General features: G+C 35.1%; 89 protein-coding genes (1 of these 89 running past the window's edge). 51 read left to right on the forward strand and 38 right to left on the reverse strand.

What is annotated here, in order from left to right:
- Window positions 1-310 precede the first annotated feature (310 nt).
- Window positions 311-1,381: a tyrosine-type recombinase/integrase gene (locus Q0972_RS01430; RefSeq protein ID WP_299361667.1), complete on the forward strand. Its 1,071-nt coding sequence runs from the start codon at window positions 311-313 to the stop codon at window positions 1,379-1,381.
- Window positions 1,382-1,393: 12 nt separating this feature from the next.
- Here Q0972_RS01430 and Q0972_RS01435 read toward each other — a convergent pair whose 3' ends face one another.
- Genes Q0972_RS01435 through Q0972_RS01445 form a run of 3 tightly spaced genes read right to left on the reverse strand, consistent with a single transcriptional unit; the run spans window position 1,394 to window position 3,254 of the window.
- On the reverse strand, window positions 1,394-1,837 hold the full coding sequence (locus Q0972_RS01435) for a DUF4268 domain-containing protein (protein ID WP_299361669.1): 444 nt from the start codon (window positions 1,835-1,837) through the stop codon (window positions 1,394-1,396).
- Window positions 1,838-2,512 carry a ZIP family metal transporter gene (locus Q0972_RS01440; RefSeq protein ID WP_299361671.1) on the reverse strand — a complete coding sequence of 225 codons (675 nt, stop codon included), beginning with the start codon at window positions 2,510-2,512 and terminating at the stop codon, window positions 1,838-1,840.
- Between the two features lie 10 nt (window positions 2,513-2,522).
- Window positions 2,523-3,254 carry a methyltransferase domain-containing protein gene (locus Q0972_RS01445; protein WP_299361673.1) on the reverse strand — a complete coding sequence of 244 codons (732 nt, stop codon included), beginning with the start codon at window positions 3,252-3,254 and terminating at the stop codon, window positions 2,523-2,525.
- 56 nt (window positions 3,255-3,310) lie between these two features.
- On the opposite strand from Q0972_RS01445, the gene Q0972_RS01450 reads away from it, so the two are divergent.
- Complete coding sequence (locus tag Q0972_RS01450; protein WP_299361675.1) at window positions 3,311-4,474, forward strand: THUMP domain-containing protein; 1,164 nt, start codon at window positions 3,311-3,313, stop codon at window positions 4,472-4,474.
- On the opposite strand, the gene Q0972_RS01455 is transcribed toward Q0972_RS01450, so the two are convergent.
- The 18 genes from Q0972_RS01455 to uvrA form a co-directional block, all read right to left on the reverse strand.
- Window positions 4,468-5,043: a DUF4136 domain-containing protein gene (locus Q0972_RS01455; RefSeq protein ID WP_299361677.1), complete on the reverse strand. Its 576-nt coding sequence runs from the start codon at window positions 5,041-5,043 to the stop codon at window positions 4,468-4,470. The genes Q0972_RS01450 and Q0972_RS01455 overlap by 7 nt on opposite strands.
- 126 nt (window positions 5,044-5,169) lie before the next feature.
- Window positions 5,170-5,655 (reverse strand): hypothetical protein, encoded by a 486-nt coding sequence (locus Q0972_RS01460; protein ID WP_299361680.1) that lies wholly within the window; start codon window positions 5,653-5,655, stop codon window positions 5,170-5,172.
- A 3-nt stretch (window positions 5,656-5,658) separates the two neighbouring features.
- Complete coding sequence (locus tag Q0972_RS01465) at window positions 5,659-6,351, reverse strand: LytTR family DNA-binding domain-containing protein (RefSeq protein ID WP_299361682.1); 693 nt, start codon at window positions 6,349-6,351, stop codon at window positions 5,659-5,661.
- Window positions 6,338-7,408, reverse strand: a complete 1,071-nt coding sequence (locus Q0972_RS01470; protein WP_299361684.1) for a sensor histidine kinase — start codon at window positions 7,406-7,408, stop codon at window positions 6,338-6,340. The genes Q0972_RS01465 and Q0972_RS01470 overlap by 14 nt, the downstream gene beginning before the upstream one ends.
- Window positions 7,395-8,057, reverse strand: a complete 663-nt coding sequence (locus tag Q0972_RS01475) for a hypothetical protein (protein ID WP_299361686.1) — start codon at window positions 8,055-8,057, stop codon at window positions 7,395-7,397. The genes Q0972_RS01470 and Q0972_RS01475 overlap by 14 nt, the downstream gene beginning before the upstream one ends.
- A gap of 125 nt (window positions 8,058-8,182) precedes the next feature.
- Window positions 8,183-8,455, reverse strand: coding sequence for a DUF202 domain-containing protein (locus Q0972_RS01480; protein ID WP_299361689.1), 273 nt, complete (start codon window positions 8,453-8,455; stop codon window positions 8,183-8,185).
- Window positions 8,455-10,104 carry a class I SAM-dependent methyltransferase gene (locus tag Q0972_RS01485; RefSeq protein WP_299361692.1) on the reverse strand — a complete coding sequence of 550 codons (1,650 nt, stop codon included), beginning with the start codon at window positions 10,102-10,104 and terminating at the stop codon, window positions 8,455-8,457. The genes Q0972_RS01480 and Q0972_RS01485 overlap by 1 nt, the downstream gene beginning before the upstream one ends.
- Window positions 10,105-10,135: 31 nt before the next feature.
- Window positions 10,136-11,032 carry a DUF2807 domain-containing protein gene (locus Q0972_RS01490; RefSeq protein WP_299361694.1) on the reverse strand — a complete coding sequence of 299 codons (897 nt, stop codon included), beginning with the start codon at window positions 11,030-11,032 and terminating at the stop codon, window positions 10,136-10,138.
- Window positions 11,033-11,043: 11 nt separating this feature from the next.
- Window positions 11,044-11,433, reverse strand: a complete 390-nt coding sequence (locus tag Q0972_RS01495) for a hypothetical protein (protein WP_299361696.1) — start codon at window positions 11,431-11,433, stop codon at window positions 11,044-11,046.
- 11 nt (window positions 11,434-11,444) lie between these two features.
- Window positions 11,445-11,942, reverse strand: coding sequence for a DoxX family protein (locus tag Q0972_RS01500; RefSeq protein ID WP_299361698.1), 498 nt, complete (start codon window positions 11,940-11,942; stop codon window positions 11,445-11,447).
- Between the two features lie 102 nt (window positions 11,943-12,044).
- The gene (locus Q0972_RS01505) at window positions 12,045-13,043 is read right to left on the reverse strand and encodes an AraC family transcriptional regulator (protein WP_299361701.1); all 999 of its coding nucleotides are present in this window, start codon (window positions 13,041-13,043) and stop codon (window positions 12,045-12,047) included.
- 284 nt (window positions 13,044-13,327) lie between these two features.
- On the reverse strand, window positions 13,328-14,158 hold the full coding sequence (ppk2, locus tag Q0972_RS01510) for a polyphosphate kinase 2 (protein WP_299361704.1): 831 nt from the start codon (window positions 14,156-14,158) through the stop codon (window positions 13,328-13,330).
- A 2-nt stretch (window positions 14,159-14,160) separates the two neighbouring features.
- A complete protein-coding gene (ppk2, locus tag Q0972_RS01515; protein ID WP_299361706.1) occupies window positions 14,161-15,015 on the reverse strand; it encodes a polyphosphate kinase 2 in 855 nt (284 codons plus the stop codon).
- Window positions 15,016-15,150: 135 nt separating this feature from the next.
- The gene (locus Q0972_RS01520; RefSeq protein ID WP_299361708.1) at window positions 15,151-17,562 is read right to left on the reverse strand and encodes a thiamine pyrophosphate-dependent enzyme; all 2,412 of its coding nucleotides are present in this window, start codon (window positions 17,560-17,562) and stop codon (window positions 15,151-15,153) included.
- Between the two features lie 155 nt (window positions 17,563-17,717).
- Window positions 17,718-20,540 (reverse strand): metalloprotease, encoded by a 2,823-nt coding sequence (locus tag Q0972_RS01525; RefSeq protein ID WP_299361710.1) that lies wholly within the window; start codon window positions 20,538-20,540, stop codon window positions 17,718-17,720.
- Between the two features lie 32 nt (window positions 20,541-20,572).
- Entirely contained in the window at window positions 20,573-21,847 is a 1,275-nt protein-coding gene (locus Q0972_RS01530; RefSeq protein WP_299361711.1) for a hypothetical protein, read from the reverse strand.
- Between the two features lie 26 nt (window positions 21,848-21,873).
- Window positions 21,874-22,560: a TIGR00730 family Rossman fold protein gene (locus tag Q0972_RS01535; RefSeq protein WP_299361713.1), complete on the reverse strand. Its 687-nt coding sequence runs from the start codon at window positions 22,558-22,560 to the stop codon at window positions 21,874-21,876.
- Window positions 22,561-22,617: 57 nt separating this feature from the next.
- Window positions 22,618-25,446 (reverse strand): excinuclease ABC subunit UvrA, encoded by a 2,829-nt coding sequence (gene uvrA / locus Q0972_RS01540; protein ID WP_299361715.1) that lies wholly within the window; start codon window positions 25,444-25,446, stop codon window positions 22,618-22,620.
- Window positions 25,447-25,652: 206 nt separating this feature from the next.
- Here uvrA and Q0972_RS01545 point away from each other — a divergent pair, with 206 nt between their 5' ends.
- Window positions 25,653-25,952 carry a DUF2188 domain-containing protein gene (locus Q0972_RS01545; protein ID WP_299361717.1) on the forward strand — a complete coding sequence of 100 codons (300 nt, stop codon included), beginning with the start codon at window positions 25,653-25,655 and terminating at the stop codon, window positions 25,950-25,952.
- On the opposite strand, the gene Q0972_RS01550 is transcribed toward Q0972_RS01545, so the two are convergent.
- Entirely contained in the window at window positions 25,953-27,362 is a 1,410-nt protein-coding gene (locus tag Q0972_RS01550) for an alpha/beta fold hydrolase (protein ID WP_299361719.1), read from the reverse strand.
- 199 nt (window positions 27,363-27,561) lie between these two features.
- Between Q0972_RS01550 and Q0972_RS01555 the strand changes: the two genes are divergently transcribed.
- From Q0972_RS01555 to Q0972_RS01565, 3 genes are read left to right on the forward strand one after another with little or no spacing between them, the layout of a single operon-like run.
- The gene (locus tag Q0972_RS01555; RefSeq protein ID WP_299361721.1) at window positions 27,562-31,320 is read left to right on the forward strand and encodes a tetratricopeptide repeat protein; all 3,759 of its coding nucleotides are present in this window, start codon (window positions 27,562-27,564) and stop codon (window positions 31,318-31,320) included.
- A gap of 26 nt (window positions 31,321-31,346) precedes the next feature.
- Complete coding sequence (locus Q0972_RS01560; RefSeq protein ID WP_299361723.1) at window positions 31,347-31,871, forward strand: hypothetical protein; 525 nt, start codon at window positions 31,347-31,349, stop codon at window positions 31,869-31,871.
- A gap of 59 nt (window positions 31,872-31,930) precedes the next feature.
- On the forward strand, window positions 31,931-32,464 hold the full coding sequence (locus Q0972_RS01565; protein WP_299361725.1) for a hypothetical protein: 534 nt from the start codon (window positions 31,931-31,933) through the stop codon (window positions 32,462-32,464).
- Window positions 32,465-32,467: 3 nt separating this feature from the next.
- On the opposite strand, the gene Q0972_RS01570 is transcribed toward Q0972_RS01565, so the two are convergent.
- From Q0972_RS01570 to Q0972_RS01595, 6 genes are all read right to left on the reverse strand, one after another.
- Window positions 32,468-33,226, reverse strand: a complete 759-nt coding sequence (locus tag Q0972_RS01570; RefSeq protein ID WP_367182386.1) for a hypothetical protein — start codon at window positions 33,224-33,226, stop codon at window positions 32,468-32,470.
- A 97-nt stretch (window positions 33,227-33,323) separates the two neighbouring features.
- On the reverse strand, window positions 33,324-34,226 hold the full coding sequence (locus Q0972_RS01575; protein ID WP_299361727.1) for a hypothetical protein: 903 nt from the start codon (window positions 34,224-34,226) through the stop codon (window positions 33,324-33,326).
- Window positions 34,227-34,895: a DNA alkylation repair protein gene (locus Q0972_RS01580; protein WP_299361729.1), complete on the reverse strand. Its 669-nt coding sequence runs from the start codon at window positions 34,893-34,895 to the stop codon at window positions 34,227-34,229.
- A gap of 17 nt (window positions 34,896-34,912) precedes the next feature.
- Entirely contained in the window at window positions 34,913-38,197 is a 3,285-nt protein-coding gene (locus Q0972_RS01585) for a S41 family peptidase (RefSeq protein WP_299361731.1), read from the reverse strand.
- 218 nt (window positions 38,198-38,415) lie between these two features.
- Entirely contained in the window at window positions 38,416-40,113 is a 1,698-nt protein-coding gene (gene ggt / locus Q0972_RS01590) for a gamma-glutamyltransferase (RefSeq protein ID WP_299361733.1), read from the reverse strand.
- Window positions 40,110-40,712 carry an ACP phosphodiesterase gene (locus Q0972_RS01595; protein WP_299361735.1) on the reverse strand — a complete coding sequence of 201 codons (603 nt, stop codon included), beginning with the start codon at window positions 40,710-40,712 and terminating at the stop codon, window positions 40,110-40,112. The genes ggt (Q0972_RS01590) and Q0972_RS01595 overlap by 4 nt, the downstream gene beginning before the upstream one ends.
- 40 nt (window positions 40,713-40,752) lie before the next feature.
- Here Q0972_RS01595 and Q0972_RS01600 point away from each other — a divergent pair, with 40 nt between their 5' ends.
- The 3 genes from Q0972_RS01600 to Q0972_RS01610 are packed head-to-tail and all read left to right on the forward strand — an operon-like array spanning window position 40,753 to window position 44,748.
- Entirely contained in the window at window positions 40,753-41,823 is a 1,071-nt protein-coding gene (locus Q0972_RS01600; RefSeq protein ID WP_299361737.1) for an acyltransferase, read from the forward strand.
- Complete coding sequence (glmM, locus tag Q0972_RS01605; RefSeq protein ID WP_299361739.1) at window positions 41,820-43,208, forward strand: phosphoglucosamine mutase; 1,389 nt, start codon at window positions 41,820-41,822, stop codon at window positions 43,206-43,208. Before Q0972_RS01600 ends, glmM begins: the two co-directional genes overlap by 4 nt.
- Window positions 43,209-43,236: 28 nt before the next feature.
- A complete protein-coding gene (locus tag Q0972_RS01610; protein WP_299361742.1) occupies window positions 43,237-44,748 on the forward strand; it encodes an aminotransferase class V-fold PLP-dependent enzyme in 1,512 nt (503 codons plus the stop codon).
- On the opposite strand, the gene Q0972_RS01615 is transcribed toward Q0972_RS01610, so the two are convergent.
- Window positions 44,745-45,635 carry a lysophospholipid acyltransferase family protein gene (locus Q0972_RS01615; protein WP_299361745.1) on the reverse strand — a complete coding sequence of 297 codons (891 nt, stop codon included), beginning with the start codon at window positions 45,633-45,635 and terminating at the stop codon, window positions 44,745-44,747. The two genes, Q0972_RS01610 and Q0972_RS01615, sit on opposite strands and share 4 nt — an antisense overlap.
- Before the next feature lie 56 nt (window positions 45,636-45,691).
- On the opposite strand from Q0972_RS01615, the gene Q0972_RS01620 reads away from it, so the two are divergent.
- Window positions 45,692-46,345 carry a rhomboid family intramembrane serine protease gene (locus Q0972_RS01620; protein WP_299361749.1) on the forward strand — a complete coding sequence of 218 codons (654 nt, stop codon included), beginning with the start codon at window positions 45,692-45,694 and terminating at the stop codon, window positions 46,343-46,345.
- Window positions 46,346-46,392: 47 nt separating this feature from the next.
- Here the strand turns inward: Q0972_RS01620 and Q0972_RS01625 are convergent, their stop codons facing one another.
- Window positions 46,393-47,547, reverse strand: coding sequence for a TlpA disulfide reductase family protein (locus Q0972_RS01625; protein ID WP_299361752.1), 1,155 nt, complete (start codon window positions 47,545-47,547; stop codon window positions 46,393-46,395).
- Window positions 47,548-47,688: 141 nt separating this feature from the next.
- Between Q0972_RS01625 and mnmE the strand changes: the two genes are divergently transcribed.
- From mnmE to Q0972_RS01660, 7 genes are all read left to right on the forward strand, one after another.
- Window positions 47,689-49,077 carry a tRNA uridine-5-carboxymethylaminomethyl(34) synthesis GTPase MnmE gene (gene mnmE / locus Q0972_RS01630; protein WP_299361877.1) on the forward strand — a complete coding sequence of 463 codons (1,389 nt, stop codon included), beginning with the start codon at window positions 47,689-47,691 and terminating at the stop codon, window positions 49,075-49,077.
- Window positions 49,078-49,312: 235 nt separating this feature from the next.
- Window positions 49,313-50,584, forward strand: coding sequence for a serine hydrolase (locus Q0972_RS01635; RefSeq protein WP_299361755.1), 1,272 nt, complete (start codon window positions 49,313-49,315; stop codon window positions 50,582-50,584).
- A 23-nt stretch (window positions 50,585-50,607) separates the two neighbouring features.
- Complete coding sequence (locus Q0972_RS01640) at window positions 50,608-51,774, forward strand: hypothetical protein (protein WP_299361758.1); 1,167 nt, start codon at window positions 50,608-50,610, stop codon at window positions 51,772-51,774.
- Between the two features lie 475 nt (window positions 51,775-52,249).
- Window positions 52,250-54,298 carry a sensor histidine kinase gene (locus Q0972_RS01645; protein ID WP_299361761.1) on the forward strand — a complete coding sequence of 683 codons (2,049 nt, stop codon included), beginning with the start codon at window positions 52,250-52,252 and terminating at the stop codon, window positions 54,296-54,298.
- 4 nt (window positions 54,299-54,302) lie between these two features.
- Window positions 54,303-54,968 carry a response regulator gene (locus tag Q0972_RS01650; protein ID WP_299361764.1) on the forward strand — a complete coding sequence of 222 codons (666 nt, stop codon included), beginning with the start codon at window positions 54,303-54,305 and terminating at the stop codon, window positions 54,966-54,968.
- 423 nt (window positions 54,969-55,391) lie between these two features.
- Window positions 55,392-56,192, forward strand: a complete 801-nt coding sequence (locus Q0972_RS01655; protein ID WP_299361766.1) for a hypothetical protein — start codon at window positions 55,392-55,394, stop codon at window positions 56,190-56,192.
- Window positions 56,179-58,284 (forward strand): S8 family serine peptidase, encoded by a 2,106-nt coding sequence (locus tag Q0972_RS01660; protein WP_299361769.1) that lies wholly within the window; start codon window positions 56,179-56,181, stop codon window positions 58,282-58,284. The genes Q0972_RS01655 and Q0972_RS01660 overlap by 14 nt, the downstream gene beginning before the upstream one ends.
- A 335-nt stretch (window positions 58,285-58,619) precedes the next feature.
- Here the strand turns inward: Q0972_RS01660 and Q0972_RS01665 are convergent, their stop codons facing one another.
- The gene (locus Q0972_RS01665; protein ID WP_299361771.1) at window positions 58,620-60,401 is read right to left on the reverse strand and encodes a serine hydrolase; all 1,782 of its coding nucleotides are present in this window, start codon (window positions 60,399-60,401) and stop codon (window positions 58,620-58,622) included.
- 130 nt (window positions 60,402-60,531) lie between these two features.
- Between Q0972_RS01665 and Q0972_RS01670 the strand changes: the two genes are divergently transcribed.
- From Q0972_RS01670 to Q0972_RS01820, 31 genes are all read left to right on the forward strand, one after another.
- Entirely contained in the window at window positions 60,532-62,202 is a 1,671-nt protein-coding gene (locus tag Q0972_RS01670; RefSeq protein WP_299361774.1) for a histidine kinase, read from the forward strand.
- Window positions 62,199-62,900 (forward strand): LytTR family DNA-binding domain-containing protein, encoded by a 702-nt coding sequence (locus Q0972_RS01675; protein ID WP_299361777.1) that lies wholly within the window; start codon window positions 62,199-62,201, stop codon window positions 62,898-62,900. Before Q0972_RS01670 ends, Q0972_RS01675 begins: the two co-directional genes overlap by 4 nt.
- A 119-nt stretch (window positions 62,901-63,019) precedes the next feature.
- On the forward strand, window positions 63,020-65,650 hold the full coding sequence (locus tag Q0972_RS01680) for a choice-of-anchor J domain-containing protein (protein ID WP_299361779.1): 2,631 nt from the start codon (window positions 63,020-63,022) through the stop codon (window positions 65,648-65,650).
- A 457-nt stretch (window positions 65,651-66,107) separates the two neighbouring features.
- Entirely contained in the window at window positions 66,108-69,398 is a 3,291-nt protein-coding gene (locus tag Q0972_RS01685; RefSeq protein WP_299361782.1) for a glycosyl hydrolase, read from the forward strand.
- Window positions 69,382-72,225 (forward strand): prolyl oligopeptidase family serine peptidase, encoded by a 2,844-nt coding sequence (locus Q0972_RS01690; protein ID WP_299361785.1) that lies wholly within the window; start codon window positions 69,382-69,384, stop codon window positions 72,223-72,225. Before Q0972_RS01685 ends, Q0972_RS01690 begins: the two co-directional genes overlap by 17 nt.
- 243 nt (window positions 72,226-72,468) lie before the next feature.
- Window positions 72,469-74,181: a gamma-glutamyltransferase gene (gene ggt / locus Q0972_RS01695; RefSeq protein ID WP_299361787.1), complete on the forward strand. Its 1,713-nt coding sequence runs from the start codon at window positions 72,469-72,471 to the stop codon at window positions 74,179-74,181.
- 248 nt (window positions 74,182-74,429) lie between these two features.
- Entirely contained in the window at window positions 74,430-77,657 is a 3,228-nt protein-coding gene (locus tag Q0972_RS01700) for a glycosyl hydrolase (RefSeq protein ID WP_299361790.1), read from the forward strand.
- Between the two features lie 101 nt (window positions 77,658-77,758).
- Window positions 77,759-78,595: a dienelactone hydrolase family protein gene (locus Q0972_RS01705; RefSeq protein ID WP_299361793.1), complete on the forward strand. Its 837-nt coding sequence runs from the start codon at window positions 77,759-77,761 to the stop codon at window positions 78,593-78,595.
- Window positions 78,596-78,921: 326 nt separating this feature from the next.
- Window positions 78,922-80,790 carry a serine hydrolase gene (locus tag Q0972_RS01710; RefSeq protein WP_299361796.1) on the forward strand — a complete coding sequence of 623 codons (1,869 nt, stop codon included), beginning with the start codon at window positions 78,922-78,924 and terminating at the stop codon, window positions 80,788-80,790.
- A 254-nt stretch (window positions 80,791-81,044) separates the two neighbouring features.
- Window positions 81,045-81,455, forward strand: a complete 411-nt coding sequence (locus Q0972_RS01715; protein WP_299361798.1) for a response regulator — start codon at window positions 81,045-81,047, stop codon at window positions 81,453-81,455.
- Window positions 81,455-81,994, forward strand: a complete 540-nt coding sequence (locus Q0972_RS01720) for a heme NO-binding domain-containing protein (protein ID WP_299361801.1) — start codon at window positions 81,455-81,457, stop codon at window positions 81,992-81,994. Before Q0972_RS01715 ends, Q0972_RS01720 begins: the two co-directional genes overlap by 1 nt.
- 3 nt (window positions 81,995-81,997) lie before the next feature.
- Window positions 81,998-83,587, forward strand: coding sequence for a PAS domain S-box protein (locus Q0972_RS01725; protein WP_299361803.1), 1,590 nt, complete (start codon window positions 81,998-82,000; stop codon window positions 83,585-83,587).
- A gap of 2 nt (window positions 83,588-83,589) precedes the next feature.
- Window positions 83,590-83,907 (forward strand): Hpt domain-containing protein, encoded by a 318-nt coding sequence (locus Q0972_RS01730; RefSeq protein ID WP_299361805.1) that lies wholly within the window; start codon window positions 83,590-83,592, stop codon window positions 83,905-83,907.
- Between the two features lie 9 nt (window positions 83,908-83,916).
- On the forward strand, window positions 83,917-84,630 hold the full coding sequence (locus tag Q0972_RS01735) for a LytTR family DNA-binding domain-containing protein (protein ID WP_299361807.1): 714 nt from the start codon (window positions 83,917-83,919) through the stop codon (window positions 84,628-84,630).
- Between the two features lie 400 nt (window positions 84,631-85,030).
- Entirely contained in the window at window positions 85,031-86,395 is a 1,365-nt protein-coding gene (locus Q0972_RS01740; RefSeq protein ID WP_299361810.1) for a UDP-glucose/GDP-mannose dehydrogenase family protein, read from the forward strand.
- A 32-nt stretch (window positions 86,396-86,427) separates the two neighbouring features.
- Window positions 86,428-87,369: a UDP-glucuronic acid decarboxylase family protein gene (locus Q0972_RS01745; RefSeq protein ID WP_299361813.1), complete on the forward strand. Its 942-nt coding sequence runs from the start codon at window positions 86,428-86,430 to the stop codon at window positions 87,367-87,369.
- A gap of 22 nt (window positions 87,370-87,391) precedes the next feature.
- Window positions 87,392-87,778 carry a response regulator gene (locus Q0972_RS01750; protein ID WP_299361815.1) on the forward strand — a complete coding sequence of 129 codons (387 nt, stop codon included), beginning with the start codon at window positions 87,392-87,394 and terminating at the stop codon, window positions 87,776-87,778.
- A gap of 25 nt (window positions 87,779-87,803) precedes the next feature.
- Window positions 87,804-88,985 (forward strand): sugar transferase, encoded by a 1,182-nt coding sequence (locus Q0972_RS01755; RefSeq protein ID WP_299361818.1) that lies wholly within the window; start codon window positions 87,804-87,806, stop codon window positions 88,983-88,985.
- Between the two features lie 311 nt (window positions 88,986-89,296).
- Window positions 89,297-90,031 carry a TolC family protein gene (locus Q0972_RS01760; RefSeq protein ID WP_299361820.1) on the forward strand — a complete coding sequence of 245 codons (735 nt, stop codon included), beginning with the start codon at window positions 89,297-89,299 and terminating at the stop codon, window positions 90,029-90,031.
- A gap of 112 nt (window positions 90,032-90,143) precedes the next feature.
- A complete protein-coding gene (locus Q0972_RS01765) occupies window positions 90,144-92,468 on the forward strand; it encodes a hypothetical protein (RefSeq protein WP_299361822.1) in 2,325 nt (774 codons plus the stop codon).
- A gap of 2 nt (window positions 92,469-92,470) precedes the next feature.
- A complete protein-coding gene (locus Q0972_RS01770) occupies window positions 92,471-93,847 on the forward strand; it encodes an oligosaccharide flippase family protein (RefSeq protein ID WP_299361824.1) in 1,377 nt (458 codons plus the stop codon).
- A gap of 230 nt (window positions 93,848-94,077) precedes the next feature.
- On the forward strand, window positions 94,078-95,550 hold the full coding sequence (locus Q0972_RS01775) for an O-antigen ligase family protein (protein WP_299361827.1): 1,473 nt from the start codon (window positions 94,078-94,080) through the stop codon (window positions 95,548-95,550).
- A gap of 10 nt (window positions 95,551-95,560) precedes the next feature.
- On the forward strand, window positions 95,561-96,526 hold the full coding sequence (locus tag Q0972_RS01780) for a phosphoribosyltransferase family protein (RefSeq protein ID WP_299361829.1): 966 nt from the start codon (window positions 95,561-95,563) through the stop codon (window positions 96,524-96,526).
- Window positions 96,527-96,550: 24 nt separating this feature from the next.
- The gene (locus Q0972_RS01785; RefSeq protein ID WP_299361831.1) at window positions 96,551-97,765 is read left to right on the forward strand and encodes a glycosyltransferase family 2 protein; all 1,215 of its coding nucleotides are present in this window, start codon (window positions 96,551-96,553) and stop codon (window positions 97,763-97,765) included.
- A 4-nt stretch (window positions 97,766-97,769) separates the two neighbouring features.
- Window positions 97,770-98,924 (forward strand): glycosyltransferase family 1 protein, encoded by a 1,155-nt coding sequence (locus Q0972_RS01790; RefSeq protein WP_299361833.1) that lies wholly within the window; start codon window positions 97,770-97,772, stop codon window positions 98,922-98,924.
- A 5-nt stretch (window positions 98,925-98,929) separates the two neighbouring features.
- Window positions 98,930-100,144 carry a glycosyltransferase gene (locus Q0972_RS01795; protein ID WP_299361835.1) on the forward strand — a complete coding sequence of 405 codons (1,215 nt, stop codon included), beginning with the start codon at window positions 98,930-98,932 and terminating at the stop codon, window positions 100,142-100,144.
- Complete coding sequence (locus Q0972_RS01800; protein ID WP_299361836.1) at window positions 100,135-100,755, forward strand: acyltransferase; 621 nt, start codon at window positions 100,135-100,137, stop codon at window positions 100,753-100,755. Before Q0972_RS01795 ends, Q0972_RS01800 begins: the two co-directional genes overlap by 10 nt.
- A gap of 127 nt (window positions 100,756-100,882) precedes the next feature.
- Window positions 100,883-102,073 (forward strand): glycosyltransferase family 2 protein, encoded by a 1,191-nt coding sequence (locus Q0972_RS01805; RefSeq protein WP_299361839.1) that lies wholly within the window; start codon window positions 100,883-100,885, stop codon window positions 102,071-102,073.
- 34 nt (window positions 102,074-102,107) lie between these two features.
- Window positions 102,108-102,563 (forward strand): hypothetical protein, encoded by a 456-nt coding sequence (locus Q0972_RS01810; protein ID WP_299361841.1) that lies wholly within the window; start codon window positions 102,108-102,110, stop codon window positions 102,561-102,563.
- 190 nt (window positions 102,564-102,753) lie between these two features.
- Window positions 102,754-104,745: an LruC domain-containing protein gene (locus Q0972_RS01815; RefSeq protein ID WP_299361843.1), complete on the forward strand. Its 1,992-nt coding sequence runs from the start codon at window positions 102,754-102,756 to the stop codon at window positions 104,743-104,745.
- 30 nt (window positions 104,746-104,775) lie between these two features.
- The gene (locus tag Q0972_RS01820) at window positions 104,776-105,057 is read left to right on the forward strand and encodes an STAS domain-containing protein (RefSeq protein ID WP_299361846.1); all 282 of its coding nucleotides are present in this window, start codon (window positions 104,776-104,778) and stop codon (window positions 105,055-105,057) included.
- A gap of 557 nt (window positions 105,058-105,614) precedes the next feature.
- Here Q0972_RS01820 and Q0972_RS01825 read toward each other — a convergent pair.
- A complete protein-coding gene (locus Q0972_RS01825; RefSeq protein ID WP_299361849.1) occupies window positions 105,615-107,696 on the reverse strand; it encodes an MORN motif precursor in 2,082 nt (693 codons plus the stop codon).
- 412 nt (window positions 107,697-108,108) lie between these two features.
- On the opposite strand from Q0972_RS01825, the gene Q0972_RS01830 reads away from it, so the two are divergent.
- Entirely contained in the window at window positions 108,109-108,471 is a 363-nt protein-coding gene (locus tag Q0972_RS01830) for a DUF4870 domain-containing protein (RefSeq protein WP_299361851.1), read from the forward strand.
- A gap of 111 nt (window positions 108,472-108,582) precedes the next feature.
- Here Q0972_RS01830 and dnaN read toward each other — a convergent pair whose 3' ends face one another.
- The 6 genes from dnaN to Q0972_RS01860 form a co-directional block, all read right to left on the reverse strand.
- Window positions 108,583-109,701, reverse strand: coding sequence for a DNA polymerase III subunit beta (dnaN, locus tag Q0972_RS01835; protein WP_299361853.1), 1,119 nt, complete (start codon window positions 109,699-109,701; stop codon window positions 108,583-108,585).
- A gap of 89 nt (window positions 109,702-109,790) precedes the next feature.
- The gene (gene gldG / locus Q0972_RS01840) at window positions 109,791-111,500 is read right to left on the reverse strand and encodes a gliding motility-associated ABC transporter substrate-binding protein GldG (protein WP_367182387.1); all 1,710 of its coding nucleotides are present in this window, start codon (window positions 111,498-111,500) and stop codon (window positions 109,791-109,793) included.
- Window positions 111,466-111,978 (reverse strand): hypothetical protein, encoded by a 513-nt coding sequence (locus Q0972_RS01845; RefSeq protein ID WP_299361855.1) that lies wholly within the window; start codon window positions 111,976-111,978, stop codon window positions 111,466-111,468. The genes gldG and Q0972_RS01845 overlap by 35 nt, the downstream gene beginning before the upstream one ends.
- The gene (gene gldF, locus Q0972_RS01850) at window positions 111,975-112,697 is read right to left on the reverse strand and encodes a gliding motility-associated ABC transporter permease subunit GldF (protein ID WP_299361858.1); all 723 of its coding nucleotides are present in this window, start codon (window positions 112,695-112,697) and stop codon (window positions 111,975-111,977) included. Before gldF ends, Q0972_RS01845 begins: the two co-directional genes overlap by 4 nt.
- 166 nt (window positions 112,698-112,863) lie before the next feature.
- Complete coding sequence (locus Q0972_RS01855; RefSeq protein WP_299361860.1) at window positions 112,864-113,160, reverse strand: putative quinol monooxygenase; 297 nt, start codon at window positions 113,158-113,160, stop codon at window positions 112,864-112,866.
- Between the two features lie 83 nt (window positions 113,161-113,243).
- Complete coding sequence (locus tag Q0972_RS01860) at window positions 113,244-114,113, reverse strand: SAM-dependent chlorinase/fluorinase (RefSeq protein ID WP_299361863.1); 870 nt, start codon at window positions 114,111-114,113, stop codon at window positions 113,244-113,246.
- 121 nt (window positions 114,114-114,234) lie between these two features.
- Here Q0972_RS01860 and Q0972_RS01865 point away from each other — a divergent pair, with 121 nt between their 5' ends.
- Window positions 114,235-115,188, forward strand: coding sequence for a PhoH family protein (locus Q0972_RS01865; RefSeq protein ID WP_299361866.1), 954 nt, complete (start codon window positions 114,235-114,237; stop codon window positions 115,186-115,188).
- A gap of 126 nt (window positions 115,189-115,314) precedes the next feature.
- Window positions 115,315-115,343 carry the beginning of a phosphoribosylaminoimidazolesuccinocarboxamide synthase gene (locus Q0972_RS01870; protein ID WP_299361867.1) on the forward strand. 922 nt of this gene lie beyond the right edge of the window, so only the first 29 of its 951 coding nucleotides appear in the window; the start codon lies at window positions 115,315-115,317; the stop codon falls past the right edge of the window.

Below are 115,343 nucleotides of genomic sequence, written 5' to 3' on the forward strand. Positions count from 1 at the left end.
TATTTAGTTGTTTACCTAACGCATACGCCATATGCAAATTGGCATAGCCCAGCGATGATGTACATATCTCAAGGTGTGGGAATTGGAGCTTTAGCGACAATGTAGCAACTTGAGTTCACCTTTAGGTGAATTGTACATCATCACCTAAATATACGCAATAAATCAATTCAACACAATATCTATACAAGACTGATCAAATGTGCTGCTATATCTACCCCTAACAAAAATTAGCTATTGCGCAAAATGTATATCAAAATTAAAAATTATATATATTTGCCAGGCATTAAGATATACAAAATACGCATATGACATGGATTTTCAGTTTTATACATTTCATTTTGGGGTTTATCAAGGGAAAAAAGTCATATGGATTAAATTTCCATACACACTTACCCTAGAATACAAGCTTAGACAAAATTTGCCAACAGCCAAGTGGAGCCCATCTCGTAAACGTTGGTATGTCAACGATATACCAGTTGTTAGGGAATTATTGGGGCTAGAAATAGCAAGTCCTACTCAAAAATACTTATCAAAAATACACAGTGTAAATCAACTTCCTTTTTTAGAGTTTTATGATCAGCTAAAGCTTAAAGCCTACAGTAAAAATACAATAAGGATATACCTTGCCGAATTTGCACATTTGCTTATAATCCTAAAGCGCCATAAAGTTGATGAACTTAGCCAGACTAGATTAAAGGATTATTTTTTGTATTGTGTTAAGGTACTGCACATGGGTGAGCGCAAAATGAACGGAAAAATCAATGCTGTTAAATTTTATTTCGAAAAAGTGAGGCATCAGCCCACTATGTTTTTTGATATTCCAAGACCCAAAAAGCCTGTTACCCTGCCTAAGATGTTGAGCAAGTCGGAAATTAAACGCTTATTTAAAGTGGTAGAAAACCCAAAACATTCTTTAATTCTTAAACTATGCTACGGTATGGGACTTAGAGTTAGTGAAATTGTAAATCTTAAGATTCCCCATATTAACAGCGATAGAATGCAAGTGCTTGTTAAAGGCGCTAAGGGCAAAAAAGATCGCTATGTTAATCTACCCACTTCTGTTTTGGAGGAATTGCGTAGTTATTATAAAGCCTATAGACCAAAAGGTTGGCTTTTCGAGGGACAATATGGTGGGCCCTACAGCACAAGAAGTGCTCAGGCAGTTTTTAAGCGTGCTATGTCAAAGGCCAATATTAACAAGAACATTGGCATACATGGTCTTCGTCATAGTTATGCAACGCATTTGTTAGAGCTTGGTGCGGATTTAAGATTTATTCAAAAATTACTCGGACATCACAATATAAAGACAACCCAAGTGTATACACATGTATCCAAAAGAACCCTAAATAATGTTAAAAGTCCGTTGGATAGTTTAGGATAAGCTGTAATAATATTAGCTTTTAATCACATCCTTGTACTCCTCAAAAAAGGCCTCAAATAAGATCATGTTGGTATTAAAGAATTCCATAACCATTTGCCAGGTGTTTTTATTATGGATAGAGACCTTTGCATCTAGCGGTAAATAGATGCGTGAAATTTCCTTGCCGTTGTCTAAATAGTATGCTTCTTCGTAAATGGCATCCGGTAAATAGTCGGTTTTTAAAATGCTTTTAAGGGCTACCAATTTTTCCCAATAATTAATTTGGTTATCCATCCCGATAGCTATCGGGACATCCTCAAGATCCAAAGCGATTAATGCCGACTTGGTGTCGAAATGAAACTTAAAGGATAGCCCTTTAATCTTAGTATTGTACAAGAGCCATTTCCTTGGGAAGGATTTTCCAAAGCTGGTCCAGAATTCCTGGCGCAACAAACGACTTTCTTCTTTACTAAACATTTAGATAAAATAAGCGATTAAAACACCAAAGCATATGGCTACAAGTTTTGATAAGTTAAACTTATGGCCTTCACTGGCTTCAAACAAAATAGTTGTTGAGATATGTAGAAAGATACCAATGACAATAGCATTAATAGTGCTAAGGTATATTGGAGCAATAGATGTGGTATTAGATACCAATGTGCCCAAAGGGGTCATGGCCGCAAATATTAAAATAAAGCTCAACGTTTGCTCTTTGATATATTGTGATTGCAACAAAAACGACGTCAATAGTGCTGCTATAAGAATTTTGTGTATAAAAACCCCATAGACGATATCGTTATGTTGATGAATAGGAAAGCCTTCTAAAAAACTATGAATACAAAGGCTAATGAATAAGAGCCATGGAAATTTCTTGTTATTGTCTCTGATATGCACATGGCCATGTTCGGCGCCTTTAGATAAAAACTCCAGAATAATCTGCAGTAAAATACCACACATAATAAAAAGCCCTGTGAGTTTGGCATCGAGGGACTCATAGACTTCTGGGAGTAAGTCAAAAAGTGTTAAGGCCAATAAAAAAGCACCACTGAAGGATAGTAGTAATTTAGTGTAAATAGACTTTTGCTGTTTAGTTAAAAAGCCAATGATAACACCAATGATAATAGCGTATATTGGAAACAAGTATTTATTCATGCCCGCAAAATTACTTAAAAATCATAACTAAGCGCTCGGATGTTTCAGGATGGTATTTTTGTAATTTGTAATCGCCAAATACATCTAGTAAATGCACTTCGGTTTTACGGAATAAGTCCTTAAAATCTTCTAAAGTCAGTGCCTTAACACGTTCTTGAAATTCGAAATGCTGACCATCAATGCTAAAACTGATATCCTTTACTATATAGCCATCGTTAACACTGCGTTTTTGATGGAAGTCAATACCTTCAACAGTTTTTATATCTTCAGCAACTAGATTGTTAATAACATAGTTAACATTCATAAAATCAATGACTCCAAAGCCAAATTCATTAAGTTCGGCCTTAATCGAAGCAATGGTTTTAAGATTGCAAGTGTCATCATCGAAATACCCAAAACTGGTAAAGAGGTTAAAAACGGCATCGAAGGTTTTGGGATATGGTGTGGTCATATCGTGCACATCAAACTTAAGAGTGTCATTTTCAAATTGCTTGGCATACATTATGCTCTGCTCAGACAAATCGACTCCCGTAACATCGTAGCCCAAGGTATTAAGATATATAGAATGTCGACCCTTTCCGCAAGCCAAATCCAGGATTTTACCATTTTCTGGTAAGTTGAGGTAGTTGGTAAGATTATCCATAAAGCCTTGTGCCTCTGTATAATCCCTGTCTTTATATAAAATGTGGTAATAAGGGGTGTCAAACCACGAAGCGTACCACTGTTCAGTTGATTTTGCCATAAGTGTAATGCATGCTGCAAAAATAGTTTAAATTTGTCTTCTTTATGACGTAGCACATGGACAATAATTTCAGAATGGTCGCCAAAACCTTATTTGGCTTCGAAGATCTTTTGGCAAAAGAGTTAACACAACTTGGTGCTATGCAGGTTGAAAAGGGCGTACGCAATGTCAGTTTTGTTGGTGACAAAGGTTTTATGTACAAAGCCAACATGGCGCTTCGTACCGCTATAAAAATATTGAAGCCAATAAAATCCTTCAGGGTAGTTAGAGAAGAGGACCTTTACAAAAACATCAAAACCATCAAATGGGAAGACTACCTAAAACCTTCGGGTTCATTAGCGGTTGACGCTACCGTGCATCACAGTGTTTTTACGCATTCGCAATACACTGCTTTAAAGACAAAAGATGCTATTGTCGATCGTTTTAGGGAACAGGGCGGTACACGTCCTAATGTAGATTTGCGTTTTCCAGATTTAAAAGTCAACGTTCATATAGATCGCCAACGTTGCACCATTTCATTAGATACTTCGGGCGAATCCTTACACCGAAGAGGGTATAAAACGGCGACCAATATTGCGCCTATTAGCGAAGTGCTTGCTGCAGGTCTCATTATGATGAGCGGTTGGGATGGCCAGACCGATTTTATGGATCCTATGTGCGGAAGCGGCACTATTTTGGCAGAAGCTGCCATGATTGCATGTAACATTCCGCCTAATTTAATGCGTAAGGAATTTGCCTTTGAGCGATGGGACGATTGGGATGTGGATTTATTTGAAACCATTGAAGAATCACTTTTGAAGAAAACACGGGATTTTCATCATAAGATTATAGGTTACGATAAATCACCTTCTGCCATAAGAAAAGCGAAAACCAATATTAAGAATGCCCATTTAGATGAGTTTATCCATATTCAGCATGAAGATTTCTTTAAGACCCAAAAGGCGGGTACCGATAAGCTGCATATGGTATTTAACCCTCCATATGGCGAACGTCTTGAGAATTTGAATATTGAGCAATTCTATGGTAATATTGGTACTACCTTGAAGCATGGTTACCCTAATACGGATGCATGGTTAATTACTTCTAACCTAGAGGCTTTAAAGTACATAGGATTAAGACCTTCTCGAAAAATTAAGGTCTTTAATGCCAAACTGGAATCGCGTTTGGTAAAATATGAAATGTACGAAGGAAGCCGTAAGGCAAAGAAACAACATCATTGAATCTCTTCCTTAAATTCCTCAGGATTTTGTCCAACTTGTGTTTTTGGATAGGTTTCAAATAAGTTTTTAACTAATTCACTAATGTAGGGCTCTAGTTTCTTTTTCGATTTATCGAGCTCACAAATAATCGATGCATGCCAAAGTACCTTATTGGTTTTAAAATCGGCGACATAAACCACCAGTGTTTCTTCTTCGTAGGATTCTTCGTGAATTGAGCAATTCTCCCAATACTCTAAGTATTTAGAATGCTCGCAGTTTTTAAATTGAGCCTTTTCTTCGCTAATCAAAATCCTGAATCCTGCTTGTAACTGAGGTTTTAGGACATTTGTTTTATGGGCTTTGTTTTCCATCTCTATGGCAACGGCATCACCGATGAGATGTCTAACGGTTTGGTTGTCTATTTGCGGATGGTCGAGATGCTCTACGCTAAAGTCCTCAATACATAATACATAAGTATCGTATTGGTTAAAATCAACCTCTAGGTTATAGTCGTAAACAACTTCGCTTGTGGCGGCACAATTAAAAAGCAGTAAAAGTAAAAAAGTGGATAAAATTGAATAAACTCTCATGACAGTGTAATTTAGAATATTCTTAAAGTTCTGAATTACTGTTTAGAAATACTATGACAAATGTCAATTTTGGATATTAGCTATTAAATACTAGCACGAAATTAGAATATAAAAGCTAGACTAAATCTAATGCCTGGCGTATTGTAGTGCCTCTAATTGTAAATTATAATCGTATTGTAAATCCTCATGTAGCGTGCTGATTTTTTTCCTCAAGGAAATGATTTGGCGTTCGTATAAATTACTAAGTGTTCTATTTCTATGTATCGAAGGTTGTAATGTATGCAATCGCTCACAGAAGTAGAGTAGGAGTTCAACTTCAGTAGATTTTTTAAGGGAATAACGGCTATAGACTCTTATTTGCCTAAGAATTTTTCTAATGGTTTTTTTCATGTAGAAATAGCTATTGGTATTCATCTCGCTAAAAAGTTCGTCTAAGGTCGACTTTACACTTAGTATGTAGCCATCTTCATCATGCGCTTCAAATAACAAATAGGTGAGTAGTGCCTTGTTTTCTTTTTTAAACTTTCCGAGTCTTAAACACAATTCCAGTAAATCTTCCTTTGGTAAATGTTGAAGCTCTTTTTTTATGGTAACGATAGATTCTATTTTCATGAATCACAAATTTAAGGCTTTTAGCACGGTCTGCTTATAGGTTTGGCCAATTGGGATTTTATGGTTGTCTATACTTATCTGATTACCGGCAAGATAATTGAGTTTTTTAAGGTTGATACTGAAAGATTTATGCGTTCTTAGAAAATAGTGAGGTAAGTTTTCTATGAATTTGGAAAATGTACTGTGCGTCGTTATGGTTTTTTGTTTGGTATGCACCTTAACATAATCACCAAAAGCTTCGATATATTGAACGTCTTCAAAACGAATTTTATGTAGCGCCTTATTTTCTTTAAGGATTATGAATTCATCTTCGTTTGCATTACGATCATTGTTATGAAGTACTTTATTTACAGCAGTGAGGAATCTTTCATAGGCTATTGGTTTTAGAAGATAGTCTATGGCATTAACCTCAAAACCATCTACCGCATATTGTGGATAGGCCGTAGTGAAGATAACCAATGGTGGATTTTGTAATGATTTGTAAAAATCCAGTCCGGATTGTTTTGGCATATTAATATCCAAGAATAATAAATCGACTTTTTCGTTGAGCTGTAAATATTTAAAGGCTTCCTCCGCATTGCTACATGTGGTTTTTAAGTCCAGTACTGGAGTTTGTGCAATAAAATGTTGCAAAACACGCTGCGATGAAGGCTCATCATCGATAATTAAACACGAAATAGCTTTATGAGATATCATTGTTAATAGATAATCTTACTTTGAATTGTTCACTGGTTTTACTGACCTCAAATTGATGCCTATTAGGATATACCAAATTAAGATTATTCCTAATATTTTCTAACCCAATACCAGAATGTTTTTCTACTAGTTGATTCTTATTATCGAGATTGACGTTGGCGATTGAAAATTCGAAGTTAATGCCTACTTGAGACATTTTTATGGTTATGGGTCGAGTGATTTTGCTGGTATCAATGCCATGTTTGTAGCTATTTTCCAATAAGGGCAGCAAAAGCATGGGGTAGATTTTAAAATCCTCGTCTTCAATATCAATCTCTAGACGTGCCATATGTGGTGTTTTTATGCGATGATTTTGAAATGCAATGTAATTCTTCAACAGCGTTATTTCGTCCCTTAAAGTTACTTGTTCTGTATCAGAATCATAAATAACATAGCGCAAAATATCTGAAAGTTGAACAATGGCATTGGTAATATCGTCTTTTTTTTCTAGAGCCAGTGCATAAATCACATTAAGCGAATTGAATAAAAAATGTGGATTGATTTGCGCTCTTAATGCTGACAATTGCGATTCTATTTGTTTATTTTTTTGCTTTAAGATCTTGTTTTCACTTTTATTAAAATAGAACCAATCTTCGGCCAATTTTATCAATGTTGATGCTATTAAAAAAATCGTGAATACAAACAGGATATTTTCATTAGATAAATATGAAATAAAGAAAAAGCTCGTAAAAAGTGTATCTAAAACAGGTTGTATTAGCCAGCTACTTAAAAAGGCGAAAACCAACAGGTTTAAAAAAAAGCATAGCCCATAAGCTATATATTGCTCTTTCTTTAAGAGTCGTGGCATTAGGATGTAAAAATTAATCGATGTAGGTATCGACAAGGCAATTATGAAAGTAACTGTATAGATAAAGTCTATAGTTATTGGTGGATTTCCCTTTGAAAATACAAACAACAGAATTATAAATGCTAAAGACCACAGTCCACTATTAAATAATAACGGTCTGTGGTAATTATTAGATCGTTTTACTAATAATTTAAAACTAAGGTCTTGCATTATTTGGGTTTAAGGTTATAATGTCGTCATTGTTCCATTTGTTTTCAATCTCTGAAGACATAAATTTTTTGAGGAAACTGTGTAACTCCTCACTGCTTGCTGTTAAAACCAAATCTTCATTAACACCAACTTTTTCGTGTTTTAAGCGCATTTTTTGCTCGTTAAAAAGACGCTTTACTACAGATTCTGAAATCCAAGATAACTTTAGACTTCCATTCTTATTGAAATTGACCTTCGCCGCCGAATGTGTTTTCAATAAGTGTTGTGCAGCCATCCCGTTTAGATCATTTTCTTCAAAGTAGAAAGGCGTAAAATTTAAAAACAAATGATTATCGACCTTAAAAGGCATAGCGATAAAATAGGCCTCACTGCCTTTGCTAATGTATTCAACATAATAGGCGTTTTTATAGCGCTCAAACTCATCATAGTCGTCTTTAGTGAGTTTGGTTTGGTCTTGATTTTCTTTTTTCCATTCGGTCTTAAACGAAGTAAATTTCCAAGTAGACTTACCTTCTGAAATAAAATCACCGATAAGTCGATCATCAAAATATTGCGATTCTACAGTGTAAAAAGGCTGTATAGATTTTACGATACATGAGCTTAAGAATAAAGCTAACCCGATTAAAATAATTGATGCTCTAGTTTTCATAATGAAGTCTTTTAATGTTTAGGTCAAAATTCTAATTATTTAGAGCATATTTCAACTAATTTCGACCAACACAGGGCAACTCATGTCGAACAATTAAGATTATCAATTTTAACAGGAGCTTGGCTTTAGTAGTGATTTCTAATCTTTTTTTTAACCCTAAATAATCTATAGACACCTATGAGGAGTATTATTGCAGATGCTATTATTAGTATGATGCCATACGATTTTATATCCGAAAAGAACTCAAGTTTTAATATGGTGACGCCCGTACCGAGAATAACAAGGAAGGTTCTAAAGTAAGCCAAAAATGTACGCTCATTGGCCAACTTTGTACGTTCTATAGCTAACCAATCGCGCGTAATAAGCTTTTTATTTTGATTTTCGGATGAATTTGACATTAATGGTAGCCTTTTAATAGATTAATACTTACTGTAGCTAATTCGCTATTTGGGAATTTAGCAAAATGAGTTTCGTCTGGTTTTAATCCCGCTTTTTCTGCAATGTTCTTAAAAACATCGACTTCTAGTATATATTGGTCACTATAACCATGCGTTGCATCGTAAGCTGTTGCTGCTGTTTTACCTAAATTGGCTGAAGCAAGTTTGGGGTTAATAGTATGCAATTCTATGATGAGCAGCCCAAATTTATCAACATAAGGTTTCCATTTTATTAAGTGCTCTAATAGAGAAGCTTCCACATGATTATTATTCAATCGGTTACCCATACTAGCATAAGCACCGGAAGAATGACTAATAAAGTCATAGGTCTTTATGGGGCGTTCCCATATGCGGTTGTGATCCAAAAATGTTCTTACGTTTAATAAATCTTTGAGGTCAATATTGTAGTCTTCTTTTAGATCCGAGGCTAATACTTCTGGTCTTCCTATATCTCCCCAAATAACTTTTGCCCAGATATCTGCGGCAATAAGATTAGCTCTTGTTACCTTCAGTGCTGCTTTGTTAAAATCAGCACCTACAAGAAACAATGGGTAGTCGTCAAGCATTTTACCTCTTAAAGTCTGCTGCTCAATAACATTAAAAATATGTTCAATGAAGGCGCCATTACCGCAGCCCATATCTAGAATACCTTTGGGTTGGTAATCTATAGGTCGGTTGAACAAATCAATAATCACCTGATCTATGACCTTAAAATAGGTAGCGTGTGCACCACCACTTCCCCATACATTCATTTCACGATGGACATGCTTTTCTGTTTCATGAGGTGAATTTGTTTTAAGAACTTGGGGATTGCCAAAAATGAGTTCATCTAATTGTAAAAAAGTAGGGATGTAGGACACCGTAACACCATAAGCACTGGCACGTTTTGCAAAAAAAAGACCCTTCTCCGTGAATTGATAAGTATTCCTTTTCTTATTAAACCATCCTAAATATGCAAAAAAATCCAGTATTTTTTTAAAGCTTTCAGGATCTTTATGGTATTCTTCAGCCGTAAACGAAGCTTCCATAAAGTATTTATGAAACAAACCATTAACCCCTAAAAGTACAATGATCGGACCTGCAATAACACCCTCAATATGTTTATAGATTTGGTATTCTATAGAATTTTCATCACTTATATCTAGGTCGAATTTAGTTTCGAACTTATCGAAAATACGTTCCAAAGCAACAAAAGCATCTAGACTTATCATTTTGTCCTGAGCAAAGCGGTCGGAGTATCTTAAAAGGTTAACAGCCTCAGAATACACAGGTGCCAATTTGAAAGCTGCTTCAGACTTATCATTGGTTTTATAGGAAACGGTATTATTTTTATTATCGAGATACTGCTCTAACCATCCTTGAGAACATAAAATCCGAAGCGCTACATTGAGATACCCTTCATTAGCATTAAAAACATCCGATAGTTGCTTTATAGGGACGGTTTCTTTTTCTAAGAGATAATTTAAAACCTCTTTTTTATGAAGTGAAAAAGCGGATGTTGCAGTGGCGATGCCATCTAAGTGGCGAAAGATGATACCTCTAAGTTGAGACTTATCCGATTTAGTGAGCATAAAGGATAGATTAACTCTTAAATATAAAAAAACCATCATAATAATGACGGTTTTAATAGGTTTATTTTAACTATTTGAAAAGCTCTAGAATTTTGCCCTCGTCCTCTTTTTTAATGGTAATGAGCAACGTTCTGAAGCCGAGACTATTCACTTTATAGACCTTGGTGCCAACGGACCAATTTTCCTTGCGTTTTGCATTTGGCATCATAGGAAAACCATAGCTAAATTTGGTACCATCTGGTTTTGGGCCCACCACAAAAAACTGGTTTCTATTGTTAGAGTTGTTTTTAATCTTGAAATTGATAAATACGGCTTCTGGATTTTTGATATCATTCTTTTGGTCCAATGACAATACCTGTCCACCATTTTTCTTTTTCACCTTGAAAGTTTCAGGTCTCGATTGATAGATCAATTTACCATCATTTGAAACTTCTGCCCATAGCTTTTCGGTAGCATTAACCGAAACACGTCCCCAACTCCAAAGATTAACATATACGCTTTTAGCTTCGGTTTTAGAGGCATTGACTTTGGCTAGTTCGGCTCCGATTCTTAGCTCATTGGTTTTACCTTCTACAATAACATTACCGATGGGTGCCATAATTTGTAGATAGTCATTGTTGAGATTGATGATTTTTGTAGTGTCGTGAGTCCCTGATTCAACACGTTTTAGGCTTGGCGCTCCAATCGTAATAATAATGTCTTTGGATGGTGATATCCATTCTTTTTGGTCAAGATATAATGTACCATCAATAATTTCTCGATCAATTAAATTTAACAAGTTTTCGTCTGCCGTAATTGTTAGGCTTTCCTCTGCGGATTGGTCAATAGTAATCTTGGCGTAAAGATTAATTTTTATGGCTTCAATCGATGTTACGTCATAAGATTCCGTAACGATTGTTTTATTTCCCTTGACTTGCCCTATCGCTATGTTTGTGACGAGCAATAATAAAATACTAAGTCGTTTCATGATGATGTGTTTTAATTATTAATGGTTTGTTGTTGTCCTTCAGGATTATTGAATACGGCTTTGTAGACAATGGTTTCGGGTTTGTATTCAAACGTAACGGTTCGGTTATCCTGTCCATCTAATTCAAACTCGCCATTATTCACAAATTTGAATTGAATGCCGTTTACGGCTGTTTTCTGAGAAAATGTGCCTTCATAAATCCCATCGTTATTATCATCTGTTAGCGGTTCAGTTTCGCTCCAAGAGTTAGATGTGAAGTTGCCTCTAACGCCTACATTTTTAGGATTTTCAACGCCAGACATGTCGACTCTAAATGTAACTGTTTTAGTGTGCGTTTCTTGTACACAGCTTGTAATCGTTAAAACAAGAGTTATGAATAAAATGTGTTTTAGAAATTTCATGATACGTAAGTTTATTTATTGATTTTTTTTGCAATGATATAATCTAGCCCAAAGCGTCCAGAGCCTAAAACAAGGTTGTACAGAGCTACCCACAAGAATCCCATGGCAGGTAACATCCCCCAAAGCCCTTGATTCCATTTTTGCATAAAAATGGCGGTAAGCATGGTACACATTATTAAAAAAGAAGCGATTCTCGTTTTAAGGCCGAGCATTAAGAATAAGCCACCTACAGCCTCGCTAAAGGCGCCCATCCAAGCAAAAAATATGGGCGCCATGGCAAATATGCCGCCATAAGATGCTACATCTTCCGGAAACCATGCTGATACTTCAAATAAGTTTAAGTTTTGACTATCTGCTGTCCAGGGCATTCCAAATTTATCGGCTCCGAACATTGTTGTGAGCCAAAATCCACACAGGATTCTTGGGATGGCTAAAATGGCATCTGTAAACCAGTGTTTTTGTGTTACAGGATTTACTAATAATTTAAATAAAGATTTTATTCGTGTCATAACAAATGGGTTTTAATTGTTTGATGACACAAATTTCTAACAAGTGCTGTCTGTGGACGACTTATAACGTACTAGAACGTCCTAAATACGATTTGAGACGTCTTAATTTAGTTGGGTTTTTAAATATTCGGTAGGAGAGAGGTCGGTCAATTTTTTAAACACACGATTAAAAGTTGCTTTACTATTAAAGCCACATTCTTGAGCTATACCTAGTAATGAAAGCTGCTTGTGTTTTTCTTCTTTGAGCATATTTTTAAAAGCTTCAACACGATACGCATTAACGAAATCATTAAAATTCTTTTCAAAAGCTGTATTAACGATTTCAGAGAGTTGCCCACGAGACATTTTCGCCATTTTGGCTAAGTCCGATAAGTTGAGTTCTGGATTTAAATATACTTTCTCGTTTTCCATCAAATGCTTCACGACGGCAATATCTTTTTCTGAAATTGATTTTCCTTCCTCCATGATGTTGGCATCCTCAGGAATACCTATGGATTTAGGGGAGAATGAGAAGTCTAACTTATTGAGCTTGGTGGTATCGGTAAAATAACCTTTAACGCCTACATAGAGTGTAACGATGGCCATGGTTAAGTTAAGCCACCAACGTTGCTCATAACCAAGATCTATAAATCGAGATCCTATGATGTCTTGAATAGTGCCATAAAGAAACAGCAAGCTAAAAAGAATTAAGAAACTGAGCATCCAATTTAGCTCTAGCTTATAGGTATTAGAAAAATATTGAATAATCTTTTTTCTGTAACTATAAAACAGCTGAAATGTAAATGCCAGATACATGAGCATAAAAGGTGTTTCCACATAACCCATTATAGTCTGAACATAAGCCTCATCGAGTTCAATTTTTAGAATGCCGTTTTGGGTCTCATGGAATCCTGGCTGTAAAGCATCATAAGTATAAATGCTCAATCTGTAAAAGACATATAAAAATGCCAAAGAAAAATGCCACCAATATGTTTTCTTAAACTTAAAGTTGGATGTAGTAATAGATTTTACGTAGAGGTAAATTAAAGGAGCCAATCCAACAGCAATATTAATAAGGAAGTAATTGATTTTTGTAGTTCTAAACTCATTGTACCAACCCATAAATCCAACAGTATAACAAATTTGTGTGTAACAAGATAAGAGCAAAATTAAGCCCAAGAACAAATCTGAAAGTTGTCGTTTTTTGTAATATCTCGCAAAAAGCAATATCACAAATATCAGCCCTTGCAGTACAAGAATGAGTAATGGTAAACTGTGCCTATTAAAATCAGGAAACATTATAGCATCTAGGTTAAAAATCTAAATGTATAGGATTTATCTTAATTTAAAAAAAGCAATAGGTCTTATTTCGTATTCTCGCCAGTAATGGCAGTATCTAGATAAGATTAGGTGTCATTTAAAATAGAGCGAAATGTTTTTGGCCTAATGGTTTCCAAATCCTTTGTTTCGTAAGGGATCATTTTCAGAATATACTCAAAAGCCCTAATTCTTGCACTTGTCTTTCGGTTCGCTTTAATGACCTTCCAGGGCGCATAAACTTGTGTTTTTTCAAACATTACCTCTTTGTATTTGGTGTACTCATCCCATAAAGACAATGCACGTCTATCCACATCGCTATATTTCCATTTTTTTGTAGCCGTGGCTATAATATCATTAAAACGACGCTCTTGCTCGTTTTTAGTAATAGAAAAATAGAGTTTCAAAAGATAAATACCTGATTCTTGAATCATTTTTTCAAACTCATTGACCTGAGACATAAAAATATCGTATTGCTTTTGAGAGCAAAAACCATTTACTGGCTCAACAACCGCTCTATTATACCAACTTCTATCAAAAAAGACAATTTCTCCATTATTAGGCAATCGATTAATATAACGTTGGAAATACCACTGCCCAGTTTCCGTTTCATTAGGTTTTGGCAATGCAACAACCCTAATGGCACGAGGTGGTAAATGCTGAATTATTCGTCGTATGGCACCGCCTTTCCCAGCAGCATCTCTACCTTCGAACAAAATGACCACCTTTTTGTTATTGGCGGCAACCCATTGCTGTAGAATCAACATTTCTTCTTGAAGTTTTTCTAAACGTCTTTCGTACTTAACATTTCTTACCGTTTTATTGATATCTAAATGCTGTTGTCTGAGTAAGGCACCTAAACCTTTCTTTGTATTGATAATACTCAATTCCTTTTCTGATAAATTTCTTAATGGACTCATTATTATTGATCTAATTGAATGGTATTTCTAAAGTAGCGCTGTACAATATTTGGATCTGGTAATATGGATTTGCAATTATTGCCCTTATTTTCATAATCGAACAGACTTAGCACATATTTTATACTCTCAAGACGTGCACGTTTTTTGTCGTTAGATTTGATAATTACCCATGGCGAAAACGAATTATGTGTTCTAGAGAACATTTGATTTTTATACTGCGTAAAATCGTCCCATAACTCTTGACCTTTTTCATCGACAGGGCTAAATTTCCATTTTTTTAAAGGATTATTTAAACGCTTTTCAAAACGACGTAATTGCTCGTCTTTAGAGACGGAAAACCAAAACTTTATAATGGAGGTACCTGATTCGTAAAGCATATTTTCAAACTCAGGAACTTGAATCATAAACTGATCATACTGCTTTTTGGTACAAAATCCCATGACAGGTTCTACAACAGCTCTATTATACCAACTTCTATCAAAAAAAACGATTTCACCCGCATTAGGGAGTTCTTTAATATAGCGATTGAAGTACCATTGGTTCTTTTCAACCTCAGTAGGCTTATTGAGCGCCACAATTCGCATAGCTCTTGGGTTTAGGTGCTCCTTAAAACGTTTTATGGTTCCACCTTTACCAGAAGCATCTCTTCCTTCAAAGATGATGGCAATCTTTTTATTCTCTTTTTGAACCCACCTTTGAAAATCTACAAGTTCAGCTTGTAATGGTAATAATTCTTTTTCGTATTCGTACTTTTCTAAAGCGGACTGAAACAATAAATTATCTTCTTTATGTTCAGTTAAATAGGTAATTAAATCGGAGTGTCTTCTGAAAGTCGACAGAATATCTTGTGTAAGCATAAATAAGCTTTTGGACTGATAAATACCAAATTTAGACCTTAAGACTTGCTTATTTTATGATTTTTATCATTTCAAACTAAGGAAATAAATATAGCCTTCTTAACAAAGAAGGCTATATTTAAATTGAATATGTTTTTATCTCAATCTAGGAAAGTCATTTGGACTCATTTCGTGCATCACCTCGTAAACGGCTTCAAAAATATCTTCAATAGAAGGTTTTGAAAAATAATCGCCATCAGATCCATAGGCAGGTCGATGAGGTTTGGCTGCCAATGTTTTGGGTTGGCTATCTAAATATTGAAATGCGTTTTGTTCGTTCAAAATTTGATCCAAGATATAAGCAGAAGCCCCACCTTTAACATCTTCATCAATAACCATAACACGATTAGTTTTGGCTATACTTTTTACGATATCGTGATTTAAATCAAAAGGTAATAAGGATTGTACATCAATAATTTCTGCATCAATACCTACTTCGAGTAATTCCTTAGCGGCTTGTTCTACCAGTCTCAATGTAGAACCATAGGATACTAGGGTAATATCGTCTCCTTCCTTAATGGTTTCTACAACTCCAATAGGTGTTTTAAACTCACCGATATTGCTTGGCATTTTTTCTTTTAAACGATAGCCGTTTAAGCATTCAACGATTAAAGCTGGCTCATCACTTTCCATAAGCGTGTTGTAAAATCCAGCGGCTTTGGTCATGTTTCTTGGCACGAGAACATTGATACCTCGAATAAGGTTTAGTATGCCACCCATTTGCGATCCTGAATGCCAAATACCTTCTAAGCGATGGCCACGTGTTCTAACAATCAATGGTGCTTTTTGGCGTCCAACGGTTCTGTACTGTATTGTGGCCAAATCATCACTCATAATTTGAAGCGCATAAAGCAAATAATCCAAATACTGAATCTCGGCAATAGGTCTTAGACCTCGCATAGCCATACCAATACCTTGCCCAACAATAGTAGCCTCTCTAATACCCGTATCGGAAACTCTGAGTTCTCCAAATTTTTCCTGCAATCCTTCTAATCCTTGATTCACATCTCCGATGTATCCTGCATCTTCACCAAAAACTAAAGCTTTAGGGTATTTATTAAAAATAGCTTCAAAATTATCCCTTAATACGATTCTACCATCAACTTCTACAGTATTAGAATCGTATGTTGGTAATATTTCTTGATGATTTAAAACTTTTAAATCAGATTCGCTGTATAGATGTGAGCTGTATTTAGGTTGAATGGTCTCTATGTAATTATTGATCCAGCTTTGAAGCGCCAATTTCTCTGGTGTATCTTCTAAAACTAGATAGCGTAAAGCTTTACGTGCTGAAGATAAAATATCTTTCCTTAGGGGTTCGTCGATATGCTCTAAGTCACTTTTTAATTTATTGATGAATGCACTGTTTGCGCTTGATGCTGCTGCATTTTCTAACAGTGAAATAACGTTTTGTTTTTCTGATAGAATAGGTTTCAAGAATTTAGCCCAAGCATTTTTCTTGCCATCTCTTACAGCTTTTTTTATCTCTTTCTCTAAAGACGTAAGTTCTTCATCTGTCGCAATATTATTAGCAATCATCCATTTACGCATTTGTGCGTTACAATCATACTCAGCTTCCCACGCCAATCGAGATTGGTCTTTGTAACGTTCGTGAGAGCCTGAGGTAGAATGCCCTTGTGGCTGTGTCAACTCCTGCACGTGAATCATAATAGGAATATGCTCCTTTCGTGATATTTGTGCTGCACGTTGGTAAGTATCGATCAATTCGGCGTAATTCCAACCATTGACTCTAAATATCTCATAGCCTTTATAGTTCTTATCTCGTTGAAGACCTTTTAGAATTTCAGAAATATTTTCTTTGGTGGTTTGATGTTTGGCATGTACCGAAATTCCGTATTCATCATCCCAAATACTTATAATCATTGGTACTTGTAATACGCCTGCTGCATTTATGGTTTCAAAAAACAGGCCTTCACTGGTACTCGCATTTCCTATAGTTCCCCAAGCAATTTCGTTGCCGCTTCTTGAGAAGTTAGTGGTGTCGATGCCTTTTACATTTCTGTATATTTTTGATGCTTGCGCCAGTCCTAGCAATCTTGGCATTTGTCCTGCAGTAGGTGAGATGTCTGAGCTAGAATTTTTTTGCTCTGTTAGATTCTTCCAGTTTCCATCTTCATCTAGGCTATGGGTTGCAAAATGACCACCCATTTGTCGTCCAGCAGACATAGGCTCTTCCTTGAGATCTGTATTGGCGTAAAGACCAGCAAAAAACTGTTCGATAGTCAATTCACCAATGGCCATCATAAAGGTTTGGTCTCGATAATAACCAGATCTAAAATCACCATTTTCAAAGGCTTTAGCCCAAGCGATCTGTGGCACTTCTTTTCCATCACCAAAAATACCAAACTTGGCTTTGCCTGTTAAAACTTCCCTACGACCCAACAGACTGCATTCTCGACTCGTTATGGCAAGTTTATAATCATTCACAACTTCTGCCTTAAAATCTTCAAATGTTATTTCTGTTTTTGTATCTGGGTTTGTTTTCATTAGGGTGAATTTTTTGGAACTACAAAGGTACTAAATCGCTAGGTTATATACAATAGCTGGAATTGTTATAATATTGAAATATTCTCAGTAAATGATCTTTTAATTAAACAAATAATTAAAATTATTTAAAAAATTAACATTTAAGTAAGAATATGTCAATACCACTTACGTCTGAATAAGCCTAAAAGCACTTGAGGATCGACAGTAATTATAAATCGAATACGTTCTTCGTAATTGGGCTCTGCAATTTCCCAACCAAGACTAGAATATACAGGAAAGTAAAGTTCGAAAAAGTCTTCTACAAGGTTAAGTCTTATACCAGAATCATATACAAATTTTGCACTATTAAACCTGTTTTTAACCAAACCTATATCTCCATAAGCTTGTATATATCTCCAAATGGAGGTACTAAAGTTAGCTGTGGTCATCCATTGGTTCGCAAATGCAGCATTTAATTCATCCAATTGCGATTTAAAACCACCCTCCGCAATAATAATTTGTTGACTAAATATTCCAGCATCCTCTGATCGTCCCAGATAATTGAAATCAAACAAATAATCTTGAGGTCTGTCCAAAGCGAAACTAAAGAAATCTGAGGTTGGGTCGGTATTGTTCTTCAAAAAGAATCCCGCAAATAATCTTAAGTTAATGTTTCGATTACTTTTTGTCAGTCTTCTAAACTCGTAATTAAAAGATAGTTTGCTAAAGTTACTAGCAACTTGAAAATCTGTACTAAAGCTTGAAAAATTAATTATACCAGGATTAAAACGCGTATATCTTAAGTTAAAAACACCATAGTCGGGTTCTTCATCTTCAATTTCTATGACTGCGTTTTCACCAATATCCCTATTTATACTCAAGTATCTTGCAGTGATATTATCTATACGGTCAGCTCTAAAATCATCATCATTTCTAAATCTAAAAGTTAAAGAGGGATTTATTCTGGTAAAAAAGGCATCTTCTGCAAAAGACTGATAACCAGCAGATATACCATAAGTAATATCGAATAAGTTTTTGTTTTCGATGTTATGGGTATAAAATATAGAAGTAGAGCCGGTTAGTGATCTTGATCTTGTAGCATATTGTGGTGAGAATCTATAATTTAGGCGTTTTCTTAATATGGTCTTGTTATAAATTTTTGTACCTAAGGTTAGACCGTCGTATATATTTCTAAACTCCACCAAAGGCATAAAAAACACTTGATTATAGTATGGGTCTTCTATATCCTTGAATAGCCTAAATTGTAAAGGTTTATTATTTAAGATAGATCCATTTACGGATTTATAATTATCCCGTTGGTTGAATTCTGGAATCACATTGTAATAGTCCAATACAAACTTATCAGTACTGTCTTTAGGCAAACTTATGGTTTTTGTCCCTTTTATGTTTTCAACCCATTGCATCCCTGTAATGGAATCATCTTTTACTTTGAATAAAGAAATAGGCATAGAATTATTACGCTTATTCTTTATGGTTACTCTTATGGAGTCTTCTGTAGTTTCTACTTTTTTAATCTTAAAATCTATCTTTTTCCTAGTGCCTACATAATCGGTGAAAAACCAGTCGACATTTTTATTGGTTTTTGAGTTTAGATACGATTCAAAATCAGATATACTTACGGATTTCAATTTATAAGCTTCTAGAAACTCAGTAACAGTTTCGGATAAATTGATATCATCAGTAAATTTATCCAAATAGTTTAAGCCAACACCAGCTTTATATTTTCCGGCAATATTGGCATTGAATTTAAGCAAGGAGTCCTTAGACATGCTCAACGGTTGATCTCTGTTTTTTCTTGCCAATTCCATCGAATATAAGAAGTACTGAAAGTTAAAGTCTAGGTCTGCTGCGTGAAATGCTCTTATGCCCCAAATATCTGCCAAAGTTCCAAGTAATTTCATGTCTGGGTAATATTCCTCTACATACTTGATCATAAAATATATTTGAAGCCCCTCGCTTAGCCAATGTTCTTTTCTAGGGTTGAGAAGAAGAATATTGTTTATATACTTTTTTAGTGCCGTTTTTAATAGCTTTAATTCATATTGAAATGCGTCTGGAAATGGTCGTAAAAAATCCGGAAGTTGGTTAAGTCCGTAAAGTGGATTTTTGTTATAGTCTATTCTTGAGATCAATAAGCGTTGGTGAGGGTATTCTCCAAGGTTTTCAGCTAAAAAACGTCCTATTTTATCTGTAAGAATGGCTTTGTCTTTACCTGACAATCCTTTTTCGTTAATGTTTGAGATAACTATGAGGTCATCCGTTTGCACAAATCCAAATAAAGGGAATTTTAGCAGTGAAAGATAAGTATCAACTCTATCTTTACCATAATAAACTGTAGTTTGTGTCTTACTCTTTACATCTGGTGTTGCAGAGATTAAATTTAACTCCGAAGTTGGACGGTAATTAATAGGGTGCTTAATAGTAATGGCTACATCAGCTTTTGGCACAAAGAGGTCGTCGAGGTTTTTGTTACTATAATAGTTCCATTTGCCATTATAGACTGCAGGGGTAATATACCAATGTTTTAACTCAAAATCTTTATTTCTTGTATAACCATAATCCGTAAATGTAGCATCTGGCAGTACAATAGCGTAGCTTAATTTAATATTGTATGCCTCTCCTGGATGAATTGGTTTTGGTGGTATCACTTTAATAACATCTTGATGATCTTCCAGATATTCAAATTTGAGTTCAATATCTGTTGTACTATCATTTATAGATGTTATGAGTGTAAATCCACGCTGCTCACTACTGGCTAAATGAAATTTAGTGCTGAATTCTTCTTCGAAGCGTTTCGCAAGTGGTGTGGATTTTGAAGAATAGCTATTGTTCCAGTCGTGCAGATAAATTTCATCTAGAGTATCACCAGTCTCATTTTTATAGGTAATAGTCTGGAAAATAGAAATGGTCTTTGTCTCAACATCAACGTTGGCATTGATATCAATTTTGTTTTGGGCAGCAGTTATATTGCAAACCAAGACTAAAATATATGATATGAAAAATCGTTTGATCAATTTGTTATTACAAATTTTAAAGATTTAGTGTTGGACTCATGAAAACCAATAAAGTAAATACCGTTGCTTAGGTTATTTGCGCTAAACACTTGCCTTTGGTCAGAATTTGTCTGAAAATATCCTACGGCTTGACCAAATGTATTGTAAATGCCAAAAGACTTATTAAAGTATTTAGGAGAATTGATATAAACAACCAATTCGTTGTTTACTATAGAACTTTCTAGTCTTATGTTTTCTACTATTTCGCTGTTGTTTGAAAGTGATAGGGTAACATCTGCTTCTAACGAAAGGGTAACTGGTAAATGATCACTAAAATTATGCAAGGCATCCCTTATTGCAAATGAATAAGGCGAGCTAGGTATGGCGCAATCTGAAGAGTTTATAGCTCTGTTATAACAAGACGACAAGCCATTGTTACCATATGCTTGATAAGAATTATCTACATAAGTAATATTAGCTGTACTCAACATATTTTCTGAAGTTAGGATAAAATCGAAGCGATCATCAAATCCTCCAGCAGCACCACCTAGGTCTGACATTGTCCTGGTTGATTGTGTAAAGACATCTACAAAATTTGGATTATTGCTCCAGTTTCCAACACGATCTACTGGGTCTGCAAAAGTGATATTGTTGGTGTCTTGTAAAAGGAGCTGAAAAGCTGGTTCATTACCAGTATAAAGGTTGAGATCGCCTCCCAATAGTATATTGGTGTCTGCGGGAAGTGTATCGAGATAATTGTCTAATTCTACAACCATATTAAAACGTTGTAGTTCATCTTCGGGATCATTATTTGCTTTTAGATGACAAACAATCACATATAGCTCAACTGGATTTGTGTTCTGGTCGATAGTATTCAACAAGAGCTTGTAAATATTAAAATCCCTCAGATCTGTAGGTACGATAATTTCGTCTTCAAGAACAAATTTGGTACTGTCGTAATATAATAAATTCTGAAGACTATTCTGGTCACCTGAGAAATCGTCAGAAGTATTTGAAACGTAGGTTGCCATTTCAAAGTCTAAATTTATTGCTGTTCTTGTTATATCAAGAACATTGTTGGCACCTGTAATGTCATTAAGTTCACAAGCTAAGAACAAATCGGGTTGGTAGTCTGACAGTATGAATTCTAGGTCATCCTCTCGATTTGGGACAGCATCATTTTCTGGGTAATTAAGTAAATTATAGAACATCACCTTAAAGGTTTCCTGTGCTGAAACTTTCAATAAGGTACATGCAGTAATTATAAAAAAACCGAGTATTTTCTTTTTCATAGCTTAAAATACAACGTTTATCTTCTCTAAAAATTTGGACTAAGCCCATATTCTTTATAAAAACTATTTAGAATATCAATGACCTCATCAGAGGTGTCGACTACATGAAATAGATCTAAATCTTTTGGGCTAATGTTACCTGCTTCAAGTAATGTTGTTTTTACCCAATCAAATAAACCACCCCAAAAATCTTTTCCGACTAAAATAATAGGGAAGGTCTCTATTTTATGAGTTTGAATAAGTGTCATCGCTTCAAAAAGCTCGTCTAAAGTGCCAAAACCGCCTGGCATAACCACGAATCCTTGAGAATACTTTACGAACATTACCTTACGCACAAAGAAATAATCGAAATCTAAACTTTTATCCTTGTCGATGTAAGGGTTGTCATGCTGTTCAAATGGCAATTCAATATTAAGTCCAACTGAAGTTCCACCTGCTATATGTGCACCCTTGTTACCAGCTTCCATAATACCCGGACCACCACCAGTAATGACGCCATAACCATGTTCAACAATTTTTTTTGCTACATCTACAGCCAGTTGATAATATTTGTCATCTGGTTTTGTACGGGCAGAACCGAATACAGATACACAAGGCCCAATTTTACTGAGCTTTTCGTATCCATTTACAAATTCTCCCATTATTTTAAAAATCGCCCATGAGTCGTTTGTCTTTATTTCATTCCATCCTTTATGTTTGCTTTCTTTTCTCATAATCGATTATACTTTTTAATGTTTGTGATCTCTTAGCTAAACTTGCCTAATATACTATTATTTCAATTCCCGCATTAAAAATTTAGCTGTATAGCTTTTTTTGTCTTTTATAATTTGTTCAGGGGTTCCTTTAGCAACGACTTGGCCACCGCCTTTGCCACCTTCGTAACCAATGTCTATAATATGATCAACGGTTTTAATAACATCTAGATTGTGTTCTATAATTAAAACTGTATTGCCTTTGTCTACTAACTTATTGAGTACTTTCATTAAAACCCTGATATCTTCAAAATGTAAGCCAGTTGTAGGCTCGTCTAGTATGTAAAGTGTATTGCCTGTGTCGCGTTTACTCAATTCAGCAGCCAGTTTTATACGTTGTGCCTCGCCGCCAGAAAGTGTGGTGCTTTGTTGTCCTAGAGTAATGTAGCCTAGTCCGACATCTTCTATGGTTTTAAGCTTTCTATAAATTTTCGGTATATGCTCAAAGAAACTTACCGCTTCCTCTATGGTCATGTCTAAAACATCGCTAATGGACTTACCTTTATAGCGTATTTCTAATGTCTCTCTATTAAAGCGTTTGCCTTGGCAGGTTTCGCATTCTACATAGACATCTGGTAAAAAGTTCATTTCAATAACCCGTAAACCGCCACCTTGACATGTTTCGCAACGACCGCCAGCTACATTAAAGCTAAAACGGCCTGGTTTGTACCCGCGAATCATAGCTTCGGGAATCTGTGCAAATAATTTTCGTATTTCATCGAAGGTTTTGGTGTACGTAGCTGGATTGCTACGTGGCGTTCTACCTATGGGTGATTGATTAATATCAATCACTTTATCAATATGCTCTAATCCTTTTATAGTCTTATAAGGCATAGGCTTTTTTACACCATTGAAATAGTGTGCATTGAGTATTGGGTATAAGGTTTCATTAATTAAGGTAGATTTACCACTTCCTGAAACTCCTGTTACTCCAATCATTTTTCCCAACGGGAATTCCACATCTATATTTTTAAGGTTGTTGCCTGTACAACCTTTAAGTACTATTTTTTTACCGTTGCCTTTGCGTCGGATTTTAGGGACTTCGATCTCTTTTTTACCGTTAAGATATTCGGCCGTTAAGGTATTGTGTAAACGCAATTCATCAGGTGTACCTTCACTTATAATTTCTCCACCATGCTTTCCTGCAAATGGACCAATATCAATCACGTGGTCGGCACGTTCTATCATATCTTTGTCATGCTCTACTACTATTACGGAATTCCCGACATCTCTGAGTGATGAGAGCGAATTGATCAGCTTTTCGTTGTCACGTTGGTGTAGACCTATACTTGGCTCGTCTAAAATATAAAGTACTCCGACTAGTTGAGAACCAATTTGTGTAGCCAAACGGATGCGTTGCGCTTCGCCACCGGAAAGCGACTTAGAACTTCTATTCAGCGAAAGATAAGTAAGACCTACATCCAGCAAAAACCGCACGCGGTTTTTTATTTCTTTAATGATTTCTGCGGATATTTTTTGTTGTTTTTCTGAAAGCCTATCACTGAGTCCTTCCAACCAATCAGCCAACTCTAAAATATCCATTTTTACTATATCGGCAATGTTCTTACCATCTACTTTAAAGTAAAGCGACTCTTTTTTAAGCCTTGAACCTTCACAGACTGGACATTCTATTTTGTCCATATATTCCTTGGCCCAGCGCACTAAGGATGTAGAATTAGATTTATACTGGTTATCTATAAAGTTGGCAACACCCTCAAAATCTATATTGTAGTCCCTGGTGACACCCAGTAGTTTGCTCTCAACTGTAAATTTGTCTTTTCCGCCATAAAGAATCATTTGCTTAGCGTCATCCGGAATATCTTTCCAAGGATCATTCAGCGAGAAATCAAAGCGTTGTGCTATGGTTTGAAACTGTTTAAAAATCCAACTTTTCTTTTCAGGGCCATGTGGTGCTAAAGCACCATTTTTTATAGAAATTGTTTCGTCTGGTACTAGTTTTTTCTCATTTACAACATGTAATTCTCCAATACCATTGCAATTAGGGCAGGCTCCTTTTGGTGAATTAAATGAGAAGTTGTTAGGCTCGGGATTAGGATATGAAATCCCTGAGGATGGACACATAAGATTACGACTGAAGTAACGTGGCTCATTGGAATCTTGATCGATAATCATAAGTACATCATCTCCATGATACATTGCTGTATTTATAGATTCCATTAATCGTTTTTCATTGTCTTTAGACTTGTCGACCTTCAAACGATCTATTACAATCTCAATGTCGTGTGTTTTGTAGCGGTCTAGCTTCATCCCTTTTTCGAGGTCCACAATTTCACCATCGGTCCGTACTTTTACAAAGCCTTGTTTTGCAATCTGTTCAAATAATTCGCGATAGTGGCCTTTACGAGAGCGTATTACTGGCGATAAAATATTGATACGCTTATCATTGAACGAATCTAAGATTAAATCCTTGATTTGCTCATCACTATAACTCACCATTTTTTCGCCTGTTTCATAACTGTAGGCATCTGCAGCTCTAGCAAACAGCAAGCGTAAAAAATCATAAATTTCTGTTATGGTACCTACAGTTGAACGCGGTGATTTACTTGTGGTTTTCTGCTCGATGGCGATTACAGGTGACAACCCATCAATTTTATCTACATCTGGTCGTTCTAAACTGCCTAGAAATTGTCGAGCATATGCCGAAAATGTTTCAATATATCGGCGTTGTCCCTCTGCATAAATGGTATCAAAGGCTAAAGACGATTTTCCACTACCAGAGAGGCCTGTTATCACCACAAGTTTTTCTCTTGGAATTGTAACATCAATGTTCTTTAGGTTATGAACACGTGCTCCTTTTACTTCAATGGATTCGTCAAAGTAACTCATAAACAGATAGCTTTTCTATAGATTTATAGCAAAGTTGCAAAGTTACGATTTTAGATGTTAAATTGTTGTGAAGGTTTAGTGTGAATATTTTTATTGGGAGTATAGCTAAAACAAAAAGTGTATTATAAACTTATGGCTAGCTTTAAGTTTTTATATCAAAAAAAATTAATTTTTATTTTTATGATTGAAACATCCTTAACTAACTGATGTCTAAGCAAAATACTTTAGTTGATGCCGTTCAAAAGCTTATCGAGGCTATACTTGTAGCCTTAGGTTATCGTAACGCCAAAAAGCGCACGTGGCATCAGCATGTGGTACCTTATGAATATGGTTGGGCGGTGCGCAGAGAAGGTAATAAACGCATTACTTCAAAACACCGTAAGCAGAGTACAGCGATACGCAAAGCCAAAACCTTAGCTAAGTGCTATAAATCAGATGTGATTATCCATAGAGAAGCTGGTGGTATACGTGATCGAATAAGTTATAAAGATGAAACAGGTCTTTAATTAATCCCAATTAAATTTAGTGTTAGCTCGGGCACAATTTCCATTTAATTCGGCTTTGGGATTATCCAAGAACTGCTTGGCTAGACTAAAAAAGCAAGTATTTATTGGAACATGCCCATCATTGGAAAAAATAACATGCTGTCCTAATCGCAACCGTTTGGCAGCTGTATCGCCATTGCTTGGTGGTGTTACAGGATCGTACTCACCGCTAATCAGTAAAGTTGGTATATTGGATTTTACGGGCTGCATAGGATTGGACTCTACATTAACACTTGGCCAAATCTTAATCACTTCGGGATCCGCAGAAAATAAGCTTAATCCTGTATCCGCAAATAGCAAATCTCTACTATCTTTATTGAGTTTAGCTTGGTTATTAAAGCGACCCTCATCTGCAGTCATAATGGAATAATACACCGCAAGATTAATCAAGGTGAGTCTAGGCAAAAAACTGTTGATGGTACCGGCAATATATTTCTTGTCTCTATTTTTAAGTGCTAAAATAAACTTAGGAAGCGCTTCAATTGTACTATCCTTGTAAAGCATTTGGTGAATAAAGAGTAAGATATCCTGTTGATTTAAAACAAAGTTAGTGCCGTTAAGAAAAATTTGAATGGGTTTGGCTTTAAGACTACTGTAAAACTTTAAAAATTCAGTTTTTAAGTTAGGATAATTTGTATTGCACTTGCTGTTTTTAGCACAATCGCTAAACATCTTGTTAAATGAATGGCTGAAGCTCGAAAACAAATGATCGTACATACGTATTTCTGGCGGAAACAATCCCGAGAGGATAGCGCTTCTTACATGATTAGGGTAAAGCTCCATGTATTTTAACCCTAATCGTGTACCATAAGAACCGCCAAACAAATTCAACTGCTTGTAGCCCAAGTGTTGTCGTAATGCTTCTAAGTCTTTAGCATTAGTTGCAGTACTAAACTGTCGGGGATCAGTTTTTAAATAGTCCGTACAAGATTGTACACGTTTTTTAAGTTCAGCAATTTCTTCTTCAATATTTAAGTCCAAAGCCATAATCTCTAAGAGTTGTAGATTGAGGTCAGGGCATAGTTCTTCAGAGAACCCAACGCCACGTTGGTCATATAGAATAAAATCGCGATCAGAATCTAAATTAATTTGACTATAAATGTTCGCCAAATCTAATACGTTCCCACCAGGACCACCTTGTAGAAACACAACGGGATCATCCTTTCGATTTTTACTTTGCGAACGGATTACTAAATAGCCCAACGATGTGGTTTCATCCGTTTCGATGTCCCAATTCCTCGGGACTTCTACAAAACCGCATCGGTCTTCTGATTGAAGGTTGCTGTATGGCAAGGCACATGCCTGTCTTGCTTGCGATTCACAATTAGTAAGCGTTATCAGTATAAAGGCAATGAGAAATAAATGGCGCATAATTTTGATTGATTTTGGTAATGTAAATTAGGTAAAAATTAAAGACGGCCCTTTAGAATTAACAAAACTATAATTTTTGAGTACGGTTAGCTTAACTGTTTTCTAACCTCAATTCTTATCAAGGTAATTTTGCTTTTTTATTTTTTTTCCCTTTAATTTGAAATGCTTCAAAGACATAATTCCTTAAACAGGTTTTAACATGAATAAGAATTTACTTTTTTCACTTTTATTTTTTTTCTCTTTTTTAGTTGTAAATGCCCAAAGCTTAGATGATATCTGGGATAGCTTACTTCAAAACAAGCGAAACCATGCACTTAACTTAGTTAGTGAGCTTAATGATAATGATGACATTGAGTCAATCATTTTAAGGAAAATCATTAAAACTGAAAATGGACAATTAAAGTTTGATATTAACTTTGTCAAGTCCATTATTAGTTCTAAAAACTTTGAATATTATCTTTTTGCCCTATGGAATGAACCTTATTTTTTTAATGATTATTTTGAGAATGGGTTTGCAACAGAACATTCAGAGATTTTTGAAAGTATTGACTTCTCTAAAGTTGAAAATACTACACTAATTGGAGCTATAACTTATTTGAACGGTATAGTTAAAAGACATAATAGAGATTGGGATACGTTTAATGATAAAATAAGATCAATAAACTCAATTAAAGACTGGGAGTATTGTGGTGTTTTTGAGAACCTAAATATGAGCGGAATCGATATTGTATATCCGCCTGAAAATGAACCAAACTTAGAGGTTTTGTTTGATGCACAAAGCAATGGAAAAACTCAATGGTATAAGAATAGATATACATCGGAGCTCTATAATATATTTTCTAACCATCAAGAGTTTGGGAATGGTGTACATTATGCTCAGACGTTTATAGATTCCGAAGAGGATCAGACTGTTTTTTTAAAACTTGGCAAGTCAGGTTTAGTAAAGGTTTGGCTCAATGATCGTTTAATCATTGAGAAAGGTGAAAGGTATGTAACTGAAATGGATGCATATACATACAAGGTAAAACTTCAAAAAGGAGTTAATCGCATATTGGTAAAAATAGCATCGAATTCTGATTTTCCCTATTTTATTCTAAGGTTAGAGAATTTGGATGGAAGTCCAGTGAACAATATAAAAACGACATTTAAAAATCGAAAGTATAGAAAGGACACTAGCAATGATATTTTATTGGAGGAAGAGAAACATTTTGCAGAAGCTTATTTCGAAAATAGGTTAGCTACAAACTCTGGGAGTGAATTCTTAAACAGGTTGTGTCTTTTTAAGACCTATCTACGGAATGGTAAATTGGAGGAAGCTTATAGTGTAGTTGAAGATTTGAACAAAGTATATCCTAACAGTAGTTTTTTGAAAGCGTTAATGATATCATATTACAACAAGTTAGGAGATGATGCTTCGATTTCTAAACTCAAAGAGAATTTAATCCGAAGAGATCCTAATTATTATATTTCATTATTATACACATATGAGGACTTTGATGAGTTGATGAAACTGGATATGCAAGAGTACAAATCTAAGCTAAACCAATTAGGAAATGCTGTAGATGTATCTTACATAAAGACAATGTCAGAGGTATTAATAGATTTGAGGGAAAATGATTTTGTTAGTCTTAGGACAGGTCTGGATAACTTAATCTCAAATAAAAATTTGCCTTCATCAATTCACGCAACTTTTTCAGAGTTTTATTCACAGTTATTTAATGATGACAATACTACGATAAAAACTTTGGAGACCTTCAACGATAAATATTTTAATTGGGAAGTCGCCACATATCTTGCTTATTATTATTCAAAGCAGAACAGAACGGAAGACGCTTTGAGTGTTTACACGCAAGTTTTAAAAAACTTTGATCAAGATAACAATTATCATTATAAAATAGTCGAGATTCTTCACGAAACAATGCAATTTGAGAGGTCTTTGCCTTTTATTGAGAAGGCTCTTGAGAATTTTCCCGAATCATTTTTGTTTTCAGAATTAAAAGGAGCCGCATATTTACAATTAAATAAAAAGGCAGAAGCCATTGAGCTTTACAAGGAATCACTATCAAAGAATCCTTCAAATAGGGCTTTAAGAAGTAAGATTAACGATTTATCCAATTGGGTAAATCCTTTAAGTGCCTTTGAGATTGATAATTTTTATACTTATATAGATGAAAATAGAGGTATTATTAAATCTAACAATTACGGACTCAATACAATTCTAAGTCAAAGTAATATATTGGGATACCAAAACGGCGGAGGTGAATATAAGTCAACCTTTATTTACGAAATTACTTCTCAAAATGGGGTTAATATTTTTAAGGAGTACGATCTTGGCCTAAGTGGAGATTATTTAATTGCTAAAGCGGAAATAATTAAGAAAAATGGAGATATTGTTCCTGCTGATACAAATGGGTCAGTTTTGGTTTTCGACCAGTTAGAAATAAGTGATGTAATTCTTATTAATTATAGTTCGAGTTATAGCACTTATGGACGTTTTTACAAAGATCATATTTTGAGACATAATTTTAGCGGTTATCACCCTACAATGTTCCATATATATCGTTTTATTTCTAAGAAAAAGAAAATTAATTTTACTATAACAGGTGGTAAAGTTGACTATAGCAATAAAAAAGTAGGTGATTATTATGTTCATCAGTGGCAAGAAAAAAACACAGAGCCACTACCAATAAAAGAAGACTATATGCCTAGTTTTTCGGATATAGTCTCCAGACTGCATATTAGTTCAATAGATTCTTGGAATGAAATTGCTAATTGGTATTCGGATTTGGTTAGAAATCAATTAAGAAAAGATAATGTCGTTAAAAACGAGTACAAAAAATTATTCCCAGATGGGCATGAGCATTTGAGTGAAGAGGCTAGAGCAAGGGTGATCTATTATTATATCATGGATAACTATAATTATAGTTATGTAAATTTTAGACAGAGTGGTTATGTTCCTCAAAAACCAGCTAATATCATAAAATCTAAACTAGGGGATTGTAAAGATTTATCTTCATTATTTCTAGTCCTTGCTCAAATGGCAGATTTAAAATCAAATCTTGTATTGATTTTGACTTCTGGTTATGGAAAAAATAATCTTGTAAAGCCCAGTACGGATTTTAATCACTGTATAGTAAAGGTAAAGTTGGATGGAGATGATTTTTATCTAGAACTGACAGATAAGAATCTACCATTTAAATCTTTACCTATGTCTTTACGAAACGCAACGGCATTAGATATTCCTTTCCAGATTCCATTAAATTCTAGGAATGATTTATACTATTTAACCGCTGCAAATCGAGAAAAGGCCCATTTTCTAAGTGAATACAAAATGTATATAACAGACTCCGTTGCTAACTTAGACTTAAAATACAATGTAAAAGGCCATTTAGCTTCTTACTATATTAAAATGCAAGAGGAGAAGAAGGATGACTTACTTAAAGAAACTGTTTTTAAAGAAATTTCTGATAGAAGTTCCGAAGCTATTGAATTGAATGAAATCAAAGATGTTAAAAATATTAGGTCAAATGGCTCAATAAGTTATCATGTGGGGTTAAGCTTAGATTTGGAAGTCAACCAAATAGGTGACTATTATACGTTTAAAGTACCAAAATTTTTGCATCCATATAATGAAAGCATAATAGAATTAAAATCAAGAAATTATCCAATCGATTACAAACAATATGAGAATTCGGATTTTTATGACGAGAAAATTGAAATTCTTTTGCCAAGTGGATTCAAATTTGTTGAAATCCCAAAGCCTAAAAAATATAAATACAAAAACCATGCATTCTCAATTGATTATAAACTTTTAGATCAAGATAAATTAAATGTCAATATTGTATCTAAAGTGAATACAGAAGATATTAGCCAAAATGAATATTTAGAGTTTAAATCATATGTTAAAAGCGTTCTTGATACAAAAGAAACACTCATTAAATATAAAAGGATCAACTAGAATAATTAATAAAACTAAAAAAGCAGATGAAATTATTAGGCATAGGTTCACGTATTGACCATGAGGAATATGGTAAAGGCGTAGTTACCAACGTCACCTCCAAGCATTATTGGGTGACCTTTATAGACAACGGATTAGAAACCTTAGAGCTCGATGCAGAGTTTGAAGTTATAGAAGCAGCTGAGGATGATGTAGATACGGTTAGTTTCTATGAAGTAGAAAAGAGTTTACGTGATATTCTCAAGAAATGGTCTGATGTATCTGAAGTAGTTACTATTGGTGATAAATGGAAAGGTGGCAAATTGATTATGCAACCTGGGGATGAGAATTTAAAAGCAAGTGAGTTACCAATAGATAAATTTTTTCACAAAATAACCATGGTTCGCGATCGTCTGCGTGTGATGGAACAGAAGATCAATTCTAGTAATTTGGAAGAACAGGAAAAGATAGATTTGCAACAATATATAACACGTATTTATGGGAGTTTAACCAGCTTTAATGTGCTGTTTAAATTGAAGTCGCAACAGTTTGTAGGGCAGCGTTCTAAATAGATTTCTTGTAATTGATGACATAATCTTTGGTTTACGATATACTTGTAAATCAATATATTATGAGATCAAGACTTTTTCTTTTCGCCTTTGTGGTTATGACGTTATGTGCATGTTCTGATGATGATAACAACGCTAACGATCCTGAAGATTCAAATTCGAGTATGACCATCAACCTTCCTGATATGTCTAACGTAATACTAGACAATATTTCGGGAACTGCAGGGAGCAATTATGAGGCGGGTAGTACTGAGTTTGCCCAAATAATTGCTACAAATAATAGTAATACCACCGTCAACTTGCAAATGTTCGATAATGTTGACGATCCTGGAACTAGAGCAATTCAAGCAGGAAACTCACTAAACATTGATGCTACTGGTATGGCAGGATTCTATGCCACTTTATCTGCATCATTACCAGATGGTAGTACTTTCCAAGCCACTTCCGGAACTGTGAGCATTACTGCTTATGGATTGTTAAATCCTAGTTCGAACATCATAGTAACCTCGGGTAGCTTTAGCGCAAGTGATGGAACGGATACAATATCAGGTACCTTTACAGAAGCCATGTTAGATTGTAGTGAATGTGGAGGATAATAACTAATTAAAAGAAAGTCCTTTTACTTCACCCATATCCAATTCTAAAACCAATAATTTATGGAAAGTTGGTAAAAGGGCGCCACTTTCAGTGATGATCCATTGGTCCCAAGTAGCTTCTAATCCTCCAATAGGTAAGATGTCTACCCACATTTGGTAGCTTTTGGGTTTACCAGAGTCATCAAAATGCCATAAATACGAATCGCCAGGAGTTGTGCCGCCAGAGGTGTACGTGACTAAAAGTGCATTTTCTCCATCTTCAGTGGTCACCAATCGTCTTTCGGTACCAGGATCAAACACTTTATATGGAGCTACTAACCAAAAGGAATCATTATTAAAATAAGCTTCAGCTTTGTTGATGTAATCGTTTTTCTCTATACCATTATATTCTTGTTGTCCAGCAAATACTTTAGAATGGTCATTGTTTTCCAAATCTAATATCACGGTAATTTCATCCCAAGAAACCTCACAGGTTTTATCGGTCTTATACCATTTGTAATGATGTTGTCCTTTAAAAGTCCATTCCAAGTAATCTGTATTAAGATAAGCTTCTTCATTTAAAGCTTCTAGCATCTTTATGGCCAATTGATCGGCTTCGGGACCTTTAGTGCCAATTGGTAGATCTTCATGATATCTTATATATAAAAATCCAAAAAATAAGAGCGAGGGTAAAGTGAGGAAGATAATAATTCCACCAATGATTTTTAGGATGCGTTTTGTCTTAGAGGTTTTAGGCATTTTATAATTAATAGTTTTCTTCAAAGATATCTTATTTTAGATTCCTGCTTTCATAGGAAAGACAAAATAAAATATCAAAATACTAGATTCCATATCAATCCCGATAACTATCGGGACGGAGTTATGAACTAGAAAGTTTTTCTTTGATAGCTTCTGCTAAAATCAAGGCTGCCTCAGGGTGGTTTCTAAACCATAACTCGGGCTCAACAAGTTCTAGTTCTGCTAAGGCTATCTTACTGTTATTATCATTAAAAATATCCACTCTGGCATATAATGGTAGCTCCTTACATGCTCTTACCGTCTTTTCGGCAAATTCAATCTCTGTTTCTGTTGGAGTATAATTATGAACGCTACCACCAAAATCATCCTGAACCCTGAAATCTCCTGATTTAGCCTTTTTCAATATTGCATGTGTGAATTGCCCATTGAAGACCATCATGGACACTTCACCCTCAGAAACAATACGACGTTGAAATGGCTGTAACATCATCGCTTCATTGGCAATTAATGCCATGTAAACACCTTCGTGGTTGGCCCTATTTTCAACAGTTAGTTTATAGGTATGCCTAGCAGCACCAGACACACAAGGTTTTAAAACGGTCTCTTCCCATCCGGTTTCGGTATGTAAGTCCTCTAGACTTTTTGTGGTACCAGCTTCAATAAATAAGGTTTCAGTAATATGAACACCGTTTTTCTGAAGATCTAATAGATAATGCTTATCGATATTCCAACGGATTAAGGCTTCAGAGTTTATTAGTGTTGTCACTTTTGAAACGGTATTTAACCAATCTGAAAACTTTGGGAAATCATCAAAGTAATCCCAAGTGGTCCTAAACAGTATGGCTTTGGTAGATGACCAATCAAAAAAAGGGTCGCTCCAAGCGAGCCGAATTACCTTTAAGCCCAATTTTCCTAGAGCGTTAGCAATTAAAGCATCTTCTACGATAACATTTTTGGTATAGTCATCAATTTTGTTGGGATAGGCATGTTTATGATCCGTGAGGACAACGATATCGTACTTCATTTATTTTAATCGTTTTAAAGCTTCTCGCACGCTTAATGGTTTTAAATCAATTTTAGAGGTAAAGTCTATTACTGATTGTGCATCAGTTTTTGCAAATTCACGCAACGCCCAACCAATCGCTTTTTGAATAAAAAATTCATCGGAGTCAGCATGTGTTTCGCAGGTTTTAAAGAGAATCTCGGTATCTGTTTTAGCTTTATAACCTAGTTGAAAAAGTATAGCCGATCTATTGAGCCACATATGATTAGCATTAGAAAGTTGTTGGATATATACATATCTGTCATCCCAAAATTGCAATATGTAATTGCCTAAAATATGTTTTGCTATAAAATCTACCGTATCCCAATGTGGTTTGCTGGTGATTAAGCCTGTGATGAATTCAAAATCGGATTCTACGTACTTATTGTGCAAAAATTTGTCTACGATTTCTATGGCACAATAATGAAATTCGCGTTCATCCAGTTGGTAGAGTTCAATGGCGATGTCTCTACAGTTGGTTCTTACATCATCTTTATAGGAGTTCAATACGTCTTTGAATAAGGCTTTTCGTTGCGGTGCCTTTATGCCCAAAAAGGGAAATAGATCTTTCATATAGGCTTGCATGGACAGGGTATCATCCTGATTTCTATGCGCTTCTAACTGAGCTCTAAGTTGGGCAACGAAAGCCATTCAAATAAGGGAAATCATTAATTATCCGATTTATAACCTGCCGGGCGTTTCCAACGTACTGGGGCTTTTGGCTCTGGTTTTAACTTAAACTCGTTGCCTTTTAACAGCCTCATGGCTTCTTGTACAGCACGTTCTAACTGTGGATCATTACCTATAGTTGTTTCTTTTGGGTGCTGAATCACTTCAATATCTGGCGCTATACCTTCACCTTCAACTGCCCATTTACCATCAATATCATAGAAACCACCTCTTGGTGCAACCATACGTCCACCATCTATAAACCTCGGTGTATCCCAAGTACCTACCAGTCCTCCCCAGGTTCTTGTTCCAATTAATGGGCCAATGTTTTTCATCTTAAACATATAAGGCAATAAGTCCCCACCAGACCCTGCACGTTCATTAATGATCATTACCTTTGGACCCCAAATACCCGCTATGGGCGTTGTCCAAGGACGTTTGTCACCTGCCTTACTATTAAAATAACCAAAGAGTTCGCGAGACATGATGTCGATCATATAATCGGCTGCAGAACCACCACCATTATTGCGTTCATCTACCACAACTCCTTTTTTATCTTGCTGAGAGAAATAATAGCGATTAAAAGACGTAAAACCTCCGCCACTAGTATTAGGAACATATACATAGGCGAGTTTGCCATTAGACAATTCATCGACTTTTTTTCGATTACTCTCTACCCAATCGACAGTTCTTAAACTGCGTTCGTTCCAAATAGGTTTAACTAAAACAGTTTTGGCATTTGTCATTGATGGTGTAGAATTAACCGCAATATTGATTTCCCTCCCAGCAGTTTGCTCTAATAATTCGTAAGGATTTGTGCTTGAATTTAGTTGCTTACCGTTTATAGCTACTAAGTAGTCACCTTCGTTAACCTCTATTCCCGGTTTTGAAAGTGGTGCATCTAAATTAGGATTCCACCGTCCTCCTGAATAGATTTTTGAGATTTTATAATTCCCATTGTCATTTTCAAAATTGCAGCCTAACAGCCCAACAGAAACATAGTCCACATCTGGGAAATCACCACCTGAGACATAGGAATGTCCTACAGCTACTTCACCACTCATAATGTCAACAACATAATTTAAATCTGTTCTGTGACGTACATGGTCTATCCAAGGTGCATACCATTCGTAAACCATGTCCCAAGGTGCTCCATGTACATTATCTACATAAAGAAAATCGCGCATATATCGCCAACCTTCTTTGAAGATTTGATGCGCCTCAGCTTTTGGATCGAGCTTTATTTTAATGTCAATTTTTAAATTGTCTTTTCCTTGTTTTGGTGCAGCTGAAGTACCAGAAAGTATCCAACTACCTCCCTTTCTCAATAGAATAGATTTTCTATCCTCTGAAGCCACCATTTGCCATATGCCATCGGCAAAGTCTGTAGCTTTTTCCTTTTCGACATCATAAGAGTGTACTTTTAAACCACGTTCATTAGGAATGGATTCAGCAATAAAAACTTTGTGTTTTGGGCCTTTAAGTAAGGCTACATAATTTCTAGCTGGTAAATCTAAGGCCACGGCTCTGTCAAAGATACCATCTTGATCTATAGTCACTGTAACACCATTTGATGATTTATCATCATCCTTTTTGTCCTTGCCCTCATCTTTTTTGTCGTCTTTGTCTTTTTTGTCCTCATCTTTCTTTTCAACCTCTTCCATATCATTCTTAGGAAGATTAGGTGCTTTATCTTCTGAGTTTAGTACTATCGCATATAAACTTCGTCTTAGATTGGCAGAAGGATCGTAATTACTCATATCTAACCAACCACTTTGTAAACCATAATTGGTACTCGCCAAGGTATAAATATATTTGCCTGAAGCGTCCCAAACCGGTGTTATAGCATCGGCTATAGGATCAGTAATTTGAATGGTTTTCTTACTGTCTACATTGTAAACAAAGATGGCTTTAAAATGGCTATCTTGTTGTTTAGCGTAAGCTATCCATTTACTGTCAGGAGACCAAACGGGATTCATAGATCGATTAGGATGTGCATATCTATCGGTATCTATTTTTTGGGTTTTCTTTGAGTCAAGATCTATAATCCAAATATTGTAATGTGTATCGGTGTAGGCAATGTATTTTCCATCTGGTGACCAGTCTGGTTGAAAGTAAAAAGTAGGATTGGGAAGTTTAATTGCCTCGACATTTTGACCATCTTGATCTGCCAGCATCAATTGGTATTCTCCACTTTTATCAGAGAACCAAGCAATTTTATCACCTTTGGGAGACCAAATAGGACTGCGATCGGCAATACCAGGGGTGTTGGTAATATTCATCCATGTGCCTTTATCTTTTGGAACGGTAAAGATTTCACCTCGATGCTCAAAAAGAGCGCGTTTCCCTTTAGGTGAAATATTTGGATTAGACAATTGCCTTGCAGAAACGTCATCCCACTTGGTACGGTAAAAGTTCAAATCCGCTTTCACATTTATGTTTAGTTGTTTTGTGTTTTGAGAACTTGGATCATAAACATGCAGATAACCGCCTTGTTCATATACAATTTTATCAGTACTTGCGTCTAAACTCTTAACGTCAAACTTTTTATGGAATGTAATTTGCTTTTCTTGTTTTGTAGTGGGGTTAAAAGACCAAATATTCATGGTATAATCGCGCTCAGACATAAAATAGACGATTCCATCTAACCAAACAGGATCTAAATGACGTTCTTTTGTAGGCTGTGTAGTTCTTATTAAGTCTTTCGTTTTCATATTCACTACCCAAATAGGCATCGCTTGTCCACCACGATAATTTCGCCATTCGGCATCCCAACCTGTAATTGGCGTGTAAGCAATGTGTTTACCATCTGTAGACATTTCGCCATAAGCCGCTCTTGGAATATCCAAAGCTTCTGGTAGACCGCCGTTGGTAGACACAGTAAAGAACTTATTGGTCATAGTAGGCTGTGCTTCTCGACTAGAGCGAAATAATACTTTACCATCTGGAGTCCAACCTTGTACAATATCCCCACTTGGATGATAAGTGAGTCGTTTTGGTTCGCCACCTTCCGATGGAATTACAAATACATCTACATTGCCATCGTATTGTGCTGTAAATGCTATCATTTTACCATCATTAGAAAAATGGGGATTGGATTCGTAGCCCTCATCGCTAGTTAATCTGATAGCTGTTCCTCCTTTAGTAGAGGCTTTCCATAAGTCATTGGCATATACAAAGACCACATCGTCACCATGTAATGTAGGTTGTCTTAACAATTGTGTGCCTTGTGAGAAACTAAATAGTGTGTAGCAGAATGCTATTAATAAAATGAGTCGTCGCATTTTGGTTGGGTTTAAGAAGTAATTATTTTCTAAAAAATCAGTGTCCATAAAGATACAATACAGACAATGCTAATCTCGTAAAACAATGTTAAAACCATGTTGTGCGTTTTTGTGTCCTTGAATAGTTCTCCATACATCACGATCCCGATAGCTATCTGGACAGTCGGGACACTCGAACTGACAATTTGAGACTAGAAGGTTGGAAAATATAAAATTGGTTAAAACCCAACAGCAGTATCATCACCTCTATGGTCGGCACCACCTTCCATAGTTCCATCTTCTAGCATTAGGATGCCATCTACTTTTCCTATAACAGGTGTTCGGGTTTCGTTTATGGTATAGCCTAGTTTTTCAAGCTGTTTCTTTAGTTTAGTATTGAATGAATTGGGTTCCAATCTAATTTCGTCTGGCAGCCATTGATTGTGAAAACGCGGCGCATCGACAGCTTCTTGCATCGTTAATCCAAATTCATGGACGTTTAAAATGGTTTGCAAAACAGATGTGATGATAGTTGACCCACCCGGTGTTCCAACCGACATATAAAGATTGCCATTTTTCTCAACTATGGTTGGTGTCATGGAACTTAACATACGTTTTTCTGGCGCAATGCTGTTGGCTTCTGCACCAATGAGACCATAATAATTGGGTTCGCCTGGTTTGCTACTAAAATCATCCATTTCATTATTTAAGAAAAATCCTAACTCATCCACATATAGCTTAGAACCATAGCCTCCATTTAGTGTTGTGGTGACTGCTATGCTATTACCAAATTGATCGACGATAGAGTAGTGGGTAGTCTCATTACTTTCATAACCAATGATCTGGCCATGCGAAATAGAATCTACAGGTGTTGGTGTATCAAAAGAAAAACGTTTCATTCTATCTCGGAGATAGATGTCGCTAATTAATGTTTTAACCGGAATATCTATAAAATCGGGATCTCCCAAATAATAACTTCGATCTGCATAAGCACGTTTTTCTGCTTCTACCATGACTTGAATGGTTTTAAGCGAATTATGGCCATAGTCTTCTAGATCAAAAGGCTCTATCATTTTCATGATTTGTCCAAGACAGATGCCTCCAGATGATGGGGGAGACATAGACGTAATTGTAAGGTCATCGTATTGAAACGTGATAGGGTCTCTCCATATAGCTTCGTATTTTGCTAAATCCTCAAGGGTAATTATACTACCTTTAGACTGAAGATAGGCTACTAATTTCCTAGCGGTTTCACCGGTGTAGAATTCATCAGTACCATGCTTTGCAATGCGTTCTAATGTATTGGCCAAATTAAGATTAGTAATTCTGTCACCGGCTTTTAGATTTTTGTTATAAAGAATTTCTTTTTCGTTGACTGCTGTGATGATACTATCGTATTTTATGATTCTTTTTTCTTGCTTTTCTGTAATGATATATCCATTCTTGGCAAGCGCAATGACAGGGTTCAAAACAGTTTCAACATCAAGCTTTCCGAATTTTTTTTGAGCTTTAAAAATCCCTGCTATTGTGCCAGGAACTCCAACCGACATGCTTCCTACTGTACTTAGATGTTTAACTATATCTCCATTGTTATCTAAGTACATATTTTTTGTAGCTGCTAAAGGTGCTTTTTCTCTATAGTCTAGTGCTCCTTTTGTTCCATCTGCCATTCTGTAGACCAAAAAGCCCCCACCGCCTAAGTTACCGGCATAAGGATAGCATACTGCTAGAGCCATCTCTGTGGCCATCATAGCATCAAAAGCATTTCCACCTTTTTTTAGAATAGCAATGCCTATTTCAGAAGCTTCTTTTCGGGCACTTACGACCATGGCATTTTTAGTAATTAGACCTCTACCGTTAGTTTCGGTAGCTTTTGATTCACTTTTACAGTTTAAAAAAGTGAATACAATAAATAGAATTATAACATAACGCATCATAGGTTATACAGTTGTTTAAGCTCTAGAAGTTTATTTTTGCTAAATTCCAGGAGTTCATTAAAAAACGCTTTAAAATCCTCTTCAAAATCTTGGTAGTATTCCCTAAGTTCTTTGGTAGCTTTGTTCATCCCAGAAATACCCTTGGTCCTTCTATTCATACCATTTAAAACCGATTGAATACCATTAATACTGGCGTAGCTTAAAAGCCAGTTACCCTCGATCATAATTGGTGAAATGTATTGATACCTTTCTGGCAGAATGTCCATGTGCTTTTTTAAGCTTTGGTAAAAATCTTCCACATAATCTGCTAAAGGTATATTGGAATAGTCTTTCCAGTTCTTTGCTAAAAAATGGTCATAAAAAATATCAACAATAACACCACTATAATGGCTGTAATTTTTATGCAATCGTTTAGTGCTTTTTCTAAAAGTTGGGTGAGCATCGGTAAAGCTATCAATCGCTCTGTGCAGAAGAATACCAATTTGTATTTCGTTAGAATAGGATTGATATTTTTTACCCCTTACACCATCGGCCATAAAATTACCAATTGCAATTAATTCGTTATTATCTGATAGGTATATGTGGGCAAGGAAATTCATTTGATAAATATATGTATTTTTACTTCCAAATTTGTCTGCATTGAGTCGCTTACCTAATTTAGATCCATTACGTTTTTTTTTGGCCAGTATTGTAATCTTATTTCATGTACCGAAACTATGTAGAAATCAATCACTCCCTTATTACGACGGTTTACCAATTTTCCATAGAGGTATGGAGGCTGTTTTTATGTTCTTTATCTTAAGTGGATTTTTAATTATTAGAATTATTTATCTAGAAAAAAAAAGATCGACGTTTTCCATCAAAAGATTTTATACCAGACGAATGTTAAGAATTTTTCCTCTTTACTATTTTGTAGTGATATTTGGATTCTTATTTTATTTTGTTTTACTCCCTGCATTAAATATACCCTTTGAAAACAATTATCATTTAATAGATGGAATTCTACTATCTGTATTTTTTTTGCCAAATGTTTTTGCCGAATTATATAGGCCTGGAGGTATATTAGAAATACTTTGGTCTATAGGCATAGAGGAACAATTTTATCTTGTAATAGCACCTCTACTTTTTTTTATAAAAAGGAAGCAGATTCTGGTCACATTGTTATTGCTTTCGATAATCTATTTTCTCATATTTCATTCTATGATATTTGATTATTTGAAAGAATTCCATTTTTATTTTTACTTTTTATTTTCTGGAGGTGTAGTGGCTTTATTGGAAGAGCATAAAAAGTTAGAGGTGTTAAAATCCATAAAACTTGCGCCATTGGTTATTACAACGCTCACTTTTTTGTACTTTTTTACGGATATGCTTATAACCAATATATTATGGTTAGACCACCTTATCATTCTATCTATATTTCCAGTCTTTATTCACACCATATCGTTTAATAATCGTAAACTAACTATTACTAATAAAACCTTTAATTATTTAGGTACTATTTCTTACGGAATTTATATGTTTCATGTCATTGCACTCAACTTTGTAGTATTTCTTTTTTTAAAATTGGACTTCCTGAAAAATCTACAGTCAGAACTGGCAATTCTCATAATTTTTAGTCTTACTTTTGCGGTTACAATAGCCATGGCACATTTGTCTTATAAATATTTTGAAAGTTATTTTTTACGCTTAAAACATAAATTTAGATCATGACTTTAATAAAATCTATCTCTGGAATTCGCGGTACGATTGGTGGTACTGTTGAAGATAATTTAACACCAATTGATGCGGTTAAATTTGCCGCTGCCTATGGCACTTGGATCAAGCAGCAACGCCATAAAGACAACTATAGAGTAGTAGTTGGGAGAGATGCGCGTATTTCGGGCGAAATGATTCAGAGCTTGGTGATGAATACACTAGTAGGAATGGGTATTCATGTGATTGATCTAGGTTTGTCAACTACGCCTACGGTTGAAGTTGCTGTACCTATGGAACATGCTGATGGTGGCATAATACTTACCGCAAGCCATAACCCAAAACAATGGAATGCACTAAAATTATTAAATCATAAAGGTGAGTTTTTAAATGGGGCAGAAGGCAAAAAAATATTAGAGATTGCCGAATCTAATGAGATGGTTTTTGCAGAAGTGGATGACTTAGGTAAAATTACAAAAAATGAAGCCTACATAGATTTGCACATTGATGAAGTTTTAGATTTGCCATTGGTAAATAAAAAGGCAATTGAAGATGCTAGTTTTAAAGTTGTTGTGGATGGCGTTAATTCTACTGGTGGGATTGCAATCCCATTGCTATTAGAACGTTTAGGCGTTCATGCTGTGAAATTATATTGTGATCCTACAGGACACTTTCCTCATAATCCAGAACCACTAAAGGAGCATTTAGGAGATTTAGCAGAGGCGGTTGTTAAGCATCATGCTGATTTTGGAATTGTTGTCGATCCAGATGTAGATCGTTTAGCTTTTATGGATGAAAAAGGGGACATGTTTGGTGAAGAATATACTTTGGTAGCCTGTGCGGATTACGTACTTAGTAAAACACCAGGAAATACAGTAAGTAACATGAGCTCTACTAGAGCTTTGAGAGATGTCACAGAAAAACATGGCGGCACATACGAAGCCAGTGCTGTAGGTGAGGTAAATGTTGTGGAACTCATGAAAAAGAATAAAGTTGTTATTGGTGGTGAAGGCAATGGCGGTATTATTTATCCTGAATTGCATTATGGTAGGGATGCACTCGTTGGTGTAGCCTTGTTTCTAAGTCTTTTAGCTGAAAAGAAAATGACTGTTAGTGAATTGAGGGCTACTTATCCTAATTATTTTATGAGTAAAAAGAAGATTCAATTGACACCAGAACTAGATGTAGATGGGATTTTAAGTACTATGAAGTCCAATTATAGCCACGAAAACCTAACAACTATTGATGGTGTAAAGATTGACTTTGCGGATAGCTGGGTACATTTGAGAAAAAGTAATACAGAGCCTATCATAAGAATCTATACTGAAGCGCAATCTCAAGAGGCAGCAGATCGTCTAGCCGATCGGTTTATAGTAGAAATTAAGGCAGTTGCCAATATTTAGTATCTTTGAATTAAAATAATCATATTTTATGGCCGTGATTTCTGATACTAAGAAGAATGATATTTCTAATTTGGAGGCTTATTTCAGCCATTTTAGAAAACATATTATTGGTCAGGATCAAACCTTTATATCTCCATTTGGCAAGCAAAAAATTATTTATACAGACTGGACGGCTTCTGGTCGTTTATATAGGCCTATCGAAGAAAAACTATTAAACGATTTTGGACCTTTTGTTGCCAATACACATACCGAGACTACAGTCTCTGGAACAGCTATGACCAAAGCTTACCATAAGGCTAAACATATTATAAAAGATCACGTTAATGCCAATGAAGATGATGTTTTGATTGTTTGTGGCAATGGTATGACAGGTGTCGTTAACAAGTTTCAACGTATTTTGGGACTAAAAGTTCCCGAAAATCTAAAGCAATATGCCGATATCCCAGACGAAATTCGTCCTGTGGTTTTCATATCACATATGGAGCATCACTCTAACCAAACCTCTTGGTTAGAGACTATGGCCAAGGTCGAAGTAGTTCCGCCAGATGAAGATGGGTTGTTCAGTCTTAAGAATCTAGAGATATTGCTAAAGGAATATAAAGACTGTACACTTAAAATATGTTCTATTGTTGGTGGTTCTAATGTTACAGGCATTCAAACACCATATCACGACGTCGCAAGACTAATGCATAAACATGGAGGTGTTTGTTTTGTAGATTTTGCTTGTTCTGCACCTTATGTAAATATTAATATGCATCCTGATGATAAGGATGCACAATTAGATGCCATCTTCTTTTCACCTCATAAATTTTTGGGTGGACCAGGAACCTCCGGTGTTTTAGTATTTAACAAGGAATTATACAATAATATGGTACCTGATTGTCCTGGAGGTGGAACAGTGAGTTGGACTAATCCTTGGGGTGAGCATAAGTACATCGATAATATTGAAGATCGTGAAGATGGTGGCACACCTGGATTTCTTCAAACCATAAGAACAGCACTTTCCATTAAGCTAAAAGAGCAAATGGGAGTAACCAATATATTAGAGCGTGAGCATGAGCTTATAGCTATTATCTTTAAAAAGCTAGAGCTTATATCGAATATCAATATTCTAGCAGGTCAGCACAAAGAACGATTAGGTGTGATTTCGTTTTATATTGATGATTTACATTATAACCTCGGCGTTAAGCTATTGAATGATCGATTTGGAATTCAGACTCGCGGAGGGTGCAGTTGCGCTGGGACTTATGGTCATTTCTTATTGCATGTCGATCAGAAGACCTCAAAGGAACTAACAGATGAAATCTCTATTGGCGATTTAGTGCGTAAACCAGGATGGATTCGTATGTCCATTCACCCTACAACGACGAATGAGGAAATAGAATTTGTTTGCGATAGTATAATTGCCTTGGCTCAGAATCATGAGGCGTGGAGCACGGACTATGAGTACTCACGATGTAATAACGAATTTATTCATAAGTCACAAATTAACACACCGTGTAATGCTACCGAGGTAGATCATTGGTTCGATTTAGACTAGGCGGTTTTATTTGGAACTTTATCTTTATGCTTCCAACGTTTGTGCGTCCATAAATAAAATTCTGGCCTAGCTTTTATTTGTGCTTCTAAAAGACGGTTGAATTTTTCCGTTATTTTAAAATCGGGTTCTTCTTTAGGGTTTTCGGATAAACTTATGATTTCTGCTTCATAGTGACCTCGCTTCAATTTATCAATTTTTAAAAATCCGATAGGGTAATTGTATTTTTTCGCCACAGCTTCAGCACCAACAAAACTCGGAACAGTAATTCCCATAAAGTTTAACCATACATTATTGGCACGCATTTTAGGGGATTGATCACTTAAAAAAGCAATCATGCGTTTATCCTTTTTCTTGTCGAGTTCTTTAATTCTACCAATGGCTTTTTTAGAACCTACAAGTTCTGTGTTGTATTTAGACCGTATACGTCTTACTAAATTATCAAAATAAGAATTGGCGATTTTTTTATACAATACTAAACCAGGAATATTGATATGAGATTGCAATACTATTGACCATTCATAACTGGCATAATGCCCAAACATTAAAATAGAACTAGATTGGGAAGATTCAAGCGCTTTTATTTTTTCAGGATTTTTAAGTACAAAACGCTTATTCAATTGGCTTTTTGAAATGCTTAGCGTTTTTATCATTTCCAAAAATAGATCACAGAGATGTTTATAAAATCTTTTGGTAATCGTATTGATTTCTCTTTCAGACTTGTTAGGAAAAACTAGTTTTAAATTACCCTTAACTATAGATTTTCTATAGCCAAAGATTCTGTATATAAAAAAGTAAACCACATCAGAAAGTGCATAGAGTAACCTAAATGGTAAGATGGAAATTAACCACAGGACTGGATAAATTAAAATGTAAGCAATAAGTTGCATAAAAGCGTGTTCTTTCTGAAGCGCAAATATATTATATTTGGCTCAATAGATATTTTATGTACAAATTAGATCCTGTTACCATTGCCATTATTGCGGCTAATGTCATCATGTCTTTAAAGGGTTTTGATGATCGTTTATTTTTTGAAAAATATAAGTTTAATGTTGGTAGTATTAGACGAGGTGAACAGATAAGAATGCTTAGTTCTGGGTTTCTGCATGTAGATACTACGCATCTGCTATTTAATATGTTAACCTTATATTTTTTTGCGAGTTATGTCATTGGTCCTTTGGGAACATTAAATTTTGTTATCATTTATTTTGCAAGTCTAATTTTTGGGAATTTATTATCCCTTTATTTTCATAAAGAAGAGTATTGGTACAGTGCTGTTGGAGCTAGTGGTGCTGTTACAGGAGTCTTGTACGCTGCCATATTGTTAGACCCAGGAATGAGTTTGTATATGTTTTTTGTTCCAATTCCAATTCCTGGATACGTTTTTGGTATAGGCTATTTACTGTACTCAATTTATGGCATGAAAAACAGAATCGGCAATATTGGTCACGATGCGCATTTTGGAGGTGCAGTAGGCGGATATGCGGTGACACTGATTTTGATGCCAAGTTTATTTGAAACGGACTTGGGACATATAGGGCTTTTGGCCATACCTATCATTATTCTTTACATATTATACAAGACTGGAAGATTACATTAAAAAAGCCTGCAATTTGCAGGCTTTTTTAATGTACTGTAATCTGCATATTAAAATTCGTCTAAAAGCTCTCGGATTTTGCGCTCTAAAGCTATTCCTCTTAAATTCTTTGCAACAATTGTCCCGTCAGCATCTAGAATATAAGTCGCCGGAATGGACTGAATATTATATAATTTGGCTACTGGGTCGTTGAAATATTTGAGGTTAGACACGTGGTGCCAAGTTAACCCGTCTTTATCAATAGCATCTAACCAAGCCTTTTTTGGGTCTTGCTGTCTACTTTGGCCATCTAATGATACGCCAATGATTTCTAAACCTTTATCATGATACTTTTCATAAACTTTTACCACATTAGGATTTTCTTTTCTACATGGGCCACACCAAGCTGCCCAAAAGTCGATGATGGTCACTTTTCCCTTTAAGTTTTCTAGACTCACAAGAGTCCCGTCTGGTGTTGGTGCTTCAAAATTTGGAGCAATTTTCCCGATTTCTAAATGTGCTGTTTTTTGGTAAGCCTCATAAAGCTTATCTAGTTTTTGTTTTACTACTAATCCTTTTTTTGACGTTTTTAGTTTTGGGATAAGGTTTTCATAAGCTTCCATGTAGCCAATTATGTCAAAGCCTCTTCTGCTAGACTCTAATTCAATGAGATTAAGGCTAAAATAGCGGTCACTATTTTCTTTTACAAAGCTGAGGGGATAAGCAAATTGTTTTTCTCTTAAATCTTGCATAGCTTTTCCAATAGAATCTCTTTTTTCTGGTGCTGGTTCTTTGCCCAGCTTATTAAACTCCGCCATTATGGCTTCGCCTTCTTCTTTGAATACTAACATACCGTTTTGGAAAATCTCATATCCTTCATTAGATTTAGAACCAGTTACCTTAGATTCCATAGGAATTTCTTTATTAAAATCGATATCAATAACACTATTTTCTAACATAAAAACAACATTTCCCATACTTCCGTCTGCAGAAAGAAAATAAACACTAGGTTCTTCAACAGAGCCCTTAATTGAAAACTTTTCATCCATAACAATAGCCGAATCTTTCATAACCTGTTGTCCGGTTTCATCTATTTTCGCCAACCGTACTCTAATACCATTATGAATACCTTCTGCATTACCATTGATGACATAAGTTGTTCTATTTTCATCTTTACAACTCGTAAGGATTAAGCCTAAAGCAAGTATTGTCAGTATTTTTCTCATCTTTTGTGTTTTCAAGTTTTGCTCTGCAAATATAAAAACTAAGCCTAATAATTAAATCATTAGTTTGTGAATTAAATCTTAAATGCTCGAGCTACTTTTAACAATCACATATTTTGCAATACTTTTGCATCAAAGCAGTTAATTATGCATAGCGATACTATTGTAGCATTAGCAACACCATCTGGCAGTGGAGCCATAGCTGTTATACGATTATCTGGTAAAGCCGCAATATCTATAGCTTCAAAAGCCTTTCGATCAGTTTCTGGAAAAGATCTTAGAAAGCAAGTAACTCATACCATTCATTTGGGCCATGTAATAGATGGTAACAAAACATTAGATGAGGTTTTGGTATCCGTTTTTAAAAATCCAAATTCCTACACTGGGGAAGATGTCATAGAAGTATCCTGCCATGGGTCATCATATATTCAGCAAGAAATCATTCAGTTGTTTTTAAGATTAGGATGCAGAATGGCCACACCTGGTGAGTTTACATTACGTGCATTTTTGAATGGAAAATTGGATTTAAGTCAGGCTGAAGCTGTGGCCGATTTAATATCGAGCGATAACGAGGCCTCACATCAAATTGCCATGCAGCAAATGCGTGGTGGATTTTCTTCTGAAATTGCAAAACTAAGGGAAGAACTCTTAAATTTTGCGTCGTTGATTGAACTGGAACTCGATTTTGCTGAAGAAGATGTTGAATTTGCCGACAGAACACAGTTTAAGGAACTCATAGAGCGCATCAGTTTTGTGCTGAAACGCCTTATAGATTCATTTGCGGTAGGCAATGTTATTAAAAATGGAATTCCCGTAGCTATCGTAGGAGAACCCAATGTGGGTAAGTCTACTTTATTGAATGCTCTACTTAATGAAGATAGAGCGATAGTATCTGAAATTGCTGGAACTACCAGAGACACGATCGAAGATGAAATTTCAATTGGAGGTATAGGCTTTCGATTTATAGACACTGCAGGCATTAGAGATACAGAGGATGTAGTAGAAAGCATCGGCATAAAGAAGACGTTTGAAAAAATTGACCAGTCTCAAGTTACTATTTATCTATTTGATGCGTACAAGCATATCGATAATCTAGAAACTGTTAGAATAGAGATTGAAAAAATAAGAAATAAATATCCACAAAAGCCACTGTTGGTATTAGCCAATAAAATTGATGAGCTGAATGATATACAGTTAGCGGCCATTAATTCAAACATAGCTGATATCCTTTTATTATCTGCCAAAACCGGTTTTGGAGTTGAACAACTGACCAATTCACTTTTAAATCTTATCAATACTGGAGCATTAAGAAATAACGAGACTATAGTGACCAACTCCCGTCATTATGATGCCCTTTTAAAAGCTTTTGAAGAAATCCAAAAGGTACAACATGGTCTGGAGACAGGTCTGTCTGGAGATTTATTGGCCATAGATATCCGTCAGGCTTTATATCATTTTGGTGAGATCACAGGAGAAATTACTAATGATGACTTGTTGGGCAATATTTTTGCTAATTTCTGTATCGGGAAGTAAACCAATTTTATCGTTTATTTCATTCAATTTTTTTTTATTATTTATCTGGAATTACCTTTTAGAACTAATTCTGTCAAAACAAAAGCTTTTATGTTTTGTTTAACAAAAACAAAAAAAAGTTAAACATTTTATATATCTTTATTATCCCCTTTGATTACAATCCTTAATTTGTTTTTAAATCCATTAACCTGTAAATCATCATAGTATGAGAACAATGCGTTTTTTTCTATTAATTATGTCTGTTGTATTACCTCAACACATTTCTGGGCAAAAAATACTAGACAGTAACCAATCTGATCCTAATGCGATGGAATGGATGCAAGGATTTCCACCATCAGAAGAAAGGACTGTATCTGCAATCGATGGTAGCTTCTTTCAATTTCCTGCTTTAAGATACAGTGTTTGCCACATGAGACAATTTATGCCAACTACAGAGGTCAAGGCATCTACTGATCGGCATTATAAGTTCAAAGTTAAATTGGATTCTAATATTGATAGAGTCACTTTTTTACCAACCAACAGTTCCGATATGATGACTTTTAAAGAAGCTTTGGGGGTCAATTATACGGATGGATTATTAATTCTGCATAAAGGAAAAATTGTTTATGAAAAGTATTTTGGGGCATTACAACCAGATGGAGTCCATGCCGCAATGTCTGTAAGCAAAACATTTACAGGTACTCTGGGTGGTTTACTAGTTGAAGAAGGGCTGTTAGATGAAAATAAGACTGGAGTAGATTATGTGCCTGAACTAAAAGATTCAGCCTTTGGAGATGCTACGATTAGACAAATTTTGGATATGATCACTGGTTTGAAGTACAGTGAGGATTACTCAGATCCCAAAGCCGAGATTTGGGCATTTTCAGCTGCGGGGAATCCATTTCCGAAGCCATCCTCTTATAACGGACCAAACAATTACTACGATTATTTAAAGACAGTTGAGAAAGATGGTAACCATGGTGAAGCATTTGGCTATAAGACCATTAATACTGATGTGATGGGATGGATTATTTCGAGAGTTACAGGCAAGAGTATTCCCGAGTTATTATCAGAGCGGATATGGAAACCTTTAGGTACTCATCATGATGGTTATTTTCAGGTCGATGGAGCTGGTATTGCATTTGCTGGCGGTGGCTTTAGTGCCAATATGCGCGATATGGCCATGTTCGGGGAAATGGTGCGTAATATGGGGAAGTTCAATAAAAAACAAATATTACCAGAAGCTTTAATTAGAGACATAATGAAAGGTGGTGATAAGGAAGCGTTTAGTCAATCTGCATACGGTTCTTTAAAGGGATGGAGTTATCGTGATATGTGGTGGATAACACATAATGAACATGGTGCATTTGCTGCACGTGGTGTACATGGGCAAACTATCTACATAGACCCAAAAGCTGAAATGGTTCTGGTTAGATTTTCATCTCATCCCGAAGCAAAAAATGCCAAGATTGATCCAACATCATTACCAGCCTATCATGCTGTGGCTAATTACTTATTAAATAAGTAGTACTTAATTAAATATACGCTAAAATGAAAAATTCTAAGGTCAATGGTTATTTTGTAAATATTATTTTATCCATTTCTTTTTTATGTAGTTCTTGCTCTTTGGTAAAAATTGAGAGTGAACAAAAGCCATTAGGAGTAAGAGAGTTAAATACCAGGTTGCTAACACAAAAATTTGCGCAAACTGCTATGGATAGGGTAGAGCAGGCGGCTGACAGTATTTTAAATTTATCGGCTGATAGAAAGAACATACAGCTAAATACGATTCACTGGAAAATTAAGACTTCTGAAGAGCTTGGAAAAATTAGTTTTCAGACAGAACCAAAGATAGCCTTAATGGATACTTGGTCGTATTTCTTGGAAGTAAGAAATTCACTTAATAGATCCGAATTAAGTGGTGTCTTTGCCGAATATAAACCCGTTGCTATAGATGCAGTTGATAGGAACATTGAAGACATAGAGAAGATAGCTAGCAATGTTTTAACTAATAAAGAATATTCTAAAATCAAGGATTTTGTATACCAATATGCTAATGATACACCACTATTGCTACAAAAAGAATTCAAACATAAATCGATAAGGGAGTCGTATTTAAAATTTAAACAAATACCTGACAGTACAGCAGTACAAACTGTTGGGACCCTATCAGAAGTGGTGGCGGATGCTACTAATCGTTTCGGTTACTATTCAGATGCGTCAGGAAAGCGATTCAATTGGAAAACCGAGATGATACTACGTGAGAGAGGTATCGATTCAATGGATATCGAAGCTAAGATTGCAGAAGTCGACAAACAGTTTGAACGCTTACTAAAAGTGGCTGAGGACTCACCTGAAACTATTGAAGACGCTATCGTTGAGTTTAAAAATAACATTAGCCCATTATTTAGAAATCTTAATTATGAAATTGGTTCTGCAATGCGCAGTTTATCTTCGGATGTAGAGGATATTGATTTAATGATTAAAAGAGAACGTGTTGCTCTTGATTCTATTATTAAAAGAGAACGAATTGCACTAAGCACTAAGGCACAAGATTTAGTAGATAATGGAATAGAGAATGCCTTTGAAAGCTTAGGTAAAACTATAAAAGGGCTAATATTTTATTTAATTCTCCTTTTTGTAGTTGTTTCCGGTTTGCCATTTTATTTGGGTTATATAGCAGGTAAAAGAAAATCAAAGCATACAATTAAAGACTAAATCTGCCAATGCCAATTAAATGTATACTAAGTTTATATAAAAGATTTTTTGTTTTAAAGATTCACTATCTATGATATTGGCGTTCTGTTTTTGTATTCCTAGCACTCATAGTCAATAAAATAAGACAATATTACTTTCTGTATCGATAAAAAGTTCAAGAATTATCCTGTATTCGTATTCTTTTTCCTGTAAATCCCATTAGGGCAAGAAAGAGTGCTTTATGCATCCGGATTTCACAAAATAGAACTAAATGGGTTTTACGATTTTTAAAAGTTCTCTAAAAATATAATTGGTGATTTTGTAAAAAGCTTAGTTGAAGAAGAAAAATATACATCTCAATAAGAAGGGAAGTTTTGCAAAATGTACTAGAACTATTTAAAGGTAGACCATGGATTAAGAAATTGTATTGAGTACTTAATTTTATTTTAATTCTTTCTGAGTTAATTTATATTTATCCTATAAAATCACCACTGTTGTGCAAAAGTACACTTTATATATATGTCTTATGCTTTTAGGCTTTAGTCACCTCAATGCGCAACACAATGATGTGCCTGTAGATAGTATTTATATGCTTCGTGAACTCTCTAGGGATGAGTCTAAGTATACACTAGAACAATGTCTAATTTTTGCACAACGTTCTTTAAAACTCGCTAAGCAGACTAAAATTGATTCTACGATATTGTGGTCTAATATGAGATTATCAGGGGTTTATTTTTCTTTAGGAAGACATGATTTATATGTATCTATAAATCAAAGCATTTTTAAAACAGCTGAACGGATTAATGACAAAAAAGCCATTGCTCATTCTAGCTCTAACTTAGGGGGTTATTATCATTATTTTAAACCTAAGGATAGTGCTTATATTTATTTGATAAAGGCTTTAAAATACAATCAATATGCCGACGCAAAGTATAAGCATCACCCTCATCTAATCATTGCCGACATTTACATAGAATTAAAACTATATTTAAAATGCGAGGAACATATAGTTAGAGGGTTAAGTTTTTTGAATGAACTGCCAGAAACTCTAGAACGTCTTGATGCTAAATTTGATTTATATAATTTGTTAGGTATGGTATGTGATGATCAAGAATATCACGAAAAAGCCTTGAAATATTATAAAAAAGCTATTGAGGTTAGTAAAAAGATGATTAGAAAAGGATACGAAGAAGGTGAATTGAATTTGATAATTGCCTATAATAATATAGCCGAAGTTTATCGCAACAAAAAAAATTATAAAGAAGCTTTGGGATATTATGATAAGATGCATAAAAAAAAGCAATTTTTTAAATATGACCCTTGTCTTTACCCTTTCTTGATAGATAATATAGCCATGACAAATTATCTAAATGGTGATACCAATGTTGATGCAATTGTTACTGATTTAAAAAAAGCCTATAGAATTTGTGACACCTTACCAGAGAATTACGAGAAAGCAGAAACCAAACAATATATAGCACTAGATATAGCAGAAGTATACAGTAAAGAACATCAAAAGGACAGTGCCTATATATATGCAAAAGAAGCTTACGAGCTTTCAAAAATCCTAAAAGACAACGATTATAAATTAAAATCTTTAATGCTATTAGCAAATTTAGAAGAAGGTGATAAAGGCAAAGCTTATTTAAAAGAATATATTACCCTTAGCGATAGTCTTACTAAAGTAGAGCGTAATATGCGTAATAAGTTTGCACGTATTGAGTACGATAGTGATCAGTTAGAAATTGATAATGTGCAGTTGGCCAAAGAAAAAAAATGGCTCTATACTATAACCCTAGGTCTCTTAGGTTTGTCACTTTTGCTTTATATCATCTTAGTGCAGCGTTCTAAGAACAGAAAACTAAAGTTCTCTAAAGCACAACAAAAAGCCAATGAAGATATTTATAACCTTATCCTTGCACAACAATATAAATTAGAAGAAGGTCGGTTACAAGAACGTTACAGAGTCTCAGAAGAACTGCACGATGGTGTTCTTAGTAAACTCTTTGGTACACGTTTAGGTCTAAGCTTCTTAGAATTAGAAGGAGATACCGAAGACTTAAAAAAGTTTAATGATTACTTAGAGCAAATTAATACTATAGAGAAGGATGTGAGACAACTATCCCATAACTTAAAAACAAATGACTTGACCGTTGATAATGATTTTAGTAGTATTCTGAAAGCTTTATTAAATGAGCAAAAAGAGTTGCATCATATTGAATATAATTTAACAAATGTATCCTTAATAGATTGGAAAACGGTTAGTGACAAGATTAAGGTGAATCTCTACAGGATAATACAAGAAACCTTGTTTAATACTATAAAACATGCTCAAGCAAAGATTGTAAATCTAGTTTTTAGCTCTACTAATAACAGTTTAGAACTTGTTATTAGTGACGATGGTAAAGGATTCAACCCCAGAAAAGTTAAATATGGGATTGGACTCAAAAACATTAAGTCTAGGATTAAGGCATTAAAAGGTACGGTTTTTATTGATTCAGGTTTAGGTAAGGGAACAACAATTAAAGTATCATTTCCATTATAATATTATGACTAAACCAATCTCCATATTAATTGTAGATGATCATCCTATAATTGTTGAAGCCTACAAAAGTGCCCTTGAGCATTTAAACAAAAATGATGATACCGTTGTATTTAATATTAATAGTGCTATTAATACAGACGATGTACTTAAGAAGCTTACATTTTCAAATTTTGATATTGTTTTTTTAGATATTAGAATACCGCCTTCAAGCGATAATACTATCATTTCTGGTGAAGATTTAGGATTAAAAATAAGAGAGAAGCTACCTACTGTTAAAATAGTAGTTTCTACAATGTTTAATGATAACACTAGAATCAATTCTATTTTTAAAACTTTAGATCCGGATGCGTTTTTAATTAAAGATGATATTACAAAAAGTACTATAATTGATGCTTTACAAAGTGTACTGGATAACCAGCCCTTTTATAGTAAAACAGTGCTTAAATTACTGCGCAAAATTGCAAAAAATGATTACATCTTAGACAAAATAGATAGGCAGTTACTATTTTATTTATCAAAAGGAATAAAAACCAAAGATTTAACTCAACATATAGCGTTGTCTTCAACAGGAATTGAGCGTAGAAAACGACAATTAAAGGCAATTTTTGGTAAAGAGAATTGTAGCGATAGTGAGCTATTGAGAGTTGCTGAGGAAAAGGGCTTTATTTAAAACCTTACACATTCTATGAATAAGGTTTAGCTATAACATACAAAAAGGCTGGTATTTTAAAACTACACTTTTAGTCGCTGTAATATCTACTTCTCTTAATTCAATTTCATCTTAAAATTAGGTTTAGATTCTTTCATGTAATAGCTCTTGAAAGGTTAATTAATCAAAACCTTAGAAATCCATCCAGAATAAATACAAATTGCTAGAGTAAAATCAATTAAGGTTTAAAGGTAAGTTTTGGAATTGGAATAAAACTAAGGTTTTTCCTTAGTTTTTCTGTGGAAAAACCTTAATGCCGTTTTAATGATGTAACATACTTTAGTAGGTGTAAATTCGAAACCCTATTTCTAGTGCGCATATGAGATCTGGTCCCTTTTTTACAAACAAATATTAACAACAATCAATTTTAAAAATCCAATTATTATGAAAAAGGTAGTTTTTTTTGTTACCCTCTTATGCTGTATTAACTACGTCCAAGGACAATGGACGTTAGACATACCCAACAACACATTGACCACAAACAACGAATTTGTGGGTATTGGCTCCAATGGAACTGGCGCCACGGATTATAATTTTAGATATTGGCAAAGCTCAACAGTGGATGCGTTTTATTTCTCTTTGGACAATGATGCAAAAAGACAAATTCTTGCTGTTGGCTATGATGACAGCACTACATTTTTAAGATTAAAGAACAGGAACAATGCTGAATTTTTCAAAGTTGGTACACTAGGCAATGACAACAGTATATATATGCATTTGCCAGAAACCGACTCTAGAATTGTAATTGGAGATTATGGAAATTATTTACAAAGTGAAGGACATAAATTTGTGATTAGAGACGGTAGCGCCAAAGTTGAAGGCGACGTATTCTCTACCGGAAATATTGGCATCGGTACCATGTCTTTTGTTGATGGTCCAGATACCTATCGATTATCTGTTGCCGGAAAGGTAAGGGCTGAAGCTGTTAAAGTATATACCGATTGGGCAGATTTTGTTTTTGAGGACAACTATGAGCTACCAACGCTAGAGGAGGTTGAAGATTACATCAACGACAATGGACACTTAAAGGATATACCTAGTGCACAAGAGGTAGAAGAAAATGGTATAGAGCTGGGAGAAATGAACAAGCTTTTGCTTCAGAAAATAGAAGAACTTACTTTATATGCTATTGAGTTGAAAAAGGAAATTGAGGAATTAAAAAATAGAAGTAATGTTAAAGAGTAATTATTTTTTTATTTCTATCTTATTGCTTAGCTCCTTTTGTTTTGGACAAAAAAAATACATCTCTAAGCTAAGCAGCAGTAGTGATATTCCACAGTTTAAAAATATAAATGGAACTTATATTTATGATGGGTCTAATCAAAAAGAGCAACTTTTTTTTGATAATAATCCAGATATTAAAATCTATCAATACGCACCTAGCTCAAAACGTGAAGCGGTACTAAGGTTTGCTATTATCGAATGTCTTGATGACAATGATATTAAGAAATTAATGGCAGAATTTCCAGGCATATACTTAAGTTACAGTGAGTATCAAGAACCTCTTTTAGCTTCTATCAAAATAAATAAGGATTACCATCGATTTAATGGTTATAAAAGTACTCATTTTTCACAATCTTTTAATGCTATAGAACCTCCACCATTTTTCCCAAATGATTACGTAACCATACCCGTACAAGCACCCTCTGATTATGGAACTTTTGATGTAAATGATTATGAGTATATAAACACTACAAAAGCTTGGGGCATTGCAGGAGGTGGAAATTCCAGCATAATTATTGGAATCTCTGATAGTAAAATTGTAGAAGATGATATTGAATTGGATGGTAAAGTAAATTTTCCAAATGGAGACCCTTATGAATCTCTTTCTCCTTCCAATTGTAATGTGCCCCCCTATACACTATTGGAATCTAGGCACGGTACTGGTTCCGCTGTAACAGCGGCTGGTAAAGGTAACAACAACTATGGTAAATTGGGGGTTTGTTATGAATGCTCAATAAATGGTGACGACTATAATTTTCCTTCTCTTTTAAGACTAGCAGAATCTGGAGCAAAAATAATAAATGCGAGTTGGGTTAGCTCGGGACAAGATTTACCACCAGAAGAGTACATGCTAACACCTCATGGAGAATGTAATTATAAGATTATAAGAGAAATTATAGAAGATTATGGAGCCATTATAGTTGCAAGTGCAGGAAATGAGATGCAATATGATGCCCTAGGCCAACCAATTACACAATACAACTATCCTGCAAGTTTTGATGAGGTTATTTCAGTATCTTCCGTGAATCATTGGTACGAATTGGATAATCATCCCCTGACACCTTGGACAACCTGCAACCCTCCAGATCAAGCATTATTCCGAATCAAAGATATTCTTGTATCAGGTCTTCTTGTGAGTACAGATCCACCAGAATTGCTTACTTACACCTGTCCAAATGGAGCAAGTGGGCCTCCAGGCCCTATTGCAGGTCCACCACATGTTATAAACGATCAGGTAGACATTGTAACACCAAATTATCAAGTTATAGATTATCCAAAAATGATATATGGGACATGCCCTGGTGAATCAAGTTCGAAATATACCTGGGGGACTTCGCATGGCGCTCCTCTAGTAAGTGGCACTATTGGACTTATGTTAAGCTTGGACGACTGCTTAGATTACTTGCAAGTAGATGATATATTAAAGCTTACTTCAAAAAGTATTGAAACTATATCATACAATTCTAATTATATGGGTCTTGTTGGGGCTGGAGCAATGCAAACGGGAGATGCTGTTTCATTTGTTTATCAAATGAACCAGAATGATGGTAATGCACTAATAGAAGATCAAATTTTCAATCGTTTTGAATTTGATGTACAGAGAATAAAAAATGATTTAACAATTGATAATGTTCAGTTCCTTAATAATAATATAAGCGATTTTAATGCTGGAAATAGTATAACTATTACTAACACCAATATAAAGCCAAATAGTTATGGTTCTTTTTATGTCGGTGCAGAAACTCTTCCTTCTAATGCCTGTGGTGTTAGTGTATCTCAAAGAACCCTAAAACGTAAACAAAGCACTGATGATAGGGAATATGTTTTAAAGATATATCCAAACCCAACAAAGGATATGGTTACGATTGAGAGTGAAGGTGAAATCATATCTTGTGAAATATATAATACCTTTGGTAGACTTTTGCTGAAACAAGATTTTGAATCTCACAAACAAGTAGAAATGAATTTAGATGGTCTTTCTGAGGAATTATATTTTCTCACTATTTACTTGAAAAATGGTCAGTCTATCACCAAGAAAGTTTTTAAGAATTGAGATTAAAGCATTTAGATAATCAATCATATTAACAAATGGGTAATATGGCAATTATGTACACAAATAAATAAAAGCCATTAGTTTTAAATATATTGAATTATTACGGAGCGGTACGCAAATACCGCTCCGTTGTCTATGAATATATTAAGATTATAACACTCTTCGAAAATTACCCATTATTAGCTGTTCTTATCAGGGTATTATCTTTTCTGAATTTCTTGACAATCGAAGTATTGATGCTTTGTTAACAGCAGTTTTATATCAATATGTTGCAAGTTCTTATAAAAAAAGATGAAGATTTTATCCTCACCTTTTAAATCTTTAGGGTCAAGACTTTATTCAGATAGGTCCTTTACTACTTTGACAGCATTTGAGTTGTTAGGATTGAGTTCAAGTGTCTTTTTGTAATACTTCAATGCATTTTTCTTATCCCCTGAAAGTAAATAGGCTTCTCCAAGACTATCGTATGTGTTGGCACTATCAGGATAAAGAATAGTATTTATTTTAAATATAGTAATCGCGACATCATATTTTTTATCACCTAAATGCTCATACCCAAAACTATTGATTCTAGATTCAGAGACTAGGGAACTATTTGGATTTTCTTTCTTTAGTTTCTTATAGGCCGCCAGAGCTTCTTCATACTTATTTTCTTGAGCCAATTCAAAAGGGAGTTTCCCTAATACCTTACGTTGCATAAACAGCTTTTCTGAACTGTTATCCCAAAATTGCTCAACCTCGTGCTCTCCGTTTTCTTTTATGTTGAATTTCATTTTAAATGGAATTTCATCAATCCCAAACGTATAATCTCCCAAGTAAAATAATTCAAAATCCCTTCCCAATACCAAAACTAATTTTCCTTCTTTCTTTTGTATTTCATTCAAACCCCACCCAACATGTTCATACCGACCAACAACTTGTTCTTCTAGTGTTGTAGGTAGTTCCTCAAGTTTGCTTTTATCAAAAGGTTTTTTCCACCCATGAGTTTCAATGATATTACTTCTAAGTTCGTCAAGAATTGGGACTCTGATACCATTAGGACCATTCCCAAAGAAAACAATCCCTTTTCCTTCTTTCATAGTTCCATAGATATGACCTCCAATTCCAGTGTTGGCTCCTCCATGAGAAAACCAATCTAGATTACCAAAAGCTTGAAAGCGATCAAAACCTATACACCAGCCTCCTATACCTTTTCTTGTAATTATTGTAGTGATTCTTTCGGCCACTTTTTTTGAGAATATTTCACTTTTACCTTCAAGCGCTTTTTGAATCTCAATCATCAAGATGGACATATCCGTTGGATTAGACCACATTCCAGATGCTGATACCTGAGGTGTAATAGGAATTCCGGTTTTAATGATGTTGCCTTTGTTATCATGGGCCTTTGCAACATTTGTTAGAAAACCTTCTTCATTGGGCTGCTTCATGGTTGTATTCTTCAAATTCAAGGGGCCGAATATGTATTCTTGTGCTAAATCTGCCAATGATTTACCCAAATGATCTTCTAAAGCCATCATGGCTATCGTGTAGCCACCACCACTATATTTCCAATCGGTTCCAGGTGTGAAAGTAACTTCAATTTCCTTGTCGTATCTAGGTAACTTTCCTTGAATAGATTCTAAAATAGAAGGGATTTTTTCACCTTCGTAAAAATCAGTGAATCCATGTTGTGACGTACCAGCGGTATGACTTAACAAGTGTACTAAAGTAACAGGAGTATCTTTATTGAATTCGTTTTGAGGAATCTTCCATCGCTTTAGGTAAGTATTAACAGGAATATCTAAATCAAATACACCTTTTTCTTCTAAGATAGCAAACAAAAGACCTGTAATCGCCTTAGAGATTGAAGCCGTTGAGAAAGATGTTTCTTCATTTAAGGGTACAGAATCGTATTTCACACCCCAATGGTCTTTCCATATGATTTTGTAATCTTCAAAGACAGCAACGCTCAACCCTTTTAAACCTTTATCTTTCATTAACTCTTCAATAGAGATGGATTTGTCGTCTTTTGCAAAGTTTAAAGCCAGCGCTTTTTTGGGATCTACGGATGTACTTTCTTGACTGCATGATAAATTAAATGCAACTAAGAATAATACGAGATAGTTTATTTTTTTCATTTTCTTCAATGTATGTTCTTAAACAAATCTAATTCCTATTACTACCTAATTCGTCACCATACTTTTGAATGGCTCTATAAACTTTTGAACGGCATCGTTTCTATACTTTTTCAAGTATCTTGCATACGCAATGAAGAAAAATTACATCGTTTTATTAGGAATACTCTCTTTACTAATGGTAGGTTGTACCGATACCGCATTGTTCTATGGTATGGATACTACTTATAAAATGGGTGACAATCTAGATAGATCAGTAAAATCGTATCAAGAGGACGATACTTGGGTAAGGTCTAGCAATGTCTATAAAACACGTTTTTGGACAAGGACTAAATTCTATATTGATAGCATAGATACTGCTGAAACCTACGGATTGTCTATTGTAAGCTATTCTTCTTACGATATTTTTTGGGATGGTGTAAAAATAGGATCGAATGGTATTATAGGAGACTCTGAAGAGACCGAAGAACCTGGAATACTTAGAAAATATTTTTTACTTCCAAATTCGCTCCTAACCAAAGGGGGGCATGTACTCGCTATTAGGCATTCTAATTTTCATGCAACCTCTGATATAAATCTATTTTATACTTCAATCGGAATATATGAGCAGATGATTAAACGTCCACTTATTCAGACCGCTATGATGTATATTTTAGGCGGAATGTTTCTGATTGTAGGTCTGTATTATCTGTTTACGTATTTCAAAACTAGAAAGGAATTCATTATTCTTCTATTTGGCCTTATAAGCATTAGTTTTTTCTTTTTGGTCTTTATAGAATATTCAAAAGAATATTATGAGTATACATATGATCTTCATTTTGTACGATTGGAAATCATTCAATGGCTAAACTTTTTTATAGCCTCATTGATCCCTTTATTTTTCCTTTTCAGATTTCAATTAAAAAACAAGTGGACTTTTTACCTTTTTCACCAAGCTTATTTAATTGTTTTATTAATGATCTATTGGAGAATGTATGATACATATGCCATACTCATTAGTAAATCGATGTGGGTTTTTTCAGTTTTCGTTGTTGGAATTGCTTTTGTAAATAAGAAGCGAGGAAGCTTGCCAGTTCTTTTGGGACTTCTTTGTATTACATTACTGAGTTTTATGATTATGCACGATGTTAGTCTTTTCCTAACTTTTGCAATCCTTGTTTTATTGATGATGTATTCTATGGTCATTTATCAAAAGGAACAAAAGAAAAGTTATGAATTGGCACTTTCGCAATCCGAAAGATTAAAATTTGAACTACAGGTTCAGAATATAAAGCCCCATTTCTTAATGAATACCCTAACATCTCTAATAGAATTAGTTGAGCAGTCGCCAGAAGATAGTATTACTTTAATCAATTCCTTATCAGATGAGTTTAGAATGCTGAATAAAATGGCAGATGTAAAAAAAGTGTCCATAAAAGAAGAATTACAATTATGCAAAAGCCATATTGAGGTGATGCGCTTAAGGAAGGAGGTACAGTATAAATTGAAACAAAAAAATATTGAGTATACAGAAACAATTCCTCCTGCAGTAATACACACAGCCATTGAAAATGGAATTACGCATTGCTTACCTAATGAGAATAATGAAATATCCTTTTTAATTGTATTCTCTAGACTAAAAGAATGGAAACAATATGAACTAATTACTTATGGAAAGCCAGTTTCAGAGGTTAGAAGAGAAGGTGGAACAGGTGAGCAGTATATAAAATCGAGACTTAGCGAGAGCTACGGTGAGGACTGGTTTTTTGAATCAAAAAGAGTACCCGAAGGTTGGAAAGTATTATTTAGATTTAAAGAAAAATGAATGTATTAATTGTAGAGGACGAAGCGCCAATCGCTAGAAGGATTGAACGTTTTTTAAAGGAGATCATTACAGCAAGTGATTTAAAAATTGCCAAAGTTAATTCAATATCTGATGGAGAGGAATTCATTAGTGCAAATAAGATAGATTTATTGCTCTTGGACTTAAACCTAAATGGGGAAAGCGGATTTACAATTTTGCAGACAATGGTTTCTCACGCATTCCACACAATTATTGTTTCCGCTTACCAGGATAAAGCTATAGAGGCTTTTGATTATGGAGTACTAGATTTTGTGTTAAAACCATTTGGAAAACAGAGACTGGCATTAGCACTAGAAAGATTTAAATCACAAAAAGAAAAAGGCCCTAGTGCACTTAAGTTCCTGGCTGTAAAAAAAGCACATACAGTGAAGCTAATCGATATTTCTGAAGTAATATATATTAAAGGAGCTGGCATTTACACTGAAATTCATTTGAAGGATGAAAGCAAAGAGATACATGATAAGTCCTTAGATAAGTTGATGCAATTATTGCCTGATAATTTTGAGAGAATTCACAAATCCTATTTAGTTGATATGAATAATGCTGTAGAGTATAAGGTTTTCTCTGGGAGCAAATATGAGTTGATACTAAATAACGGACATACTTTACCTATTGGGAGAACAAGATATAAAGAGGTGAAAGAGAAATGGTTAAACTAAGATGTAGTTATGGAATTTCTTAGAATCGAAACTAATAAGACTCCAAGTATAACCGACTTTTGATGACTTTTTTTAAGCTTTTCGATGTTTATGAAAACGGACTCTAAAAAATTCATAACATGAAACAGCTTTTACTACTAACGGCAATGGTATTCTGTATTACCATATCGGTTAACGCACAATTCTTTGAAAGTTTTAATGCCGGCATTCCTAATAATTGGACGGTTATCGATAATGACGGCGGTGACCAATGGCAATCTACGCAACAAGGATGGGGCGGAGGAAACGGCCTTGTTATTTTTACAGATAATAATTCTAACGAAGATTATTTAATAACACCTCAATTTTTGGTTACTAGCGGTATTTCAGAACGGATTTCGTTTCACGTATTAAGTAATAATGCGTTCCAAAATTTTGAAGTCAGACTTTCAACAACAGGAAATGCCATAAACGATTTTTCAGAACTTATAGCTAGTGAAACCGATCCAGAAGCCGAGTTCAGTAACTATACACAATATGAATATAATCTATCGACCTATAATGGACAAAATGTATATGTGGCCATTGTATCGACAGGGCCAGAAACAGGATTCTTACAGTTAGACGAGTTTTCTAACGATTCCTTTAATTGCCCAAGTCCTTATGCACTAAGTGGTTCGCCAACAGCACTGACAGAAAGTACCTTTAGCTGGAGAAATGTGGCTGGACAGTCCGATTGGACTGTAGAATACGGTGAAACTGGATTTGTACTAGGTAACGGTACACAAATAATCGAAAATAGTACTACAGGAGTTGGTTTTGTAGAAGTTAATGGGCTTACTTCAGGACAGGCTTATGATTATTATGTACAATCCAATTGTGGAATTAATGATAGTCAATGGGTCGGACCTTTTACCATAACACAACCATTGCAAGGTGAATCTGTGGCTTTTCCTATACCTTTAGATATTTTTTCAGGTGATTGTAATACCTCGCCAAGCTTAGATTTTGATTACAATAATGGCTTTCCTTTTTTTGCCTTTGCAGGTAATACCCAAGCATATTTAAGTTTTGGTTGTGATGCTCTCGCTACAACAGAAAAAGTAGGAATCTGGACCCGTTTTACTAGCCCTTCAAACGGTGCTGTTAGAATTACAACCACAGATACTAACGATAACTTTGTCATTCACTCATTAAATTGTAATAGTCAAGGAATTTGTTTTAGGAATGAGGAAGTGTTTTGTTATAGAAACCCAACTAACAACGACACACAATCTGTAATCAGTTTACAACCAAACACAGAGTATAGTCTAGCGATATGGCGCTCTGGCATTCAGATAGATCCGCAAATATCCCAAATATGTGTAGAGCCCATAGATTGTGTGTTTCCAGTGGATTTGAATATTAATATTGTCTCTGCTACTGATGCAGAATTGTCATGGACTGCCTATGATGGTAGCCAAACCACTTGGGAATATGTGGTACAAGAAGTAGGTATGGGAATCCCAACAGGGTCGGGGACTTCTACAACAAATACTTCGACTATAGTAACTGGGGCGGAGAACACGAGCTATGAGTTTTATGTACGCACCGATTGTGGTGGTGGATTGTTTAGTGATTGGGCCGGTCCTGTAGAATGGTTGCAGTCTACCATTCCGCAAAACAATACTTGTGAAAGTGCTGAAGTTTTAACGGAAAGCTCATCTGGGAACTGTACATTTTTTGCTTCAGGTAATACGCTTGGAGCATCCTATGCTCCCAGTAATTTTGAGGATTGCAGTTTTCATGATGAAGATGTTTGGTACACATTTATAGCCACATCGACATACTACGAATTTGAAATCATTCCAACCAATGCAGACTTTAATGATTCTGATTATAACGCCGTATTGTACAATAATATAAACGATTGCTCTACCGGAGGCGATGTGGATAATATTTATTGTGCGTTTAACGATATAGACGAAGCCACTGTTTTTTATGGTTTGGAAATTGGCAGCACCTATTATTTAAGAATCACCATGAATAGGTCTTCTTTTGAGGATGGGCTGGACGCTTCTTTTGATTTATGTATCAGTATTCCACCACCACCACCTACCAACAACAATTGCATGGATGCAATTCCCATAGAAACAGGTATGACCTATACTGGTGACACAACTTGGGCTACCAATTTTGATGACATTCCTATATGTGGTATATCAACAAACGATGATGACAATGTGGTTTGGTATTCCTACACAGGGTCTGGTTCAGAAGAAGAAATCAGACTGTTGTTTTGCGATCGACCTTTTCAAGAACGTGTTGGGGTATTTACTGGAGATTGTACCAATTTGACCTGTCTGTTCAGTTTTGGACAAGTTAGTTTTGAAGCGCAGTCAGGTTGCACGGCAGGTTTTAATGCCGTGAGGTCATTTATATCTGATGGTGTTTCTACCTACTACATTGCCATAAGAGGTGATGACGACCAGGATTTTGGAGCATACAGTATGCACGTAGAAACTACCTTATCTACCGAATCTAGGAGTTTAAGTAAAGATATACAAATAATGCCTAACCCTGCTAGTACTGAATTGAGAGTGGAATATAAAGCCTTAGGAAATGATGACTTGGATTATGAGCTTTATAATCAAATGGGTCAAATAATTAAAAGAGGAAAGCTTGGAGATAGTTGGAATACCATAGATATAAGCACCTTAGAGGAAGGCTTATACTTTATTCAGTTCAGTAATAACAGAGGACAGATCACTGAAAAATTGATCATCAATTAGTCTTTCGTATTAGTCTTAATAAATACACTTTGAATATATAAAACCGTCCTGTTTTAGTAATGGGCGGTTTTAAGGCTATATGGTATTATCTTTTTTTAGCCTTTTCTGTACAAAATATGTATGTATCGTTCACAGTCAAAGGCAATCAATTCTATAGTTTTACAAATGTACAAGCGCATGGTAAATCTTCAAATTAAGCATGTAGGTGCTTCAAAATGACAAGGTAAAGTCAAATACTTTCGTTTTGGACTTTATTGAATGTCACAAAACAAAAAACATATTATTTCATTTTTTATAATTCTCTTAATAATTATATGTCTTAAAAAGGACTATATTTAAAAGCTCCCAATGCTTCAGTATATGCTTAACCCTCTAATAATCATATTATTGGTAGTTTTATAGTAGTGGTATTAACTAATTAAAATAAATACGATAAACCAACCGTTAGATTTCACTTATGAAAAACTTTTCATTAGTCGTTCTGAGTCTGATGCTCAGTTTCGGCACAGCATGTATTGCCCAAAAAAAATCTAAAAAAGAAAACGAAGACAAAACACCATTAGAAACGCTAAGTATTTCTGGACTTAAATGGCGAAATGTCGGTCCTGCACTAACGTCAGGGCGGATATCCGATTTTGCTTTTAATCCCAACAATCCCTTCGAGTATTATGTGGCTACTTCATCTGGAGGTGTGTGGAAAACGGTAAACTCTGGAGTAACTTATGAGCCAATTTTCGATTCGCAAGGGTCTTATTCTATTGGTTGTGTCACTATGGATCCCAATAATCAGAACGTGATTTGGGTAGGTACAGGAGAGAATAACAATCAACGCTCGGTGGCCTACGGTGATGGTATTTATAAGTCGCTAGATGGCGGAAAGTCATGGAAACATATGGGACTCAAAAATTCTGAACATATTGGTAAAATTATAGTACATCCAGATAACTCTGATGTGGTTTATGTAGCTGCCATAGGTCCTTTATGGAGTAAAGGTGGTGATAGAGGACTTTACAAAACAGTGGATGGTGGAAAAACCTGGAACTCAATTATAGAAGTCGATGAACATACAGGAGTTAATGATGTCGTAATGGATCCCAGAAATTCTGATGTACTCTATGCATCAACGTTACAGCGTAGACGCCATGTGTATACCTATGTTGGTGGTGGTCCAGGATCGGCCATGCACAAAAGTGTAGATGGCGGTAAGACCTGGACAAAAATTAATAAAGGTTTACCAAGTGAAGAGTTAGGGCGAATAGGTTTAGCCATTTCACCTGCCAATCCAGAGATTATATATGCTATTGTAGAAGCAGCAAATGATGAAGGCGGCTTTTTCGCTTCAACCAATAGAGGTATGAGTTGGGAGAAGCGAAGCTCACATGTAACAAGTGGAAATTATTATCAAGAAATAATTGCAGACCCCATTGACGAACACACTGTATATTCTATGGATACATGGATGTCGGTGACACACGATGGAGGAAAAACATTTAAGAAAGTGGGTGAAGATACCAAGCACGTGGATAATCACTGTATGTGGATCAATCCTTATAATAACAAGCATTGGGTAGTAGGTTGTGATGGCGGTATTTATGAAACCTTCGATGCTGCAAAAACATGGGATTTTAAAAAGAATTTACCAGTAACCCAATTTTATAAGGTCGCTGTCGATAATGACTATCCGTTCTATAACATATATGGCGGTACACAGGATAACTTTAGCATGGGTGGCCCTTCACGAGTTTTAACGAATCATGGCATTCGTAACTCAGAATGGTTTATTACCAATGGAGGTGATGGCTTTGAATCGCAAATCGATCCCAATAATCCAAATATAGTCTATGCACAATCCCAATATGGCGGGTTGGTAAGGTTTGACAAAAAGAGTGGTGAAACCGTTGGGATAAAACCAAAGGCAAGGAAAGGAGAAAACGCTTATCGCTTCAATTGGGATGCACCTTTGGTTGTAAGTCGTCACGTTCCAGGGCGTTTGTATTTCTGTGCCGAAAAAGTGTTTCGATCCAATGATTATGGTAATAGTTGGGATGTGATTAGTGAGGATCTTTCCCAACAAATAGACAGGAATAGTCTAAAAGTATATGATCGGGTTGTAAGTATAGATGCGGTAATGAAAAATGGGTCGACCTCACTTTATGGAAGTATCGTAGCATTTTCAGAATCACCATTAAATAAAAATCTATTAGCAGTAGGCACTGATGATGGTCTTATTCATATTTCAGAGGATGGTGGACAAAACTGGAAGAAAATTTCAAGTATAGATGGAGCACCAAATCAATCTTATGTGAATAGTATTTACCTCTCTAAACATGATGAAGATGTTGTTTATGTAGCCTTTAATCATCATAAATATGGTGATTTTAAACCTTATATTTTTAAATCTGCTAATAAAGGTTCAAGTTGGACTGCCATACAATCAAATCTCCCAGAGCGTGGTAGTGTCTATGCCATAGAGGAAGATCATATAGATAGCAATTTACTTTTTGTAGGTACTGAGTTCGGAGCTTTCTTTTCACCAGATCAAGGAAAGAATTGGAAACAACTAAAAAATGGATTACCAACCATTGCCGTTAGGGACATCGCTATTCAAGAGCGTGAAAGTGATTTAGTCCTTGGTACTTTTGGACGTGGGTTTTATGTTATGGACGATTATTCAGCTTTAAGAACTGTTGAAAATTCTGAATCAAAGGATGAAGCCAAAATTTATCCCATTAGAGCTGCCTTAATGTGGGAGCAGAGTAGTCCTCTAGGATTACCAGGCAAATCATTTCAAGGCGATAATTTTTATACAGCTAAAAATTTAGGTCCAGAAGCAGTAATCACCTATTATTATAATTCTGATTATAAGTCACTGGAAGATCAGCGCCAAAAAGATGAAAAGGAATTAATTAAATCCAATAAGGATACACCATACCCAAGTTATGAAGCTTTAAAAGCAGAGACTGAAGAGAGTAAACCAGAACTTGTATTTACCATTAAAGATGCCAATGGTAAGGTGGTAAAGAAGGAATTTAAACCAGCCAAAAAAGGAGTTCAGCGTTTCCATTGGAATTTGAGATACACTCTTCAAAACCCCATAAATTTGAATAAACCAAAATTTTACAATCCTTTTAGTGGTACTGATGAAGGTACTTTGGTAGCACCGGGGAACTACACCGTTGAGATGGGATTATTAAAAGAGGGTGATTTAATAGCACTAACTGGTCCGGTAAGATTCGAAGTAAAAGCTTTGGATAATGTGGAATTGCCAGCTGAAAACCGTGCTGAAAAAGTGGCTTTTCAAAAGGCAGTATCCAAATTGCAAGCAGATTTTGGTATCGCTCAAAAGCTAATGTCTGAATCGAGAAATAAGCTGAAGTATATCAAAGCTGCCATTAAACGTGCAGAGCAGCCACTAAGCAATTTGTCAGTCAGTGTCAAGGCCATTGAAGATCAATTAGATGAAATGCAATTAGCCATGTATGGCGATCCTGTGAAACGTCGATTAGATATAGGTCAACCACCATCGCCAGCTAGTCGTTTAGGATCAATTGGTTGGGAACAGAAATATTCTACAGCAACACCAACACAAACGCATCGCGATAGTTATGCTATTGCCAAGGACGAGATTAAGGCAATTAAGTCTAAAATGGAACGCATATTTAACCAAGATATCAAGACCTTAGAACAAAAATTGATAGATGCTGGTGCGCCATATACTCCTGGACGCGGTTATGAAAACAAAAACTAATATCACAGATTATATGAGAATCTTAATACTTCTATTTTTCTTGTCAACGATAGCAACTGGCTTTGCCCAAAAGAAAGTGATGCAGAATGAAGATAAGGCTTTATGGAATCGTATCAGAAATGTCAATATTTCTAATTCAGGAGACTATATGCTCTATGCCTTAGAAAAAGGCGAGAAAGATCAAAGTTTACAACTTTTAGACATCAAAGGTGATAAAATAATGTCTTATCAACGAAGTAAACGCGGACAATTTTCTTACGATTCTAACTATGCAGTATTTGCCGTTAATGCCTGGAAAGACAGTATCAGGGAAATGAAAAGACGAAAGGTAAAGAAGAAGAATTTGTCAAAGGATACTTTGATAATCTATGACATAGAACAGAAGTCGCTTCAAAAAATTCCCAATGTAAAATCCTATAGCCTACCAGAAAAATGGTCTGGAATAGTAGTCTATATGCTTGAAGCGCCAAAATCGGCAAAAAAAGATTCGGCCAAAACCAAAGTAAAGGACACTTCAAAAGTAAAAAAGAAGAAACCAAAAAAAGTATCTAAAGATAATGGCTTTCATTTGGTAATTAGACAGTTGTCAAGCGGCATTGAGGACACTTTAAAATTTGTTCATTCGTATAAATTAGCTAAAGAAGGACGCCATCTCGTTTATGCAACTTCGGGGATAGTAGACAGTCTTGGTGGCGGCGTATACCACTATGATATAGATAAGTCATTAAGTACTCTATTACTAACGAGTCACCATAAAACCAAATATCCACAATTGGGCATTTCAGAATCTGGCAAAAGAATAGGATTTGTTGTTGATGCCGATTCCACAAAAAGCCAAATAAAAAAGCCTAAACTTTATGCTTGGAACCAAGGTGAATCAAAAGCTAAACTGATTGTTGACTCTAAAGACAATACTTCAAATCTATTAATCTCTGGTGATGAAACTTTGCACTTTTCAAAAAATGAAGCACGTTTATTCTTTGGTTTAAGGACAACGCCAATTGTACAAGATACCACCTTGCTCGATGAGGAAATCGTTAATGTTGAAGTTTGGACCTATGATGAGCCTAGATTGTATACCGTTCAAGAATTAGACGTAAAGAAAGATAAGAAAAAAGCCTATTTGTCCTTGTACGATTTCGATAAGAATAAGATGATCCAAATTGCAGATACAGATTATGACAGGACACAATATGGGGATGAAGGTAATGGAGACTATGCCGTTATCGGTAATGCAACACCATATCAACTTCAAAGACAATGGACGGCGCAATTGCCGAGAGACCTACAGCGTGTAGATTTAAGAACTGGCGAACGTGTCAACTTAGGAACTAAAGTCTATGGTGGTTCATCCATAAGTCCAAAAGGAAAATACCTGTATGGTTACAGTCGCAAAGATAGTACATGGTTTACCTATAATCTTCAAACCCTTAAGTATAAAGCATTAACCAAAGGGCGACAATTTTATAATGAATTACACGATTATCCAGATGATCCCTATAGTTACGGTTCTGCTGGTTGGACAGAAGACGACTCTAAACTCTTGATTTATGATCGTTTCGACATATGGGCCTTTGATCCTGATACTGGCAATTCTAAAAATCTCACCAATGGTCGAGCGTCTCAAATACGTTATCGTTATTTAAGGTTGAATACAGAAGAGCGATCAATTTCAAACGCAGAAAATTGGTTGTTAAGCACATTTAATGAAGCTAACAAATACGGTGGCTTTGCAAGCTACAATCCAAAAAATGAGAGACTAAAAAATCTTGTTGAAGTAGGACCTTATTCTTATGAGCGTCCATGGTTAGCTCAAAAAGATAAAAAGAAGCGTTTGTTGTTTACAAGACAATCTTTTACTGAATTTCCAAATTTATGGTCTTCGGATATTTCATTTAAATCGCTCAAGCAAATCACAGATGCCAATCCTCAACAAAATGATTATAATTGGGGAACTGCCGAAATGATAGAGTGGGTATCACTAGATGGAAAACCATTGAAAGGCATACTGATTAAACCTGAAAATTTCGATCCCTCCAAAAAATATCCTATGATAGTCAATTTCTATGAAAAGAGCTCTAATGGATTGTACCAGCATCGAGCACCTTCATATGGTAGAAGTACTATTAACTATCCGTTTTATGCGAGTCGAGGGTATATTATTTTTAATCCAGATGTACATTATCGTGATGGGTATCCTGGCGAAAGCGCCTTTAATTGTGTAATTCCAGGTGTAACGGCTTTAATTGACAAAGGTTTTATAGATAAAGAAAATATTGGCGTACAGGGTCATAGTTGGGGCGGCTATCAAATTGCCTATCTCGTTACGAAGACCGATATTTTTAAGGCTGCAGAATCTGGTGCTCCTGTGCCGAATATGATAAGTGCTTATGGTGGAATCCGTTGGTGGACAGGATTGAGCCGACAGTTTCAATACGAACATACACAAAGTCGTATAGGTGGAACGCCATGGGAATATCCACAACGCTATATAGAAAACTCACCCATTTTTAATATTGATAAAATCAATACGCCACTATTAATCATGCACAATGATGCTGATGGTCATGTGCCTTGGTATCAAGGTATTGAATTCTTCGTGAGCTTAAGGCGTTTGGGAAAACCCTCATGGTTTTTAAATTACAACGATGAACCACATTGGCCATTGAAGTGGCAAAATCGAATCGATTTCAATATTAGAATGTCACAGTTTTTTGATTATTATTTAAAAGGTGCCCCTAAACCTATTTGGATGGAGCGTGGTGTACCAGCATTAGAAAAAGGTATCAACCAAGGTTATGACTATATAGAAAGTGATAAGGAATAATGTTTTATCCCTTGGGCATTTTGATTTATTGTGTCTAAAAACTGTCAGTTCGAGTTTTTTCTTCCCAATAACTACCGGGAAGAAAAAGTATCGAGAACACGGTTTTTTACACATAAAATTCTATTCTCGATACATCCTGATCCCGATAGCTATCGGGACTGTCAGGACACTCGAACTGACGAATTTTATTCAAAATACACAACGAATTATTTTTTATAATCGAACTTTTAAGAAAAAAATGCTATGAAATTGATAAGAATTAAAAAGGTATCGAATCTACTGTTACTGGTTTTGTTAGTTACACTTTACAGTACTGCGCAAGACCGTATTACGGGAGAAGCTTTTGCAACCCGTTCTGAAGTTTTAGGACAAAACGGTATGGTGGCCACTAGCCATCCTTTGGCTACTCAGATTGGACTTGATGTCCTTAAAAATGGTGGAAACGCTATTGATGCAGCTATTGCAGCCAATGCCGCTTTAGGCCTTATGGAACCTACAGGTTGTGGTATAGGCGGTGATTTATTTGCAATAGTTTGGGATGCGAAAACTAAAAAATTGTATGGACTTAATGCCAGTGGTCGTTCACCTCAAGATTTAACATTGGCCTATTTTGAAGAACAAGGCATGTCAAAGATTCCATCTTTGGGACCTTTACCTGTAAGTGTCCCGGGCGCAGTTGATGGATGGTTTGAATTGCATAAAAAGTTTGGCTCAAAACCCATGACAGAAATTCTGGCACCAGCCATAGATTATGCTGAAAAGGGATTCCCATTAACAGAACTGATTGCTTGGTATATGCAGCGCAGCGTACCGTATTACCAATCGCAAGGTTACCCAAACATTGTGGACACCTACATTACTCAAAATGGTGGTAATCTGCCAAATGAAGGTGAGATTTACAAAAACCCATATTTAGCAGAAACCTATCGAAAAATTGCAGAAAAAGGCCGAGATGCTTTTTATAAAGGTGAAATGGCCAAGACGATAGCAGATTTTATAAAAAGTCAAGGAGGTTTTTTATCGACTAAAGATTTAGCAGCGCACAAATCGGAATGGGTAGAACCTGTTTCCATTAATTATCGCGGCTATGATGTTTGGGAATTACCACCTAATGGTCAAGGTATTGCAGCCTTACAAATGTTGCAAATTTTAAAGGGGTATGATTTTTCAAACATAGCATTTGGAAGTGTAGAACATTTACACTTATTCACTGAAGCTAAGAAATTAGCTTTTGAAGACCGTGCGAAATATTATGCGGATATGGATTTCTTCGATGTTCCTGTGGATCAATTACTTTCAGAGGATTATGCCAATGAAAGACGGCAACTAATAGGTGAGCGTGCTGGACGCTATTCGTCGGGTGAAATCTCAGCTGGTGAAACCATTTACATGACTGCGGCAGATAAAGACGGAAATATGATTTCATTAATTCAAAGTAATTATCGAGGTATGGGTTCTGCTATGGTGCCGCCCAAACTAGGATTCATGCTTCAAGATAGAGGAGAACTCTTCAGTTTAAAACGAGGACAGGCAAATACTTATGAGCCTGGTAAACGTCCTTTTCATACCATCATACCGGCATTTATTACAAAAGATGGTAAGCCTTATGTAAGTTTTGGTGTTATGGGAGGCGATTTTCAGCCCATGGGTCATACACAAATCGTAATGAATCTCATAGATTTTGGTATGAACTTACAAGAAGCAGGTGACGCACCACGGTGGGATCATACAGGAGGTGCAAGCCCTATGGGAAAAACGTCCACCAATACGGGTACCATCCGAACAGAATCTGGTATTCCCTATGAAACTATCAGAGGACTAATGGACAAAGGACATCGTATGGGAACCGCAAGAGGCATTTATGGTGGTTACCAAGCAATACTTTGGGATGATAAAAATAAGGTGTATCATGGTGCTTCTGAAAGTCGCAAAGATGGACAAGCAGCGGGATACTAATAAGACAAACAACTAACTTTTAACCAGTTGTGCATTTTGAGCCAAATTAGTATTCAGTGTCAGTTCGAGCGTCATGACAGTCCCGATAGCTATCGGGATCAGGATGTATCGAGAACTAATTTTAAGTTAGAATCCTTACTCTAGGTGCAAATTTCACTAAGCAAAAAGCAAAGCCTAACTGCACGAAGCTAATTGACAGAATTTTATCAAAAATGTATAACAGATTAACTCTTAAATAATTTTCACGAATGAATTCATTTTTAAAATCAAGAATTTTACGGGTTTTCCTATTAATCATTATTGTGCCTCTACAGGCTCAAGAAGTCAATGATAAAACCTTTAGTGGTCTTAAACTTCGCAGTATTGGGCCAGCATTTACTTCAGGTAGAATCGCAGATATTGCGATGCACCCCGATAATGAAAACGTATGGTACGTGGCTGTAGGTTCGGGTGGTGTGTGGAAAACTGCCAATTCAGGAACGACTTGGACACCTTTATTCGACAATCAAGCATCCTATTCTATAGGTGCTATAACAATCGATCCTAACAATCCTCATACCATTTGGATAGGTACTGGCGAAAATGTCGGTGGCCGCCATGTAGGTTTTGGAGATGGTGTTTATGTGAGTCATGATAATGGTACTTCATGGAAAAATATGGGCTTAAAGACCTCAGAACATATTTCAAAAGTTATAGTACATCCAGAAGATTCCAATGTTATTTGGGTAGTGTCACAAGGGCCTTTATGGACTTCTGGAGGCGAAAGAGGCATTTATAAATCCATAGATGGTGGAAATACATGGATGAGGACTTTGGGAGATGATGAATGGGTTGGAGCTACAGACTTAGTTATAGACCCACGAGATCCCGATGTATTGTATGCTGCAACTTGGCAACGTCATCGTACGGTAGCAGGTTATTTAGGCGGTGGTCCAGGTTCAGGAATTCATAAAAGCACGGATGGCGGTGAAACTTGGACGAAGTTAAAAAAGGGCATCCCAAATTCTAATTTGGGTAAAATAGGGTTGGCCATATCGCCTTTTAATCCAGATGTGATTTACGCAGCTATTGAGTTAGATCGTAGAAAAGGAGGCGTATTTATGTCAACTAATAGGGGAGCCTCATGGGCAAAGCAATCAGATGCTGTGTCTGGAGGAACAGGCCCACACTACTATCAAGAATTATATGCTTCACCACATCATGAAGGCAAATTGTTTTTAATGAACAATTATGTGCAGATTTCTGATGATCATGGTAAGACGTTTTATACCATGAACGAAAAGAATAAACATGTTGATAGCCATGCTATGGCTTTTAAGGCATCAGATCCCAATTATGTTTTGTTCGGAACAGATGGCGGTTTATATGAAAGCTTTGATTTAACCAAAAGTTGGAAATATATTAGAAATCTGCCAATTACACAATATTTTAAACTGGCTGTTGATGATTCAGAACCTTTCTATAAGATCTATGGAGGTACGCAAGATAATGGTTCTCATGGTGGGCCTTCGCAGTCCATGTATTCTGATGGTATCACCAACTCGGATTGGTGGAAAACCTTAGGAGCTGATGGTCATCAATCGGCTATTGAGCCAGGAAATCCGAATATTACCTATGGCGAGTTTCAACAAGGTGTGCTTTGGCGTATAGATCAGACCACTAAGGAAACGGTTTTTATTCAACCCCAAGCAAGGGAAGGTGAACCGTATGAACGTTTTAATTGGGACGCACCAATTTTAGTGAGTCCACATAATCCAAAGCGTTTGTATTTTGCGTCTCAGCGTGTATGGCGCTCGGATAATAGAGGTGACGATTGGACACCCATTTCTAAGGATCTGACTTTAAACCAAGACCGAATAACGATTCCTTATTATGGGAAGCAACAAAGTTGGGACAATGCTTGGGATGTTTATGCGATGTCCAATTATAATACTATTACCTCATTAGCAGAATCTCCAAAACAAGAGGGGTTGGTATATGCGGGAACTGATGATGGTATTATACAAACAACCGAAGATGGAGGAAATACGTGGCGAAAATTCACCTTAAGTACCATTAAAGGGTTGGATCATGTGCCTTTTGTTAATGATGTTCGCGCTGATTTATTTGATGCTAATGTAGTCTATGCTGCTGTGGATAATCACAAATATGGCGATTATAAACCTTACATTTTAAAAAGTACCGATAAGGGTAAAAGTTGGACAATAATTAGTGGAGATCTACCCGAGCGTCTTTTGGTATGGCGATTAGTTCAAGATCATGTAGATAAAAATCTCATGTTTGCGGCAACGGAATATGGTATTTATTTTACGTATAATGGCGGCAGAAACTGGGTAGAACTAAGTGGAGGCGTCCCTACAATATCATTCAGGGATATTGCCATCCAAAGGAGGGAGAATGACTTGGTAGCGGCTTCATTTGGTAGAGGATTCTTCATTTTAGATGATATGGCTCCACTACGCAATTTTGATGCTTCAATGTTATCTGAAGAAGCGAGGTTGTTTCCAACTAAAGATGCCTATTGGTATCGACAGGCGAGTAGAGTAGGAAGTCAAGGAGATGCAGAGTATAAAGCACCTAATGCGCCTTTTGGGGCACGATTTACTTATTACTTGTCTGATAAGGTTAAATCCTTAAAAGATGAACGCAAAGAGCGAGAGAAAACCAATATGGATTTCCCAGGATGGGAAGCCCTAGAAAAAGAGACTAATCAAGATGGGCCGTTGATTTTATTCATTATAAAAGATGATAAAGGAAATATTGTAAATACAATAAAAGGTACCAATAAAAAAGGATTTAATCGTGTGAATTGGAAATTAAATTATCCGAATAAGCGCGGGGAACGTTTATCGCAAGAAGGTGATGGTATTGGTACAGGCAATATTATGGTGACACCTGGGACCTATACAGCGACTTTGGTTAAACGAGTGGATGGTGAAACAATTACACTTCAAGGACCTCAGGAATTCAAAGTGATTCCAATGTACGATGGAGCTTTACAAAGAAAGTCTTATGACGAAATGAATCAGTTCAGGGAAGATGTATTTGCATTTCAACAAGATCTTACCGCTACAAATATGTTGATGAACCAACAAATGAAAAAAGTAGCAGCTATGAAACGTGCAGCTAATAAAACTACAGCTCCAAATGATGCGATTTTACGCGATATTAATGCGGCAAGGCTGCAATTATTGGCTATTCAAAAAGAATTACGGGGTGATTCTGTAAAAGGCGAAATCGGTGAAAAATCAAATCCAACGGCAAATGATGGTAATGGCTTATCATGGCGCGCCTTTGGTAACACCTATGGACCAACTGGAACTCATAAAGCTTTTTTACAGCGTGTTAATAGTCAATTAAAGAATGTAAAAGCACAATTGAAAATGATGTCCGAGACCACATTGCCAGTAATTGAGAGGCGTTTAAAAGCAGCAGGTGCACCTTGGATTGAAGGGCAGGGACTCATTGAAGATTAATGGCATATATAAGTTAATATTAAAAGTGATTGTAGTTGTACAATCACTTTTTTTATAGTCATACAATTAGTATTTTTATCTAGATGAAAACTAAAAATACTATGAAGCGATTTACCATTATTATAACGGCCTCAATACTTCTTTTGAGTGTTTCTTGCAAAGAGAACACGAAACAAGCATCCGAAACACAACCTAAAGCTGAACCTGTAACAATTAAAGTTAAAGGTACAGAGGTGACCTATGCTACAGATTCGACAAGTCTTAAGGGGTATATCGCGTATAACGAGAACTCGAAAGTGAAACGTCCTGCAGTATTGATAGTGCATGAGTGGTGGGGACATAATGACTATGTGAGAGAACGCGCAGATATGCTTGCTAATTTGGGGTATACGGCTATGGCAGTAGATATGTATGGTGATGGTAAACTAGCCGATCATCCCGATGATGCTGGTAAGTTTGCCAGAAGCGTTTTTACTAATCTTCCAGAAGCTAAAGCACGTTTTAATGCAGCCGTCAGTTTGTTGAAAGCCCACGAATCTGTTGATGGTGATAAACTTGCCGCCATTGGCTATTGTTTTGGCGGTAGTGTAGTGCTAACTATGGCCAATAGTGGAGCTGATTTAGATGCCGTAGCTGCTTTTCATAGTGGCGTAACACTTCCTGTTATGCCAAATGAGCAGTTAAAAGCACGAGTATTGGTATGCAATGGCGCAGCCGATGAGTTTATTAGTCCAGAATCGATTACCACATTCACTAAAGCTATGGATTCTATTGGAGCCCAATATGAGTATATTGCTTATCCGGGCGTGAAACATAGTTTTACATCCAAAACAGCTGATGCTAATGCCGAGAAGTTTAATTTGCCATTGGCCTACGATGCTGATGCCGATGAAAAATCTTGGAATAGTCTCCAAGAGCTTTTAAAGGAGGTCTTTTAGTGTTCATATTTGTGTTATCCATATCAGTACATATTTTTTTAAATCTATTACCTTACTTATTGTATCGTGGAGTAACTATCATAACTACATCTAGCTAGCATAATATTAATAACTGTTTTATGGTATATTATTGATTTAAAAAAGCTCTAGCGTAACTACCTTCTTTAAATTCGCAATTTTTGAAATCTTTAAGTCAAGAACTATTTCTTAATTGATCATATTCTTTTATGATGACTGAGAAAGATTTAATCTGTCAGTAAAATTTTGTTAACCTTAGTCGTAATTAAGAGACATACAATTTTAGTACAAATTAACTATTTAGATAAATGAGCGAAATTAAAACCATACCTAACGTAGCAGGAAACTTCAAATTAGCCAAATATTGCTTAATATTTTTAGTGTTGATTTCTGTACTAGCCGAAAAAGCATTTGCGCAAAAAGCAAACATGCTTTCATGGAAAGATAAAATTGATCAAGCGGTTGATGAATTCTTCATTAAAAATGGTCCAGGTGGTATCATTACGGTTTCTAAAGATAGAAAAGACTTATACACAAGAACTTTTGGGTATGCAGATATTGAAGAAAAAGATACCGTTACCGTAAACACATTATTTGATATTGCATCGTGTGCCAAACAATTTACAGCAGTAAGCCTACTTTGGCTTGCAGATAAAAATATAATCGATTTAAATAAACCCATTCAATTTTATCTTCCAGAGTTTGTAATCAAAGAACCCATACCAATTTACTCTTTGCTAACCCACTGTAGTGGTTTACAAGATTATTCTGAATTGGCATTGTTGGCACGTGGAAGAGAAGAGGCTAATACTTACAAAAAGGAAGAGATGCTAAATATAATTTATAATCAACAGAACTTGGCATTCTCCCCGACAACATCAGAAAATTATAGCAATACTAATTATGCCATTCTTGCAGAATTGATTGAAAAGGTAAGCCATCAAAGTTTTCCGGATTTTGTGACACAGCATATTCTACAACCATTAAATATTAAAAGTTCCGAAATTAGGTTTTCAAATCAAGTTCGCAATTTAAATATTGCTAAAGGATACTTAGCACGAGAAAATAAAGATGAAAAATTTAAAACTGATGTTTCAGGAGATACCGGTTCAGATAGAATGCATGGTGCAGGTGGGATGTATGCAAATATCCAAGGCTTGTTAAAATGGATGTCTAATTATAATAAAAAGGTGTTTACTGATAAAAATCTGATAGATAATCTATTGCATAGGGATACTTTAACTAATGGTGATCTAACCAAATATGCACGAGGTATTGAAACCGGTTATACCAAATCTGGTTATAGATGGATCCAGCATACCGGTAGAAGTAGCTCAACCTCAATAATGCTTTGGCTTCCTGATTTTGATATATCCATAATAGGACTCTTTAATACACAAGAAATTTGGGCTCAATCTGTGATAAACAAGTTTTTTAAAGACATTGTCGATTATTATGGCAAAGACCAAGAAATAGCTCAAAAAAATAGTTCAGAAGAAAGTGAGAAAGATATTGACCAAAGTATTTCCCAAGAGCCCAGAATTACACCCCAAGACGAGATTGATTTGCCAATAGCGCATCTTAAGAAGTTTATAGGTGTTTATCCTGGTGACGCTCCTGTTGGTAGCCAGAAACCGCCATCTGGAGGTGTTGGAGTGGATAAAATAGTATTAAGGGAGGCCAAATTGAAGTATATATTATATAATGGATATGAAATTGATTTAAAACCTATCAATGATACAATTTTAGAAATGACAGGTGTAGGACGTCCTATTCAGTTATATTTCAATGATTTAAATACGAACAAAACATCCATAGCATTTGCAGATCCTTTGGTGAATAATGGTAAATTGTCGAATGAGTTGTCTCACCAAATTCCTAAGTTAAGTAGAGATGAATTACAAAAATTTGCTGGACAGTATAAGGTTTCTACACTAGCGAGATCCATCCCAATTAAGATTATGCAGGAACAAAATGATATGTATATGTATTGGGGAAGTTTAAATAAAAAAAGTAAGCTCTATTATTTGGGTAACAATATTTTCACTACATGGCAAAGTGGTAATAGCGCAATGCAATGCAATCTGATCTTTTCAACAGATGAAAATGGTGAAGTTAATGGATTAAAATATGATGGCCATAGAGTATGGAATTTGCAGTTTGATAAAATAAAATAAAGGTTACTTAGCTTTTGTTTACCTTAATTAAATTGGTAATATTCTTAGCAAATACGAACAATTTTATACCTCTTCATTATAACGCTTATTCTAATTTTGACTTATTTTCTCTATCGTGAAGTAAATTAGCTTTTTTGGTAACTCATCTACACTTATCTACCATCCGTCGACACTTAAGTTCAACTAATCGAAATGAAAAGACATTCTTTAAGGTGGAAAATTAACTTTGTTCTTTAAAAGCTAATTACAAATAAATGAAAAACCTGAATATTCTTTTAATCGAAGATGATATGATAGAGGTTATGAAGCTGAAAAGAGCGTCAGGATCACTTAATCTTAATCATAATATCACCGAAGCAAATAATGGTGAAGAAGCACTAAAAATTCTAGAAGAAAAGGAAAATTTGCCACACATTATTCTATTAGACCTCAATATGCCAAAAATCAATGGTATTGAGTTTCTTAAGATTCTTAAGGCCGATGACCAACTAAAATACATACCGACAATTATACTTACGACTTCTAGTAACCAGCGCGATTTACTGGAGTGTTATAAAATTGGAATTGCAGGTTATGTGTTAAAACCCTTAAAATATGAAGAATATGTTTCAAAAATTGAGAAATTATTGTCATATTGGAGTGTTAATGAATTAATTACAACATAATGAAGGGTATCATATTTACAGAATTCTTAGAATTGGTTGAAGAAAAATTTGGTTTGGCTATGGTTGATAAAATTATTAGTCAGTCTAATTTGGAGTCTGGTGGCGTTTATACATCTGTTGGTACCTACGAGTTTAGCGAGATGTTACAACTTATTTCGCACCTTAGTAATAATACCGACATTTCTGTTGATGATTTGCTAATGGTGTATTCAGAGCATCTATTCGCTGCACTAATTAAATCCCATCCAGATTTGGTAAATCATTATAAGGATCCAATGGATTTATTGGCTTCTATCGAAAATCATATTCATGTTGAGGTACAGAAGATTTATCCCGAAGCCCAACTACCAACGTTCGATTTAGAAGAACGAACAGATACAAAAATGGTAATGGTCTACAAGTCTGATAAAGCACTGTATATGCTTGGAAAAGGATTAATGCTAGAAACATTCAAACTTTTTAAAGTGCCTGTGGATATAGCTTTTGAAAAACTAAATGAAGAAGGTACCGAAGTGCGATTTGTTATCAACAAGCGCTAATAAATGAGTCAAGAAGAAGTAGATATCTTAAAGCGGGCGTTAGAACGCGAACGTGCATCTAGGAAAGCAGCTGAGAAAATCTTAGAAGAAAAATCTGCCGAGCTTTATGAAGTAAATAAAAAGCTTGAAGAGTCCCATGCAGAGCTAACGGTGCTCTACAATAAAACATCTTCACAACTTCAGGGCGTTTTCGAGAATATTGTAGATGCCTATGTCATTATGGATTTGTGGGGAAATATTCTTAAGATGAATGAAGCCGCTGTTGCGTTATTGGGTTTCAAGACAGTTCATGATGAAGGGAACTTGTCTACACTAGTTCACCCAAAAGAAGTAGATAAAGTAGAACCAGCTTTTAGAAAACTTTTTGAAGAAGGCTCTATTACGGATTTTAAAATCAAAATCAGAACCAAGCAAAACATTTCAAAATTTGTACACATAAATGCCAGTATCATTTATGAGGATGGTAGGGCAGTTGCTGCACAAGGTATTGTAAGGGATATTACATTAGAAAATGAATATCAGCGTGCCATTGAGGCAGAACGGGAAAAGTACAGAAGTATTATAGCCAACATGAATCTTGGCTTGGTCGAAGTTAATAACGATGATGTTATTCAAATGGTAAATCAAAGTTTTGTTGAAATGTCGGGTTATGATGAAGATGAATTAATTGGAAAAAAAGGAGGGGAACTTTTGGTGGCAGACAAATCATCTGAGATTATTCAAAAAGAAAACCAGAAGCGCTTAAAGGGACAATCTAATTCTTATGAACTTACCGTAAAGAGCAAAGCTGGTGATATAAGGTATTGGCTAATTAGTGGTGCGCCAAACTATGACCTTAAAGGCAATATTATAGGTTCCATCGGAATTCATTTAGACATTACCGAGCTCAAAAATCTTGAGTTTCAAAAAGAAAAGCTGCTTCACAAGCTCGAAAAAAGTAATGATGAGCTCCAAGAATATGCCCATATCGTATCACATGATTTAAAATCGCCACTAAGAAGCATCGATGCCTTGGTAAGCTGGATACGAGAAGATAATAAAGACAAACTTGATGATAGGACTCAAGAAAATTTTAAATTGATTCAATCTACGCTAGAAAAGATGGAGCATCTTATATCGAGCGTTTTAGAATACTCAAGTATAGGTTTCGAGGCATCCAATAATACCCAAGTCAATCTTAATGAACTCATTAATGACATTGAACAATTGTTGTATATACCAGATCATATCACATTAAAGATCCTAAGGGAACTTCCAACGGTTAAGGTCGATAAAATAAAAATGCAACAAGTATTTCAAAACTTAATAAGTAACGCTGTTAAGTACAATGATAAAGAAAAAGGGATGATAGAAATAGATGTTGAAGAGCACAAAGGCATGTTTAAATTCTCGGTTAAGGACAATGGTGTGGGTATTGAAAAGAAGTATCATGATAAGATTTTCAAAATGTTTCATGCCCTTAATAAAAATAAAGAGTCTACTGGTGTTGGTTTGTCAATTGTGAAAAAAATAATTGCGCATTATGAAGGGGATATTTGGGTAGAATCTGAAATAAACAATGGCACCACTTTCTATTTTACATTAAGAAAATAATAATGGAACAACCTAATCTATCCTATATTGAAAGTATGTCAGGCGGTGATAAGGTTTTTGAGCAAAAACTCATAGGCATTATTCAAAAAGAATTCCCAGAAGAGAAACAAGTTTACTTTAACAATATAGCTGCAAACAATTTTAAAGCAGCTGCCGAAAACGTACATAAACTTAAACATAAAATTAGTATTTTAGGACTCGTAAACAGTTATGAAGCTGCCGTTATCTATGAGCACAATCTTATAGAGGGTAGTAAAAAAGGGCAAGATGATTTTGAAGCCATTTTGCAAAATATGACTGATTTTTTAGAGACGCTATAATCCTATTTTATGAATTGTATTATTATTGATGACGAAGCCACTGCGAGAGCTATTATCGGCCAACTATGCAGCAACATACCTAACCTAACAGTTTTAGAAGAGTTCCCAAATGCAATTCAGGCCATTAAATATTTAAATCAGAACGAAGTCGATCTCATCTTTCTGGATATTCACATGCCAGATTTTACTGGCTTCGATTTTATTAAGACCATTAAGAATCCACCAAAAATTGTATTAACTACATCTGATGCTAACTTCGCTATACAAGCCTTCGAATACGATTGTATTGTAGATTATTTAGTGAAACCTATTACACCTGAGCGTTTTCAAAAAGCTATACAAAAGGCAGAATCCTCACCGGTAAGTGCGACTACCAGTTCTAGCTCATCCGAACATGTGGAGACCACATCGGGAAACGATTTGTATGTCAATATAGACAGACGTTTAATTAAAATCGATATTCCAAGTATTTACTTAGTAGAAGCCAAAGGCGATTACATCCTCGTAAAAACCGAAGACAAAAATTATACAGTACACTCTACACTTAAAAAAATAGAAGAAAAATTACCCGACAGTCTGTTTTTAAAAGTCCACCGTTCATATATCATCAACGTTCAAAAGATTATAGATATCGAAGACAATAGTGTCCTAATAAAGAGAGATGTTATTCCTGTAAGTCGTTCTAACCGACCCGAATTGATGAAACGATTAAATTTACTTTAAAACCATTCATCGATTCTAACTTACCATCCGACTACATTTAAGTTTCAATAGACGAAATTTAAACGTCCCTTAGAAATATCTCATCTATCTTTGAATCAGAATTCATAGAATAGGTTTAAATATTGAATTAATAGCAAGGTAAGGCAGTAGATTTTTCTACTGCCTTTTTTTGTTTACCTCTTAACAAAAATCTGTATAGCATCATTCAACAAGAGTTGTAAGTGGTACAAATACAGTTAGTTAAGTTTTGTTGATTTAATTATCCTTTTTCCAAAAACAAAACATCAGTTGTATCTGTTCATTCGTCTACACTTAAAGTTTATCCATCGAAATTTAGCGAACTACGAGTCTCTTCGCAGCTAAGTTTGTCTCAGAATTTAAACATAAAAAAACTTTAATTATGAAAATAGCAATAGTAGGAAGTGGATACGTCGGATTGGTTACAGGAGCATGTTTCTCTGAAGTAGGAATAGATGTAGTCTGTGTAGATATCGACGAGAAAAAGATCGAAAATTTAAAACGAGGTATCATACCCATTTATGAACCAGGGTTGGAAGACATGATTAAACGCAACATGTCAAAAGAACGTTTAAGCTTTTCAACAAGCCTAGCGGATACGATATCTGAAGCTGAAGCTGTATTTATTAGCGTAGGTACACCACCCGATGAAGATGGAAGTGCCGACCTTAAACATGTTCTCGCTGTAGCAAGAGCGTGTGGTAAGCATATGAACGATTATAAACTAATCGTCACAAAGAGTACAGTGCCTGTTGGGACTTCAGAAAAGGTTAGAAATGCTGTTCAAGGAGAATTGGACAAACGACTAGTAGATATTCCATTCGATGTAGCTTCAAATCCAGAATTTTTAAAAGAAGGTGCTGCTATTGATGATTTTATGAAACCAGATCGTATCGTAGTGGGTACAGAGAGTGACAGGTCAGAGAAGTTACTTAAAAAATTATACAAGCCATTTACGTTAAACGGACATCCTATTATTTTTATGGATATCGTTTCGGCAGAGATGACCAAGTATGCTGCAAATTCGATGTTAGCTACTAAGATTAGCTTTATTAACGACATTGCTAATCTGTGCGAAATCGTGGGAGCCGACATAAATAATGTTAGGAAAGGCATAGGATCGGATTCTCGAATTGGAAAAAAATTCATCTATCCAGGTATAGGTTATGGTGGATCATGTTTTCCAAAAGATGTACAAGCCTTAATAAGAACAGCTAGTGAAAACAAGTACGAACTTCAGGTACTTAAGGCTGTTGAGTCTGTAAATAAGGCTCAAAAGTTGGTGTTGTTTAATAAAATTAATTCACACTTTAACGGTGATCTTAAAGGTAAAACCATTGCAATTTGGGGATTATCCTTTAAGCCTCAAACAGATGATATGCGTGAAGCACCATCTTTACAAATTATAAAGGAGTTATTGGCGGCTGGCGCAACGGTTAAGGCCTATGATCCTGTTGCTATAGAAGAAGCAAATCATCATTTTGGTGATACAATTACCTATTGTGAGGATCAGTACGAAACTTTGATCGATGCTGACTGTTTAGCGGTCTTAACAGAATGGTCAGAGTTTAGAGTTCCTAACTTTAAGGTGATGAAGCGCCTATTGAACACTCCAATTGTTTTTGATGGCAGAAACATATATGATAAAGAAGAAATGCATGTTATGGGTTACCAATATGCTTGTATAGGAATTAATACCGAAAGACGAAACTCAAATAAACTTGAGTTAAAGGCCCAATTGGCTTAAAGTAGAATATAGAACTTAAAAGCCCAATAGCCATGAACAAAAAAAGAATATTAGTAACAGGAGGAGCAGGATTTGTAGGCTCACATCTTTGCGAAAGACTATTGTCTGAAGGACATGAAGTGTATTGTTTAGATAACTATTTTACTGGACAAAAAGAGAACATCCTTCATTTAACCAAATACCCATATTTTGAGTTAATTCGCCATGATGTTATTAACCCTTATTTAATAGAAGTAGATGAAATCTACAATTTGGCCTGTCCTGCCTCGCCTGTTCATTACCAATACAATCCTATAAAGACGATTAAAACCTCAGTAATGGGTGCCATTAATATGTTAGGATTGGCAAAGCGAGTTAATGCTAAGATTTTGCAAGCGTCAACAAGCGAAGTGTATGGTAATCCGATGGTACATCCACAACCAGAATCTTACTGGGGAAATGTAAACCCTATAGGAGAACGTTCTTGTTACGATGAAGGCAAACGTGCGGCGGAAACTCTGTTTAGAGATTATCATGCCCAGAATAATGTAAAGATAAAAATCGTAAGAATTTTTAATACATATGGGCCAAGAATGCATCCAAATGATGGTAGAGTGGTGTCTAACTTTATAGTTCAGGCCTTACAAAATAAAGATATTACCGTATATGGCAAAGGTGAGCAAACTCGAAGCTTTCAGTATGTCGATGACCTTGTTGAAGGGATGGTAAGAACTATGGATACAGATGATGCATTCACAGGACCTGTTAACATTGGTAATCCTGATGAGTTTAAGATTATTGAACTGGCAGAAAAGGTGATTAAACTTACCAATTCAAAATCTAAAATAGTGTTTCAACCACTACCAAGTGATGATCCTTTGATGCGACAACCAGATATAGCTTTAGCAAAGAAAGCGTTAGACTGGCAGCCAAAAGTGAAGTTGGATGAAGGATTAGAAAAAACAATTGCCTTTTTTAAAGATATTATAAAGTAGTAAAAGATTAAAATTTCAAATCATGAAAAAAAAGATATTAGTAATTGACGACGAGTTAACCATGACAACGCTGTTAGAGTTTTTCTTATCAAACAAATACGATGTTAAGGCGGTTAACTCTGGCGAAGAAGCAGAGGCTTGGTTAGAAAATAATTTACCCGATTTAATAATCAGTGACATTCAAATGGACGAGATGGACGGTTTTACCTTGTTACAAAATATAAGATTGAGAGGGTACACCAAGCATACACCAATAGTAATGCTGTCAGGTAAATCTGAAAGCAAAGAGCGTATAAAGTCCTATAAACTAGGGGCTCAAGATTATTTAACCAAACCATTTAATCCAGAAGAGTTAGACGAAGTAGTGAAAAAGAATCTATATCCTATTCATTACAGTAATGCTTGGTAAATAAGCAACTAAAAAACTTTAAAAAATGAAAGCACTATATATAGGGAGTGACACCCAAGACATACAATGGAGTACAGAAGGCATTGAAGCTTCAGTGGTGTATTGCAGTAATGGCTTAAAAGCTTTGGAAATTTTAAATTCTCAGAATAACATTTCGGTTGTAATCTGTGAGCATAATTTGCCAGGCAATAGTGGTATCTACTTTTACAATACGCTGAAAAAAGAAGAAACCTTATCAAGAATACCATTCATCTTACTCGTAGGAGAACACAATACCAAAATTTACAAAGAAGCCTATGAGAGTGGAATTGATGATTATTTTGTAATTGGTTCCACCAGTACAGAACAAATTTTACTTAGAGCAGAACAGTTATCTAAGTCTCGCGAAGGCTTAATGTCATCTAATGCTTTTGTACAACCCGTAAAATATAAGTTTCCATTATCAAAAAGAATTTTTGATATCGTTGTAGCTTCAACAGTTTTGTTACTGCTTTCGCCATTATTATTGATGACGATTATAGCGATTCGTTTAGAGTCTAAGGGAAAGGTCTATTATATAGCAAAACGTGTGGGTAGAAAAACATTCGATTTTTATAAGTTAAGATCTATGCGGCCAGGATCTGATAAGTTATTAAAACAATTAGCCAGAGAGAAAAACCAATATAGCAATGTAGAAGCACAGGTTAAAGTTGATGAAGAGGAATGTCCTAGATGTAGTAAGTTACCAGCAGGCGAATATTGCTCGCCAGTGAGATATGCAGAGGATAAGAAAATTTGTGATTATTGGCATACACATCAAAAACAGCAAGAGCAAAATAACAATTCAAGCTTTATTAAAATTGTGGATGATCCAAGGATTACCAAGATTGGTAAACTCATAAGAAATACGAGCATTGATGAATTACCACAGTTAATCAATGTTATTAAAGGCGACATGTCTTTGGTAGGGAATCGCCCGTTGCCAGTCTATGAAGCAGAATTGTTGACTCAAGATCAAATGTCTAAACGTTTTTTAGCGCCAGCAGGTATAACAGGGCTCTGGCAAGTAGAATTACGGGGAAAAGGAGGCGATATGTCAGAAGAAGAGCGTATAGCTTTAGATAACCGTTATGCAGATTACTTTGCAGGTAACAATTATTCGCTTTGGTTTGACTTAAAGATTCTTTTTAGGACGGTACCTGCATTATTTCAAAAGAGTACAGTATAGTTTTCATTGATTCAAATTTTTGCAATGAGCAATCTTTCAGCAATTTAATTATGTAGGTGGGGATCTACAATTGCTTGCTTAGTGCCCAATATGGGCTTTCATGTTTAGTTTTTAGCTGCTATTTTCAATACGTTGAGATAGCAGCTTTTTTTTATGTTTCAGTATGTATAATGTGACCAAAATACTTAATCAACATATACGTTCAATTCGTCTACACTTAGCGTTCATCCATCGAAATATAAGAGAATTCACTCTATTGGCATTGTAAGTTTGTCTCGTAGAAATAGTATAACAACTATAAAAATAAAGCCATGAGACATATTTCTAAATTATTGGTTACGCTTATTATCATTGTATCGACAAGTACGTTTGGTTATACTCAAGATACACTGGTAGATACTGAGACACCTGATACATTTAAATTGTTGATACCAGAACTTGGGGTGTTAATTGATTCGGCTTTAGTAAATAATGGAATGCTTGGTTACAGAAAAAATGAAATCGAAGTAAAGAAAGCCAACCTAAAAGCTAAACGTAGAAACTGGACAAGAAATTTTGGGATTCAAGCAGATACAAGATATGGTACATTTGATAACTTCTCAAATAATGTAAGTGGTCCAAATACAGTCACCTTGGCCAGCACAACAACACAAACGAATTATGGCGTAGGCTTATACTTAAAAATTCCTGTGTTTGATATTTTCAATCGAAAATCAGATATAAAGCAAGCGAAAGCAGAAATCTCTCAAGCCGAAAGTCTTGTAGAATTCCAAGAATATGAAATTAGGGAAACAGTAATTAGGTACTACGAAGACTTAATTCTGAAGGAAAGCTTACTCGAAATTCAAGCCATTAATCTCAGTGATGCCAAAGTCAACAAAGAAATGGCAAAAAAAGAATTTACCAATGGGCAAATGGAAATATACGAATACATAAGAATATCGGATATCACAGCTGGTGTGGCCACAGAGTTTGAAAAAGCAAAATCAAACTTGCTTTTAGCCAAAAAACTACTAGAGAATTACACAGGTGTACAAATCAAATAAACCCATTAAACCTACTAGCAAATGAAATGAGTCATAATAACTCTTAATACCAAACGAGATTTTTAATGGCGAATTCTATCCGACTGATGTAAAAACAATAAAATTCAAACAGATGAAACCAATTGATTTTATAAAACTGATATTAAAGCATAAAGTTGTCTTGACGGTTGTACCATTATTTTTTGGGTTGTTAGCTGTGTTGCTTACCAGCAATCCAAAGCGAGCGTACTATTCAGAAACCATGCTTTACACAGGGATTGCCTCTGGTTCTTCAATAGAAATGGATAAAAAGTTCAATTATTTGGCGGCCAATAATGCATTTGATAACCTTATCAATACCATTAAATCTAGGGATACACAAAAAGAAGTTGCCATACGCTTATTAAGTCAGCACTTGTTGTTAAAAGCTCCGAATCATAAATTTATTTCTGAAGAGGCTTTTGAAGAATTGCAAGATATACTCCCAGAAGAAATCAAAACTTATCTGTTTAATGAGGAAATTTTTGATGAGGACGGGAATGCGGATTTTGAATCTACGGTTACGTATTTAACAGAGTTCATGAATCAAGACAATTCAAATTTTGTGTACTCTTTATTGAGTTTTGATCATCCGTATTATTCAATAGAGGCGATATCTAAAGTAAAGGTGGAGCGAATTTCATCTAGTGATTTGGTGAAGCTAAGTTACGAGACAGATGATCCTGGGATTTGCCAGCAAACACTCAAAATATATACAGATGTTTGTATTAAAAAGTATAAAGATTTAAAGGAAAATGGCTCTGATGCTGTAGTGAAGTATTTTGAAGCACAGCTAAAACAATCCGAGAATAAATTGAAGACCATAGAGCAGAAGCTACTCAAATTCAATCAAGACAATAACATTATCAATTACTATGAACAAAGTAAGGCCGTAGCTATTGTAAAAGAAGACATGGATGTGGCATATAACAGAGGATTAGCTCAATTAGCTGGTTCACAGGCCTCTGCTAAACGGCTAGAGGAAAAATTAGCCATCCAAGAACTTATTCAAGAAAAGAATAATGCTATTGTAGAAAGTAAAAAACAATTGGGAGCACTTAATTATAAAATAGGAATGTATACCGCTAAGTCTAATGGTGATGAGCGTTCAACCCAAAATTTAGAAAAGCTAAAAAGACAGGCAAAAGCCCTTCAAAAGGAAATAAAAACCAATGTAGATGAGTTGTACACGTTTCAAAATTCAACAGATGGTGTGCCAATTAAAAAGGTACTGCCAGACTGGGTAGACAAAGTTGTAGAAGCCGAAGATATCAAAGCCAAACTTTCGGTAATGGATGTACAAAATCAAGCCATTAAAAAGCAATTTGCAACTTATGCACCAGCTGGTGCAAATTTAAAGCGAATTGAAAGAGAAATTGAAGTAGCAGAGCAAGAATATCTAGAAATTCTTCATGGTCTCAATCTTGCAAAGCTAAAGTTCCAAGACACACAGTTAAGTAGCAATTTAACGGCGTTAGATCCACCTTATTATCCTTTAAAGCCAATTCCGTCTAAACGAAAGATTATCATCATAGCAATGGTATTGGTTACAGGAATTGTAATCTTAGCGAGTATTCTGTTTATGGAATTTTTTGATGAAACATTGAAGAATGAGGAAAAAGCTTCAGAAAAATTAGAGCTACCATCTCTGGGAATGCTGCCTAAACTTTTTAGAGCTAAGTCCCATATTGATTTAGTTAGAATTCAAGATAGATTAATGGACTTCGTCATGCAGAATCTTGATAGAACATTTAAAGTCCAAAACGAAACGAAGTCACCTAAAATAATTACGGTGTTTAGTACACGAAGTGAAGAAGGTAAAAGTGTCATTACTTCTAATATAGCAAGAAAATTAAAGGCTTCAGGGTACTCGGTTTTGGTATTAAATCATTCGGGCGAAGATAAATCTATGTCTCGTGTTTCTAGATCAGCCTGGTTGTATAAGTTCTTTGGGTACCAAGATCCAAGAATAGATCATAATCATCCTTTTCTGTCCCAAACAAAAGATTATTTAGAGGCTTCAGAATACAAGATATATAATCTTAATGACGATTGTAAAGCGATTAAGGATTACAGCGAACTTGATTTTGATACTTCTGATAAAAGCCATAAAAACTTAGATTACATACTAATTGAATTACCGAGTTTGTTAGCGCTTAATTATCCTTCAGAGTTAATAGCGAGTTCAGACTTAGCATTGATGGTCTGCCGTTCTAACAGGTTATGGTCTAAAGCAGACGATAATATCCTAAACAATTTAAAGGCACTTGTGGGCGAAAAATTACAGTTCATTATTAATGGTGTTGAGATAAAAGAAGTTGAAACTGTTCTAGGAGAGTTGCCAAAAAAACGATCTAAAACAAGAATTAGATTAAAAAATATGTTCCGTTTTCAATTCTATACAAGTAATCATATTTAAACATGAAGCAGCTACTCAACAAAATAATTAGAGAAGATAATTTCTTGTCCTTATCAGGAAACCTCATTATAGCATTATTGGGATTTGGTGGTTTTGCATTATTGGCAAGGAGTTTAGAGACAGATGCGTTTGCACAATGGGTATTGTTTATCTCTGGTGGTTCGCTTGTAGAAATGCTTCGCTATGGCATTACCAATAACGGATTGGTTCGATTTCTTTCTGGGGCTACAGAAACGAATAGAGACCAATTGATAGGTGCAAATGTACTTATTAGTCTCCTGGCGACGTTAATTATAGCCTTATTGTTAATAAGCATTAAGCTATTTTTTGGAGAGGCCATTAATGCGTCATCATATGTACTCTTTTTTAGTTGGTACCCAGTTTTGGCATTTGTAAATCTTCCGTTTAACAATGCGCTTGTAGTACAACAAGCAAAGATGCGATATGATAAAATTTTAATCATTAAAGCTTTAAATAGTGGATTGTTCTTTAGCTTTTTGGTAGTTAATACTTTTGTTTTAAAGTGTTCCGTTTTAGAGATTACCATAGTATTTTTGGTCATAAACACAATCACTTCTTTGGTTTGTATCAGTAAATCTTGGGATGGTTTAAAGCTCATTAGAAAGGCAACTAAAACAACGCTAAAAACCTTACTCAATTTTGGGAAGTACAGCACGTTTACACTCATTGGTACAAACTTGTTACGTAATGCAGATATTTTAATTATAAGTATCAGTCCTTTCGGTAGTACCGCTGTGGCCTTATTTAGTATCCCGTTAAAACTCACTGAGATTCAGCAAATTCCTTTACGAAGTTTTACGGCAACAGCTTTTCCAAAAATGTCTAAAGCAAGCTTAGAGGGAAAAACAGATAGTGTAAAAGAGCTATTTAATATATATTCTGGCGCATTGACTTACTTGTTTTTTGCGGTGTCTATAGTGACTTTTGTTTTTGCTGAAGCATTTGTAATTCTTATTTCTGGATATCAATACCTGAATACGACAACTACCGGAATAAACATTGTAACTATTGTTAGGATATTATCGGTTTATGGGGTGTTGCTACCTATAGATCGTATGACAGGAATTGGCTTGGATAGTATCAATAGACCTAACATCAATGCACTAAAAGTATCCATAATGTTAGGTGCCAATATTATAGGTGATTTAATAGCGATATATATGCTCAAATCTATCGAAATGGTTGCTGTCTCTACACTTGTCTTTACAACAGTTGGTATAGCGGTAGGCGCATATTTCCTCAATAAAACGTGTCGTGTTTCTCTGTTTGAAATTTTTAGGAGTGGTTATACATTCTACAAAAAACTCTGGCTTCAGTCGAGGCACTACACTAAAGGTTTTCAATTTTTAAATAGATAAGGTTAATAGAGTTTAATGTAAAGGCTGCAGTTTTATAATTGCAGCTTTTTTTTTATATAAGATAGCAAGGAGATTGTGAAGGTAGAACTGCAGAATTCCTTTATCAATATTAGTCATCTATTCGTCTACACTTAACGTTCATCTATCGAAATCTAACCTACATCTCTCCGTATAGGCTCTATGTTTGTAATGTAAAATAAACCAGTTAGTTAAGTTTTTCAAAACAAACAATGAACACATTTAAAAACCATATTAACCCTTTTGAAAATAACTCAGGCTCTATGCGAGTTACCAATCTCAATAGTGCTATTATACTTATTGCACTATTGAGTGTTTTTGGGCTTGTTATCATTAAAGCCGAAGTTATGGGTTTTGCCCTTTGTATGGGTTTGTTCCTTGTTACTGCTCTGGTTTATACCATATTCAAAACCCCAAAAATAGGGATTTATATACTCATCGTTTTGGGCTTTTTTGCTATTGGTGCATCACGATATGTACAAGCGCCATGGGGATTAACTATAGATGCCCTTCTTGTATTAATATATATAGCATTGTTCTTTAAAGGATTTGCCGTAAAACTGCCATGGTTTAAGATAAAGTCGAGCTTAACCCTAGTGGTTAGTATATGGATGGCTTATGTGTTTTTACAGTTAGGAAATCCAGAAGTGTTAAGCAGAGAAGCTTGGTTTTATGCCATGCGTGGTGTTGGATTGTACCAGTTTTTAGCTATTCCATTATTGTTTATGATTTTTAACAAGCGAAAAGACTTAAATAACTTTTTTGTCATTTGGGGAATTCTTTCGGTCATAGGTACATTAAAGGGATTGCAACAATTTCAATTTGGAGTTGATCCTTTTGAGCAGCGTTGGTTAGATATGGGTGGTGCCGAAACTCATGTACTTTTCGGAAAACTAAGAGTGTTCTCTTTTTATTCTGATGCAGGACAATATGGAGCTTCCCAAGCCCATGCAGGTGTTGTATTTGGTATTTTGGCCCTATTCAAAAAATCGAGTTTTAAGCTAAGGGTATTTTTTGCTAGTGTAGCATTAGCGGGGTTTTTGGGTATGATTATCTCAGGAACCAGAGGTGCTATTGCTGTTCCAGCCATAGGAGGTTTTATGTTTTTGATTCTTCGTAAGAATATTAAAGTTCTTATTCTAGGTGCCATTTTAGGTATTGGTGTGTATGTGTTTTTTGCACACACCACCATAGGACAAGGCAATGCAGAAATACGAAGAATGCGTACAGCATTCGATCCTAATGAAGCTTCATTACAAGTACGTTTGGCCAACCAAAAAAAGTTAAAGGGTTACTTAGCTTCAAGACCTTTTGGTGGTGGAGTAGGAGCCACAGGAAACTGGGGACAGCGCTTTACGCCACACAGTTTTTTAGCAAACACAGCAACAGATAGTTGGTATGTAATGATATGGGCAGATACAGGCGTGGTAGGATTGGTTTATTACTTGTTTATGCTATTTTTCATTCTTGTTTCTGGAGCCCGAAATGTCATGTTTAAGCTAAAAGATCACAATCTAAAAATACAGATAACAGCAATTACCTGTGGTATGGCAGGCATTATGATGGCATCCTATGGTAATGGCGTTTTTGGACAAATGCCCACGGGAATGCTTATGTATGTCACTATGGTGTTCATGTTCATTTCACCACAATTAGATAAAAATAAAATATTAAAAAACAGATAAAAATTTAGTCATGAATTATAGAAGTATTAGCGATTTAAATGAAACGATTTTAAGAAGGCTTCAGGTCATACCTAGAGATATAGATTTAATAGTCGGTATACCAAGAAGCGGCATGTTACCTGCAAATTTATTGGCATTGTATCTCAATTTACCTTACACAGATATCCACTCCTTTATTAACGGATTTGTGTATAAGGCTGGTGCTAGAAGACAGTTCTTTGAGGCTTCGGAGTATAAAAAGATCTTAGTTGTAGACGATAGTATTGCTTCTGGTTCTGCATTGGCCGAGTGTAAGGAAAGCTTAGCACATTTAGCATCTCAATTTGAGTTTAAATACTGTGTGGTGTATGCCACTCCAGAAAAAGAAAAGACAGTTGATTTTGCTTTAGAAACTGTAGCGACTCCACGTTACTTTCAGTGGAATATCTTTAACCATTCTACATTAGACAAAGCCTGTTTTGATATTGACGGTGTACTTTGTGTAGATCCAACCAAAGCGCAAAATGATGATGGTACAAACTATGTTTCTTTCTTATTAAATGCAGCACCTTTATATATCCCTGGAAGTAAAATAGGAACACTGGTAACATCGCGATTAGAGAAGTACAGAACCGAAACTGAAACTTGGTTGAAAAATCATGGAATCAAGTACGATAAATTGGTGATGCTAGACTTACCAGATATGAAGGCAAGACAGAAAGCGAATTGTCATGGTAGCCATAAAGCCAATGAGTATAAAAACAGTAAATACAATTTGTTTGTAGAGAGCGATTTAGGTCAGGCTATCGAGATTAACAAGCTTACAAAGAAGCCCGTGTTTTGTACAGAAAACTTTAAAATGATATATGAGTCTGAATCTTTCACATATAACATTAAAAGTGGAAAATATCTGCCTTTTATAAGAGAAGCTGCCCTGAAACTAAGAACTGTAGTTAACAAGTTTAAAAATAGAGAACTAGCAGTTAGATCAAATTAATCATTCACTCAAAAGATTACAAAAATGGAAACCCTAAGTCTAATATTTCAATACGCGGTACAAGGAATAGAGCTAGCATTTGTTACTTACTTTACCCTATCGTGTTTATATGTTTTGGTATTTGCTATTGCAGGACATACCTATAAAAAACGTAAACAAAATACTAATAATGAACTTAGCAAAATAGCAGTATTTATTCCTGCTTACAAGGAAGATGCAGTTATTGTAGATGTCGCAAAAAATGCATTGTTACAACAGTATCCTCCAAGCTTTTTTGATGTTATTGTTATTGCAGATTCATTACAAGTTATAACCTTAGATGAACTTCGAAAGTTACCTATAAAAGTGGTTGAAGTCAGTTTCGAAAATAGTACGAAGGCTAAGGCCTTAAATGCCGCAATGTTAGATGCAGATAAAGCTTACGATTATGCTATAGTGCTCGATGCTGATAACATCATGGAACCTCATTTTTTAGCCAAAATGAACACCGCTTTTAAAAATGGTTATCGTGTTGTACAAGCACACAGAAAAGCTAAAAATCTAAATACACCTTTTGCCATTTTAGATGCAGCTAGTGAAGAAATAAACAATCATGTATACAGGAGAGGGCACAGTGCCTTTGGATTGTCTTCTGGATTAATTGGTTCGGGTATGGGCTTTGAATACCAATTGTTTAAGTCAATCATGAAAAAGATCACAGCCGTTGGTGGATTTGATAAAGAGTTGGAATTTGAATTGGCTAAAAAGAATATCACTATAGAATACCTTCAATATACGGTGGTTTTAGACGAAAAAGTTCAAAAATCATCAGGCTTTTCAAAACAGAGAAGACGTTGGTTAGCAACCCAATTTGTGTACTTAAAAAAGTATTACAAAACCGGATTTAGGGAATTATTTTCAAATGGAAATATAAACTTCTTCGATAAGGTGTTTCAGATGATAGTACCACCAAGAATTTTACTGTTAGGAATTACAGCGATAACAACACTAGTGTATGGGCTATTAGACTTCGGATTCAATATCGAAACATACGTATCTAGCCATTTATGGTTAGTAAATCTTACACTTTTGGTTGTCGCTTTTGTATTGGCATTGCCTAGATCGTTTTACAATATGGCAACTCTAAAAGCAATGGTTTCGATCCCATCAGCTTTCTTAAGAATGTTCTACCTGCTTTTCAACTTAAAGGGTGCCAACACTAAGTTTATTCATACATCACATGGTGTCGTTAAAAGTTAAGAAGATGAGAATTGGTATAGAAGCACAACGTTTATTTCGTCCGCACAAACATGGTATGGACAGAGTTGCTCTTGAGTTAATTAAAAACTTGCAAGTCTTAGACAAAGAGAATGAGTATTTCATTTTTGTTAAACCCGATGCAGATAACAAAGTAATCTCTAATACAGAGAATTTTCATATCGTTGAGGTTGACGGTGGTCCATATCCAATATGGGAACAATTCAAACTACCAAAACTAGCTAAGGCCTATAATTGCGATGTGTTACACTGCACAAGTAATACGGCACCTTTAACGCTACAAATGCCATTAGTGACTACGCTTCACGATGTTATTTTTAAAGAAGGGAATGTGCTAAAACAGCTGGTAAGTAGTGCATCCTGGTATCAAAAAATAGGAAACCTTTACAGAAGGTTAATCGTTAACAGTATAGTTAAGAAGAGCGATCAACTTATCACGGTTTCCAACTTTGAAAAACAAAACATTTCAAATATCTACCAATTAGATCACACCAAAATACAAACTGTACATAATGGTGTAAACGAGAATTTTAAAGCTGTAATTGACAATAATGTAAAAGCTGAGGTAAAGCAAAAATATAACCTACCAGAACACTTTTTATTGCATATTGGAAATACAGATCCTCGAAAAAACACAGCACGAGTTTTAAAAGCTTTTTATAGATATATCAGTGAATTTTCAGAAGACCTAAAGTTGGTTCTTGTCGGGTTTAATGAAGCTAAACTAAATGCGATTTTAAAGGCCATTAGTTTAGAAGAAGCGTTAAGCGGTAAAATAATATTGACTGGATATGTCGCAGATAAAGATTTACCTGTACTGTTTAGTTTGTCGGAGTTGTTCTTATTTCCATCGTTACGAGAAGGCTTCGGGATTCCAATTATAGAAGCTATGGCTTGTGGTGTTCCTGTAATTACCTCAAACACATCTTCGATGCCAGAAGTTGCTGGTGATGCTGCATGTTTGGTAGATCCAAAAAACACAGAAAGTATCTATAAAGCCATAGTAAAAGTACGTTCAAATGAAGCTTATAAAAATCAACTTATAGAAAAAGGGTTTGAACAATATACCAATTTTTCTTGGGAAAAAGCGGCAAAGAAAGTATTAGGCGTTTACAAACAATTTAATAACAAAAACATCTAGAAACCATGATAAAAGGAAAAGACATAATTATCGTAGGAATTCAACCATGGGATATTGAAATAGGGAGCAATTGCAAAAATATTGCTTTGGAGTTTGCTAAAGATAACCGTGTACTTTACGTAAATCCACCTATGGATAGAATTACCAGATATAAGCAAAAGCATAAAGAAGGTGTTCAAAAGCGTATTAAGATTTCAAAAGAGCAGCTTTCAGATATTGAAAAGATAGACGCTAATCTGTGGAATTTATATCCAAAAACACTTGTAGAGTCTATCAATTGGATCAATTCACATGAGCTATATAAACTTTTCAATAAGCGTAATGCGAAGCTGTTTGCAAATAACATCAAAGATGCAGTCAACCGATTAGGCTTTAAGGATGTCTTGTTATTTAATGATAGCTCCATGTTTTTAGGGCTTCATTTAAAAGAGTTGTTACAACCAGAACTATACATGTACTATGTTAGAGACAATCTGGTTAAAGTCCCTTATTGGAAAAAACATGGTGAGCGCATAGAACCAGATGTGATTGAGAATGCTGACGTCGTCGTTAACAATTCGGAATATTATGTAGACTATACTTCTAAATACAACCGAAACAGTGTTATGGTTGGTCAGGGTTGCGATGTTAGCATGTTTAATGATAGTGATAACAGCATTGCTATCCCTAAAGAATTCAATGCTATTCATGGTCCAGTGATTGGTTATGTAGGATCGCTTACCACATTACGATTGGATATAGAACTATTAGAGTTTATCGCTTCCCAAAGACCAGATTGGAACATTGTTTTAGTGGGTCCAGAAGATATAGCTTTTAGGCAATCTAGTTTACATCAATTGCAAAATGTACACTTTTTTGGTAACAAACCAGCAGACCAATTAGCATCTTATATTAAAGGATTTGATGTGGCTATAAATCCTCAAGTAGTCAATGAAATCACCATAGGAAATTATCCAAGAAAAATAGATGAATACTTAGCCATGGGAAAACCTGTTGTGGCTACCGAAACAAAAGCCATGCAAATGTTTAAGGACTTTGTGTATTTAGGACAAACCAAAGGAGATTATGTAAGACTTATTGATAAAGCTTTAACGGAGCATTCTATAACTAAAGCAAAAGCACAAATAGATTTTGCCAATACACATACTTGGAAAAATAGTGTTAAGGCTATTTACACGGCAATGGAATCAACTTTAAAACAAAAGCAAAAATGGAATTAGTAGCAAAAATAAAATCGAATAGCAAGCTAAAGCAATTAGCACATTGGTCAATTTTAATCCCCAATCAAGCAAGACCAAGATTATGGATAAAGTGGTTCGTAAACCCTTTTATTCACAGAAGAGGAAAAAAATCATGCATAAGAAGGCGCACTAGATTAGATGTTGTACCATGGAATAAATTTAGCTTAGGAGAAGCATCAACCATCGAAGATTTTTCGGCTGTAAACAATGGTGTAGGAGATGTTATTATTGGCGATAGAACACGTATTGGATTGAGTAATACCATCATTGGTCCTGTAAGCGTAGGTAATGATGTAAGATTAGCTCAAAACGTGGTACTATCTGGTTTAAATCATAATTATCAAGATATAGATTCCCCAATTCACGAACAAGGTGTTTCTACCAAACCTATTGTTATTGAAGACGAATCTTGGATTGGTGCTAATGTAGTTATTGTACCAGGAGTAACCGTAGGTAAACACTCTATTGTTGCGGCAGGAAGCGTAGTAACCAAAGATATTCCTCAATATGCTGTAGCTGCTGGTAATCCTGCTATAGTATTAAAACAGTATAATTTCGAAACAGAAAAATGGGAAAAAGTAAGCTATTAACCGCACCAAGACAACAATTTGCCGTCTGTCGACACTAAATGGTGCTTTACCTACACTGTTAGCCTGAATAAAGAATTATTAAAAAACACATTAATAAGCCAACTAATTTTACATCAAAATCATCGTTATGGAAACTTTAAAAATACTATTCTGGATATTATTATTTATTATCGTGTATACCTATTTAGGTTATGGTATGCTCTTGTATGGTTTAGTAAAACTTAAGCGCTTATTTTCAAAAAAAGTGAGTGTTAATGTTGCTTCTAATGATCTACCAGAAGTAACACTCATGATACCTGCATATAATGAAAGCGACTATGTACATCAGAAAATGGAAAACACTATGTCTCTCAATTATCCAAAGGATAAATTGAAAATAGTTTGGGTTACGGATGGCTCTAACGATGGTACAAATATACGCTTAGAACGTTATAAAGATGTTCAGCTTTTTCATCAGGATGAACGAAAAGGCAAGATCAATGCTATGAATCGGGTAATGCCTTATGTAAAGACACCTTTGGTGGTTTTTAGTGATGCAAATACAAAATTAGGGCAAGATTCAATAATGCATATTGTAAATTGTTTTAATGACGAAAAAGTAGGCTGTGTTTCTGGAGAGAAACGCATTGTAAATAAATGTAGTGATGCAGCAGCAGGAGCGGGTGAAGGCTTGTACTGGAAGTATGAATCTACATTAAAAAAGTGGGATGCAGAACTCTATTCTGCCGTTGGCGCAGCAGGAGAGTTATTTGCCATTAGAACGGAATTGTATAATGAAGTAGAACAAGACACAATTTTAGATGATTTTATAATTTCACTTAGGGTAGCTCAAAAAGGTTATATCATTCAATATAACCCTGAAGCTTATGCAATTGAAACCGCTTCAGAAAATGTAAAGGAAGAATTAAAGCGAAAAATTAGAATTTCGGCTGGTGGCATTCAATCCGTCATTAGATTGAGATCACTATTAAATATCTTCAAGTATGGGATGTTGTCCTTTCAATATATTTCGCACCGGGTATTGCGCTGGACTTTAACACCACTGTGTCTTTTATTGTTAATTCCCGTTTCTGTGGTTTTAGCATCAAATGAAGGTTTCTATAGTTTAGGATTTTATAATGTGTTCTTTTGGTTACAAATAACCATGTATATGGCAGCCTTTTTAGGTTGGACGCTTGAGAATAATGCTACACGAATAAAAGTCTTATTTGTACCGTACTATTTTTTTATTATGAATTTATCCGTTGTTCTTGGTTTTTTCAGATTTATGGGCAACAACCAATCGGTTAATTGGGAACGTGCAAAAAGAGCTGCTTAATTATATACTGTAAAGCGTTGAAAATTGTTGAATTATGTATGTAGGTCTTATTATAGTGTTTAATACTTTCGATAGCGAAGTACTCAAAGAATATTTTATAACATCCATTAATGCTATGGCTGATGTTAAAATATGTTTGGTTTGCAATAGCAGCAATGAGCAAGTTTTTGAAGTTCTCACAGAGATTGCAGAACATTGCAACAATACAAATGTTGTAAATACCAAAAGAAAGAAGTTAAATACTGCTTCCGTTAGGGCTGGTGCCAGATACATGAACAATCAGTTCAACTTAAAGTATTTGGGTTTTATTGTTGGATTGGACAATTTCGAAATATTAGAGGTTTTGAAAACGTACGTACAGCACCAAGAAACAATAATTGCCTTAAATAAGATAGAGAAGGGAAACAAAGCAGTAAAACCAACCTTTTATCAAAGTCTATTTTCAGTCACGGAATACCTAAAGAAAATAGCTTCCAGCCCAATCATATAATCTATCCAAGAGGGTATTTTCCTATATACCTAAAGCTTAAGCTAAATCATTTTTACAGCTCGTCGACACTAAATGGTTATCTATCTAAGAGGAAAGCCTTAAGAAAGAATATTTAAAAAATCTTTTCAAAGACATTTTAATTTTATCACTAGAAACTACAAATCTATTAATGACAAATAAAGTAAGGATTATGAAACATGTAATAAAATATACAAGCATCATCATACTACTAGCATTAAGTGCTTGTGCTAAACCAGATGTAGAAAACGAAGCAACTACAGAAAATAATACGGTAAATACGATAAACATACCAGAAGGATTTGATTACCGTACACATCGAAAAGTTAGTATAAAAATTAATGATAACTCTAACGCTATTTATGAAGTGTTTGTCACATCAAATGATTCTTACTTTGCTGGCACACAGACTTATCTTAATGAGTCAGATGAAACAGTAACAGAAGATGTATATAGGGATGATATTATAAATAAACAAGTTTTAAAAGGAGTAACAAAAAATGGAATCTTAGAACAGTCAATAACCCTACCAATGTATTGTACGGAGGTTTATATTAGAAGAAATGATAATTTAAGATACTCAGGGGAATTAGTTAGTGTTGTAAATGACGAAGTTAACTATATGTATCAAGATACGCCGGGGAGAAACATTACAGATTTAGCAAAGAATGGGGTTAAGGATTATTTGTTTTGCGTTAATGGAGAAGGCGATTTATTCCAAGTAGATCCTCTAGATGGTTCTTCCACATACTTGTCAGAAATGCCAATGGGAAGTTACACTGCTGCAATTGATCAAGAGCATCTGGTGCTATATTCTATTGGGAGATCAAGTCCACATCCCTTAATGAAATACGATATTCAAACTGGCGAATGGTCAACAGTTGCGAATATGAACTTTGGTGGTCCAAGATTGGATTACAATATAAATGACAACTTATTATATTTTTCGAATAAGGATTACATAAGAACAATAGACCCTTTAACTGGGCAGGTTTTAAACGAGTGGGATGTAAATGGTATACACAATTTAACTGGAGGGGATTTAAAATTTGATGAAAATGATGGTACGTTATATTTAGCTTCATTTTCTGGACTATATAGATGTGAATTCAACGGCTCAAGTTATGATGCTATACGATTGAGTGCCGATAATTTACCTTTTACGCCTACATCAATGACTATAGATTCTAATGGTGATTTATGGCTGGCAGACGCCAATACTGATGGTAATTTAATCATCATGGATACTGTAACCGGAGGATGGCAATATGTTTATGGCGCAAATGCAGGCAACGGTACAAATTTTGGTAGACGCATAAATGATCTAACAACATTTAGAATTTTCTCTGACACACCAGATACGACAGATACAGATGGTGATGGTATTGTAGATTCTGAAGATGCCTTTCCAGAAGAGGCAGATAAGGCATTCGAAATGTTTACACCAAGTAAATACGGAACAGGTACTATTGCTTTTGAAGATTTATGGCCTTCTAATGGAGATTACGACTTCAATGATATGGCATTAAACTATAAAGCGATAGCCATCCTAAACTCCGATAACTTAGCTGTACAAGTCGACCTTATCTGTAAAGTGAAATCTAACCTTGCAGGTTATACCAATGGTGTAGGAATAGAAATAGAAGGCCTGACAAGTAATCAGATAGAAAATGTAGTAGGAACTATATATACAGAAAATTATATTACCCTTAATGCAAATGGAACAGAGGCAAACCAAGACAGAGCGGTGGTTATCTTAACGGATGATGCAGGTAACTTAACGAACGAAACCACAATTTCGATAATCTTAAATAATCCAATCACAACAGAAACACTTGGTGCGGCTCCATTTAATCCATTTATTATAGCTAATAAAGTTAGAGAAAATGAAATCCACCTGCCCTACAGAAATGCTACTAGTTTAGGCGAAAGCTTAGTTGAGGTTGAAGGTCATAATAACGATCCAAATGGTAATTATATTTCAAACAATGGCTACCCATGGGCAATAAGTATAATTCACGATTTTAAAGTTCCAAAAGAGTCTGTTAAAATCTATGATGCCTATAACTATTTTAATAATTGGGCAATCTCAGGGGGTCAAGATTTTAAGGATTGGTACAAGGACAATCCAGGACATAGAAATCAAAATTTATTAAAAAACTAAATAAGAATATTAACCTAAAATAATAAAGTTATGGCATTACAGATTAAAGAAAACAATGGCGTTTTTGAGTTAGAAGGTGCAATTAATAACGCTACAGCTCAATCATTTAAGATGCATGTGGATGCACTTATGTTAAGCAACGAGCAGGTAACCATAAACATAGGAAAAGTAAATGAAATTGATGTCACAGGACTTTCGGTTTTAAGAGAATTACTTATGAATTCTAAAAACACAAATCAATCGTTCTATATTGTTGGCTATGGTTGCAAAGAGATTTATGATGATTTTAATGATATGAGAATTGCGAGTTGATTAATACAAACTCTTTTGTATTGTTTTGAGCGTTTCATGATTTGAAGCTATAGTGTTATTAGCTTTAAAAACTCACTTCTTATATTAGGGAGTGAGTTCAATTTTTATCTCTAATCTGATATTTATCATGTTTATTCGTTTTGACTTGATGTATTTTTACAAAGTCTAAAATAAATATTCATCATATGATTAATGCCATAATTTCGCTAGTTTATGATTGGTCCATGGGAGTGGTTATGATTGGACTCTTTGCCCTAGTTTGTATTATTCTAATTGGGGTGCTCGTAAATTTTATGACGGGCAAGAAGAAGGAAGAAGATCCTCAAGACAGCTAGTAAATACTTTATTGTTTTTTTTTAAGAGCACATATTTTGTGCTCTTTTTTTGTAACACTTTAGTGAAATCATATCATATAGGTGTTAACTAAAATAATCATCAAATCAAATTTGAACTTTCAATTAAGCGCTAAATTAATATTGAATTATTGATGTTGGGTTGACAACATATATTCTATAATTTTACTTCTTGTATTGGTGAATAATCTATATCCTGATCGTTTAAAAGTCTCTTATTTTCGCACCTTTATTGTTAAAAACTCCTTTAACACTATTCCCAGACTTAGCGTATTTCATAATACCAAGTCCAGCAATTTTATCATCAAAAAATAGGCCTCTAAATACTGAGGTATCTACGTAAGTATAAATACCATAACCGTTTCGTTTGCCATCACTAGTATAAGTGCCCAGATAAGAACTATTGTTCATCCATAAATAATAACCAATACTAAAACGTTGATTGTTTTTAAAAAAGCCGAGATAGGAATCACCGTTAGAGTAGGTGTATTTACCAAAACCATTGCTACAATTGCCTAAACAATTGCCATTTTTTATATTGTTATTATAGGATTCTGATTGATCTTCTACTAGAGTGCCATTTTCAAAACGACCAGCTTCGATTACGTTATCATTTTTGTCGAATCTAACGCCAAGACCATGTTGCTTGCCATTTTCCCAATGCCCAATGTAACTATTGCCATTACTCCATTTATAATAACCTACCCCATCTCTTAGGTTGTTTTTATATTCTCCGTGAAAAAAAGAATTTTCTGGGTAGTTAATGTAGGCTAGACCATCGATTGCGCCATTATTGAATGTAGCTTGCGTTATGATATCTCCTACTTTTATTTTTCCCCAACCCTCTTTGCAATCTCCTTCTAAACATTCTAAATTGTTAGATATATTACTTGAGTTAGATACTCCAGAAGTATTAAGCTCACCATTATACAATCTTCCAAATAAAACTTCATTTTCTTGTGCCAATCGAAAACCAGTTAGAACGTATTTAGGATCATTATCTATAAAAATTACGGGATCTCCGTTAGTAAGATATTCAAACTTTGCTTTTTTATAGTCGATATGTTTTCCTTTAACTACGATAAAAAAGTTATCATCCTTTAACTGACGCGCATATAGAATTGATGTTGTATCTGTAGTTAATAGTTCTGTTGGTTTAACAGGTTTCTCTTTTATGTTTTTATAATTCCTTACAATGTATGTTCTACCGCTGTATTTATCGATGCGATAATCGATCATATGCGGTCCTAAAAAAGCAAAATCTCTAGACTTCACTTTATTATATCCATCAATATAATTGATAAACTTTCCATCATAAGCATAGCTCATATAGGGATTTCCAACAGATAGTTTTGTAGATATTGGAACACGCGTATCTAGTGTGTGATTTTCGGGAATTATGTTGGGTACAGAGTAGTACGTTTGTGTTAATCCGTCATAAACAACTTTTTCATTTGGTTTTATCCCTTTGCTTATTGCAATATCTGTACAACGTTTACCATCTACATAAATGGTTGCAGATTTTTTTGCTGACTTGCTATTACTTAATTTATGATAACCATATTCGATGTTTAAGTTTTTTTGTGCATCGCTATAATAGCGATTTACAGTTTCAAAGTGTTTAGGATTAGTCTTATCAATATCATAAAAATCGATTTTGTTTCCTTTTGAGTCTACTTTTACCTTGTAACGATACGTTCCGGATGATACAATTTCCTTAACAAGAAATCCATTGAGATAGTACGATTTAGCTAAAAACCCACGCCGGCCATTAGTATAAGTATATTCCATGTTAACAATTAAAGAATCCCTTTTTTTATCATACGAAAAGTTCTGTTCTTGACTTAACTTACCATTTTTACTAATAGATGTTTTTATTAGCCTCCCTTGGGTATCATAGGTATAGGTTTTTTCATCACCATAAGAGGATTTTTCATAAATCAATAAATTTTCAGAATTAAATTTATACAAACTTGTACTTCCAGATTGATATTGAAATTTAGTAATATTTCCATGGGAATCATATTCAAAAATATCTCCATAATTATTACCAATTATTTCACCTGAATTATTATAATAGTATCGTGTCCCAAAATTATATTGTAGGTTTCCAGCTTTGTCAAAAATTTTGCCAGCAGAAGCATAGATATCGCCTCGCAAGAAAAAATGCGCTTTCTTATGCTTAAAACCAATAGGGTTTCTAGGCGCATTTACGACATCTACTTTTTGAGCTTGAGTATTTTGAAAGCATAGCATTGAAAAGAAAAAAAGCAATAGGGTTTTCATGATGTAATGTATTTAGAACAAACTTCTAAAAACTATATGATACAATCAATACGATGAATTACGTATATTTTAAATGATTTTCATTAAAAAAGAAGATGTGACAAATACCATATTTCTTAAGCCTAACTTCATGTATTTTTATGATGTTTAAATTAAATATCAATAACATGATTAATAGTATAATACTGCTAGTTTACGATTCGTCCTTGTTAGTGGTTACGATTGGAGTTTGCCTTAGTTTGTATTGTTTTAATTGGGGTGCTTGTAAACTTTATGACGAGCAAAAAGAAAGAAAAGATATTCAGGACAACTAGCGATTACTTTATTGTTTTTTTAAGAGCACAAAATCTGTACTCTTTTTTTGTAACATTTTTTATGAAATAACGTCACATAATTGATATTAAAATACATCATGGAATCAAATTATCATACATTCAAACGTACAGACAACCAATTATTAGTGATTACGCACTTAACCCAGTTATTGACTTATATTACAGGATTTGGTGGTTTAATAGTACCATTAATAATATGGGCTACGCAAAAGGATAGAGTAGAAGGTATGGATGCCCATGGTAAAGCTATATTAAACTTTCAGTTGAGCATCATTATATACTGTATTTTGAGTATCCCATTAATATTGGTATTGGGATTAGGTATTATTACATTAATCATATTAGGTATTGTAGCATTTGTAATGCCAATTGTTAACGCTATAAAAGCGAGCAATGGCGAATTACCAAGTTATCCATTATCTCTTAATTTTGTTAGTTAGTTATTTTGTACTGAACCGTCACACAGATGTTTCAGTTTTTAAAGAGGTAATAAAAAATGCTCATCTGTCTGGATGAGCATTTTTCTATCTGTAAATATTGTTATTTCTTTCTTAATTATTCAGCATTACAGGCATTACGAGCATTGTAATGTGTTCGCCCTCGTCCAAACCATCAATAGGAGTTAAGATACCCGCTCTATTTGGTAAACTCATTTCTAATTGTACATCATCAGAATTTAGGTTATTGATCATTTCGGTTAAGAAACGAGAATTAAAACCTATTTGCATATCATCACCTTGGTAATCACAACTCAGACGTTCCTCGGCCTTATTACTGTAATCAATATCTTCTGCTGAGATATTTAATTCCGCACCAGCAATCTTTAAACGAATTTGATGTGTGGTTTTGTTAGAAAAAATACTAACACGGCGTACAGAATTTAAAAACTGTGTTCTTCCAATGACCAATTTATTAGGATTTTCCCTTGGGATTACCGCTTCGTAATTTGGGTACTTACCATCAATTAAGCGGCAAATCAATACTGAATTATCAAATGTAAATCTGGCATTAGATTCATTATACTCCACTAACACATCCTCATCGCTACCAGCTAAGATTCCCTTTAAAAGGTTCAATGGTTTCTTTGGCATAATAAACTCTGCAGATTCCGTAGCTTTCACATCATCTCTTGTATACTTAACCAATTTATGTGCATCGGTTGCTACAAAGGTTAAGTTGTCTTGAGAAAACTGGAAGAAAACACCACTCATTACTGGTCTTAAATCATCATTACCAGCAGCAAAAATCGTTTTGCTTATAGCAGTAGCTAAGATGTCTCCCATGATTGTAGTTTGGCTGGCATCTTCAACAGATACCGCATTAGGAAACTCAGCACTATCCGCATAAGCCAAAGCGTACTTTCCGTGGCTGGAGCTTATTTCAACCGTATTGTTATCTTCTACAACAAATGTCAATGGTTGTTCAGGAAAGGTCTTCAAAGTATCTAATAATAGACGTGCAGGCAAAGCAATACTGCCTTCAGAATCACTTTCTACATTAATAGTCGAAGACATAGTCGTTTCTAGATCGCTTGCAGAAATTGTTAATTTCGATTGGCTTAGCTCAAACAAAAAATTATCTAAAATAGGAAGTGTATTGCTGTTGTTGATGACACCTCCCAAGACTTGGAGTTGTTTTAATAAATATGTACTTGAAACAATAAATTTCATGCGCTGAATAAGTATTTTTTAACTTTAGAGTTTATCCTACAAATATATCTTAATAGTAGGGTTTTATAAAACAAACTTATTAACAAAACCTAGGTGTATTTTTTCTTCCTAAGGTAGTTGAAAGTAAACCCAAAAAATCCCAGGATTACCAGTGGCAAGGCTATATTGATAAGCTGCCATTTGCCTTTGCTTTCTTTTGTCTTGCCTGAATCTAGGTAGGCAAGGCTAATTTCTTTGGTTCTAATGTTTATAAGTCCTGTATCGTCCAACAGGTAATTTACTGTATTCAGTAGAAATTCTGTATTGCCATAGACCCTACCGGAGACTTCGTCTAGTCCTAATTTAATAGGTCGATTTCTACGTACACTGTTTTTAATAACATCACCATCAGAAATAACCGCCATTTTAGTAGGTGTGCTTTTCGATTTAAAACCTTCCATTTTAAACGGCAATACCATTTTATCAAAAACGGATATAAATTCACCTTCAAGTAAAACCGCCAAATTTTGAGAACCTGAATCGAAACTTGCTTCCTCAGGTGCTTTAGTGACGTCTGATAATGAAATTATGGTTGGCGTTCCTTCAAGCTTTGATTTAGGTGAACTTTGCAGTAAAATAGTTTTGGCTATGGCATTCTTTAAAGTATCTATAGGACTCGTAAAATCATACCTGACAATATTTAGGTTTTTGGTGATTGGATGCTTGGAATTTGAGGTAGCTAAAGGCGAATATTGCCATTGAAGCGGTTGCAAAGGATTACCCTCGCCAATAGAAAGCATTATTGGTGCCGAGTATAAATCTTTCACTAAACTTGGGTTGATCCGTACACCATACTTAAAGAAAAAATTGGTTAAGTTGAGATCTCTAATAGTAGAAACGGCACTTCCGCTTTCGTTGTACAAACTGTCCTTATCCATAACAACAGATTCGGTAAGCCAAAGACTTTTTCCACCATTCATGGTGTATTGGTCTAAAACTAGCTTTTCGTTTTCTGTAAATGCTTCAGTAGGTTTGGCAGAAATGATTAAATCGAATTGTTTTAACTGATTCAATGTTTTTGTAGGAGTGGTAGCTACACTGTCTAAGGTGAAAAAACCAATGTTGTAATAAGGTTGTAGGGTTTTTAAAAAATCATTGAGGTATTGCGTTGTTATTCTGCCGTTAGCATCTAAATCGTCAAGCTGTCCATTACCCTTTAAAAAAGCGATGGTCTTTGTTTTTTCTTTTAGCAGTTTACTAAAGCCATCCGCAAATGTATATTCTAGGGCTTGTACCGAATTATTTATTTGCTCGTCAAGCCCTTGGGTGATACTTCTTTTTAATAAAGGGATTTTAACGGTTTTGTTTTTATAACTTGCAAATGCCCAAGGGAATATGAGTTCTTGAGTAACCTTTCCGGTACTGTTGTCCGTATTAATATAAGGTTCTAATCCAGATTTGGTTAACTCTTCAATATTGCGTTGGCGCGTTGCTTCATCTTCAATTGGGTTGATATAATTGACCTTAATCTTATTGGTCTGGAATTGAAATTCCTCAATGATTTGCCGTACTTCGGTCCGCAATAATCTAAATTCAGATGGGAAGTTGCCTTCAAGGAAAACATCGATAATAAGTGGTGCATCTATGTCTTGGACTAAACTTTTGGTAGCCTCAGAAAGTGTATAGCGCTTATCTTTAGTTAAATCATAGCGGCCATAAAACTGGCTTGAAATTGCATTGATGATCACTAGGACTGCAATGACAAAGAGTATGTAGGTTATATTCTTATTCTTCATCATTTTCTTCTTCTTCGTTTTCAAACGTAATTTCTTCTTGATAATGATTAAGCGAAATCACTTTATCGTTTTCAAACGCGATTTCTATGCATTCCTTTTGGTTATTGAAGGCACCAGGCTCTATACCAAGCGTGTAATTCCATTTGTTATTATCATGGGCTTTTTGGGTACTATCCCAAGAAAGCCACTCGTGCTTTCCTAAAAGTTTGGTAATCGTATGTTTTGAAAGACCGATTAAGGTATCTGATGCTATAGTTTCGTCAATCATTTCGTACCTCAAGGCTGGTTTATCAATCCAAGCACCACTATCAAAATACTTCTGATGGTGATAATTGCTAACAATATTTACAAAGGGGTAAAACATATAAAAATACACAAAAGGCGTTAAGACCAGACTAATTAAACCTGTTAGCCACTTACGTTTATCTACAGTATTGAAAAACAAAAACAGTAGCACAAAGACTACAATCATGGATACAACTAAAAAAGGTGTAATAATCATCGCTTCTGGATCCTGAGTTTTGTAAATATTAAAAATGCAATCGCTATACTAATAAAATAAACTAAATCCCTCGTATCTAAAATACCTCTGCTCATACTGTTGTAATGTGACGACATACCTAGATTTTCCATATAAACCAAATTGCCAAATACATTGTAATTAGACAAACCTTCAAAGCCAAAATACATAAAGAAGCAAATAAATACGGCTATAATAAATGTTACGATTTGATTGTCTGAAAGTGTTGAGGCAAATACTCCTATGGCCGCATAGGAAGCAATTAAAAACAATAGTCCAAAATATGAACCTATGGTGCTTCCCATATCTAGATTGTGTTCTGGATTCCCTAACTTCATGACTGTATATACATACAATAGTGTAGGAATAATGGCAATAACAATAAGTATAAAAGCACCAAAGTATTTGCCCAATACAATTTGAAAGTGGGAAATGGGTTTGGTAATCAAAAGTTCTAAGGTCCCTTGTTTTTTTTCGTCACTAAAACTGCGCATGGTAACTGCAGGAACAAGGAATATAAGAATCCATGGTGCCAATAAAAAGAAGGCTGACAAACTCGCAATGCCATTGTCGAAAATATTGAATTCACTTTTAAACACCCAGAGAAACAAACCATTTAGTAACAAAAACACGCCTATAACCAAATAACCAATTGGTGAGGCGAAAAAGGTGTTTATTTCTTTTTTTAAGATTGCGAGCATTAAATCCCCATGTTTCTGTCATTACGAGTCATGCTTTTTGGCATCACGTGGTAATCTTTATGTTTTTATTTGAGATTGCCACGCTAACAACTTCTCTAAAGCTTCGCTGTTCAAGCCGCTCGCAATGACATTCTTATTTATATCTTAGTTTAAATTCAAAAAACCGTTATTCTAAACTCTCTAGCTTATTCACACTCCAAGCTTCGGGTTTTGCATTGAATAAAGGTTTGGTTTTTGCCCAAACCGATTTAAATAAATCTGACTGTCTGTAATTTTCCAAATCGTCTGATGATTTCCAATAACTATACGTAAAAAAGATATTTGTATTGTTTTGATCGCGATACAATTCTAAAAAATTACAGCCTCTGAAATTCCGGATTTTGTTTTTATTGGCTTCAAAATTAGACAAGAATTCGTCAATTTTAGAAGGTTCAAAACTCATTTTTACAATTCTTACTAACATAAATATTAAAAGCCTTTCCTAAATCCTTTCCAAAGGAAAGGACTTTCTTACGGTTGTGAAAATATATTTTAGTTCTTTTTCCATCATCTTGAGTTTCCTTCCCTTTGGGAAGGACTAAGGATGGGCAGAAAATTAACGGTTACAGTATCCATAGTCTTCAATCCCATTAACGTAGAGGCACTACCAACAGTACTGCAATTGCTCTTATAGACAGCAATCTCTAAATAACCCGATGAGTTGAATACTACAAGCCCTTTGCCCTCGTCATTACGCTTGGATTCATCAATATCAAAATTCACAATATCACTGTATCTATTGTATATTCTTCTGAACTTGTGGTTGCGGGCAGAGATTTCATAAGCACGGGTTTTTTGTATATTTTCAAAAAACTTCTTTGTGATATTGGTGACCACATTACCGTAGTTGTCTATGTAAATAACGCTACCAATAATTTGATTTTTTTCATCATTAACAAAAGGAATAAGATTTTTAATGGGCTTAATAGTGTTAATAACTTTTCCGATAATCTCTAAGGTGCCACCTCGTGCAATATGACAGGCTACCTTTACAAAAACATCCAAAACCGGAAAATTAGTCTCTATTTTATCGTGTATATTAATCTCAACAATTTTTTCTGGGGCGATTTCGGCACAAAGCATACTCATAATACCGTTATTAGCACATATAAAGTAATGGTCATCTAACTTAACCGCAATATGCTTATTTTCAGGGTTTAACTCTGAGTCGATTCCTATAATATGAATGGTTCCTTTTGGAAAACTGCTATAGGCGTTTAAAATGATGTAGGCTGCCTCAGAAATATTAAATGGCGATACCGAATGCGACACATCAACAATATTTACATCAGATAATTCGTTGTAAATAGCTCCTTTAATCGCACCGGCAAAGTGATCTTTTTCTCCAAAATCAGTGGTTAAAGTGATTATCGCCATGGAATAATTGTTGATATTTTTTTTAGAATAGGGGTTGTAAAATTGTTAGATTTGTTCGTACAACTATGTCACACAAAACTAAGAAAACTAAAAAGATTAACACACTAAATTTAGTAGCCTTTTGAACGAACTTATTCTAGAACTCGAAGAAATAACTCCAAAAGAATTCTTCGGTGCCCAAAATGCCAATATTGAACTCCTAAAGAAGTACTTTCCAAAACTTAAAATCGTTGCACGTGGTAATAAAATAAAAGCTTACGGCGATGAGGATCTATTAGAAGAATTCGATACCCGAATGATGATGCTCATGAAACATTTTGGAAAGTATAATAAACTTGACGAAAACGTGATTGAGCGTATATTAACGAGTAACAGTAGTGAGGACTATTCTACGTCAGCTAAAAGTGGAGAAGTGATTGTTCATGGTGTTGGCGGTAAACTGATAAAAGCACAAACGGTTAATCAAAGAAAACTAGTTGAAAGCATTCGTAAGAACGATATGGTCTTTGCCATCGGTCCTGCAGGTACTGGTAAAACCTATACTGGTGTAGCATTGGCAGTACAAGCTTTAAAAAACAAAGAAGTTAAGCGTATTATATTAACTAGACCTGCTGTGGAAGCTGGTGAAAATCTTGGGTTTTTACCAGGTGATTTAAAAGAGAAATTAGATCCGTATATGCAACCTTTGTATGATGCTTTGCGCGATATGATTCCACATGAAAAATTAGACAGCTATATTGAAAAGGGTGTGATACAAATAGCGCCTTTGGCATTTATGAGAGGACGTACTTTAGATAATGCTTTTGTGATTTTAGACGAAGGGCAAAATACCACCCATGCACAGATGAAGATGTTTTTAACCCGAATGGGAATGAACGCAAAGTTTTTATTGACAGGTGACCCGGGTCAGGTAGACTTACCACGAAGAACGATCTCTGGATTAAAGGAAGCATTACTCGTTCTAAAGAATGTTGAGGGTATTGGCATGGTCTATCTCGATGATAAGGATGTGATTCGTCATAAGTTAGTGAAAAAGGTCATTGCTGCATATAATAGCATAGAGAATAGGGATTAGCCCTATAAATATAATTAGGATTGTCATTGCGAGGACGAAGGACGTGGCAATCTTTCTAAATTACAACTTAAATATATACAGATTACGACTTCGCCATGGCGACTCGTAATGACATTTTAATATAGAATGAGCAACACAATAATAGATACCAATTT

This window comes from Winogradskyella sp., assembly GCF_028282165.1.
GTDB lineage: Bacteria > Bacteroidota > Bacteroidia > Flavobacteriales > Flavobacteriaceae > Winogradskyella.

What these genes read in the sequence shown, in the direction of transcription:
- Q0972_RS01430 (WP_299361667.1), top strand. Translation starts at nt 311, where the DNA reads ATGGATTTTCAGTTTTATACATTTCATTTTGGGGTTTATCAAGGGAAA.
- Q0972_RS01435 (WP_299361669.1), bottom strand. Translation starts at nt 1,837, where the DNA reads ATGTTTAGTAAAGAAGAAAGTCGTTTGTTGCGCCAGGAATTCTGGACC.
- Q0972_RS01440 (WP_299361671.1), bottom strand. Translation starts at nt 2,512, where the DNA reads ATGAATAAATACTTGTTTCCAATATACGCTATTATCATTGGTGTTATC.
- Q0972_RS01445 (WP_299361673.1), bottom strand. Translation starts at nt 3,254, where the DNA reads ATGGCAAAATCAACTGAACAGTGGTACGCTTCGTGGTTTGACACCCCT.
- Q0972_RS01450 (WP_299361675.1), top strand. Translation starts at nt 3,311, where the DNA reads ATGGACAATAATTTCAGAATGGTCGCCAAAACCTTATTTGGCTTCGAA.
- Q0972_RS01455 (WP_299361677.1), bottom strand. Translation starts at nt 5,043, where the DNA reads ATGAGAGTTTATTCAATTTTATCCACTTTTTTACTTTTACTGCTTTTT.
- Q0972_RS01460 (WP_299361680.1), bottom strand. Translation starts at nt 5,655, where the DNA reads ATGAAAATAGAATCTATCGTTACCATAAAAAAAGAGCTTCAACATTTA.
- Q0972_RS01465 (WP_299361682.1), bottom strand. Translation starts at nt 6,351, where the DNA reads ATGATATCTCATAAAGCTATTTCGTGTTTAATTATCGATGATGAGCCT.
- Q0972_RS01470 (WP_299361684.1), bottom strand. Translation starts at nt 7,408, where the DNA reads ATGCAAGACCTTAGTTTTAAATTATTAGTAAAACGATCTAATAATTAC.
- Q0972_RS01475 (WP_299361686.1), bottom strand. Translation starts at nt 8,057, where the DNA reads ATGAAAACTAGAGCATCAATTATTTTAATCGGGTTAGCTTTATTCTTA.
- Q0972_RS01480 (WP_299361689.1), bottom strand. Translation starts at nt 8,455, where the DNA reads ATGTCAAATTCATCCGAAAATCAAAATAAAAAGCTTATTACGCGCGAT.
- Q0972_RS01485 (WP_299361692.1), bottom strand. Translation starts at nt 10,104, where the DNA reads ATGATGGTTTTTTTATATTTAAGAGTTAATCTATCCTTTATGCTCACT.
- Q0972_RS01490 (WP_299361694.1), bottom strand. Translation starts at nt 11,032, where the DNA reads ATGAAACGACTTAGTATTTTATTATTGCTCGTCACAAACATAGCGATA.
- Q0972_RS01495 (WP_299361696.1), bottom strand. Translation starts at nt 11,433, where the DNA reads ATGAAATTTCTAAAACACATTTTATTCATAACTCTTGTTTTAACGATT.
- Q0972_RS01500 (WP_299361698.1), bottom strand. Translation starts at nt 11,942, where the DNA reads ATGACACGAATAAAATCTTTATTTAAATTATTAGTAAATCCTGTAACA.
- Q0972_RS01505 (WP_299361701.1), bottom strand. Translation starts at nt 13,043, where the DNA reads ATGGGTTGGTACAATGAGTTTAGAACTACAAAAATCAATTACTTCCTT.
- ppk2 (WP_299361704.1), bottom strand. Translation starts at nt 14,158, where the DNA reads ATGAGTCCATTAAGAAATTTATCAGAAAAGGAATTGAGTATTATCAAT.
- ppk2 (WP_299361706.1), bottom strand. Translation starts at nt 15,015, where the DNA reads ATGCTTACACAAGATATTCTGTCGACTTTCAGAAGACACTCCGATTTA.
- Q0972_RS01520 (WP_299361708.1), bottom strand. Translation starts at nt 17,562, where the DNA reads ATGAAAACAAACCCAGATACAAAAACAGAAATAACATTTGAAGATTTT.
- Q0972_RS01530 (WP_299361711.1), bottom strand. Translation starts at nt 21,847, where the DNA reads ATGAAAAAGAAAATACTCGGTTTTTTTATAATTACTGCATGTACCTTA.
- Q0972_RS01535 (WP_299361713.1), bottom strand. Translation starts at nt 22,560, where the DNA reads ATGAGAAAAGAAAGCAAACATAAAGGATGGAATGAAATAAAGACAAAC.
- uvrA (WP_299361715.1), bottom strand. Translation starts at nt 25,446, where the DNA reads ATGAGTTACTTTGACGAATCCATTGAAGTAAAAGGAGCACGTGTTCAT.
- Q0972_RS01545 (WP_299361717.1), top strand. Translation starts at nt 25,653, where the DNA reads ATGTCTAAGCAAAATACTTTAGTTGATGCCGTTCAAAAGCTTATCGAG.
- Q0972_RS01550 (WP_299361719.1), bottom strand. Translation starts at nt 27,362, where the DNA reads ATGCGCCATTTATTTCTCATTGCCTTTATACTGATAACGCTTACTAAT.
- Q0972_RS01555 (WP_299361721.1), top strand. Translation starts at nt 27,562, where the DNA reads ATGAATAAGAATTTACTTTTTTCACTTTTATTTTTTTTCTCTTTTTTA.
- Q0972_RS01560 (WP_299361723.1), top strand. Translation starts at nt 31,347, where the DNA reads ATGAAATTATTAGGCATAGGTTCACGTATTGACCATGAGGAATATGGT.
- Q0972_RS01565 (WP_299361725.1), top strand. Translation starts at nt 31,931, where the DNA reads ATGAGATCAAGACTTTTTCTTTTCGCCTTTGTGGTTATGACGTTATGT.
- Q0972_RS01575 (WP_299361727.1), bottom strand. Translation starts at nt 34,226, where the DNA reads ATGAAGTACGATATCGTTGTCCTCACGGATCATAAACATGCCTATCCC.
- Q0972_RS01580 (WP_299361729.1), bottom strand. Translation starts at nt 34,895, where the DNA reads ATGGCTTTCGTTGCCCAACTTAGAGCTCAGTTAGAAGCGCATAGAAAT.
- Q0972_RS01585 (WP_299361731.1), bottom strand. Translation starts at nt 38,197, where the DNA reads ATGCGACGACTCATTTTATTAATAGCATTCTGCTACACACTATTTAGT.
- ggt (WP_299361733.1), bottom strand. Translation starts at nt 40,113, where the DNA reads ATGATGCGTTATGTTATAATTCTATTTATTGTATTCACTTTTTTAAAC.
- Q0972_RS01595 (WP_299361735.1), bottom strand. Translation starts at nt 40,712, where the DNA reads ATGAATTTCCTTGCCCACATATACCTATCAGATAATAACGAATTAATT.
- glmM (WP_299361739.1), top strand. Translation starts at nt 41,820, where the DNA reads ATGACTTTAATAAAATCTATCTCTGGAATTCGCGGTACGATTGGTGGT.
- Q0972_RS01610 (WP_299361742.1), top strand. Translation starts at nt 43,237, where the DNA reads ATGGCCGTGATTTCTGATACTAAGAAGAATGATATTTCTAATTTGGAG.
- Q0972_RS01615 (WP_299361745.1), bottom strand. Translation starts at nt 45,635, where the DNA reads ATGCAACTTATTGCTTACATTTTAATTTATCCAGTCCTGTGGTTAATT.
- Q0972_RS01620 (WP_299361749.1), top strand. Translation starts at nt 45,692, where the DNA reads ATGTACAAATTAGATCCTGTTACCATTGCCATTATTGCGGCTAATGTC.
- Q0972_RS01625 (WP_299361752.1), bottom strand. Translation starts at nt 47,547, where the DNA reads ATGAGAAAAATACTGACAATACTTGCTTTAGGCTTAATCCTTACGAGT.
- Q0972_RS01635 (WP_299361755.1), top strand. Translation starts at nt 49,313, where the DNA reads ATGTCTGTTGTATTACCTCAACACATTTCTGGGCAAAAAATACTAGAC.
- Q0972_RS01640 (WP_299361758.1), top strand. Translation starts at nt 50,608, where the DNA reads ATGAAAAATTCTAAGGTCAATGGTTATTTTGTAAATATTATTTTATCC.
- Q0972_RS01650 (WP_299361764.1), top strand. Translation starts at nt 54,303, where the DNA reads ATGACTAAACCAATCTCCATATTAATTGTAGATGATCATCCTATAATT.
- Q0972_RS01655 (WP_299361766.1), top strand. Translation starts at nt 55,392, where the DNA reads ATGAAAAAGGTAGTTTTTTTTGTTACCCTCTTATGCTGTATTAACTAC.
- Q0972_RS01660 (WP_299361769.1), top strand. Translation starts at nt 56,179, where the DNA reads ATGTTAAAGAGTAATTATTTTTTTATTTCTATCTTATTGCTTAGCTCC.
- Q0972_RS01665 (WP_299361771.1), bottom strand. Translation starts at nt 60,401, where the DNA reads ATGAAAAAAATAAACTATCTCGTATTATTCTTAGTTGCATTTAATTTA.
- Q0972_RS01670 (WP_299361774.1), top strand. Translation starts at nt 60,532, where the DNA reads ATGAAGAAAAATTACATCGTTTTATTAGGAATACTCTCTTTACTAATG.
- Q0972_RS01675 (WP_299361777.1), top strand. Translation starts at nt 62,199, where the DNA reads ATGAATGTATTAATTGTAGAGGACGAAGCGCCAATCGCTAGAAGGATT.
- Q0972_RS01680 (WP_299361779.1), top strand. Translation starts at nt 63,020, where the DNA reads ATGAAACAGCTTTTACTACTAACGGCAATGGTATTCTGTATTACCATA.
- Q0972_RS01685 (WP_299361782.1), top strand. Translation starts at nt 66,108, where the DNA reads ATGAAAAACTTTTCATTAGTCGTTCTGAGTCTGATGCTCAGTTTCGGC.
- Q0972_RS01690 (WP_299361785.1), top strand. Translation starts at nt 69,382, where the DNA reads ATGAAAACAAAAACTAATATCACAGATTATATGAGAATCTTAATACTT.
- ggt (WP_299361787.1), top strand. Translation starts at nt 72,469, where the DNA reads ATGAAATTGATAAGAATTAAAAAGGTATCGAATCTACTGTTACTGGTT.
- Q0972_RS01700 (WP_299361790.1), top strand. Translation starts at nt 74,430, where the DNA reads ATGAATTCATTTTTAAAATCAAGAATTTTACGGGTTTTCCTATTAATC.
- Q0972_RS01705 (WP_299361793.1), top strand. Translation starts at nt 77,759, where the DNA reads ATGAAGCGATTTACCATTATTATAACGGCCTCAATACTTCTTTTGAGT.
- Q0972_RS01710 (WP_299361796.1), top strand. Translation starts at nt 78,922, where the DNA reads ATGAGCGAAATTAAAACCATACCTAACGTAGCAGGAAACTTCAAATTA.
- Q0972_RS01715 (WP_299361798.1), top strand. Translation starts at nt 81,045, where the DNA reads ATGAAAAACCTGAATATTCTTTTAATCGAAGATGATATGATAGAGGTT.
- Q0972_RS01720 (WP_299361801.1), top strand. Translation starts at nt 81,455, where the DNA reads ATGAAGGGTATCATATTTACAGAATTCTTAGAATTGGTTGAAGAAAAA.
- Q0972_RS01725 (WP_299361803.1), top strand. Translation starts at nt 81,998, where the DNA reads ATGAGTCAAGAAGAAGTAGATATCTTAAAGCGGGCGTTAGAACGCGAA.
- Q0972_RS01730 (WP_299361805.1), top strand. Translation starts at nt 83,590, where the DNA reads ATGGAACAACCTAATCTATCCTATATTGAAAGTATGTCAGGCGGTGAT.
- Q0972_RS01735 (WP_299361807.1), top strand. Translation starts at nt 83,917, where the DNA reads ATGAATTGTATTATTATTGATGACGAAGCCACTGCGAGAGCTATTATC.
- Q0972_RS01740 (WP_299361810.1), top strand. Translation starts at nt 85,031, where the DNA reads ATGAAAATAGCAATAGTAGGAAGTGGATACGTCGGATTGGTTACAGGA.
- Q0972_RS01745 (WP_299361813.1), top strand. Translation starts at nt 86,428, where the DNA reads ATGAACAAAAAAAGAATATTAGTAACAGGAGGAGCAGGATTTGTAGGC.
- Q0972_RS01750 (WP_299361815.1), top strand. Translation starts at nt 87,392, where the DNA reads ATGAAAAAAAAGATATTAGTAATTGACGACGAGTTAACCATGACAACG.
- Q0972_RS01755 (WP_299361818.1), top strand. Translation starts at nt 87,804, where the DNA reads ATGAAAGCACTATATATAGGGAGTGACACCCAAGACATACAATGGAGT.
- Q0972_RS01760 (WP_299361820.1), top strand. Translation starts at nt 89,297, where the DNA reads ATGAGACATATTTCTAAATTATTGGTTACGCTTATTATCATTGTATCG.
- Q0972_RS01765 (WP_299361822.1), top strand. Translation starts at nt 90,144, where the DNA reads ATGAAACCAATTGATTTTATAAAACTGATATTAAAGCATAAAGTTGTC.
- Q0972_RS01770 (WP_299361824.1), top strand. Translation starts at nt 92,471, where the DNA reads ATGAAGCAGCTACTCAACAAAATAATTAGAGAAGATAATTTCTTGTCC.
- Q0972_RS01775 (WP_299361827.1), top strand. Translation starts at nt 94,078, where the DNA reads ATGAACACATTTAAAAACCATATTAACCCTTTTGAAAATAACTCAGGC.
- Q0972_RS01780 (WP_299361829.1), top strand. Translation starts at nt 95,561, where the DNA reads ATGAATTATAGAAGTATTAGCGATTTAAATGAAACGATTTTAAGAAGG.
- Q0972_RS01785 (WP_299361831.1), top strand. Translation starts at nt 96,551, where the DNA reads ATGGAAACCCTAAGTCTAATATTTCAATACGCGGTACAAGGAATAGAG.
- Q0972_RS01790 (WP_299361833.1), top strand. Translation starts at nt 97,770, where the DNA reads ATGAGAATTGGTATAGAAGCACAACGTTTATTTCGTCCGCACAAACAT.
- Q0972_RS01795 (WP_299361835.1), top strand. Translation starts at nt 98,930, where the DNA reads ATGATAAAAGGAAAAGACATAATTATCGTAGGAATTCAACCATGGGAT.
- Q0972_RS01800 (WP_299361836.1), top strand. Translation starts at nt 100,135, where the DNA reads ATGGAATTAGTAGCAAAAATAAAATCGAATAGCAAGCTAAAGCAATTA.
- Q0972_RS01805 (WP_299361839.1), top strand. Translation starts at nt 100,883, where the DNA reads ATGGAAACTTTAAAAATACTATTCTGGATATTATTATTTATTATCGTG.
- Q0972_RS01810 (WP_299361841.1), top strand. Translation starts at nt 102,108, where the DNA reads ATGTATGTAGGTCTTATTATAGTGTTTAATACTTTCGATAGCGAAGTA.
- Q0972_RS01815 (WP_299361843.1), top strand. Translation starts at nt 102,754, where the DNA reads ATGAAACATGTAATAAAATATACAAGCATCATCATACTACTAGCATTA.
- Q0972_RS01820 (WP_299361846.1), top strand. Translation starts at nt 104,776, where the DNA reads ATGGCATTACAGATTAAAGAAAACAATGGCGTTTTTGAGTTAGAAGGT.
- Q0972_RS01825 (WP_299361849.1), bottom strand. Translation starts at nt 107,696, where the DNA reads ATGAAAACCCTATTGCTTTTTTTCTTTTCAATGCTATGCTTTCAAAAT.
- Q0972_RS01830 (WP_299361851.1), top strand. Translation starts at nt 108,109, where the DNA reads ATGGAATCAAATTATCATACATTCAAACGTACAGACAACCAATTATTA.
- dnaN (WP_299361853.1), bottom strand. Translation starts at nt 109,701, where the DNA reads ATGAAATTTATTGTTTCAAGTACATATTTATTAAAACAACTCCAAGTC.
- Q0972_RS01845 (WP_299361855.1), bottom strand. Translation starts at nt 111,978, where the DNA reads ATGATTATTACACCTTTTTTAGTTGTATCCATGATTGTAGTCTTTGTG.
- gldF (WP_299361858.1), bottom strand. Translation starts at nt 112,697, where the DNA reads ATGCTCGCAATCTTAAAAAAAGAAATAAACACCTTTTTCGCCTCACCA.
- Q0972_RS01855 (WP_299361860.1), bottom strand. Translation starts at nt 113,160, where the DNA reads ATGTTAGTAAGAATTGTAAAAATGAGTTTTGAACCTTCTAAAATTGAC.
- Q0972_RS01860 (WP_299361863.1), bottom strand. Translation starts at nt 114,113, where the DNA reads ATGGCGATAATCACTTTAACCACTGATTTTGGAGAAAAAGATCACTTT.